The 115,343-nt window shown below is 36.8% G+C and carries 115 protein-coding genes, 1 pseudogene and 6 other annotated features (2 of these 122 only partly in view); of the genes and pseudogenes, 93 read left to right on the top strand and 23 right to left on the bottom strand.

Annotation, left to right across the window (positions count from 1 at the left end; translation table 11 throughout):
* Positions 1 to 38, top strand: a binding site (T-box leader) (it extends 195 nt beyond the left edge of the window).
* Positions 39 to 75: 37 nt separating this feature from the next.
* From NHG49_RS22615 to pheA, 24 genes are all read left to right on the top strand, one after another.
* Positions 76 to 2,721 (top strand): valine--tRNA ligase, encoded by a 2,646-nt coding sequence (locus tag NHG49_RS22615; RefSeq protein WP_064474686.1) that lies wholly within the window; start codon positions 76 to 78, stop codon positions 2,719 to 2,721.
* Positions 2,722 to 2,813: 92 nt separating this feature from the next.
* Positions 2,814 to 4,115 carry a bifunctional folylpolyglutamate synthase/dihydrofolate synthase gene (locus NHG49_RS22610; RefSeq protein WP_088048067.1) on the top strand — a complete coding sequence of 434 codons (1,302 nt, stop codon included), beginning with the start codon at positions 2,814 to 2,816 and terminating at the stop codon, positions 4,113 to 4,115.
* Positions 4,116 to 4,279: 164 nt separating this feature from the next.
* Positions 4,280 to 5,242 carry a stage II sporulation protein B gene (locus tag NHG49_RS22605; RefSeq protein ID WP_258126527.1) on the top strand — a complete coding sequence of 321 codons (963 nt, stop codon included), beginning with the start codon at positions 4,280 to 4,282 and terminating at the stop codon, positions 5,240 to 5,242.
* A 220-nt stretch (positions 5,243 to 5,462) separates the two neighbouring features.
* A complete protein-coding gene (locus NHG49_RS22600) occupies positions 5,463 to 6,038 on the top strand; it encodes a Maf family protein (protein ID WP_064474689.1) in 576 nt (191 codons plus the stop codon).
* A 46-nt stretch (positions 6,039 to 6,084) separates the two neighbouring features.
* Positions 6,085 to 6,762 (top strand): DNA repair protein RadC, encoded by a 678-nt coding sequence (radC, locus tag NHG49_RS22595; RefSeq protein ID WP_001013378.1) that lies wholly within the window; start codon positions 6,085 to 6,087, stop codon positions 6,760 to 6,762.
* A gap of 157 nt (positions 6,763 to 6,919) precedes the next feature.
* Complete coding sequence (gene mreB / locus NHG49_RS22590) at positions 6,920 to 7,939, top strand: cell shape-determining protein MreB (protein WP_000466737.1); 1,020 nt, start codon at positions 6,920 to 6,922, stop codon at positions 7,937 to 7,939.
* Positions 7,940 to 7,980: 41 nt separating this feature from the next.
* Positions 7,981 to 8,832, top strand: a complete 852-nt coding sequence (gene mreC / locus NHG49_RS22585) for a rod shape-determining protein MreC (protein ID WP_064474691.1) — start codon at positions 7,981 to 7,983, stop codon at positions 8,830 to 8,832.
* A 14-nt stretch (positions 8,833 to 8,846) separates the two neighbouring features.
* Complete coding sequence (gene mreD, locus NHG49_RS22580) at positions 8,847 to 9,392, top strand: rod shape-determining protein MreD (protein WP_000975757.1); 546 nt, start codon at positions 8,847 to 8,849, stop codon at positions 9,390 to 9,392.
* Positions 9,393 to 9,427: 35 nt separating this feature from the next.
* The gene (minC, locus tag NHG49_RS22575) at positions 9,428 to 10,114 is read left to right on the top strand and encodes a septum site-determining protein MinC (protein ID WP_064474692.1); all 687 of its coding nucleotides are present in this window, start codon (positions 9,428 to 9,430) and stop codon (positions 10,112 to 10,114) included.
* 2 nt (positions 10,115 to 10,116) lie between these two features.
* Positions 10,117 to 10,914 (top strand): septum site-determining protein MinD, encoded by a 798-nt coding sequence (gene minD / locus NHG49_RS22570; protein ID WP_064474693.1) that lies wholly within the window; start codon positions 10,117 to 10,119, stop codon positions 10,912 to 10,914.
* Positions 10,915 to 11,047: 133 nt separating this feature from the next.
* Positions 11,048 to 11,794, top strand: coding sequence for a stage IV sporulation protein SpoIVFA (spoIVFA, locus tag NHG49_RS22565; protein ID WP_064474694.1), 747 nt, complete (start codon positions 11,048 to 11,050; stop codon positions 11,792 to 11,794).
* Entirely contained in the window at positions 11,787 to 12,647 is an 861-nt protein-coding gene (gene spoIVFB, locus NHG49_RS22560) for a stage IV sporulation intramembrane metalloprotease SpoIVFB (protein WP_064474695.1), read from the top strand. Before spoIVFA ends, spoIVFB begins: the two co-directional genes overlap by 8 nt.
* 67 nt (positions 12,648 to 12,714) lie before the next feature.
* On the top strand, positions 12,715 to 14,103 hold the full coding sequence (locus tag NHG49_RS22555) for an Rne/Rng family ribonuclease (protein ID WP_064474696.1): 1,389 nt from the start codon (positions 12,715 to 12,717) through the stop codon (positions 14,101 to 14,103).
* Positions 14,104 to 14,180: 77 nt separating this feature from the next.
* Positions 14,181 to 14,258 (top strand) — a sequence feature (ribosomal protein L21 leader region).
* Between the two features lie 14 nt (positions 14,259 to 14,272).
* Positions 14,273 to 14,581 (top strand): 50S ribosomal protein L21, encoded by a 309-nt coding sequence (gene rplU, locus NHG49_RS22550; RefSeq protein ID WP_000270907.1) that lies wholly within the window; start codon positions 14,273 to 14,275, stop codon positions 14,579 to 14,581.
* An 11-nt stretch (positions 14,582 to 14,592) separates the two neighbouring features.
* Positions 14,593 to 14,937 carry a ribosomal-processing cysteine protease Prp gene (locus tag NHG49_RS22545; RefSeq protein ID WP_240368376.1) on the top strand — a complete coding sequence of 115 codons (345 nt, stop codon included), beginning with the start codon at positions 14,593 to 14,595 and terminating at the stop codon, positions 14,935 to 14,937.
* Positions 14,938 to 14,940: 3 nt separating this feature from the next.
* The gene (gene rpmA / locus NHG49_RS22540) at positions 14,941 to 15,231 is read left to right on the top strand and encodes a 50S ribosomal protein L27 (protein WP_000944957.1); all 291 of its coding nucleotides are present in this window, start codon (positions 14,941 to 14,943) and stop codon (positions 15,229 to 15,231) included.
* Positions 15,232 to 15,294: 63 nt separating this feature from the next.
* Positions 15,295 to 15,843 carry a sporulation initiation phosphotransferase B gene (locus tag NHG49_RS22535; protein WP_064474697.1) on the top strand — a complete coding sequence of 183 codons (549 nt, stop codon included), beginning with the start codon at positions 15,295 to 15,297 and terminating at the stop codon, positions 15,841 to 15,843.
* Complete coding sequence (obgE, locus tag NHG49_RS22530; protein ID WP_000497117.1) at positions 15,843 to 17,126, top strand: GTPase ObgE; 1,284 nt, start codon at positions 15,843 to 15,845, stop codon at positions 17,124 to 17,126. Before NHG49_RS22535 ends, obgE begins: the two co-directional genes overlap by 1 nt.
* A 137-nt stretch (positions 17,127 to 17,263) precedes the next feature.
* Positions 17,264 to 17,971, top strand: coding sequence for a response regulator transcription factor (locus NHG49_RS22525; protein ID WP_063261314.1), 708 nt, complete (start codon positions 17,264 to 17,266; stop codon positions 17,969 to 17,971).
* A complete protein-coding gene (locus NHG49_RS22520) occupies positions 17,961 to 19,043 on the top strand; it encodes a HAMP domain-containing histidine kinase (protein ID WP_240368377.1) in 1,083 nt (360 codons plus the stop codon). The genes NHG49_RS22525 and NHG49_RS22520 overlap by 11 nt, the downstream gene beginning before the upstream one ends.
* 93 nt (positions 19,044 to 19,136) lie before the next feature.
* On the top strand, positions 19,137 to 19,913 hold the full coding sequence (locus NHG49_RS22515) for an ABC transporter ATP-binding protein (protein WP_258126524.1): 777 nt from the start codon (positions 19,137 to 19,139) through the stop codon (positions 19,911 to 19,913).
* On the top strand, positions 19,888 to 21,810 hold the full coding sequence (locus NHG49_RS22510) for an ABC transporter permease (RefSeq protein WP_098111525.1): 1,923 nt from the start codon (positions 19,888 to 19,890) through the stop codon (positions 21,808 to 21,810). The genes NHG49_RS22515 and NHG49_RS22510 overlap by 26 nt, the downstream gene beginning before the upstream one ends.
* 49 nt (positions 21,811 to 21,859) lie before the next feature.
* Complete coding sequence (locus NHG49_RS22505; protein ID WP_064474701.1) at positions 21,860 to 23,770, top strand: ABC transporter permease; 1,911 nt, start codon at positions 21,860 to 21,862, stop codon at positions 23,768 to 23,770.
* Positions 23,771 to 23,866: 96 nt separating this feature from the next.
* A complete protein-coding gene (gene pheA / locus NHG49_RS22500; protein ID WP_064474702.1) occupies positions 23,867 to 24,718 on the top strand; it encodes a prephenate dehydratase in 852 nt (283 codons plus the stop codon).
* A 112-nt stretch (positions 24,719 to 24,830) separates the two neighbouring features.
* Here the strand turns inward: pheA and NHG49_RS22495 are convergent, their stop codons facing one another.
* From NHG49_RS22495 to NHG49_RS22485, 3 genes are all read right to left on the bottom strand, one after another.
* Positions 24,831 to 25,478: an MOSC domain-containing protein gene (locus NHG49_RS22495; protein ID WP_064474703.1), complete on the bottom strand. Its 648-nt coding sequence runs from the start codon at positions 25,476 to 25,478 to the stop codon at positions 24,831 to 24,833.
* 85 nt (positions 25,479 to 25,563) lie between these two features.
* Entirely contained in the window at positions 25,564 to 26,106 is a 543-nt protein-coding gene (locus NHG49_RS22490) for a transcription repressor NadR (RefSeq protein WP_000812240.1), read from the bottom strand.
* Complete coding sequence (locus NHG49_RS22485; RefSeq protein ID WP_258126523.1) at positions 26,106 to 27,248, bottom strand: IscS subfamily cysteine desulfurase; 1,143 nt, start codon at positions 27,246 to 27,248, stop codon at positions 26,106 to 26,108. The genes NHG49_RS22490 and NHG49_RS22485 overlap by 1 nt, the downstream gene beginning before the upstream one ends.
* A 151-nt stretch (positions 27,249 to 27,399) precedes the next feature.
* Here NHG49_RS22485 and nadB point away from each other — a divergent pair, with 151 nt between their 5' ends.
* The 5 genes and pseudogenes from nadB (at position 27,400) to NHG49_RS22460 (ending at position 33,825) form a co-directional block, all read left to right on the top strand.
* Entirely contained in the window at positions 27,400 to 28,929 is a 1,530-nt protein-coding gene (gene nadB, locus NHG49_RS22480) for an L-aspartate oxidase (protein ID WP_088048073.1), read from the top strand.
* Between the two features lie 19 nt (positions 28,930 to 28,948).
* Positions 28,949 to 29,782, top strand: coding sequence for a carboxylating nicotinate-nucleotide diphosphorylase (gene nadC, locus NHG49_RS22475; protein ID WP_154131245.1), 834 nt, complete (start codon positions 28,949 to 28,951; stop codon positions 29,780 to 29,782).
* Between the two features lie 30 nt (positions 29,783 to 29,812).
* Positions 29,813 to 30,919 (top strand): quinolinate synthase NadA, encoded by a 1,107-nt coding sequence (gene nadA, locus NHG49_RS22470; protein ID WP_064474707.1) that lies wholly within the window; start codon positions 29,813 to 29,815, stop codon positions 30,917 to 30,919.
* A gap of 226 nt (positions 30,920 to 31,145) precedes the next feature.
* Positions 31,146 to 31,302: pseudogene (gene safA, locus NHG49_RS31735) on the top strand (SafA/ExsA family spore coat assembly protein); the annotation flags it as partial.
* A 1,875-nt stretch (positions 31,303 to 33,177) separates the two neighbouring features.
* Positions 33,178 to 33,825 (top strand): YhcN/YlaJ family sporulation lipoprotein, encoded by a 648-nt coding sequence (locus NHG49_RS22460; protein WP_048562224.1) that lies wholly within the window; start codon positions 33,178 to 33,180, stop codon positions 33,823 to 33,825.
* Positions 33,826 to 33,858: 33 nt separating this feature from the next.
* Here NHG49_RS22460 and NHG49_RS22455 read toward each other — a convergent pair whose 3' ends face one another.
* Positions 33,859 to 34,302 (bottom strand): branched-chain amino acid ABC transporter substrate-binding protein, encoded by a 444-nt coding sequence (locus tag NHG49_RS22455; protein ID WP_081257175.1) that lies wholly within the window; start codon positions 34,300 to 34,302, stop codon positions 33,859 to 33,861.
* A 432-nt stretch (positions 34,303 to 34,734) separates the two neighbouring features.
* Here NHG49_RS22455 and NHG49_RS22450 point away from each other — a divergent pair, with 432 nt between their 5' ends.
* Positions 34,735 to 35,265 carry a BofC C-terminal domain-containing protein gene (locus NHG49_RS22450; protein ID WP_000871201.1) on the top strand — a complete coding sequence of 177 codons (531 nt, stop codon included), beginning with the start codon at positions 34,735 to 34,737 and terminating at the stop codon, positions 35,263 to 35,265.
* Positions 35,266 to 35,276: 11 nt separating this feature from the next.
* Here the strand turns inward: NHG49_RS22450 and NHG49_RS22445 are convergent, their stop codons facing one another.
* Positions 35,277 to 36,221 carry an iron-hydroxamate ABC transporter substrate-binding protein gene (locus tag NHG49_RS22445; protein WP_154131311.1) on the bottom strand — a complete coding sequence of 315 codons (945 nt, stop codon included), beginning with the start codon at positions 36,219 to 36,221 and terminating at the stop codon, positions 35,277 to 35,279.
* Between the two features lie 188 nt (positions 36,222 to 36,409).
* Here NHG49_RS22445 and ruvA point away from each other — a divergent pair, with 188 nt between their 5' ends.
* Genes ruvA through yajC form a run of 6 tightly spaced genes read left to right on the top strand, consistent with a single transcriptional unit; the run spans position 36,410 to position 40,743 of the window.
* Complete coding sequence (ruvA, locus tag NHG49_RS22440; protein ID WP_000464511.1) at positions 36,410 to 37,027, top strand: Holliday junction DNA helicase RuvA; 618 nt, start codon at positions 36,410 to 36,412, stop codon at positions 37,025 to 37,027.
* A 5-nt stretch (positions 37,028 to 37,032) separates the two neighbouring features.
* Positions 37,033 to 38,034 (top strand): Holliday junction branch migration DNA helicase RuvB, encoded by a 1,002-nt coding sequence (gene ruvB / locus NHG49_RS22435; RefSeq protein ID WP_000344467.1) that lies wholly within the window; start codon positions 37,033 to 37,035, stop codon positions 38,032 to 38,034.
* Positions 38,031 to 38,231, top strand: coding sequence for a DUF2905 domain-containing protein (locus NHG49_RS22430; protein WP_000138162.1), 201 nt, complete (start codon positions 38,031 to 38,033; stop codon positions 38,229 to 38,231). Before ruvB ends, NHG49_RS22430 begins: the two co-directional genes overlap by 4 nt.
* Before the next feature lie 19 nt (positions 38,232 to 38,250).
* Positions 38,251 to 39,303, top strand: coding sequence for a tRNA preQ1(34) S-adenosylmethionine ribosyltransferase-isomerase QueA (queA, locus tag NHG49_RS22425; protein ID WP_064474710.1), 1,053 nt, complete (start codon positions 38,251 to 38,253; stop codon positions 39,301 to 39,303).
* Positions 39,304 to 39,315: 12 nt separating this feature from the next.
* Positions 39,316 to 40,455, top strand: coding sequence for a tRNA guanosine(34) transglycosylase Tgt (gene tgt / locus NHG49_RS22420; protein WP_000125362.1), 1,140 nt, complete (start codon positions 39,316 to 39,318; stop codon positions 40,453 to 40,455).
* Positions 40,456 to 40,482: 27 nt separating this feature from the next.
* On the top strand, positions 40,483 to 40,743 hold the full coding sequence (gene yajC, locus NHG49_RS22415; RefSeq protein ID WP_154131312.1) for a preprotein translocase subunit YajC: 261 nt from the start codon (positions 40,483 to 40,485) through the stop codon (positions 40,741 to 40,743).
* 36 nt (positions 40,744 to 40,779) lie between these two features.
* Here the strand turns inward: yajC and NHG49_RS22410 are convergent, their stop codons facing one another.
* Positions 40,780 to 41,163 carry a TIGR04086 family membrane protein gene (locus NHG49_RS22410; RefSeq protein ID WP_048562228.1) on the bottom strand — a complete coding sequence of 128 codons (384 nt, stop codon included), beginning with the start codon at positions 41,161 to 41,163 and terminating at the stop codon, positions 40,780 to 40,782.
* Positions 41,164 to 41,266: 103 nt separating this feature from the next.
* Here NHG49_RS22410 and NHG49_RS22405 point away from each other — a divergent pair, with 103 nt between their 5' ends.
* The gene (locus NHG49_RS22405; RefSeq protein WP_064474711.1) at positions 41,267 to 41,914 is read left to right on the top strand and encodes a DUF421 domain-containing protein; all 648 of its coding nucleotides are present in this window, start codon (positions 41,267 to 41,269) and stop codon (positions 41,912 to 41,914) included.
* 29 nt (positions 41,915 to 41,943) lie between these two features.
* Here the strand turns inward: NHG49_RS22405 and spoVB are convergent, their stop codons facing one another.
* The gene (spoVB, locus tag NHG49_RS22400; protein WP_064474712.1) at positions 41,944 to 43,503 is read right to left on the bottom strand and encodes a stage V sporulation protein B; all 1,560 of its coding nucleotides are present in this window, start codon (positions 43,501 to 43,503) and stop codon (positions 41,944 to 41,946) included.
* 186 nt (positions 43,504 to 43,689) lie between these two features.
* Here spoVB and NHG49_RS22395 point away from each other — a divergent pair, with 186 nt between their 5' ends.
* The 11 genes from NHG49_RS22395 (at position 43,690) to NHG49_RS22345 (ending at position 58,249) form a co-directional block, all read left to right on the top strand.
* Positions 43,690 to 43,974, top strand: coding sequence for a post-transcriptional regulator (locus tag NHG49_RS22395; protein WP_000890214.1), 285 nt, complete (start codon positions 43,690 to 43,692; stop codon positions 43,972 to 43,974).
* A gap of 270 nt (positions 43,975 to 44,244) precedes the next feature.
* Positions 44,245 to 46,509 (top strand): protein translocase subunit SecDF, encoded by a 2,265-nt coding sequence (gene secDF / locus NHG49_RS22390; protein ID WP_064474713.1) that lies wholly within the window; start codon positions 44,245 to 44,247, stop codon positions 46,507 to 46,509.
* A gap of 156 nt (positions 46,510 to 46,665) precedes the next feature.
* On the top strand, positions 46,666 to 47,559 hold the full coding sequence (locus NHG49_RS22385; protein WP_000409734.1) for a cation diffusion facilitator family transporter: 894 nt from the start codon (positions 46,666 to 46,668) through the stop codon (positions 47,557 to 47,559).
* Between the two features lie 101 nt (positions 47,560 to 47,660).
* Positions 47,661 to 50,000, top strand: a complete 2,340-nt coding sequence (gene recJ / locus NHG49_RS22380; protein ID WP_098102379.1) for a single-stranded-DNA-specific exonuclease RecJ — start codon at positions 47,661 to 47,663, stop codon at positions 49,998 to 50,000.
* A gap of 47 nt (positions 50,001 to 50,047) precedes the next feature.
* Positions 50,048 to 50,560, top strand: coding sequence for an adenine phosphoribosyltransferase (locus NHG49_RS22375; protein WP_000346221.1), 513 nt, complete (start codon positions 50,048 to 50,050; stop codon positions 50,558 to 50,560).
* A gap of 210 nt (positions 50,561 to 50,770) precedes the next feature.
* Positions 50,771 to 52,954: a GTP diphosphokinase gene (gene relA, locus NHG49_RS22370; RefSeq protein WP_064474715.1), complete on the top strand. Its 2,184-nt coding sequence runs from the start codon at positions 50,771 to 50,773 to the stop codon at positions 52,952 to 52,954.
* A gap of 17 nt (positions 52,955 to 52,971) precedes the next feature.
* On the top strand, positions 52,972 to 53,412 hold the full coding sequence (locus tag NHG49_RS22365; RefSeq protein WP_001266955.1) for a D-tyrosyl-tRNA(Tyr) deacylase: 441 nt from the start codon (positions 52,972 to 52,974) through the stop codon (positions 53,410 to 53,412).
* Between the two features lie 268 nt (positions 53,413 to 53,680).
* Positions 53,681 to 53,857, top strand: a complete 177-nt coding sequence (locus NHG49_RS22360; protein ID WP_001242605.1) for a hypothetical protein — start codon at positions 53,681 to 53,683, stop codon at positions 53,855 to 53,857.
* A 54-nt stretch (positions 53,858 to 53,911) separates the two neighbouring features.
* Positions 53,912 to 54,142 (top strand) — a binding site (T-box leader).
* Between the two features lie 69 nt (positions 54,143 to 54,211).
* Entirely contained in the window at positions 54,212 to 55,483 is a 1,272-nt protein-coding gene (hisS, locus tag NHG49_RS22355) for a histidine--tRNA ligase (protein ID WP_088048145.1), read from the top strand.
* Between the two features lie 12 nt (positions 55,484 to 55,495).
* A complete protein-coding gene (gene aspS / locus NHG49_RS22350) occupies positions 55,496 to 57,271 on the top strand; it encodes an aspartate--tRNA ligase (protein ID WP_098102380.1) in 1,776 nt (591 codons plus the stop codon).
* A gap of 210 nt (positions 57,272 to 57,481) precedes the next feature.
* Positions 57,482 to 58,249 (top strand): tRNA threonylcarbamoyladenosine dehydratase, encoded by a 768-nt coding sequence (locus NHG49_RS22345; RefSeq protein WP_000903181.1) that lies wholly within the window; start codon positions 57,482 to 57,484, stop codon positions 58,247 to 58,249.
* A 426-nt stretch (positions 58,250 to 58,675) separates the two neighbouring features.
* Here NHG49_RS22345 and NHG49_RS22340 read toward each other — a convergent pair whose 3' ends face one another.
* Positions 58,676 to 59,317 carry an RsfA family transcriptional regulator gene (locus tag NHG49_RS22340; protein WP_064474717.1) on the bottom strand — a complete coding sequence of 214 codons (642 nt, stop codon included), beginning with the start codon at positions 59,315 to 59,317 and terminating at the stop codon, positions 58,676 to 58,678.
* Positions 59,318 to 59,354: 37 nt separating this feature from the next.
* Positions 59,355 to 60,641, bottom strand: a complete 1,287-nt coding sequence (locus tag NHG49_RS22335; RefSeq protein WP_064474718.1) for a replication-associated recombination protein A — start codon at positions 60,639 to 60,641, stop codon at positions 59,355 to 59,357.
* Positions 60,642 to 60,933: 292 nt separating this feature from the next.
* Here NHG49_RS22335 and cymR point away from each other — a divergent pair, with 292 nt between their 5' ends.
* The 7 genes from cymR to NHG49_RS22300 all read left to right on the top strand — a co-directional run bounded on the left by cymR (position 60,934) and on the right by NHG49_RS22300 (position 67,329).
* Positions 60,934 to 61,350 (top strand): cysteine metabolism transcriptional regulator CymR, encoded by a 417-nt coding sequence (gene cymR, locus NHG49_RS22330; RefSeq protein ID WP_000704116.1) that lies wholly within the window; start codon positions 60,934 to 60,936, stop codon positions 61,348 to 61,350.
* 35 nt (positions 61,351 to 61,385) lie between these two features.
* Complete coding sequence (locus tag NHG49_RS22325) at positions 61,386 to 62,531, top strand: cysteine desulfurase family protein (protein WP_064474719.1); 1,146 nt, start codon at positions 61,386 to 61,388, stop codon at positions 62,529 to 62,531.
* A 16-nt stretch (positions 62,532 to 62,547) separates the two neighbouring features.
* Positions 62,548 to 63,663 (top strand): tRNA 2-thiouridine(34) synthase MnmA, encoded by a 1,116-nt coding sequence (mnmA, locus tag NHG49_RS22320; protein WP_064474720.1) that lies wholly within the window; start codon positions 62,548 to 62,550, stop codon positions 63,661 to 63,663.
* A gap of 110 nt (positions 63,664 to 63,773) precedes the next feature.
* Positions 63,774 to 64,433, top strand: a complete 660-nt coding sequence (locus NHG49_RS22315; RefSeq protein WP_064474721.1) for a tetratricopeptide repeat protein — start codon at positions 63,774 to 63,776, stop codon at positions 64,431 to 64,433.
* Positions 64,434 to 64,529: 96 nt separating this feature from the next.
* Entirely contained in the window at positions 64,530 to 66,866 is a 2,337-nt protein-coding gene (gene recD2, locus NHG49_RS22310) for an SF1B family DNA helicase RecD2 (protein WP_154131316.1), read from the top strand.
* A gap of 127 nt (positions 66,867 to 66,993) precedes the next feature.
* A complete protein-coding gene (locus tag NHG49_RS22305; RefSeq protein ID WP_000469281.1) occupies positions 66,994 to 67,182 on the top strand; it encodes a hypothetical protein in 189 nt (62 codons plus the stop codon).
* 18 nt (positions 67,183 to 67,200) lie between these two features.
* Complete coding sequence (locus NHG49_RS22300; protein WP_001053553.1) at positions 67,201 to 67,329, top strand: YrzQ family protein; 129 nt, start codon at positions 67,201 to 67,203, stop codon at positions 67,327 to 67,329.
* 35 nt (positions 67,330 to 67,364) lie between these two features.
* Here the strand turns inward: NHG49_RS22300 and NHG49_RS22295 are convergent, their stop codons facing one another.
* A complete protein-coding gene (locus tag NHG49_RS22295) occupies positions 67,365 to 67,577 on the bottom strand; it encodes a hypothetical protein (protein ID WP_000242555.1) in 213 nt (70 codons plus the stop codon).
* Positions 67,578 to 67,753: 176 nt separating this feature from the next.
* On the opposite strand from NHG49_RS22295, the gene NHG49_RS22290 reads away from it, so the two are divergent.
* Complete coding sequence (locus NHG49_RS22290; RefSeq protein ID WP_064474723.1) at positions 67,754 to 68,821, top strand: AI-2E family transporter; 1,068 nt, start codon at positions 67,754 to 67,756, stop codon at positions 68,819 to 68,821.
* Positions 68,822 to 68,859: 38 nt separating this feature from the next.
* Here the strand turns inward: NHG49_RS22290 and NHG49_RS22285 are convergent, their stop codons facing one another.
* The gene (locus NHG49_RS22285; protein WP_064474724.1) at positions 68,860 to 69,204 is read right to left on the bottom strand and encodes a PH domain-containing protein; all 345 of its coding nucleotides are present in this window, start codon (positions 69,202 to 69,204) and stop codon (positions 68,860 to 68,862) included.
* Positions 69,205 to 69,415: 211 nt separating this feature from the next.
* Positions 69,416 to 69,635 (top strand) — a binding site (T-box leader).
* Positions 69,636 to 69,675: 40 nt separating this feature from the next.
* Here NHG49_RS22285 and alaS point away from each other — a divergent pair.
* The 12 genes from alaS to NHG49_RS22225 all read left to right on the top strand — a co-directional run bounded on the left by alaS (position 69,676) and on the right by NHG49_RS22225 (position 81,765).
* Complete coding sequence (gene alaS / locus NHG49_RS22280) at positions 69,676 to 72,318, top strand: alanine--tRNA ligase (RefSeq protein ID WP_098102382.1); 2,643 nt, start codon at positions 69,676 to 69,678, stop codon at positions 72,316 to 72,318.
* A gap of 76 nt (positions 72,319 to 72,394) precedes the next feature.
* Positions 72,395 to 72,661, top strand: coding sequence for an IreB family regulatory phosphoprotein (locus tag NHG49_RS22275; RefSeq protein WP_000348590.1), 267 nt, complete (start codon positions 72,395 to 72,397; stop codon positions 72,659 to 72,661).
* A 3-nt stretch (positions 72,662 to 72,664) separates the two neighbouring features.
* The gene (gene ruvX / locus NHG49_RS22270) at positions 72,665 to 73,078 is read left to right on the top strand and encodes a Holliday junction resolvase RuvX (RefSeq protein ID WP_001221204.1); all 414 of its coding nucleotides are present in this window, start codon (positions 72,665 to 72,667) and stop codon (positions 73,076 to 73,078) included.
* Between the two features lie 12 nt (positions 73,079 to 73,090).
* Positions 73,091 to 73,369, top strand: a complete 279-nt coding sequence (locus NHG49_RS22265) for a DUF1292 domain-containing protein (protein ID WP_000392245.1) — start codon at positions 73,091 to 73,093, stop codon at positions 73,367 to 73,369.
* A gap of 219 nt (positions 73,370 to 73,588) precedes the next feature.
* On the top strand, positions 73,589 to 74,659 hold the full coding sequence (gene mltG, locus NHG49_RS22260; RefSeq protein ID WP_064474726.1) for an endolytic transglycosylase MltG: 1,071 nt from the start codon (positions 73,589 to 73,591) through the stop codon (positions 74,657 to 74,659).
* Positions 74,660 to 74,861: 202 nt separating this feature from the next.
* Complete coding sequence (locus NHG49_RS22255; protein ID WP_154131317.1) at positions 74,862 to 75,503, top strand: O-methyltransferase; 642 nt, start codon at positions 74,862 to 74,864, stop codon at positions 75,501 to 75,503.
* Positions 75,504 to 75,510: 7 nt separating this feature from the next.
* On the top strand, positions 75,511 to 76,440 hold the full coding sequence (locus NHG49_RS22250; protein ID WP_064474727.1) for a peptidase U32 family protein: 930 nt from the start codon (positions 75,511 to 75,513) through the stop codon (positions 76,438 to 76,440).
* Positions 76,441 to 76,458: 18 nt separating this feature from the next.
* Positions 76,459 to 77,739 carry a peptidase U32 family protein gene (locus NHG49_RS22245; RefSeq protein ID WP_000217969.1) on the top strand — a complete coding sequence of 427 codons (1,281 nt, stop codon included), beginning with the start codon at positions 76,459 to 76,461 and terminating at the stop codon, positions 77,737 to 77,739.
* A gap of 17 nt (positions 77,740 to 77,756) precedes the next feature.
* Complete coding sequence (udk, locus tag NHG49_RS22240; RefSeq protein WP_000537083.1) at positions 77,757 to 78,395, top strand: uridine kinase; 639 nt, start codon at positions 77,757 to 77,759, stop codon at positions 78,393 to 78,395.
* Between the two features lie 279 nt (positions 78,396 to 78,674).
* Positions 78,675 to 79,151 carry a transcription elongation factor GreA gene (greA, locus tag NHG49_RS22235; RefSeq protein WP_000179964.1) on the top strand — a complete coding sequence of 159 codons (477 nt, stop codon included), beginning with the start codon at positions 78,675 to 78,677 and terminating at the stop codon, positions 79,149 to 79,151.
* Between the two features lie 92 nt (positions 79,152 to 79,243).
* On the top strand, positions 79,244 to 80,998 hold the full coding sequence (locus NHG49_RS22230) for a peptidoglycan D,D-transpeptidase FtsI family protein (RefSeq protein WP_098102384.1): 1,755 nt from the start codon (positions 79,244 to 79,246) through the stop codon (positions 80,996 to 80,998).
* A 116-nt stretch (positions 80,999 to 81,114) separates the two neighbouring features.
* On the top strand, positions 81,115 to 81,765 hold the full coding sequence (locus NHG49_RS22225) for a YrrS family protein (protein ID WP_098102385.1): 651 nt from the start codon (positions 81,115 to 81,117) through the stop codon (positions 81,763 to 81,765).
* A gap of 35 nt (positions 81,766 to 81,800) precedes the next feature.
* Here NHG49_RS22225 and NHG49_RS22220 read toward each other — a convergent pair whose 3' ends face one another.
* Positions 81,801 to 82,016: a YrzA family protein gene (locus NHG49_RS22220; RefSeq protein WP_000010984.1), complete on the bottom strand. Its 216-nt coding sequence runs from the start codon at positions 82,014 to 82,016 to the stop codon at positions 81,801 to 81,803.
* 136 nt (positions 82,017 to 82,152) lie between these two features.
* On the opposite strand from NHG49_RS22220, the gene NHG49_RS22215 reads away from it, so the two are divergent.
* From NHG49_RS22215 to NHG49_RS22155, 13 genes are all read left to right on the top strand, one after another.
* Positions 82,153 to 82,791, top strand: coding sequence for a class I SAM-dependent DNA methyltransferase (locus NHG49_RS22215; protein WP_088048081.1), 639 nt, complete (start codon positions 82,153 to 82,155; stop codon positions 82,789 to 82,791).
* 14 nt (positions 82,792 to 82,805) lie between these two features.
* The gene (gene mtnN / locus NHG49_RS22210) at positions 82,806 to 83,501 is read left to right on the top strand and encodes a 5'-methylthioadenosine/S-adenosylhomocysteine nucleosidase (RefSeq protein WP_001217038.1); all 696 of its coding nucleotides are present in this window, start codon (positions 82,806 to 82,808) and stop codon (positions 83,499 to 83,501) included.
* Between the two features lie 82 nt (positions 83,502 to 83,583).
* Complete coding sequence (locus NHG49_RS22205; protein WP_001103870.1) at positions 83,584 to 84,507, top strand: O-acetylserine dependent cystathionine beta-synthase; 924 nt, start codon at positions 83,584 to 83,586, stop codon at positions 84,505 to 84,507.
* 3 nt (positions 84,508 to 84,510) lie between these two features.
* Complete coding sequence (locus NHG49_RS22200; protein ID WP_001201925.1) at positions 84,511 to 85,644, top strand: bifunctional cystathionine gamma-lyase/homocysteine desulfhydrase; 1,134 nt, start codon at positions 84,511 to 84,513, stop codon at positions 85,642 to 85,644.
* Between the two features lie 259 nt (positions 85,645 to 85,903).
* Positions 85,904 to 88,507 (top strand): bifunctional acetaldehyde-CoA/alcohol dehydrogenase, encoded by a 2,604-nt coding sequence (adhE, locus tag NHG49_RS22195; protein WP_098102387.1) that lies wholly within the window; start codon positions 85,904 to 85,906, stop codon positions 88,505 to 88,507.
* 126 nt (positions 88,508 to 88,633) lie between these two features.
* Positions 88,634 to 88,861, top strand: a complete 228-nt coding sequence (locus tag NHG49_RS22190; protein WP_000661459.1) for a YrhC family protein — start codon at positions 88,634 to 88,636, stop codon at positions 88,859 to 88,861.
* A gap of 155 nt (positions 88,862 to 89,016) precedes the next feature.
* Positions 89,017 to 89,964, top strand: a complete 948-nt coding sequence (locus NHG49_RS22185) for an ABC transporter substrate-binding protein (RefSeq protein ID WP_000748444.1) — start codon at positions 89,017 to 89,019, stop codon at positions 89,962 to 89,964.
* A gap of 5 nt (positions 89,965 to 89,969) precedes the next feature.
* Positions 89,970 to 90,998 carry a FecCD family ABC transporter permease gene (locus tag NHG49_RS22180; protein WP_064474734.1) on the top strand — a complete coding sequence of 343 codons (1,029 nt, stop codon included), beginning with the start codon at positions 89,970 to 89,972 and terminating at the stop codon, positions 90,996 to 90,998.
* The gene (locus tag NHG49_RS22175) at positions 90,985 to 91,803 is read left to right on the top strand and encodes an ABC transporter ATP-binding protein (protein WP_064474735.1); all 819 of its coding nucleotides are present in this window, start codon (positions 90,985 to 90,987) and stop codon (positions 91,801 to 91,803) included. Before NHG49_RS22180 ends, NHG49_RS22175 begins: the two co-directional genes overlap by 14 nt.
* Positions 91,770 to 92,165: an ankyrin repeat domain-containing protein gene (locus NHG49_RS22170; RefSeq protein WP_064474736.1), complete on the top strand. Its 396-nt coding sequence runs from the start codon at positions 91,770 to 91,772 to the stop codon at positions 92,163 to 92,165. Before NHG49_RS22175 ends, NHG49_RS22170 begins: the two co-directional genes overlap by 34 nt.
* Before the next feature lie 390 nt (positions 92,166 to 92,555).
* On the top strand, positions 92,556 to 93,134 hold the full coding sequence (locus NHG49_RS22165; RefSeq protein WP_258126884.1) for a GNAT family N-acetyltransferase: 579 nt from the start codon (positions 92,556 to 92,558) through the stop codon (positions 93,132 to 93,134).
* A 56-nt stretch (positions 93,135 to 93,190) separates the two neighbouring features.
* Complete coding sequence (locus NHG49_RS22160) at positions 93,191 to 93,649, top strand: GNAT family N-acetyltransferase (RefSeq protein ID WP_000276112.1); 459 nt, start codon at positions 93,191 to 93,193, stop codon at positions 93,647 to 93,649.
* Positions 93,650 to 93,757: 108 nt separating this feature from the next.
* Positions 93,758 to 94,135: a hotdog family protein gene (locus NHG49_RS22155; RefSeq protein WP_001101452.1), complete on the top strand. Its 378-nt coding sequence runs from the start codon at positions 93,758 to 93,760 to the stop codon at positions 94,133 to 94,135.
* 33 nt (positions 94,136 to 94,168) lie between these two features.
* Here the strand turns inward: NHG49_RS22155 and NHG49_RS22150 are convergent, their stop codons facing one another.
* A complete protein-coding gene (locus NHG49_RS22150; protein ID WP_064474738.1) occupies positions 94,169 to 94,714 on the bottom strand; it encodes a helix-turn-helix domain-containing protein in 546 nt (181 codons plus the stop codon).
* 156 nt (positions 94,715 to 94,870) lie between these two features.
* On the opposite strand from NHG49_RS22150, the gene NHG49_RS22145 reads away from it, so the two are divergent.
* Positions 94,871 to 95,275 (top strand): DoxX family protein, encoded by a 405-nt coding sequence (locus tag NHG49_RS22145; RefSeq protein ID WP_001071551.1) that lies wholly within the window; start codon positions 94,871 to 94,873, stop codon positions 95,273 to 95,275.
* A 21-nt stretch (positions 95,276 to 95,296) separates the two neighbouring features.
* On the top strand, positions 95,297 to 96,154 hold the full coding sequence (locus tag NHG49_RS22140) for a VOC family protein (protein WP_000009828.1): 858 nt from the start codon (positions 95,297 to 95,299) through the stop codon (positions 96,152 to 96,154).
* Positions 96,155 to 96,171: 17 nt separating this feature from the next.
* On the opposite strand, the gene NHG49_RS22135 is transcribed toward NHG49_RS22140, so the two are convergent.
* The 3 genes from NHG49_RS22135 to NHG49_RS22125 all read right to left on the bottom strand — a co-directional run bounded on the left by NHG49_RS22135 (position 96,172) and on the right by NHG49_RS22125 (position 101,828).
* The gene (locus NHG49_RS22135; protein ID WP_258126513.1) at positions 96,172 to 96,486 is read right to left on the bottom strand and encodes a 4a-hydroxytetrahydrobiopterin dehydratase; all 315 of its coding nucleotides are present in this window, start codon (positions 96,484 to 96,486) and stop codon (positions 96,172 to 96,174) included.
* Positions 96,467 to 98,221 carry an aromatic amino acid hydroxylase gene (locus NHG49_RS22130; RefSeq protein ID WP_064474740.1) on the bottom strand — a complete coding sequence of 585 codons (1,755 nt, stop codon included), beginning with the start codon at positions 98,219 to 98,221 and terminating at the stop codon, positions 96,467 to 96,469. Before NHG49_RS22130 ends, NHG49_RS22135 begins: the two co-directional genes overlap by 20 nt.
* A gap of 162 nt (positions 98,222 to 98,383) precedes the next feature.
* Positions 98,384 to 98,611: a binding site (T-box leader), on the bottom strand.
* A 51-nt stretch (positions 98,612 to 98,662) separates the two neighbouring features.
* Positions 98,663 to 98,892 (bottom strand) — a binding site (T-box leader).
* Between the two features lie 188 nt (positions 98,893 to 99,080).
* Positions 99,081 to 101,828 carry a S8 family serine peptidase gene (locus NHG49_RS22125; RefSeq protein WP_098111423.1) on the bottom strand — a complete coding sequence of 916 codons (2,748 nt, stop codon included), beginning with the start codon at positions 101,826 to 101,828 and terminating at the stop codon, positions 99,081 to 99,083.
* Between the two features lie 307 nt (positions 101,829 to 102,135).
* Here NHG49_RS22125 and NHG49_RS22120 point away from each other — a divergent pair, with 307 nt between their 5' ends.
* Positions 102,136 to 103,374: an eIF2A-related protein gene (locus NHG49_RS22120; RefSeq protein ID WP_064474742.1), complete on the top strand. Its 1,239-nt coding sequence runs from the start codon at positions 102,136 to 102,138 to the stop codon at positions 103,372 to 103,374.
* 42 nt (positions 103,375 to 103,416) lie between these two features.
* Here the strand turns inward: NHG49_RS22120 and NHG49_RS22115 are convergent, their stop codons facing one another.
* Together NHG49_RS22115 and NHG49_RS22110 are read right to left on the bottom strand one after the other, a co-directional pair.
* Positions 103,417 to 103,539, bottom strand: coding sequence for a DUF4023 domain-containing protein (locus tag NHG49_RS22115; protein WP_064474743.1), 123 nt, complete (start codon positions 103,537 to 103,539; stop codon positions 103,417 to 103,419).
* A 69-nt stretch (positions 103,540 to 103,608) separates the two neighbouring features.
* Positions 103,609 to 103,947 (bottom strand): hypothetical protein, encoded by a 339-nt coding sequence (locus tag NHG49_RS22110; protein WP_064474744.1) that lies wholly within the window; start codon positions 103,945 to 103,947, stop codon positions 103,609 to 103,611.
* A gap of 170 nt (positions 103,948 to 104,117) precedes the next feature.
* Between NHG49_RS22110 and NHG49_RS22105 the strand changes: the two genes are divergently transcribed.
* From NHG49_RS22105 to NHG49_RS22095, 3 genes are all read left to right on the top strand, one after another.
* Positions 104,118 to 104,720 carry a histidine phosphatase family protein gene (locus NHG49_RS22105; RefSeq protein WP_064474745.1) on the top strand — a complete coding sequence of 201 codons (603 nt, stop codon included), beginning with the start codon at positions 104,118 to 104,120 and terminating at the stop codon, positions 104,718 to 104,720.
* An 18-nt stretch (positions 104,721 to 104,738) separates the two neighbouring features.
* The gene (locus NHG49_RS22100; RefSeq protein ID WP_064474746.1) at positions 104,739 to 105,275 is read left to right on the top strand and encodes a hypothetical protein; all 537 of its coding nucleotides are present in this window, start codon (positions 104,739 to 104,741) and stop codon (positions 105,273 to 105,275) included.
* 264 nt (positions 105,276 to 105,539) lie between these two features.
* Positions 105,540 to 106,040, top strand: a complete 501-nt coding sequence (locus NHG49_RS22095) for a DoxX family protein (RefSeq protein ID WP_088048088.1) — start codon at positions 105,540 to 105,542, stop codon at positions 106,038 to 106,040.
* Between the two features lie 41 nt (positions 106,041 to 106,081).
* On the opposite strand, the gene NHG49_RS22090 is transcribed toward NHG49_RS22095, so the two are convergent.
* Positions 106,082 to 106,960 (bottom strand): alpha/beta fold hydrolase, encoded by an 879-nt coding sequence (locus tag NHG49_RS22090; RefSeq protein WP_064474748.1) that lies wholly within the window; start codon positions 106,958 to 106,960, stop codon positions 106,082 to 106,084.
* A 15-nt stretch (positions 106,961 to 106,975) separates the two neighbouring features.
* Positions 106,976 to 107,809: a GNAT family N-acetyltransferase gene (locus NHG49_RS22085; protein ID WP_064474749.1), complete on the bottom strand. Its 834-nt coding sequence runs from the start codon at positions 107,807 to 107,809 to the stop codon at positions 106,976 to 106,978.
* A 261-nt stretch (positions 107,810 to 108,070) separates the two neighbouring features.
* Between NHG49_RS22085 and NHG49_RS22080 the strand changes: the two genes are divergently transcribed.
* Complete coding sequence (locus NHG49_RS22080) at positions 108,071 to 109,456, top strand: alkaline phosphatase (RefSeq protein WP_064474750.1); 1,386 nt, start codon at positions 108,071 to 108,073, stop codon at positions 109,454 to 109,456.
* Between the two features lie 54 nt (positions 109,457 to 109,510).
* The gene (locus NHG49_RS22075; RefSeq protein ID WP_088048089.1) at positions 109,511 to 109,978 is read left to right on the top strand and encodes a hypothetical protein; all 468 of its coding nucleotides are present in this window, start codon (positions 109,511 to 109,513) and stop codon (positions 109,976 to 109,978) included.
* A gap of 70 nt (positions 109,979 to 110,048) precedes the next feature.
* Here the strand turns inward: NHG49_RS22075 and NHG49_RS22070 are convergent, their stop codons facing one another.
* Positions 110,049 to 110,699: a GTP pyrophosphokinase gene (locus tag NHG49_RS22070; RefSeq protein ID WP_258126511.1), complete on the bottom strand. Its 651-nt coding sequence runs from the start codon at positions 110,697 to 110,699 to the stop codon at positions 110,049 to 110,051.
* Positions 110,700 to 111,033: 334 nt separating this feature from the next.
* On the opposite strand from NHG49_RS22070, the gene rpmG reads away from it, so the two are divergent.
* Together rpmG and NHG49_RS22060 are read left to right on the top strand one after the other, a co-directional pair.
* Positions 111,034 to 111,183, top strand: a complete 150-nt coding sequence (rpmG, locus tag NHG49_RS22065; RefSeq protein WP_001265617.1) for a 50S ribosomal protein L33 — start codon at positions 111,034 to 111,036, stop codon at positions 111,181 to 111,183.
* Between the two features lie 87 nt (positions 111,184 to 111,270).
* The gene (locus NHG49_RS22060; RefSeq protein WP_258126510.1) at positions 111,271 to 112,767 is read left to right on the top strand and encodes a DUF4901 domain-containing protein; all 1,497 of its coding nucleotides are present in this window, start codon (positions 111,271 to 111,273) and stop codon (positions 112,765 to 112,767) included.
* Positions 112,768 to 112,821: 54 nt separating this feature from the next.
* On the opposite strand, the gene NHG49_RS22055 is transcribed toward NHG49_RS22060, so the two are convergent.
* Positions 112,822 to 113,052 carry a hypothetical protein gene (locus NHG49_RS22055; protein WP_064474753.1) on the bottom strand — a complete coding sequence of 77 codons (231 nt, stop codon included), beginning with the start codon at positions 113,050 to 113,052 and terminating at the stop codon, positions 112,822 to 112,824.
* Between the two features lie 258 nt (positions 113,053 to 113,310).
* Between NHG49_RS22055 and sigK the strand changes: the two genes are divergently transcribed.
* Together sigK and NHG49_RS22045 are read left to right on the top strand one after the other, a co-directional pair.
* Positions 113,311 to 114,024 (top strand): RNA polymerase sporulation sigma factor SigK, encoded by a 714-nt coding sequence (gene sigK / locus NHG49_RS22050; protein ID WP_000051382.1) that lies wholly within the window; start codon positions 113,311 to 113,313, stop codon positions 114,022 to 114,024.
* Positions 114,025 to 114,314: 290 nt separating this feature from the next.
* The gene (locus NHG49_RS22045) at positions 114,315 to 115,103 is read left to right on the top strand and encodes a phosphatidylserine decarboxylase (RefSeq protein WP_064474754.1); all 789 of its coding nucleotides are present in this window, start codon (positions 114,315 to 114,317) and stop codon (positions 115,101 to 115,103) included.
* Between the two features lie 148 nt (positions 115,104 to 115,251).
* On the opposite strand, the gene sda is transcribed toward NHG49_RS22045, so the two are convergent.
* On the bottom strand, positions 115,252 to 115,343 hold the 3' portion of the coding sequence (gene sda, locus NHG49_RS22040) for a sporulation histidine kinase inhibitor Sda (RefSeq protein WP_000853283.1). 64 nt of this gene lie beyond the right edge of the window; only the last 92 of its 156 coding nucleotides appear in the window; the start codon falls outside the window, past its right edge; its stop codon occupies positions 115,252 to 115,254.

Here is a 115,343-nt window from a genome sequence, read left to right as displayed (position 1 = left end):
TAAATAAAGGTGGTACCGCGATGTCCCTCGTCCTTTTTGGATGAGGGGCATTTTTTATTTTAAGGAGGGAAAAAAATGTCAAACACGGAAAAGAATTTACCAACTAAATATGATCATATGTCCGTTGAAGAAGGCCTTTATCAATGGTGGCTTGAAGGCAAATATTTCGAAGCAACAGGAGATGAGAAGAAACAACCATATACAATTGTAATTCCACCTCCGAACGTAACTGGTAAGTTACACTTAGGTCATGCTTGGGATACAACTCTTCAAGATATTTTAACTCGTACGAAGCGTATGCAAGGTTACGATGTATTATGGCTTCCAGGAATGGACCATGCGGGTATCGCAACACAAGCGAAAGTAGAAGGGAAACTTCGTGAAGAAGGTATTTCACGTTACGATCTTGGCCGTGAGAAATTCCTTGAAAAAGCTTGGGAATGGAAAGAGGAATACGCGTCTCACATTCGTCAACAATGGGGGAAAGTTGGTTTAGGACTAGACTATTCTCGTGAACGTTTCACATTAGACGAAGGTTTATCTGATGCGGTTAATAAAGTATTCGTTCAATTATACGAAAAAGGCTTAATTTACCGCGGTGAATATATTATTAACTGGGACCCAGCAACACGCACAGCTCTTTCTGATATTGAAGTAATTCATAAAGAAGTTCAAGGTGCGTTCTACCATATGAACTATCCATTAACAGATGGCTCTGGTCATATTCGTCTTGCGACTACTCGTCCAGAAACGATGCTTGGTGATACAGCAGTAGCAGTTCATCCAGAAGACGATCGTTACAAACATTTAATCGGAAAAACAGTTACACTTCCAATCGTAGGCCGTGAGATTCCGATTATTGCTGATGAGTACGTAGAAAAAGATTTCGGAACAGGCGTTGTAAAAATTACACCAGCTCATGACCCGAATGACTTTGAAGTAGGTAACCGCCATGACTTACCACGTATCTTAGTAATGAACGAAGATGGATCAATGAACGAAAAAGCTGGTAAGTATAACGGTATGGATCGTTTCGAATGCCGTAAAGCGTTAGTGAAGGACTTACAAGAAGCGGGCGTATTAGTAGAAATCGAGCCTCATATGCATTCAGTAGGTCATAGTGAGCGTAGTGGTGCAGTTGTTGAGCCTTACTTATCAACACAATGGTTCGTAAAAATGGCTCCACTTGCTGAGAAGGCAGTAGAGCTTCAACAAAAAGAAGAAGAGAAAGTAACGTTCGTACCAGAGCGTTTCGAAAACACATATTTACGCTGGATGGAAAACATTCACGACTGGTGTATTTCTCGTCAATTATGGTGGGGACACCGTATTCCAGCTTGGTATCATAAAGAAACTGGTGAAGTATACGTAGGTACAGAAGAGCCAGCAGATATTGAAAATTGGAATCAAGATAACGACGTACTTGATACATGGTTCAGTTCAGCGTTATGGCCATTCTCAACACTTGGTTGGCCTGATGAAGATGCAGCAGACTTCAAACGTTACTATTCAACAGATGCATTAGTAACGGGTTATGACATCATCTTCTTCTGGGTATCTCGTATGATTTTCCAAGGTTTAGAGTTTACAGGCGAGCGTCCATTTAAAGATGTATTAATTCACGGTTTAGTTCGTGATGAGCAAGGACGTAAAATGAGTAAATCTCTTGGTAACGGTATTGATCCAATGGATGTTATCGAGAAGTACGGTGCAGATGCAATGCGCTATTTCTTATCAACAGGAAGCGCACCAGGTCAAGATCTACGTTTCAGTATGGAAAAAGTAGAGTCTACTTGGAACTTCATTAATAAAATTTGGAACGCATCACGTTTCGTATTAATGAACATGGATGATATGAAGTATGAAGAAATCGATTTAACTGGTGAAAAATCAGTTGCGGATAAGTGGATTTTAACTCGCTTAAACGAAACAATCGAAAGCGTAACGCGTAACATGGATAAATATGAGTTCGGTGAAGCTGGTCGTTCATTATACAACTTCATTTGGGACGATTTCTGTGACTGGTACATTGAAATGGCGAAACTTCCACTATACGGTGAAGATGAAGCAGCTAAGAAAACAACTCGTTCTATTTTAGCTTACGTATTAGACCAAACAATGCGTCTATTACACCCATTCATGCCATTCGTAACAGAGAAGATTTGGCAACATTTACCGCATGAAGGCGAATCTATTACAGTAGCAGCATGGCCAACAGTTCGCGAAGATTTACAAGATACAGAAGCTGCGGCAGAAATGCACCTTCTAGTTGATATCATTCGCTCTGTTCGTAACATCCGTGCAGAAGTTAATACGCCAATGAGCAAAAAAGTTCAAATGCAAATTAAAGCAAAAGATGAGGCTGTACTTGCTCAACTTACAAAAAACAGCTCTTACATTGAGCGTTTCTGTAACCCAAGCGAATTAATAATTCAAACGGATTTACAAGCACCAGAAAAAGCGATGACTGCAATCGTATCAGGTGCAGAGTTATTCTTACCGTTAGCTGATCTTATCAATCTTGATGAAGAGAGAGCACGTCTTGAGAAAGAATTTGAGAAGTTCGACAAAGAAGTAGAACGTGTACAGAAGAAACTTTCAAACCAAGGTTTCGTAGCGAAAGCTCCTGCGGCAGTTATTGACGGAGAGCGTGCGAAAGAGCAAGATTACCTAGAAAAACGTGAAGCAGTTCGCCAACGTCTAGCAGATCTTGAAAAGTAAAATATTTTTTAGAGGCTCACTATATTGGTGAGTCTCTTTTCTTTGCGTATAATAGGAGTATGAAGGTTGTCTTTTGAAAGGGGAAAGCATACGTGATACATACATACGAAGAAGCGATAGGGTGGATTCATAGCCGATTGAAGTTTGGTATTAAACCAGGATTAGAAAGAATGAGATGGATGCTAGAAGAGCTTGGAAATCCAGAGCGTCACATAAAATGTGTTCATCTTGCTGGCACAAATGGAAAAGGTTCAACGTTAACATATATGCGCTACATGTTAGAAGATGCAAAGTATAAGGTAGGAACATTTACCTCTCCATATATTGAAACATTTAACGAACGTATTAGTGTGAACGGGACACCAATTGCAGATGAAGAGATTACTGAACTTGTAAAGATGGTAAAGCCAGTCGTTGAAAAACTAGATGAGACGGATTTAGGGGAAGCGACTGAGTTTGAAATTATTACTGTTATGGCAATTTGTTATTTCGGTAAAGTTAATTTCTGTGATGTTGTTTTATTTGAAACAGGGCTTGGAGGGCGCTTTGATTCTACGAATGTTATTCATCCTGTTCTTACGATTATTACAAATATCGGCCACGATCATATGCATATTTTAGGGAACACACTAGGAGAAATTGCATATGAAAAGGCGGGGATTATTAAATCTGGTGTTCCAGTTATTACTGGTGTACGAGATGAGGAAGCATTGCAAGTCATTCAAAAAGTTGCAAAGGAAAATCATGCAAACTTATACGAGATGGGCAAGCATTTTACAGCGTTACATAAACAGTCTAGTGAAGATGGAGAACAGTTCGATTTCACTTGTCCCTTTGCCAGCTTTGAAGATGTGCGAATCTCAATGAAAGGTATTCACCAAGTAGGAAACGCAGCACTTGCACTTATGGCAGTCATGTATGTCAAAACATACTTATCATTTTTAATTGAGGAAGAAGAAATAAGAACTGGATTACAGGAAGCGTATTGGATTGGGCGATTTGAAAAACTGCAAAGCAATCCAGATATTATTATAGACGGTGCCCATAACCCAGAAGGTATCGAAAGTCTTGTGAAAACAGTAGAATCACATTACAAAGATAAAAATGTAATAGTTTTATTTACTGCCCTAGGTGATAAACAATTGCATAATATGGTAGATCAATTAGAAACCATTGCCGATGAAATTATTTTTACAACATTCGCCTTTGATCGTGCTATTTCTGCTGACAAGCTTGCATCGTATTCAAAGAAAAAGTCAAAATTAGTTTTTGAAAATTGGAAAGAGGCAATTGATACGAAGGTTGAAATGATTGGAGAAAATGATGTTTTTATCATAACAGGTTCTCTTTATTTCATTTCGGAAGTTCGAAAATATATTCGCGAGAAAAACTAGATAGTCTTTGCTATCTAGTTTTTTGTTCTACAAATGAAGTCAAATGCATACATATAAGATAAATATATAGGGTTATTTGGCGAATTCCTCTGACAAATATCTCGTTTTTTTGTGAAATGAATATGATATGATGCGGACAACGATAAGAGGTGAGGTGTGAGTGTATGGACAAGCAATCACGAACGATCTCAGTGAAAGTGAATGGAGCAGAAGCTAAGTATGAGGAGAAGAAGAAAGATGAATTTGAATGGATGGTAGTAGAAAGTGAAAGGCCGAAAAACGTTGTTCCGTTTCAAAAAGCGAAATTGGTGTTTAAGGAAAAAAAACGAAAGAAGTGGAGCAATACGTTAATTGCAATCGTTGCAACTGCAATTGTTATTGGTACGGCGTTTGGGATGGGAATGCTACAGTTACTGAAAGGACAAGGTGCGACAGGGGGAAGCGAAGTAACAGCTTCGAAGCAGATGCGAAATGAAGAATCAAAGGTGGGCGGAACGGCAGAACAAACACCGGCACCAAAAGAAGAAAAACAAAAAGCACAGACAGGAACGTCATTAGATCCAATGAAATTATTTTTTGTGCAAGGAGGAATTTATTCTTTCGAAGAAAAGGGACAGGCCGCTCTTGAAGAGTGGAAAGGTAATGGAGGCGTTGCAGTTTTAAAACCGAGCGGTGATAAGTATGCATTAGTTGTTGGTGTTGCTAGCGATGAACAAGGCATAAATCAATTAATGACGCAGTATAAAAATGATAATGTCTCCGTATTGAAAAAGAACTGGGATATAACAGATAAAGCGTTACTTAAAGATGATAAAGAAGTTGGGGCGTTTTTAACAAAAGTACAGCCATTATATACTCATTTAGCAAAATATGCTTCCAGCGTACAAGTTAGTGGAAAAAGTAATGCAAAAGATATAGGTGCGATTGAAAAAGAGTGGAAAGCAATTGAAAAAGAAGGAAAAAGTATGAAGCAGGAAGAAGCAAAGAAATTGTATATGTATACGTCAGTAGCTGTGCAAACAGTGAAGGATGGAAAAGGTGATAAGGAATCTTTGGCGAAATTAAATCAAGTTATTATTGATGGTATACTTTCATATGAAAAAATTGTTTCCCAAAAGGTGAAATAATAGGATAATGAAATGACGAAGGAAGAAGTATAGGTACTTCTTTCTTTTCTTTTGAATTTAGAGCAAAATGCTTTCTCTATGGCAGGAATATAATCGTATTTTAGTAAAAAGTATTATTTTATTTAGAGAAAATAATATTTCTTTCATTTGTGGACAAACTATTCCTTTGATACGATTGATGTAAATGATTCTGCTTCATGTGAGAAAGGAAGGAGAAAATATGAGAAAAATTATTTTAGCATCAGGGTCACCTCGCAGGAAGGAACTGCTTGAGTTAGCGGATGTACCATTTGAAATCATTGTAAGTGAAGTAGAAGAGACGATTGGTGCGTACTCATCACCTTCTGATATTGTTATGTCGCTTGCCCTGCAAAAAGCATCTGCAGTAGCAGAAAATAACAGTGATCATATTGTGTTAGGTGCAGACACAATTGTTACATATGAATCGCGTATTCTTGGAAAGCCTTCTAATGAGGGTGAGGCGAAAGAAATGTTGCAATTATTATCAGGGAAAACACATGAAGTGTATACTGGTGTTGCAATTATAACAAAAGACAAAACAGTCACTTTTTACGAGCGTACAGAAGTTACGTTTTGGGAATTAACAGAAGAGGAAATTGACGTATACGTTGCATCGAAAGAGCCTCTTGATAAAGCAGGAAGTTATGGAATTCAAGGTAAAGGATCTATTTTTGTTCAACATATTCAAGGGGATTACTATAGTGTAGTCGGTTTACCAATTTCACGTCTTGTTCGGGAATTAAAACAATTTAATATTGATATAACCCATGCGTAAAATTGCATGGGATTTTCTTTGAAAGAACAAATAAAGGGGTGGAGAAATGAACGGTATTCGTGATGTTGTCAAAGAAGAACAGCCACGGGAGCGTTTATTGTTAGAAGGAGCTGGAAGTCTATCAAATCGGGAGCTTCTTGCAGTTTTACTCAGAACAGGTTCTAAAGAAGAAACAGTTTTAAAGTTATCAGATAAAATTTTACATCACTTTGATGGTTTACGCATGTTGAAAGATGCAACGTTAGAAGAGCTTGTCAGTATACATGGTGTTGGGATTGCAAAGGCAGCCCAGCTTATAGCTGCTTTTGAACTCGGTAGAAGAATGGTACGTTTAGAATATCAAAATAGATACAGCATTCGAAGCCCAGAAGATTGTGCGAGATATATGATGGAAGAAATGCGCTTCCTGCAGCAGGAGCATTTTGTATGTTTATATTTGAACACAAAAAATCAAGTTATACATAGGCAAACGATTTTCATTGGCAGTTTAAACACATCAATTGTACATCCAAGGGAAGTTTTTAAAGAAGCGTTCCGTCGTGCAGCAGCCTCCATCATATGTCTTCATAACCATCCTTCAGGAGACCCCACGCCGAGCCGAGAAGATATTGAAGTAACAAAACGGTTAGTAGAATGCGGCCAGATTATCGGAATTGAAGTGCTTGACCATATTATAATAGGCGACCATAAATTCGTGAGTTTAAAGGAAAAAGGTCATATTTAAGACTATGCTTTTTACTTATTTTGTTTTATAATGTGATTTATGAGTTTTTTGTAGAAATTTATCTACAAAAAGGATAAAGATATAAAAAACGTACTGTTTTTATAATATAAAGTAAGAAAAAATGAGTCCGTGAAAACAAGAAAGGAAGATAAATAATATGTTTGGATTTGGTGGCTTTACTCGCGATCTTGGAATAGATTTAGGAACTGCGAACACGCTTGTATATGTAAAAGGAAAAGGTGTAGTTTTACGTGAACCTTCAGTAGTAGCGTTACAAACTGATACGAAACAAATCGTTGCTGTAGGTAGCGATGCAAAACAAATGATTGGTCGTACACCAGGAAACGTTGTGGCACTTCGCCCGATGAAAGACGGTGTAATTGCTGATTACGAAACGACAGCAACAATGATGAAATACTACATTCAACAAGCTCAAAAATCAAATGGATTCTTCTCACGTAAGCCTTACGTAATGGTATGTGTACCGTCTGGTATTACAGCTGTAGAAAGACGTGCAGTAATCGATGCGACTCGTCAAGCGGGCGCTCGTGACGCTTATCCAATTGAAGAACCATTTGCAGCAGCAATTGGTGCGAACTTACCTGTTTGGGAACCAACTGGTAGCATGGTTGTTGATATCGGTGGCGGTACAACAGAAGTTGCAATCATTTCTTTAGGTGGTATTGTAACAAGTCAATCAGTTCGTGTTGCTGGTGATGATATGGACGATTCAATCATTCAGTACATTAAGAAAAGCTACAACTTAATGATTGGTGAAAGAACAGCTGAAGCATTAAAATTAGAAATCGGTTCTGCAGGCGAGCCAGAAGGTATCGAGCCTATGGAAATTCGCGGTCGTGATTTAGTAAGTGGTTTACCAAAAACAGTACTAATTCAGCCAGAAGAAATTGCAGATGCATTAAAAGATACAGTAGATGCAATTGTAGAATCTGTTAAAAATACGTTAGAGAAAACTCCACCTGAATTAGCGGCAGACATTATGGACCGTGGTATCGTATTAACAGGCGGCGGAGCATTACTACGTAACTTAGATAAAGTGATTAGTGAAGAAACAAATATGCCAGTTCTTGTTGCGGAAGATCCATTAGATTGCGTAGCAATTGGAACGGGTAAAGCATTAGACAATATCGATCTTTTCAAAACTGCTGCTCGATAATATTGCAAAATAAAAATCAATGAAATTAAGAGGGTGTGAACGTGCCACAGTTTTTCTTAAACAAAAGATTAATTGTTTTGTTAGTTAGTATTATTCTTCTCGTGGCATTGATTGGAATCTCATTGAAAGAACGGAACAGTTTAACATGGCCAGAGCAGTTTGTTAAAGACACTGTCGGTGTTGTAGAACGTGTATTCCAAAAGCCAGCGAAATACGTAGCTGGATTCTTCGAAAATGTAGAGGATGTAAAGCGCACGTATGAAGAGAATAAAGAATTAAAAGCAAAATTAGATAATTATGCAGGTCTATCAGGGAAAGTAAAACAATTAGAAGATGATAACAAGAAGTTACAAGAGTTAACGGGTAAAAAAGAGTTGAATAGCCAATATACTGAAATTCCATCTACTGTTGTTTCTCGTAATCCAGATAAATGGTACGATTTAGTTGGAATTGATAAAGGGGCACAGCAAGGAATTAAAAAAGATATGGCTGTAGTGACTTCACAAGGTCTAGTTGGACGAGTGAAAAGTGTATCCCAGTTTACATCATCAGTAGAATTGCTAAGCTCTATGAGTCGAACAAATCGTGTTTCTGCTATCGTACAAGGTGATGAGAAGATCTTTGGATTGATTGAAGGTTACGACAAAGAAAAGCACTTACTTCTTTTCACAAAGATTGGCTCTGATGCAGACGTGAAAAAAGATCAACTAGTTGTAACATCTGGACTTGGTGATATTTTCCCGAAAGGTCTTGTAATTGGAACAATCGTTGATGTTCAGCCAGATCCATACGGCTTAACAAAAACAGCTTATGTAAAACCGGCCGCTGACTTGAATGACGTAGAGCATATTATGGTTGCTAAACGTGCAACGCCTTCAGCGCCATTAGAATAGGAGGGGGAGAAGAGATGATGAAGATTCTAAAAAGAGCAGCTCTTCCTCTTTTGCTCCTTTTTGTTTTTCTATTTGAAAATATGTTTGCTACTATTGTTCCAACAGAGGTTTTTTGGAAAGACAGTATAGCAGCACCTCATTTCTTTATAATTGTGTTATGTTTTATTACTGTGTACTATAGTCCGGTCCAAGGGATTTATTACGGACTCTTATTTGGTTTCTTATTTGATACCGTATACACAGAACTTGTCGGCATATATATATTTGCGTATCCGATTTTAGCTTATTTAGTTTATAGTGTGATGAAGATACTACAATTGAATTTATTTATTGTTGCTTCTATTGTACTAGCTAGCATTGTAGCACTAGAGTATTATGTGTATGGATTTTTAACTTTGTTAGGACGTACTCATATGTCAGCGTATGTCTTTTTCACAGATCGTCTCCTGTCTACTTTATTGCTAAATGCAATTTTCTTATTGATAGTTTGTTTCCCACTGAGACGATATTTAGTGCGTCTTTCAAAAGCGATGGAAGAAAAAGAAAAAAGGATTTTCTAATTTTATGTCGAATTGAATCGGTGGGGTGAACTTTAGTGGAAGAAAAAAAGCAACAAAATGTAACAATAAAAGGGACAAAAGACGGAATAACGCTTCATTTAGATGATTGTTGTTCATTCTCTGAATTACTGGAGGAATTGGATGAAAAGCTTTCTACACATTACTATGATGGTGATGGGCGCTCTTTAATTGAAGTGCATGTGAAAGTGGGAAATCGTTATTTAACAGAAGTCCAACAAGAAGAGATTCGTACGTTAATTCGTAATAAAAAGAATCTTGTTGTGGATTCAATTGAAAGTGATGTTATCACGAAAGCAGAAGCAATAGCTTGGAAAGAAGAAACAGAAATTGTCCCTATTTCCAAAATTGTTCGCTCTGGACAAGTTTTACATGTAAAAGGAAATTTATTGTTAATTGGAGATGTTAATCCAGGCGGAACGGTTATCGCTGGAGGGAATATTTTTGTCGTAGGATCATTAAGAGGAATTGCGCATGCTGGGTATTATGGGGATTCGGAGGCTGTAATCGCTGCATCTGATATGAACCCGATGCAACTTCGAATTAGTGATGTGGCAATGCGGGCTCCGGAAGAGAAAGAAGACGGAGCGGAGGCGGCAGAATGTGCGTATATTAATGAGAACAATCACATTGTTGTCGATCGACTGCAACTTCTCACTCATCTTAGACCTAATTTAACAAAGTTAGAAAGGGGAATTGTATAGCTGTGGGAGAGGCAATAGTAATTACATCTGGAAAAGGCGGAGTAGGTAAAACTACAACGTCTGCGAACATTGGTACAGCCCTGGCGTTATCTGGAAAGAAAGTGTGCTTAATTGACACAGATATCGGCCTTCGAAACTTAGACGTAGTAATGGGGCTGGAAAATCGTATTGTATTTGATCTTGTTGATGTCGTTGAAGGGCGTTGCCGTTTACCTCAGGCGCTTATTAAAGATAAGCGTTTTGATGATCTTTATTTATTACCTGCAGCACAAACGAGTGATAAATCAGCGGTAACACCTGAACAAATGGATGAATTAATACAAGTATTACGTCAAGACTATGATTACATATTAATTGATTGTCCTGCGGGGATTGAGCAGGGATTTAAAAATGCGGTAGCTGGTGCGGATAAAGCAATCGTTGTTACGACGCCAGAAGTATCCTCGATGCGCGATGCGGATCGTATTATCGGGCTTTTAGAAAAAGAGGATATTGAACCACCAAAACTTGTTATTAATCGTGTGCGTAGTCATATGCTTCATGAGCAGGATATGTTAGATGTTGATGAAATCGTACGTACATTGTCAATCGAGCTTCTTGGTGTTGTCGAGGATGATGATGAAGTTATTCGTGCTACAAATACAGGTGAACCTGTAGCGTTGCAACCGAGCGGAAAAGCAGCGTTAGCTTATCGTAATATTGCAAGACGCTTGTTGGGTGAGAATGTACCATTGCAAGCATTTGGACAAGAAAAGGTATCGGTATTTACAAAGGTGAAAAACTTCTTTGGAATCCGTTAAAAGCACTTCGCGCATATGCGAAGTGCTTTCTTTTTTCTTCACACGAATATCTTCCTTTCTTAGCTCATACATATGTACAAACTGTATACAACTGTTTCTATTTAAATTAGCTTAACGAAAGAAAGGAGACAGTATGAAGAATAGACGTGTAGAAGAAATTAAAAAACGGATTGCGAAAAGAAAAGCAGAGCAAGAAAGGATGGAGGAAGAACAGTATTTTGCTGGAGGGAATTTTGATAGTGAAACAGTATTTATTGAAGAAGGAGAAAAGGAAATTCATCCTTTATTTCAAAAAGAAGTATTTTTCTTCAAAGTTTTGTTATCAGCAATATTAGTTCTTTCTGTCGCTATTTTATATAAGAATGCACCCTCTTCTTTCGACGGTGCTAAAGCTGTTACAGAAAAAGTGATGAAAGAAGAATTTCAGTTTGCTACTGTAGCGAAATGGTACGAAAAGCAGTTTGGAAAACCGCTCGTATTTTATTCACCTACTGAGAAAAAAGAAGGAACTATTCAGCAAAAAGATTATGCCATCCCTGCTTCTGGAAAGGTGATGCAAGGGTTTCAAAAAAATGGCCAAGGTGTATTTGTTCAAACAGCTACAAATGCAACTGTTGAGTCAGTGAATGAAGGGCTAGTTGTTTTTGCAGGTAAGAAAGAGGAACTTGGTAATACGGTTCAAATTCAGCATGCAGATGGAACAGAATCGTGGTATGCGAATTTAAATGACATGACAGTGAAATTATATGATTACGTTTCAAAGAAACAAAAAATTGGAACGGTGAATAATGATGCAAATAATAAAAATGGTAAGTTTTATTTCGCGATAAAAAAGAATGAAAAATTTATTGACCCGATTCAGGTGATTTCATTTGATTAAATATAGAGAAGTTTTAACGAAGATTTCAGTGCATCCGTTGTTTTGGGTTATTATTGTCATTGGTATTTTTACGGCACGTTTTAAAGAGTTACTACTGTTATTTTGTATCGTTCTTATCCATGAACTTGGGCATGCTTTTGCGGCGGCACACTACAATTGGCGTATTAAAAAGATTCAACTTTTACCCTTTGGTGGTGTGGCTGAGCTTGAGGAACATGGGAATAAGTCATTGAAAGAGGAACTTGTTGTTGTAATTGCAGGGCCTATACAACATATTTGGATGATGCTGGTAGGTTATATAGTGTTTGAAGCTGGTTGGCTGGGTGCGGATTTATATTATTTCTTTATATGGAATAATATAATTATTTTAGCATTTAATTTACTACCTATTTGGCCGCTTGATGGTGGAAAAGTATTGTTTAACGTATTATCATATCGTTTTCCTTATTTACAAGCACATGAAAAGATGATGAAATTATCATGTGTTTTTTTTGGTGTAATACTAGTGTGGCAGTTACTTTGGAATAGTAACAATATTATGATGTGGGTACTACTCATATTTTTAGCGGTGTCGTTATATCAAGAGTGGAAACAAAGACAGTATGCCTTTATGCGTTTTTTATTAGAACGTTATTATGGGAACAAAAGAGGAATTGAAAAGATTGCACCTATTGAAGTGCAATCAGAAGATCATTTATATAAGATATTCACAAAATTTCGTAGAGGGTATAAGCACTCTATTATCGTCCATGGAAAATATAAAGAACATTACACATTGGATGAAAATGAATTACTCTATGCGTATTTTACTGAAAAACGAACAACTTCATCTGTTGAAGAATTAATCGGTTAGTGTTGACGATAGCACTAACCTTTTATTATTGTAAAAGCAAAGAAGATTATAAAGTGAGGAAAGAATTTTGAAAACGTTATATATGAACTATGCAGGATCGGAAAAACGCGTTGCAATTGAAGAGAAGAAAAAAATTGTTGAGTTTTTATGGAAACGAAATGAAGAACAAGAGATTGTTGGACATATTTATGTTGGACGTATAGTAAGAACGATTGCTGGAATGAACGCAGCTTTTGTAAACATCGGTTTAGAAAAACATGCGTACCTTTCATACGATGATGTACCATCTTCTTATCGTATACATGAAGGGCAAGCAGTACTCGTGCAAGTTGTGAAAGAGGCAATTGATACGAAAGGGCCGAAATTGACGGCGAACGTAGAATTTACCGGGAAATATGTCGTTTATATGCCATATGATGAAATGCGTGCGGTTTCTAGAAAAATAAAAAATAATAAAAGAAGGCAACAGCTACTCCAAATTGAGGTAGAAGGGACAGGAGGTTATATTTTCCGCTCTGCTTCTGAAAAAGGAGAAATTGAAGAAATACAAGCTGAAATGCAAAGGTTACAGCAGTTATATGAAGAGCTAAAAAGAAAAGAGGGCCAAGGAAAGGCACCGTTACTACTTCATCGACCAGCGACCTTTTTAGATCGTGTATTCCAAGAGAATCCGATTGAAACGATTGAAAAAGTAGTTGTAGATACAAGAAGTATAGTAAAAGAATTAGAAGAAAAGATCGGAAAAGAAAAAGTATCTTTTTATAATGAAAAATCTTCAATGTTTAACCATTTTGGAATAGAGCGTGAAATCGAGAAAGCACTTCAAAAAATTGTGTGGCTCCCGAATGGTGCTTATTTAATTGTGGAACAAATGGAGACGATGACTGTAATTGATGTGAATACGGGCAAGTTTACTGGAAAACAGAATTTACAAGATACAGTCCTTCGTACAAATGAAGTGGCAGCTGAAGAGATTGCACGTCAATTAAGACTGCGTGATATCGGTGGTATGATATTAATTGATTTTATTAATATGAAAAGAAGAGAAGATAAAGAAAAGGTAAGAGAAAGTCTCATGGCTGCTATGCAAAATGATCGCACATATACAAGAGTGCTCGGTTTTACAGAGTTAGGGATTTTGGAGATGACACGTAAACGTAAGAAACATTCTTTACGCGACGTATTACTAGAAGAATGTGTACCTTGCAAAGCGACGGGGTATGTGATGTCATATGAAACAATTGCGTATGAGTTAGAGAGAGAGCTAATCACATATGGCAATATAGAGGATGAGGCAGTATTAATCGCTGCACCTAAAAATCTGCAAAAACAATTTTTGCAAAAAGAATTACAAAAAAATATTCCATTTGAAATTTATTTCAAAGATGATATGATCGAAAAGTATGCAATTGTCCGTTTTGGAAGTAAAACAGAAATTGTAGAACGGAAAAAATAGTTAGTAGAACATTTATTGACAACCGTCTATGATTCATGATAACATCTTTATGTTATAGTTTATAGCACCTAAACGGCTATATGCTACAACCGCACAAGACAGGTTCCCTAAAGGCATTTATGTCTACCTCGTTTTTGGCGAGTCTTAGTAATTAAGAGGAGGTGCAAGTATGTACGCAATTATCGAAACAGGTGGAAAACAAATTAAAGTTGAAGCTGGTCAAGCAATCTACATTGAAAAATTAGATGTTGAAGCTGGTGAAACTGTTACTTTTGACAAAGTTCTTTTCGTTGGTGGCGAAAACGTTAAAGTTGGTAGCCCAGTTGTAGAAGGTGCAACAGTTACTGCGAAAGTTGAAAAACAAGGTCGCGCTAAGAAAATCATCGTTTTCAAATACAAAGCGAAAAAGAACAATCGTAAGAAACAAGGTCATCGTCAACCTTACACTAAGCTAGTTGTTGAAGCTATCAACGCTTAATTCAGGTTAACATGATTAAAATTACGATAAGTCGCACGAAATTAGGAAGTATCCAATCATTTAAAATGACTGGACATGCCAATTATGCGCCACATGGACAAGATCTTGTCTGTGCTGGAACTACAGCGGTTGTGTTTGGTTCTATAAATGCAGTGGAAGAACTTTGTAATGTGCAGGCAACTATTGAACTCGGAAGTGATGGCGGATTCTTAACGTATGAATTGCCTAATGATTTAGACGTTCATATAGCAGAAAAAGCACAGATACTTTTAGAAGGATTGGTTGTTTCGCTTAAGACGATCGAACTTGATTACGGAAAGTATATCCGTTTAATAGAAAAAGTGCAGGAGGTGTAACGTATGTTAAGATTAGATCTTCAGTTTTTCGCATCTAAGAAAGGTGTAGGTAGTACAAAGAACGGTCGTGACTCTCAGTCAAAACGTCTTGGTGCTAAACGCGCAGATGGTCAAACGGTTTCAGGTGGTTCAATTCTTTACCGTCAACGCGGTACAAAAATTTATCCAGGTGTTAACGTTGGTCGTGGTGGCGATGACACTTTATACGCGAAAGTTGACGGCGTAGTACGCTTTGAGCGTCTTGGCCGTGACCGCAAACAAGTGAGCGTATATCCTGTTGCTCAAGAAGCATAAGAACTCACGGAAAACTCTAACCTGAGTGCAGGTTAGAGTTTTTCTATATTAAGGGGTATCTAAATGAATGAAAAATGGACAATTATAGATGCATTGCGTCATTCAAGACATGATTGGCTCAATCGTATGCAGATGGTGAAAGGAAACCTTTCCCTTGGAAAAGTGGAAGAGATTCATAGTCTCATCGATCGTTTTGTCCAAGAAGCGAGACAAGAATCCAATCTGATAGGGCTATCAATGCCTTTATTTTCAGAGTGGATTTTAACATATAATTGGAAACAGCAGCCGTGCTTATTGGAGTACGAAGTATTAGGGGAATTACATAACTTATCTCACTTAGATGAGATTGTATGTACATGGACGAATCAATTTTTCTCAATGCTTCAGCATAGTTTAGACGTATATGTTGAAAATTATGTTTGTATCACAATTGAATGTGACGCGGAGAATGCTCGTTTCTTTTTTGATTTTCGTGGTAAGCTAACGAGTGTAGAAGAACTACAGAATTGGCTTGCGAACCAAAACAATAAATGGTATTCCATTTCTTATACAGTACGAGACGAAGAAGTCTCAGTTATATTACAACCAATCGAAAAAAGTGTGGTGAAATAATGTTTGTAGATCAGGTCAAGATATATGTAAAAGGCGGCGACGGTGGTAACGGAATGGTTGCGTATCGTCGTGAGAAGTATGTACCTAAGGGTGGCCCAGCAGGTGGCGACGGTGGTAAAGGTGCAGATGTTGTTTTTGTTGTTGAGGAAGGCTTACGTACATTAATGGACTTCCGCTACCAACGTCATTTCAAAGCTGATCGTGGTCAGCACGGAATGAGTAAAGGTCAGCACGGTCGTAAATCTGAAGATTTAATCGTAAAGGTTCCACCAGGAACAATAGTAAAAGATGAAAAAACAGGTGAAATTCTTGCCGATTTAGTAACGCATGAACAAACAGCTGTAATCGCAAAGGGTGGCCGCGGTGGCCGTGGTAACTCACGTTTCGCAACACCGACGAACCCAGCGCCAGAAATCGCTGAGAACGGGGAACCAGGTCAAGAACGTGATGTCACGCTAGAACTTAAAGTGCTAGCAGATGTTGGACTTGTTGGATTCCCAAGTGTAGGTAAATCTACATTATTATCTGTTGTATCATCAGCGCGTCCGAAAATTGCAGAGTATCACTTTACAACAATCGTTCCAAATCTTGGTGTTGTTGAAACTGGTGATAACCGCAGCTTCGTTATGGCTGACCTTCCTGGACTAATTGAAGGCGCACATGCCGGCGTCGGACTTGGACACCAATTCTTACGTCATATTGAGCGTACACGTGTAATCGTGCACGTTATCGATATGTCTGGTTTAGAAGGCCGTGAGCCATATGAAGATTATGTAACAATCAATAGTGAACTAAAAGAATACAATATGCGTTTAACTGAGCGTCCACAAGTTGTTGTTGCAAACAAAATGGATATGCCAGGCGCAGAAGAAAACTTACAAGCATTTAAAGAGAAATTGGGAGACGAAGTGAAAATTTTCCCAATCTCAGCTGTAACGAAACAAGGTGTTCGTGACTTACTATTTGAAGTAGCGAACTTATTAGAAACAACACCAGAATTCCCAATGTACGATGATGTAGAAGAATCTGAAGCAAGTGTAATGTACAAATTTGAATCTGAATCTAATTTTGAAATTACACGCGAAAGTGATGGTACATTTGTTATTTCTGGTTATGATATTGAGAAAACATTCAAAATGACAGACTTCTCACGTGATGAATCTGTACGCCGATTTGCTCGTCAAATGCGTGGAATGGGTATTGATGAAGCCCTTCGTGCACGTGGTGCAGTAGACGGAGATATTGTAAAAATTCTTGAATATCAATTTGAATTTATCGATTAAGACTGCCGAAATATGGCAGTCTTTTTTTATTGTAAAAGTCTGATTCGTACAGGAAAAATTCCCCACTAATTAAATTTTCAATTTATAATAGAACAAGGAGTGGTTTTGGAAGAATTTTTTATGGGGAGAAAACGAACATGTATAAAATATTAATTGTAGAAGACGATGAAAAAATAGCGGGAATATTAGAGGAGCATTTAGAAAGGTATGGCTATCAATCATTTAGAGCAAGTGATTTACGTCATATAAAAGATGAGTTCGTGAAAATAAATCCTCATCTCGTATTACTGGATATTAATTTACCATATTTTGATGGTTTTTATTGGTGTCGTCAAATTCGTACTGTATCGAATGCGCCGATTATTTTTGTTTCTGCAAGAACAGGGGAAATGGATCAAGTAATGGCAATCGAGAATGGCGGAGATGATTACATTACAAAACCATTCCATTTAGATATCGTAATGGCGAAAGTGAAAAGTGCACTTCGCCGTGGATATGGTGAGTACGCCTCTGTTGCTGAGAGTGATTGTTTAGGTGTAAATGGACTGTTGTTATTTCCGTCCCAGCACATTGTTGAGTGGCAGGGGCAACAAACGGAGCTGACAAAAAATGAATTTTACTTATTAGAATGTTTAATGAAACAAGCAAATCAGTATGTAACGCGTGAAGAACTGTTAGAAGCCCTGTGGGATGAGGTAGCTTTTGTTGATGATAATACATTAACCGTAAATGTAAAACGCGTAAGGAAGAAACTAGAGGAGCTAGGCATTAAAAATGCCATTGTAACGAAACGTGGATATGGTTATGCGCTTCTTACAGAGTGGGGCGAAGGGCATGAAGGTTAAAAATTACCTCTTGGACCGCTTTTCTCTACTTCTTTCTTATATTGTTAGCCTTTGTTTATTTGGGCTCGTTTTGCAGTTGCAAAGTCTTTTAGAAAAAAAATCCATTGATTGGAGTACGTGGTTATATGGGCTTTTATTAGGGACGGTTGTAGTTACTGTATACCTCATTTACGATTATCGAAAACGAAGTATATTTTTAAAAAGAATTGAAAAATATGTTGCCAGCGGAAATACATTACACGATTCTTTACTTATTGATACTTCTTATACGTCAGAGCAAGAGATGGTTGTTGAATCGTTTACGCTATTAAGACAGCAATATATGAATGAAATTCATAAACAACATGCGAAAGAACAACAACAAATGATATTTATGAACCAGTGGATTCATCAAATGAAAACACCAGTATCGGTTATAGAATTGCTTTTACAAAAGTTTGGTAAAGAGCATCGTGAAGCAAGAGCAACAGTTGAAAGTATTCGTGAAGAAAATAACCGCATACTAAATGGTTTAGATTTAGCGTTACATATGGCAAGGTTAGAGCAATTTGCGAAAGATTATAAAGTAGAAGTAGTAAATGTGATAGATATCATCAGGGGTATTATTAATGAAAATCGAAAATCTTTCATTCAATCGTCGGTATTTCCGAAAGTAATGTTTGATGAAGATACTTGTATGGTTGCATCTGATAGAAAATGGCTCAGTATTGCTATAGGGCAAATTGTTGTAAATGCAATTAAGTATACGAAAATTTCAGAAGCAGAGAAAAAGGAAATTCAATTTCAAATTGAAGAGAAAGATCAAAAGGTGTTACTACATATTAAGGACAATGGAATTGGTATTCCAAAGCAAGATGTAAAGCGTATATTTGATCCATTCTTTACGGGAATAAATGGCCGTAAAACGAGAGAAGCGACTGGAATGGGTTTATATATTACGAAGGAAATTTGTGATAATTTACATCACGGTATTTATGTGCAATCGGCTGAAGGGGAAGGGACAACATTCACGTTCCAATTTGCAAAAGATGAAGAATATCATACATTAATGAGAAAAATGACAAAACTGTAAGATAACAAAACGTTTTGTAAGGGAAATCACTCGTTTCTTTTTCTTATTTTTCTTATAGTAAATGTAAGAAGAAAACACATAGGGGGATTAGAAATGAGTGTTCTTGAAGTAAAAGGATTAACGAAGGTGTACCAATCAAAAGGTTCAGTAGCGACGACTGCTTTAAATGATATAAATTTTAAAATAGAAGAAGGCGAATTTGTAGGGATTATGGGTCCTTCAGGAAGCGGGAAAACAACGCTTTTAAATTTATTAGCAACAATTGATAAGCAAACTTCAGGTCATGTGCTTGTAAATGGCGAAGAAATTAATCAAATGCGTGCTGCAAAATTAGCGGAGTTTCGCCGTACACATTTAGGATTCATCTTCCAGGATTTTAACTTACTTGATACGTTATCGATTAAAGAAAATATCATTTTACCACTTGTAATGGCGAAGAAATCTGTAAATGAAATCGATGCAAAAGTGCTTGAGATTGCAAAGTTCTTAAATATCGATGAAATATTAAATAAAAAAGTATATGAAGTATCAGGCGGACAGCAACAACGTGCAGCAGCTGCGAGAGCGATCATTCATGAACCGACGTTAATTTTAGCGGATGAGCCAACTGGAAACTTAGATTCAAAGTCAGCAAAATCATTAATGAGTGCGTTGCAAGACTTACATGAACAAAAGAAAGTAACAATTGCAATGGTAACGCATGATCCAGTAGCGGCGAGTTATTGCGAACGTATTCTTTTCATTCGCGACGGAGAAATTTTTTCAGAAATACATAAAGGAAGAACGAAACAAGCCTTTTTCCAAGAAATTCTGGACGTACTTGCGATGCTAGGAGGAGAATATCATGAACTTTCGCCAGCTCGCGCTTAATAACGTAAAAGGAAATTGGCGTAATTATAAAGCTTTCCTTATTAGTAGCTGCTTATCGATTGTCGTATTTTTCATGTATGCTTCCTTTATTTATCATCCAGATGTCGTAAGTGGTAATATTAGTATGAGAGGGATGATCTCAAAAGGGCTAGAATCGATGAATTATATTGTAGTCATCTTCTCAGCACTCTTTATTTTATATGCAAATTCAACATTTTTACGAGCCAGAAAAAAAGAGTTTGGTCTATTAACATTAATAGGCGGAACGAAATCTCAACTTGGCCGAATGATTATATTAGAACAGCTTATGTTAGGTAGCATTGCAATTGTAGTAGGTATTGGGCTTGGCATGCTTTGTTCAAAATTATTTTTCCAAGCATTAAGCGTTATATTGAAAATAGATAAAACACTTCCACTCATATGGAATAGTAAAGCAGTTTTGATTACAGCGGGTGTATACTTTATTCTATTTTTAATCCTATCATTGTTTAGCGTTTGGACAGTAGGACGCTTGCAAATTATTGATTTATTAAGAGAAGCAAGAAAACAAAAAGTAGAACCTTTTGCATTTACATCGTTATGTGTAGTTGGTATAGGATGTATTATTGTTGCATATGTACTGAGCTTCCAAGTGACATTTATGAATTTTGTCATTCTGTTTTTACCGATTGTAGGGCTGACGATAGGCGGAACTTATTTACTGTTTACACAAGGTAGTACAGTCGTATTAAAAGCATTGCAAAAAAGAAAAAGATCTTTTTATACATATCCAAATATGTTCGTACTTAGCAATCTTATTTATAAAATGAAAGATAATGCTCGTTTTCTATTTGTAATTTCTATCATTACGGCCGTTGTATCTTCAGCAGTTGGTACACTGTACGTATTTTTTGAGGATATGAGTTATAAGGCAGTAACTAGTACCCCGCATGCTATTTCGTATGAGGAAAAGGGAATAAATACGCATAATGTCATCAAAGAAGGAAAGGCAAAAGAATTAATAAAAAAACACGGATTTGAAGAAGCGCGAGAAGTAATGTACGTAAAACTTCCTGGAACTCAAAAAATCACGATGTTTAACAGTGAACATGAAGTACCGATGGCGATTGTTTCAGAAAAAGAATATAATGCTGAAGTACGTAAACAAAAGAGAGAGCAAGTTAGAGAAGTTCATAATGCACCAGGTAGTGCAACGATGGTCGTAATGGATATGGCGAACGATATGATGAAGATAGATCGTACGAAACCGTATGAAATTAAAATTAACGGACAAACGCAGTCTGTTCAATTAAATGATCCAACTTCATTTTCTGTTTTTAATGATAGTGAATATCTCATTGTGAATGATCAAGATTTTGAGAAATACGCAAAGCTCGTACCAGATGAAGAAAAGACGAAATATTATGGTTATTATATAGAAGACTGGAAAAGTACGGAAGACCTTGTGTTAGATTTGAAAAAGGAAATTGCACCAGATAAGCAAGGGGAATTAAATAACTCGGTGTTTGCTTATAAAAATATAAGGGAATCAGGAGCAATTACGATGTTTATCGGTTTCTTCGTAGCTGTACTGTTCTTCTTTTTCGCTTGTAGTATGACATACTTTAAATGGTTTAACGATAAAGAACAAGATCGTATTCAATTTAAATCGTTAAAGAGAATCGGTATGACAGATAAAGAAATTCGTAAAATTGCGATTCGACAAATGGGCGTTATCTTCTTTATCCCAATTTTGATCGGTGCAATTCATAGTGGATTTGCTCTTCATACGTTAGGGAAAATGCTTTATATTGATTTATGGAAATCAGGTGCGATTGTAATTGGAGCATACATTGTAGCTTCTGCGATTTACTTTATGATCGCGCAAAGGGGATATTTGAAACACGTGCAAAGCTAGAGAAACCTCTAGCTTTTTGCCTATGTAGTAAGTTATAGGGGGACGATAGATGAACATTCGGCAACTAGCGCTGCAAAATATAAAAGGAAATTGGCGTAATTATAAAGTGTTTTTCTTAAGTAGTTGTTTTGCGATATTTGCGTCTTTTGCATACATGTCTGTCATTGTACATCCGTATATGCAAGAGACGATGTGGTATCAAAACGTACGCTGGGGACTTATCATATGTAATGTTATAATTATTTCTTTTTTCGTCATATTTATTTTGTACGCTACTTCTATTTTCATAGAGGCACGTAAGAAAGAATTAGGATTATATATGTTAATGGGAGCAACGAAATCTAACGTAATAGGAGTGATTATGACCGAGCAAATATTGATCGGGGTATTTGCTAATATTTTCGGTATTGGGCTTGGTATAATCTTTTTAAAGCTCTTTTTCATGGTGTTTAGTATGTTACTGGGGCTTCCGAAAGAACTCCCTGTCATATTTGATGTGAGAGCAATTGGGGGAACGTTTATTACGTATATGTTCGTATTTGTTGTTTTATCTTTTATAAGTGCTTTACGAATATGGAATATAAAAATCATTCGGTTATTGAAAGAATTTCGAGCAGATAAAAAAGAGAAGAAAACATCAATGTGGCTTTGTATATTCGGCTTTATTTGTTTAGGGATAGGATATGCGTTAGCGTTACAAGCGACGGTGATAACGATAGCATTCTATTTTTTCCCTGTGTCTATACTTGTCTTTTTCGGAACGTATTTTTCTTTTACACATGGCACTGCTCAAATATTAGAAATGATAAAACGAAATAAAAAGATTATGTATACATACCCGTATTTATTTATAGTGAATCAATTGTCACATCGAATGAAGGAAAATGGTCGTTTTTTCTTTCTAATGTCAATGGCAACGACGTTTGTAGTTACGGCAACAGGTACGGTATTTTTATATTTTTCTGGTATGCAAGATATGTGGCGGGGCGGGGGAGTACACTCATTTTCTTACATAGAAAAAGGTACTTCTTCTCATGAAGTCTTTGCGGAAGGTGCGGTTGAACAATTATTGCATCAATATGGGTATAATGATTTTCAAACTATGAGTTTTGTTGGAGTGTATGCATCTTTTCAGTCCAATAAGGGAGAAACAGAAGTAGCGCCGCTCATTAAAGAAAGTGAATACAATCAAGAGGCAAGAAAACAAAAACAGAAAACGTATCATCCTAAAAAAGGAACAGTTACACTCGTTTATTATAGTAAATACAATCATCCGTATATGTATGATCAAAAAGAGATTCAATTGCAAGTAATGAATCAACCATATCAATTCGTATTTAACGGTCAGAAAGAAGGGGTTCAATTTAACCATCATCCTTCGTACATTAATGGTCTGTTCTTCGTTATGAATGATGAAGATTTTGACAGTATAGCAAATCAGGTTCCTGATTCTGAAAAAATGATATATAGAGGCTACACATTACCAAATATCGAAAAGACGAAGAAATTAAATGAAGATTTACGGAAACATATGAAACAAGATAATAATGCATTTCGAAGCAATATGGAGTTATATGTAAATATGAAAGAAGGCGGCGATATTACTCTATTTTTAGGCTCATTTATTAGTATATTATTCTTTCTTACTTCATGTAGCATCGTATATTTTAAATGGTTTCATAACATTTCATCGGATCGTAAAGGGTACGGGGCGCTCTCTAAGCTTGGAATGACGAAAGAAGAAGTGTGGAAAATTTCCCGTTGGCAATTGTGTATGCTATTTTTTGCGCCAATTATAGTAGGAAGTATGCATAGTGCAGTTGCGCTATATACGTTTCATAATACGATCTTTATGGATGGTTCATTAAGAAAAGTAGGCTTGTTTATTCTGTTTTATATCGCTGCATGCATCGTTTATTTCTTTTTCGCTCAAAGAGAATATAGGAAACATTTAGACTAGCGAATGCTAGTCTTTTTTTAATATTCGAAATTTACATAGAAGAATATAAAAAAGTATGGTATAACAGTAAGAAAACGAAAAAGAGGGGAAAAGACGATGATTCGAGTAGGATATTTAGGACCAGAAGCAACATTTACAAATATGGCGGTGAGTCGTTTTTTTCCGGAAGCAGAGCATGTACCGTATCGCACGATTCCAGATTGTATTGATGCAGCTGCAAATGGAAATGTAGACTTCGCAGTTGTACCGTTAGAAAATGCCATAGAAGGTTCAGTGAATATAACGGTTGATTATCTTGTACATGAGCAGCCGCTCTCCATTGTAGGAGAAATTACAGTACCAATTCAGCAGCATTTACTTGTACATCCGCAGTATGCAGAAGTGTGGGATGAAGTATATGCGGTGCATTCTCATCCGCATGCCATTGCACAGTGCCACAAGTTTTTAAATGAAGAATTAAAAGGAGTAACTGTTCGAGATATGACATCAACAAGTGCTGCTGCGCAATATGTGAAAGAACATCCTGAAGAAAAAATCGCTGCTATTGCAAATGAAGCAGCCGCAGAAAAATATGGATTAACGATCGTAAGACGTAGCATTCATACACATAAAAATAATCATACACGCTTTCTCGTGCTCCATAAGAAAAAGAAAGCAATACTCCCAAATAACGGAGAAAACCGCGGAGAGAAAACGACACTTATGATAACGTTACCTGCTGATTATGCAGGGGCACTGTATCAAGTGTTATCAGCTTTCGCATGGAGAAAATTAAATCTATCAAAAATCGAGTCTCGCCCGATGAAAACAGGTCTTGGAAATTACTTTTTCTTAATCGATGTCGATAAAGCATACGATGATGTATTATTGCCAGGCGTAACGATGGAACTTGAAGCACTCGGCTTTTCTGTTACTGTGCTGGGGAGTTATTCTTCTTATTGGTTGTAAGAGAAGTGGATGAACTGTCGACATTTCCCTTCTAATCGCTGATATAATTTCATCGGATAATACATTTTGTGATAGAAAAATAGAATCCCACCTATAAATGGTGGGATTCTATTTATTTTAACTTCGCAAGACGATCTTCTAACTGACCACGCCAAATATCGGCTAGTTCTGGAACAGCAAGAATCTTTTCGATGCCATCTTTATCTTTTCTATTATGAAAATAAATTTCGTTAGAGAACAAAATAGAAACATTGCTCGGTTGACGTTCTAGTAATGTAATTTTAGAATCTTTACGTACAGTACCTTCTTGAAGAACGCGGCATAGGTAACCAGTAAATCCAGTTGCTACAATGCGAGGCAGTATGCCAGGAATACCGAGACGTTTTGAAATCGTGCTACAAGGTACTCTTGCTTGTGTAACCTGAATGATTGCTTCACCTAGTTGATATGTATCTCCAATGCAAACATCACGCTCTAACATATTTGTTACGGTAATGTTTTCGCCAAATGTGGAAGCTGGAAGCGTAGTTTGAAATTCTTCTTCCCATAGTGCGTAATGCTCATGTGGGTACACACAAACTGCGCGATCAGGTCCCCCGTGGTGTTTTAAATCTGCTACGTCATCACCGAGGAATCCGTCTTTTGAGAGGAAAGCTTCTTCTGTAAGTTCTTTACATATACCAGTAATCATTTCTTTATCTTCGCTATATTTCATTTGTTTCGGTTTGCCAATGCTAAAGTGAACGAGTTCGATTCCCATGTTTGATCCCCTTTACAATTGATTACAATATTATAGCATTAAAAAAGCACAGAGAATGATAAAAAAACTCTGTGCTTTACATGAATTAATAAACGAGAAATCCTGCTTTATCTAGTGCCTCGCAAGCAGCGTCTAATTTCTCTTTTGAGTCTGCCTCAATTGTATGTAAATGAATACCATCTGTTAGTTGCGAAAGATAGGAAGCATTCGTGTTTTCGATTTTTTGTAAATATTGCTCTACATCAAAGCGATTACTTACCATGATGGATGCTGTTAAGTCACCGTATACAGGATGCTCAACTTTTACATCTTTAATCGTAACGCCGTGGTCAACAAGCATTGTAAGTTCTTGACGTACTTCTGCTGGTTTATGTTGGCATACAATTACGCGTTCGAAAGCTTGTTGTTTCTCTTGTGGTTTTAAATATAAATATCCTTGAGCAGTTGCAATAATTGGTTCGTTTCGTGCTTTAAGCAAGGAAATATCTTGCACGATAACTTGTCGACTTACATTTGTTTTTTTCGATAGTTCATTCCCAGATAACGGTTCATTTGCAGCGAGAAGCCATTGAAGGATGAGCTGTCGTCTTTCTTCACCTAAAATCTTTTTTTGGTCATTTTGTTTCATTATGATTTAACACCTCTATAAAATTGATTTCCAATTGTGTGTAGTGCATGAATAGTAGTATCAATTTGATCTTTCGTTGTTTGTTGTCCGAAAGAGAAGCGAACATATTGTTTTGCCTCTTCATACGTTTTTCCAATTGCAAGCATTGTTTTCGAAGGTTCTTGTTTACCGACTTGGCAAGCACTTCCGGTGGAAATGGCAATACCATGGCGATTACATTCTAGCATTGTATATTGACCTTCTATTCCTTTTATTGTAACCCCAACAATATGTGGTAAACAAGAAGTAGAATGACCTTCTACTTGAATTTCTAGAGGGAGCGCTTGTAAATGTCTTAAAAAGTAGGATCGTAACTCTGTAAAACGTAAGTTTTCTTCCTGCTGATTTTTTAATATATTCTCAGCAGCTGTTAAAAAAGATGCGATGCCAGGAACGTTTACTGTACCTGGACGAAACCCTTTTTCGTGAGAAGTTCCCGGAAATATTTGTGCCCAGCGAACTTGGGGATTTATATAGCAAGCGCCAACACCCTTTGGTCCGTATATTTTATGTGCTGAAACAGAAAGACTATCAATCTCCATCTCAAAAACATTGATAGGAAGTTTACCAAATGTTTGTACACAATCTGAATGAAATAAAACGTTATATTTTTTTAAAAGTGCTCCGATCTCTGCGATGTTTTGAACGGTTCCAATTTCAGAGTTTCCGTGCTGTATACTTGCTAGAACAGTATTTTCTGTAATAGCTGATTCTAAATCATCTAAATGGATTACCCCGCTTTTATCAACAGGAATTTCAGTAATTGTATACCCTTCTGATTGTAAGGATTGAAAATAACTTCGAATGGATGCGTGTTCCATAGGTGTCGTAATAATGTGCTTCTTATTTCGAGCATTGAGAAGGGATTGAATCGCAAGGTAGTTGGATTCCGAGCCGCCGCTTGTGAAGAATACCCCTTGTTCCTTTCCGCCAACCATTTCAGCAAATGTTTTTCGGCAAACTTGTAATAAAGAAGAGGCTGTTCCTCCAATATCATGTAAACTTTGTTCATTTCCGAAGTATTGCGATGCTGCTTTCATATATGTGTGTAATGCTTCTTCACTCATAGGTGTAGTAGCTGCATAGTCAAGATATATCATCATGTAAGTTCCTCTCCCTAGTAAGAGTTACATTTCTTATATTTTTTTAATGGTAGTGAAAATAAGAATTATAAAAAACTCTTGTCATTATTTTAAAACTATGTAAATATAGGTGTCAAGACAGTTGAAAAGTGTAAAGTAGGAGGCAACAATTATGCCAAGTGCAGATGTCTTAATTATTGGAAGTGGCGTTGCGGCACTTCGTGTTGCGAAAGAGATTTGTCACGAAAAGAATGTGATTATTATCACAAAGGAAACAAATCGTAATAATAATACATATTTAGCGCAAGGTGGAATTGCCGCAGCGGTTGCTACATATGACAATCCAAATGATCATTTTGAAGATACGTTAGTAGCAGGATGTCATTATAACAATGAAGATGTGGTCCGTTATTTAGTCGAGGAAGGACCGAAAGAAATGAATAATCTCATTGAAAATGGAATGAAATTTGATGGAGATGAAACGGGTCCTCATCTTGGAAAAGAAGGCGCACATCGAAAGCGTCGTATTTTACATGCAGGTGGCGATGCAACAGGAAAGAATTTATTAGAGCATTTCATTCAAGAAGTAGCTCCGCACGTTACGGTAGTGGAACAGGAAATGGTGCTTGATTTTATTATAGAAAATGATAAATGTGTTGGAGTTTTAACAAGAACTAGTGAAGGAAAGTTGAAGCGTTACGTTGCAGAGTATACGGTGTTAGCAACAGGCGGGATTGGCGGTTTATACGCCTTTACTTCTAATGATAAGACAATTACGGGTGATGGACTTGCGATGGTGTACCGCGCAGGCGGGGAGCTCGTAGATTTAGAGTTTGTACAATTTCATCCAACAATGTTATACGCAAGCGGGCGATGCTGCGGCCTCGTCTCTGAAGCTGTCCGTGGCGAAGGAGCTGTCCTTATGAATGGAAAAGGGCAGCGTTTTATGATGAATATACACCCTGATCACGATCTCGCACCACGTGATGTAGTAGCAAGAGCGATTCATGAGCAGCTTTTGGCGGGTGAACAAGTGTATGTAAATATCGAGTCTATCCAAAATTTCGAAGAACGTTTTCCGACTGTATCATCATTGTGTAAAAAAAATGGTGTCGATATAAATGAAAAACGCATTCCAGTCGTACCCGGTGCTCATTTTCATATGGGCGGCGTGAAAACGAACTGTGATGGGGAGACGTCCATTCCAAATTTATATGCGGTCGGTGAAGTAGCTTGTAATGGTGTTCATGGAGCAAATAGATTAGCAAGTAATTCATTATTAGAAGGTCTTGTGTTTGGAAAAAGAATAGGACAACATATTTTAACCAAAGCGACAAAAGAAAGCTGGAACAACGTGGCTGAGAAGGAAAAAAAGTTTATTGTTCTGAATCATTTGCCGGCGAAAGAAGAAATACAAGAATGCATGATGAAATATGTTGGGATTGTGCGAACAGAGAAAAGTTTATCTTATGCAAAGAGATGGCTTAGTAAGTACGGTGTTCGAAATATGATATTACAACATGATGCTCTTACAAATGAAGAGATAACGCTTATTAATATGTTAACAGCCTGTGAGCTTATAGTCGTATCAGCTTTGCAAAGAGAAGAAAGTATTGGTGGCCATTATCGAAGTGATTATCCAGATAGAAATAGCGTAAAAAAAGAGATCGTTCGAGTGAAAAGAAAACTACAACTTGTGTGATGAAGGGAAGAGGGGCTCTATGAACACGATAAAAGTGAAAGAAGCATTAAATCGATTTTTTCTAGAAGATATAGGAGAAAGAGATGTCACATCTCAGCTTATTTTTCCAGACAATTTACTTTCAAAAGGAACGTTTCTTGCGAAGGATACAGGTGTCTTTGCGGGGCGTTTAGTAATTGAAGAAGGATTTAAATTAATTGATGAAAGAATTGAAGTGGAGCTTCATAAAAAAGATGGAGATCTTGTAGAAAAGGGCGAAATAGTAGCAACTGCGCAAGGGCCAATTGCTTCGTTATTAACGGCAGAGCGCGTTATATTAAACGTTATTCAGCGTATGAGCGGGATAGCTACGATGACACATAAAGCTGTCCTTGCTTTAGATAGTGGTCATACACGTATTTGTGATACGCGAAAAACGATGCCAGGGCTACGTATGTTTGATAAGTATGCAGTCGTGTGCGGAGGTGGATTTAATCACCGTTTCGGTTTATATGATGGTGTCATGATTAAAGACAATCATATTGCTTTTGCTGGTTCTATTACGAAAGCTGTTACATCGGTGAAAGAAAAATTAGGACATATGGTGAAAGTGGAAGTGGAAACAGAAACGGAGGAGCAAGTGAGAGAGGCTGTAGCTGCTGGTGCGGATATTATTATGTTTGATAACCGTACGCCAGATGAGATTCGGGAGTTTTCAAAGATTGTACCAAGTGCTATCGTTACGGAAGCATCAGGAGGCATTACAATTGAAGGTTTATCGAAATATGGAAAAACAGGGGTCGATTATATTTCACTTGGAGCGTTAACACATTCAGTGAAAGCACTTGATATTAGTTTCAATATTGAGGCGTAAGGAAAGTGGCTTAGAGGGGGAGAAAGGGATATGAGTATTTTAGAAAAAGTACAACCGATTGAAACGATGTTACCAGAGCGTTATTACACGATGTCAACAGAAGATATGGAAAAGCGTGTTCGTGAAATTAAAGAAAAAATGGGGAAAACACTATTTATTCCAGGGCATCATTACCAAAAAGATGAAGTGGTACAATTTTCTGATGCAGCAGGAGATTCGCTTCAGCTTGCGCAAGTTGCAGCGAGCAATAAAGAAGCAAAATATATTGTATTTTGTGGCGTACACTTTATGGCAGAAACAGCAGATATGTTAACGACAGATGATCAAATCGTTATTTTGCCAGATATGCGTGCAGGTTGTTCGATGGCAGATATGGCAGATATTGAACAAACAGAAAGAGCATGGAAAGAGCTCGCAAAATTATTTGGAGATACGATGATTCCGTTAACATATGTTAACTCTACAGCTGCAATTAAAGCGTTTTGTGGTCGTAATGGCGGAGCAACAGTAACTTCTTCTAATGCAAAACAAATGGTGTCTTGGGCGTTTACACAAAAAGAGCGTCTTGTCTTTTTACCGGATCAACATTTAGGAAGAAATACAGCATACGATTTAGGTATCCCGTTAGATAAAATGGCAGTATGGGACCCGCATACAGATTCATTAGAATACGATGGAGATATAGAAGGAATTCAAGTGATTTTATGGAAAGGGCATTGTTCGGTTCATCAAAACTTTACAGTGAAAAACATTGAGAATGTACGAAAAAATCATCCGGATATGAATATTATTGTACATCCGGAATGTTGTTATGAGGTCGTTGATGCTTCGGATTACGCAGGGTCAACGAAATATATTATTGATATGATTGAAGCAGCGCCACCTGGAAGTAAATGGGCAATTGGTACAGAGATGAATTTAGTGAACCGAATTATTCAGCAACATACAGATAAAGAGATTGTTTCACTTAATCCATTTATGTGTCCGTGTTTAACGATGAACCGAATTGATCTGCCGCACTTATTATGGGTGCTTGAAACGGTAGAAAGAGGAGAAGAAATTAACGTTATTAGCGTAGATAAACAAGTGACTGAAGAAGCGGTTCTCGCATTAAATCGTATGTTAGAGCGTGTGTAAAGCAACGGTATTTCTGTTGCTTTTTTTCATGCATATAATCATAACGAGAACGAAATGGGCATACATTGTTTTGAAGAAATCATTGCGATTTTTTTATGCTTATTCCACTTCTAATGATATTAAAAATCGAAGAAGTGATACAAGTGAACAGAAGTTAGCGTTATTTAGAAAGGGTTACTTCATGAGATTTGTTACTTATAGATAAGTTATACAGGAGGGGGAAAATTTGAAAATTCATATCGTGCAAAAAGGGGATACCCTTTGGAAAATTGCGAAAAAGTACGGAGTGGATTTTGATACGTTGAAAAACACAAATACACAACTTAGTAATCCAGATTTAATCATGCCAGGTATGAAAATTAAAGTACCATCAAACAGCGTTCACGTAAAACAACAGGCTGGGGCAGGTTCAGCACCTCCAAAACAATATGTAAAAGAAGTACAGCAAAAAGAATTTGCAGCAACACCAACGCCACTTGGAATAGAAGATGAGGAAGAAGTTACGTATCAATCAGCACCAATTACACAGCAACCTGCTATGCAACAAACACAAAAAGAAGTGCAAGTAAAACCACAAAAAGAAGTACAGGTAAAACCACAGAAGGAAATGCAAGTGAAACCGCAAAAAGAAGTACAGGTAAAGCCACAAAAAGAGGTGCAAAAAGAAAAGCCAATTCAAATAGAAAAACCAGTTGAAAAACCGTCTGTTATTCAAAAACCACCTGTTATAGAAAAACAAAAACCAGCAGAAAAAGAAAACACGAAGTTTTCGGTAAATGTATTACCACAGCCGCCGCAACCACCAATAAAAGCAAAAAAAGAATATAAAATTTCAGATGTAATTAAAAAAGGAAGCGAGTTAATTGCTCCTCAAATTACTAAAATGAAACCTAATAACATCATTTCTCCGCAAACGAAAAAAGATAATATCGTGTCACCGCAAGTAAAGAAAGAAAATGTAGGGAATATCGTGTCACCTCAAATAAAGAAAGAAAATGTAGGAAATATCGTGTCACCGCAAGTAAAGAAAGAAAATGTAGGGAATATCGTGTCACCGCAAGTAAAGAAAGAAAATGTAGGGAATATCATGTCACCGCAAGTGAAGAAAGAAAATGTAGGAAACATCGTGTCACCAAATGTATCGAAAGAAAATGTAGTTATTCCACAAGTAATACCGCCAAATATTCAAATACCAAACATCATGCCGATAATGGATAACAATCAACCGCCAAACATCATGCCAATCATGGATAACAATCAACCACCAAACATCATGCCGATAATGGATAACAATCAACCACCAAACATCATGCCGATAATGGATAACAACCAAATGCCAAATATGATGCCGATAATGGATAACAATCAACCACCAAACATCATGCCGATAATGGATAACAATCAACCACCAAACATCATGCCGATAATGGATAATAACCCAATACCAAATATGATGCCGATAATAGATAACAACCAAATGCCAAATATGATGCCGATAATGGATAACAACCAAATGCCAAATATGATGCCGATAATGGATAATAATCAAATGCCAAACATGATGCCGATAATGGATAATAATCAAATGCCAAATATGATGCCAATAATGGATAACAATCAAATGCCGAATATGATGCCAATAATGGATAACAATCAAATGCCGAATATGATGCCGATAATGGATAATAATCAACCACCGAATATGATGCCATATCAAATACCATACCAACAGCCTATGATGCCGCCAAATCCGTATTATCAACAACAAAATCCATATCAAATGCCATATCAGCAAGGAGCACCGTTTGGACCGCAATATACGTCTATGCCAAATCCAAATATGATGCCAATGGATAATAATATGCCGCCACTCGTACAAGGTGAAGAAGATTGTGGATGCGGAGGAGAGAGTAGGTTATATAGTCCTCAACCTGGAGGACCACAATATGCGAATCCTTTATATTATCAACCAACTCAATCGGCATATGCGCCACAGCCAGGAACGATGTATTATCAACCGGATCCACCAAATGTATTTGGAGATCCAGTTTCAGAAGAAGAGGACGAAGAGGAAGTTTAAAAAAGGTGGGATTATTCCCGCCTTTTTTTATGTAGAGTCGTTCTGAAAATGGAAGATTTACATCAAATGTTAGAAAATCCCCAGTGAAATATTAACAGTGTAAAAACCTTCTCTGTTACTCATCATAAGAGGGAGCTTTTCAGAAAAGAAGCTCATTCTAACAGAGGGGGTTTTTGTATTGAATACGAAAGTAAAAGTGATCGCTGCTTCTTTGTTAGTTACCAGTGCATTAGCTGCATGTGGTACACCAAAAGATAATAATGCAATGGATGGACGTAACTACAATTACGAGCGTACATCTTATAATGATACACATCAGTATCGTGATAATGTAACGCGTAATGATCGTTATACAGATTATGTAACATATAGAAATGGTCGTAATGATACAGGATATAACAATTATTACCGCGATGTAAATTACAACGGTCAAATTGCTAACCCGCATCCAACACGTAATATTACAATGAACAATTCATACATTAACAATGATGGTAAAACAGCAGAAAAAATAACAAATCGTGTAAAGCGTATGAATAACGTAGACCGCGTGTCTACAGTTGTATATGGAAACGATGTGGCGATTGCGGTAAAACCGCGTAATCCAGTATCGAATGAAACGGCACTTGCAAACGAAGTTCGTCAAGCCGTTGTAAATGAAGTTGGAAACAGAAATGTATATGTTTCTGTAAGAAATGACATGTTTACTCGTGTCGATGCAATGAGTACACGCCTACGTAACGGTACAGTTACAAACGATTTTAATCGTGATATAGGGAATATGTTCCGAGACATTCGTTACGGTTTAACTGGTACTATGCGATAGCAAAACAAAAGAGGAAGGGGTAGCCCTTCCTCTTTATTCATCGTTGTCTTGTAAACGACGTTTTTTAATGAAATAACTAATGGAATAAGAAATTAAAAAACATATAAAGAAAATACTACCTGTTAGAATAGCCTCAAAGAGAGGTCTTTCTGGACTGAAAATAATATAAATAATGGCTATAATAGTTCCTACAATAAGAGAGCGTAAAATAATTTTGTAATAAGGAGTTAACTTTATATCCTTTTCGCCTTCTTCTACATCGATAGAAACGCTTAACTGTAAATAACTAAGTACAATACTTGTAAGGATAAATAATAACCATAATGGAGATTTCGTAATTTGATCCATTCCTTCAGTGAATCCGATATATCCTAAAATGCCAATTATACCAAGCGATTGAAAAAGAAAGGCAATACGTATGTTTTTTAATGTTTTCAGAATGAGACGTTCATCCTTTATTTTTTTCACAATATCCATCTCCTGTTTATTATGATTTCGCTGTTATATTAATTGTAACATATATATTGCATTTATCAATTTATAATTTACATAAAGTTCGTTTGGGTGAAAGAGGAAATAAAATATTTTTATAAACATGTTGCACTTATAATTTATTAATGTTATATTAGCAAAGCGATGAGCTAATTTACGTAAGACGAGAGATATGCTTAAGTGCTAAACACGCGAATGTGGTCGCCTGGTCTCTCGCCGTAAACGCATCAAGACGCCTGCTTTGCAGGCGTCTTTCATTTTATATAAAAACAAATGCTAATGCAGATAAAGATAAAACTTTATCTGCATTTTTTATTTTCGAGAGAAATGTAATACGGTCATTTATATGGATAAAACCCCCATTTCCGGAAAAACTACTAATGAAAGTTTGATCTTGCCTAAAAGAGGTGAACGGAAATGAAATGGATACTGATTGCAGTACAAGCTTTCGTTATGATGTTTTGTTTCGTTTATGAAACGAATGTGAAGGCGGAAGGGCCAGTACCAGAAGTAACAGAAAAAGAGCCGGAAGTTACAATTTTATTAGAGCGAATGTATGTTGATGGAGAAGTAAGCGAGGAAATATTTACAGAAAAAGTAGCGGACTTAGAAAAGTTTCTACAGCAATATAAAGAATGGCAGCTCGTTGATCGTGATGATGTACAAATCGTATTACAAAAGAAAGTTGATGATATTTCTCCATTATTGAAAACGAGCGGATATTTTGGTGTGTCAGAGGAAGGGATATTACAAATTTTTAAAGGTGTACCGAAAAGTGATAATGCGATTCATTCCTTCTTTCAAATTGATATGAAAAAGCTGGAGAGTTATGAGCGTGCAAAATTGAAGCGTGGTATTCGCATTAAATCAAAAGAAGGTTTTGTGAAGACGATTGAAAAAATGAAGCAATACGCAGTGCAAAATAAGAAAAAAAGCAGCTCATGGTGAGCTGCTTTTTTTTACTTGTTTTTATCTAAAATTTGTTTTGCGATTTCATCAATTAGCATATCTTTTCCGATTGGATTGAAAGCTTTCGTATTGAAGATTTCATTTGATACTTCATATACGTGATTGTTTTTAACTGCTTTATTGTCTTTCCAAACGGCACTGTTTTTGTAGTCTTCGTAAACTTTATCAGCTTCGCCGCCAAAGTTTACAATAAACATTTGATCAGGTTGGAATGCAACAAGACCTTCTAGCGATACTTGTGCCATCGTTTGTTTTAAATCTGTACCTTTTGTTACTGGAAGTTTTAAGTCATTAAAGATGATGTCACCGTATCCGAAGCTACCGTATACACGGAAGTTTTGTGGTGTAACTGCGACGAACATAAAGTTCTCATCTTTTGTTTTTTCTTTAATTTTTTTAGATAAAGAGTCTGCTTTTTTATCGTAGTTTGCAATCCATTTGTCTGCTTTCTTTTCTTCGTCAAATAGTTTACCTACTTCTTTAAACTTACCGCGCCAGTCTTCTAAGTTTGTTTCTAAAACAACTGTTGGTGCAACCTTTTCTAATTGATCATAGATCTTCAACTGACGATTATTTAAAATAATTAAGTCTGGTTTTAATGCAGTAACAGCTTCTAAATCAACTTTAGGTGCCCAGTACCAACCTACTGCCTTTACGCCGTCTAATTTTTCTGTTAAATGATTTTGGATTTTATCTTTATATGTGTTTGCTGTACCAACAGGTTTGTGTCCAAGAAGTAATAATTCTTCTGTTGATCCAGATAGGTCAACAATTCTCTTTGGATTTACTGGAATTGTAGCTTCCCCTTTAGCGTGTTTTACAACTTTTGTTTTCGGTTGTTCTTTCGCTTTCGATTCTTCTTTTTGAGAAGAACAGCCAACGATAGAAAGAACAACTAGCATAATAGTAAATAAAATAAATAGCTTCTGTTTCATCCTGATGTAACCCCTTTAATTAGTATTGATAATCATTATCGACTTCTGTATATTAAGGTGCTTCATACTTTCTGTCAATGGAAAATAACAGAAGTTTTAAATAGAGAACATTTGTTGGGGTAGTCTCGCTTTTCTATCATTAAATATGTTAAAATGGAATACATGATTTAAGAGGGAGAGATCGTATTTTGTTTGAATATGTTACAGGTTACGTGGAATATGTAGGACCGGAATATGTCGTAATTGACCATAATGGAATTGGTTATCAAATTTTCACACCAAATCCGTATGTATTTCAAAGAAGTAAGCAAGAAATCCGTGTCTATACATATCATTATGTGAGAGAAGATATTATGGCACTTTACGGGTTTAAAACACGTGAAGAGCGTTTATTATTTACAAAGTTGTTAGGTGTGTCTGGTATTGGACCAAAAGGTGCTCTTGCAATTTTAGCATCTGGTCAAACAGGACAGGTCGTTCAAGCGATTGAACACGAAGACGAGAAGTTTTTAGTGAAGTTCCCGGGCGTCGGAAAGAAAACAGCACGCCAAATGATTTTAGATTTAAAAGGAAAACTAGCTGATGTCGTGCCAGATGCGTTTGTTGATTTATTCTCAGACACAGAACGTTTTGATGAGAAGAAAGGTTCATCAGCTGAGCTTGATGAGGCGCTGGAAGCTCTGCGCGCACTTGGATACGCAGAACGAGAAGTTTCTCGCGTTGTACCAGAGTTATTAAAAGAATCATTAACGACGGATCAGTATATTAAAAAGGCACTTAGTCTTTTACTAAATGGTAAGAGGTGAGTATAATGGACGAACGTCTCCTTTCAGGGGAATCTGCATATGAAGATTCGGATTTAGAATATTCATTACGGCCACAGACGCTCCGTCAGTATATTGGCCAAGATAAAGCGAAACATAATTTAGAGGTGTTTATTGAAGCAGCGAAAATGCGTGAAGAAACGTTAGATCATGTGCTTCTATATGGACCACCAGGACTTGGTAAAACGACGCTTGCCAATATTATTGCCAATGAAATGGGCGTAAATGTTAGAACAACTTCAGGCCCAGCAATTGAAAGGCCGGGAGATTTAGCAGCTGTATTAACAGCACTTCAGCCGGGTGATGTATTATTTATTGATGAAATTCATCGTTTGCATAGATCAATTGAAGAAGTGTTATATCCTGCGATGGAGGATTTTTGCCTTGATATCGTAATTGGAAAAGGGCCGTCAGCACGGTCTGTACGTTTAGATTTGCCTCCGTTTACACTAGTTGGAGCAACGACGCGTGCGGGGGCATTATCAGCGCCGCTTCGTGACCGTTTCGGTGTACTTTCAAGATTAGAATATTACACAGTAGATCAGCTTTCTGAGATTGTTGAACGTACAGCAGAAGTATTTGAAGTTGAAATTGATTCGTTAGCCGCACTAGAAATTGCAAGACGTGCTCGTGGTACACCTCGTATTGCGAATCGTTTATTACGACGTGTACGAGATTTCGCACAAGTTCGTGGTAACGGAACGGTTACAATGGAAATTACACAAATGGCGTTAGAACTACTGCAAGTAGATAAATTAGGTCTAGATCATATCGATCATAAATTATTACTTGGTATTATTGAGAAATTCCGTGGTGGCCCAGTCGGGTTAGAAACGGTTTCGGCAACGATTGGAGAAGAATCTCATACGATTGAAGATGTATATGAGCCATATTTATTACAAATTGGCTTTTTACAACGAACGCCAAGGGGCCGAATCGTAACGCCGCTTGCATATGAGCATTTCGGAATGGAGATGCCAAAAGTATGACGGAGATGCCAAAATTGCTTATTACAGCAGGTATCTTACTCATCGTTGTTGGATTAGCTTGGAAGTTCATTGGAAGGCTTCCAGGCGATATTTTTGTGAAAAAAGGAAACGTTACCTTTTATTTTCCTATCATTACATGTATTGTGTTAAGTATTGTATTATCTTTTATTATGTATATAATAAATCGATTTAAATAAGAAATAGGTGGATATAGTTATGGATATTAATCTGTTTGATTTTCATTTACCAGAAGAACTTATTGCACAAATCCCATTAGAAGATCGTGAAACATCAAGATTAATGGTGTTAGATCGTGAAACAGGCGATATTGAGCATAAACATTTTACAGACATTCTTTCTTACTTACATGAGGGGGATTGCTTAGTTTTAAATGAAACGAAAGTTATGCCTGCTCGTTTGCATGGTGTGAAAGAAGATACAGGCGCGCACATTGAAGTACTTCTTTTAAAACAAGAAGAAGGCGATAAGTGGGAAACGCTTGTTAAGCCAGCGAAACGTGTAAAAGAAGGAACTGTTATCTCTTTTGGCGAAGGGAAATTAAAAGCAACTTGTATAGGAACTGCAGATCAAGGTGGACGTCAGCTTGAATTTTCATATGACGGCATCTTCTATGAAATTTTAGATGAACTTGGGGAAATGCCACTTCCTCCATATATTAAAGAGACGCTAGAAGATCGCGATCGCTATCAAACAGTATATGCGAAAGAAATCGGTTCAGCAGCAGCGCCGACTGCGGGACTTCACTTTACAGAAGAGCTACTGGAGAAGTTAAAACAAAAAGGCGTTGGGTTAGCTTTCATTACACTTCACGTAGGACTTGGAACATTTAGGCCAGTTTCTGCAGATACGATTGAAGAACACCATATGCACGCAGAATATTACCATATGTCTGAAGAGACAGCGGCATTATTAAATCGTGTGAAAGAGAGTGGTGGACGTATTATTACGGTAGGTACGACTTCAACTCGTACGTTAGAAACAATTGCGACAGATCATGACGGCAAGCTTTGTGCTGCTTCGGGCTGGACAGACATTTTTATGTACCCAGGTTATGAATTTAAAGCAATTGATGGTTTAATTACAAACTTCCATTTACCGAAATCAACATTAATTATGCTTGTAAGTGCATTTGCAAATAGAGATAATGTACTTCATGCTTATAATGAAGCAGTAAAAGAAAAATATCGTTTCTTTAGCTTCGGTGATGCAATGTTCGTTGCATCTCACGCTAAAATGGGAAACAAATAAAAGGAGTAAATTATGACAGCAATTCGTTATGAATTTATTAAAACTTGTAAACAAACGGGTGCGCGTTTAGGACGTGTACATACGCCGCACGGTTCATTTGATACACCAACATTTATGCCAGTTGGTACACTTGCAACAGTTAAGACAATGTCACCAGAAGAATTAAAAGCAATGGATTCTGGCATTATTTTAAGTAATACGTATCATTTATGGCTACGCCCAGGTCACGAAATTATTCGTGAAGCAGGCGGTTTGCATAAATTTATGAACTGGGATCGTGCAATCTTAACGGATTCTGGTGGTTTCCAAGTATTCAGTTTAAGTGACTTCCGTCGTATTGAAGAGGAAGGCGTTCACTTCCGTAACCACTTAAATGGAGATAAATTATTCTTATCGCCAGAAAAAGCGATGGAAATTCAAAATGCATTAGGTTCAGATATTATGATGGCATTTGATGAGTGTCCACCATTCCCAGCTACTTTTGAATATATGAAGAAGTCTGTAGAACGTACAAGCCGTTGGGCAGAACGTTGTTTAAAAGCGCATGAACGTCCACAAGATCAAGGTTTATTCGGTATTGTACAAGGTGGAGAGTTCGAAGAGCTTCGTCGTCAAAGTGCAAAAGACCTTGTTTCAATGGACTTCCCTGGTTACGCTGTAGGTGGTTTATCTGTAGGTGAGCCGAAAGATATTATGAACCGTGTACTTGAGTTTACAACACCACTTCTTCCAGATAATAAGCCACGTTACTTAATGGGAGTAGGTTCTCCTGACTCATTAATCGATGGTGCAATTCGTGGTATTGATATGTTTGACTGCGTACTTCCAACTCGTATCGCTCGAAATGGTACATGTATGACAAGTGAAGGCCGTCTAGTTGTAAAAAATGCGAAATTTGCAAGAGATTTCGGTCCGCTTGATCCAAATTGTGATTGCTATACATGTAAAAATTACTCTCGTGCGTACATTCGTCACTTAATGAAATGTGATGAAACGTTCGGAATTCGTTTAACGTCTTATCACAACCTTCATTTTCTGTTAAACTTAATGGAGCAGGTGAGACAAGCTATTCGTGAAGACCGTCTTGGCGATTTCCGCGAAGAATTCTTTGAACAGTATGGCTTTAATAAACCGAATGCTAAAAACTTCTAATACATAATTTAAAAGGAGGAACAAAAGATGAATCCAGGTATGATGAATATCGTTATGATCGTTGCGATGTTTGCGATTTTCTATTTCTTATTAATTCGCCCGCAACAAAAGCGTCAAAAAGCAGTTGCTCAAATGCAAAATGAGTTAACAAAAGGTGATGCTATCGTAACAATCGGTGGTTTACACGGTACAATCGAATCAGTAGATGAGACGAAAATCGTTATTAAATCTGGTGGTTCACACTTAACTTTCGATCGTAATGCGATTCGTGAAGTTGTGAAAAACTAATGAGGAAGGCCCTGCATGAAATGTGCAGGGCCTTTTTTAGTTATTTTGTTTTGACATATTTACCCCGAAAATACCACCGAGTGTACTCGCGCCCATTAATGCTAATTGATAAAGTAACTGGGAGTTCGATAAAGTTTGAGAGAAGCCTAAATAGTTAACTAGAAAAACAAGTATAGCGAATGTAAGACCTGTTGTGAAACCTACTAGCCAACCTTTCCCTTGTGCTTTTTTGCCGGCAGTAAATCCGGATATAAGCATAGATAAAAGAGCTAGTATAAAAATAGTAACGGCTAATGTCCCTTCAGTCATATCTGTAAACTTTAATAAAAGAGCTATAACCATGCTAATAATTGATGCGAGAATTAATAAGGTAATGATACCAAAGCCGATTGCGGTTGATAATTTTTTCGTTCCATCCATTTATACATTCCCCCTTTTTAATACAAGCATATTTTCTTTTTGCCCAAGTTAGACTAGTTTATTTTTTATAGGGGAGTCTATACGTAAAAAAGGAGATGTAGAAATGGAATGGGTATCAATCATTGGCCGGACGATGCTTTTGTATTTCATCATATTAATTATTTTTCGTCTTATGGGTAAACGTGAAATTGGAGAGTTAAGTGTATTAGATTTAGTCGTATTCATTATGCTTGGCGAAATGGCTGTAGTCGCAATTGAAAATACCGATAAATCACTTTGGCACCAATTAGTTCCCATGACTTTTCTTATGTGTATACAGATTATTTTGTCAGTCATTTCATTAAAGTTTCAACGATTTCGGCATTTAATAGAAGGTGAGCCGGCTATTCTTGTAAATGCGGGGAAAATTGATGAAAAGAAGATGAGAAAGCAGCGTTATAATATAGATGATTTATTGATGCAATTAAGGGAGCAAGGAGTTGGAGATATCCGAGATGTAGAATACGCTATTTTAGAACCATCTGGGAAGTTATCTGTCTTTCAAAAACAAAAAGGTAAACAGGATACATTGCAGTTTACTCTTCCTCTTATTATTGATGGAGAAATTCAATTGAATCATTTACAAATGATTGAACATACAGACGAATGGCTTATTGGCAAATTAAAAAACTTAGGTTATAACGATATCAAACAAATTTTATACTGCAGCTTTCAAAATGGACAATTTTTTGTTGATTTGAAAGAAAACTAGAGGCTTACTATATGAAATAGTAAGCCCGTTTACTTCAAAAATGAAAGTTTTCGAATGATTGGGAGTCGGCTTAACTCTTCTTTTCGAATGAGTTTGAAAGTGAAGAGGAGGATAATATAAACGATTGTTGTTAAAGTGATTTCCCATAATGTTTGTACGCCGAGTGAATGAGAGAAAATCATATATTTATGAAGATAAAAACCGAAAGCGCCTGCAATACCGATAGCAAGTCCACCGAAAATGTAGTCTTTTGCGTAAATGGTAAATGTAATTTTCTTTAAAACAGTAGCGTAATGAAGGAATGTTACCGTTACTATATTTGCTGCAATTGCAAGGGCAACCCCCATCATTTGAAAATCTGGCCTTGAAGCTAGTACAAAAATAAGGATTAATTTCACGATGGCGCCAATAAATGTATTCATCATTGCAGCTCTTGCTAAGTTTAAAGCTTGTAAAACAGAGGTAAGTGGACTTTGAAAGTAATGAAATAAAAAGCAAGGTGCAAGAAGCTGGATAAATGCTGTTGCACTATCCGATCCATACATAAGAGTTAAAATAGGAGAAGCGAATACGTATAATATAACGACTGACCACCCACCAGTAATTAATGAGATCCGAAGTGCTTGTTGTAGTCGGTGTTCCACTAATTTATGCTGTCTTTTAGCCATCGCTTCACTAATAGATGGAACGAGCGCTGTAGAAAGAGCGTATGTAATAAAGGCTGGCAGTGATAGAAGTGGGAATGCATAACCGTTTAATATACCGTATTGCTGGGTTGCGACAGAGGCAGCAACTCCGGCAATCGCTAAGCTTTGCATAACGACGATAGGCTCAAAGAAATATGAAACGGAACCGATTAAACGACTTCCTGTAGTCGGAAGAGCGATATCCATCAGAGAATAAAATGTACCTTTGCTCTCCTTTACAGTAGTGAAAAATCCAGAGCGTATAGATAAATGTTTTTCGCGCTGGAATAAAGTGAGTAAAAATAATAACGATGCAACTTCACCGAGAACGGCTGATAACATAGCGCCAGCTGCAGCATATTCTACGCCGTAAGGTAAAAATAACTGAATGCATATAGCGATAATTGTAATGCGGACAACTTGTTCTATAACTTGAGCATAAGCGCTAGGTTTCATATTTTGTTTCCCTTGGAAATAACCGCGTAAAACAGAAGAAACAGCAATAACAGGAACGACAGGTAAAATGGCCATTAATGGATAGTACGTTCGTTCATCAGTTAATAATGTTTTTGCTAAAATAGGTGTGAGGAGCATAATTCCGATTGTTAAAATGATACTAATAACGGATGTAACAGCTAATGATACTGTTAATATTTTTTTAACCCTTTGTCTATCGTTCACAGCTTCCGCTTCTGCTACAAATTTTGCGATTGCGACAGGAAGGCCGATTTGTGTTAATGTAATTGCTAGAATGAATGTAGGAACGGCCATCATATAAAGGCCAACACCTTCTTCCCCTAAAATACGTGCCATTACAATCCGGTTAATAAATCCAAGGATTTTGGTAATAAAGCCGGCTATCATTAAAATAAATGCGCCTTTTAAAAAGCTTTGTCTCGTCATGGTCTTCTCCTACCTTCTCAAAATCAGTGGAATGATTTACAATAATTTATATGCACGTATGAGACAAGAATGACAAGCATTTAAGAGAGTGAAGTATGAGAGTGCTCTTGAAAGTAGTTATTGCTGTCCATTAGAGCGGGATTAAAAGCGACTTTTCGTGCTGAAATAAGAAGGAGATGTTTATGTATGTTAGAAAAAGAGGCTTTGGTAGAATCGTACCGCGGACAGTTACAAGTCGTTTTAGAAAGCAAAGTAGAAGAGTTTCACATGTTCGGTTATGACCGAGTAACAGATGATGATATTTGGAAGTTTCTTAAAGTGAAGAAGTGGAAAAAAATAAACGGTGATGTTAGATTATATGAATTAGTAAATGATGTATTAAGAGTAAGTACTAATGAATATATGAATTATTTAACTGTTGAAGCATATCAAGCGCCACTTTGGTCATTTGATGAATATGAAAATAAATAACCGACTGCAATTGGTTTGTTCTTCCTTTTGCAGTATAATGATAGGTATTGATAATGAGGAAATAATTATGTCTAAGATTATATATAAAGGGGGTAGTGAAGAGAAAAAATAAATAATGAAAGTGTAGGTATTGTGAAAAACGTACCGACACAGCTAGTGATGAACTAGCAAAATTATAGAAAGGAAGTCTACTAACTAGGCGTATGCATACGTGTAAAAGTGAATCGTAAGAGATTTATTTAAAGTGTTAGTAGCAGAAAGAGGGTACATATGGCAAAGCGTGGTACGAGAATTGCCGCCTTTTTCCTCATCGTTTTATTAATCGGTGGAGTAATTGGTGCGGCAGGAAAAGACATAGCAAAAGGAATTAGTCTAGGACTAGACCTTCGCGGTGGTTTTGAAATTCTTTATGAAGTAAAACCAGCCAAAAAAGGTGATAAAATCGACCGAGAGGCACTTGTAAGTACAGTAGGTGCTCTTGAAAATCGTGTCAATGTTCTCGGTGTAAGTGAGCCGAACATTCAAATTGAAGGACAAGATCGAATTCGCGTACAGCTTGCTGGTGTACAAGATCAGCAAAAAGCACGTGAAATGTTATCAACACAAGCGAAATTAACATTCCGTGATGTAGATGATAACCTTCTTATGGACGGAACGGATTTAAAAGGCGGCGGAGCGAAACAAACATTTGATGAGCAAGGCCGTGCGAGCGTAGGTCTTACACTAAAAAGCGCTGATAGATTCCGTGAAGTAACTGAAAAAATTTCAAAAATGCCACCACCAACGAATTTAATGGTAATTTGGCTTGACTTTGAAGAAGGAAAAGATTCGTATAAAGCAGAGTCTGCAAAACCGAATCCGAAGTTCTTATCAGCAGCAACAGTAAGCCAAGTGTTTAATCAAGCTGAAGTATCTATCGTAGGTGGAAACTTCACAGTTGAAAGTGCGAAACAACTGTCATCTTTATTAAATGCAGGTGCACTTCCTGTTGATTTAAAAGAAATGTATTCAACATCAGTTGGAGCGAAATTTGGTCAACAAGCGTTAGAGCAAACGATTTTCGCTAGTGCGATTGGTATCGCTCTTATTTTCTTATTTATGCTTGTATACTACCGTTTACCAGGAATTGTAGCGGTTATTATGTTAGGTCTATACATTTTTGTTACGCTACTCGTATTTAACTGGATGCATGCGGTTCTGACATTACCAGGTATTGCGGCATTAGTGCTCGGGGTAGGTATCGCAGTTGATGCGAATATTATTACGTACGAGAGACTGAAAGAAGAGTTGAAAATTGGTAAGTCAATGATGTCAGCATTCCGTGCTGGTAATCATCGTTCATTAGCAACAATTTTAGATGCAAACGTTACGACTCTTGCAGCGGCTGGTGTATTATTCGTTTATGGTAATAGCTCTGTAAAAGGATTCGCAACAAGTTTAATCGTAAGTATTTTAGTTGGTTTCGTTACGAACGTATTCGGTACTCGTTTCTTACTAGGTTTACTTGTAAAGAGCCGTTACTTCGATAAAAAGCCAGGATACTTTGGTGTGAAACAAAAGGATATTATTCCATTAACAAAAGGTGTAGTACATCCACCGACAAGATTTGATCGTATTAACTTCGTAAATATCGGTCATAAATTCCTTGTTTTCTCGATTGTAGTTGTAATTGCAGGTGCAATTATACTACCAATTTTCAAATTGAATCTTGGTATTGATTTTGCGAGTGGTACACGTATCGACTTGCAATCAAAACAAACACTTACTGTGTCTGATGTTCATAAAGATTTTAAAGAATTGAAAATTGACGTGAAGGAAGAAAATATTGTACCGACTGGGGATGACAATAAAGGATTCGCAGTTCGTACATTAGGTGTTCTATCAAAAGATGAAATTGCGAAAACAAAAACATTCTTCCATGATAAATATGGTACTGATCCAAACGTAAGTACAGTTTCACCAACAATTGGTAAAGAAATTGCACGAAATGCATTTATCGCAGTATTAATCGCTTCTGCAGTTATCATTTTATACGTAAGTATTCGATTCAGATTTACGTACGCATTATCTGCAGTACTTGCATTATTACATGATGCATTCGTTATGGTTGTTATATTTAGTATTTTCCAATTAGAGGTAGACTTAACGTTTATCGCTGCAGTGTTAACAATCATCGGTTATTCTATTAATGACTCAATTGTTACATTTGATAGAAACCGTGAATTATACAAACAGAAAAAACGAGTTCGTGATATAAAAGACTTAGAAGAAATCGTAAATGCAAGTATTCGCCAAACGCTTGGTCGTTCAATTAACACCGTATTAACAGTGTTATTCCCGGTAATTACATTACTTATCTTCGGTAGTGAGTCATTACGTAACTTCTCGTTTGCGTTACTTGTTGGATTAGTTGTAGGTACGTACTCTTCTGTTTTCGTTGCTTCTCAAATTTGGTTAATGCTTGAAAACCGTCGTTTGAAAAAGGGCAAAAACAAGAAAAAGGTTGAGAAAGTAGAATCTGAACCACAAGTATAAAAAAGATGATGTCTCTTTATGAGGCATCTCTTTTTTCGTTTGTGGATACAATAAGATAGCAACTTTTTAACAGAAGGAAGATGGAAGAAAGTGGTGGTGTTATCGCTGTTTTTGCTACAATAAAAAGATAGGTTAAGAAAAGAAGGGATTTTAATTATGGAAAAAGATGAACGTTTTAAACAGGCCGAGTTTGGTGCTATTGTCGGAATCGTTGGTAATATTATATTAGCGATTGTAAAGGCGGTAATTGGTTATATTGGGAACAGTAAAGCACTATTAGCGGATGCCGTGCATTCTGCATCAGATGTAATTGGTTCGCTCGCTGTACTTTTTGGATTGCGAGCAGCAAAGCAACCGCCTGATGAAGATCATCCGTATGGTCATGGTAAAGCGGAATCGATTTCAGCAATTATTGTTGCAGTATTATTATTTATTGTGGGAATCGAGATAGCGATTTCGTCTATAAAAGCTTTTTCGCAGGAACTAGAACCACCGAAAGGAATTACGATTTTTGCTGTTGTTCTTTCAATTATAGTGAAAGAAGGAATGTTTCAATATAAATTCCGATTAGGGAAGAGGGTAAATAGTGATGCAATTATTGCAAATGCATACGAGCACCGTTCGGATGTATTTTCTTCAATTGCAGCTTTAATCGGTATTTGTGCAGCGATTATGGGTGGTAAGTTCGGGTTAGATTGGCTTGTATATGCCGATCCGATTGCAGGATTATTTGTTTCACTTCTTGTTGCAAAAATGGCGTGGAGTATTGGGGCCGAAGCAATTCATGCAACGTTGGATCATGTTCTTCATGAGGAAGATGTTGTGCCGCTTAGAGAGGCTGTGCTTCAAATAGACGGTGTAAAAAAAATCGGCTCTTTATATGCAAGGGAGCATGGTCATTACGTTATTGTTGATATTAAAGTTTCTGTAGATCCATACATTACTGTAGAAGAAGGGCACCGCATTGGAAAGCATGTGAAAGAAACGCTTATGGAACAAGATAACGTACAAAATGTGTTTGTACATATAAATCCGTATTCTCCAAATTAAATATCATCAACATTTTAGTATATAGATATTGCATCGTAGTTTGCATTATATTGTCACCCCTTAATCTGTCTTGTATAATGAACAGGTTAAGGGGTGATTTCGTGTTACAACCGAAGACGCGTTGGAAAGAAAAAGAATATAATAATGAGCGAGTGAGTGAATTAGCAAGTAAATTACAATTATCACCACTTGTCGTTTCGTTATTCCTCGGTAGAGGACTAGATACAGAAGATAAGATTTTAGATTTTTTAAATACAGAAAATCAAGAATTTCATGATCCATTTTTATTAGAAGGAATGGATAGAACGGTAGAACGTGTAAATAAGGCGATTCAAAATGGAGAGCAAATATTAATATTTGGTGACTACGATGCGGACGGAGTAAGTAGTACGACTGTGTTATATCTTGCTTTGCAAGAATTAGGTGCAGACGTAGAATTTTATATTCCAAACCGTTTTACAGAAGGATATGGACCAAACGAAGAAGCATTTCGTTGGGCACATAGCGCAGGATTCTCCCTAATTATTACTGTCGATACTGGTATCGCAGCAGTGCATGAAGCGAAGGTAGCGAAGGAGCTTGGAATAGATCTTATTATTACAGATCATCATGAGCCGCCACCAGAATTGCCAGAAGCACTTGCGATTATTCATCCGAAATTAGATGGCGGTGTATATCCGTTTCACTATTTAGCTGGTGTAGGTGTTGCGTTTAAAGTTGCACATGCACTACTAGGCCGTGTACCAGAACATTTATTAGAAATTGCAGTAATTGGTACAGTAGCCGATTTAGTGTCACTTCATGGTGAAAATAGATTGCTAGTGAAGCGCGGTTTAAAGCATATGCGCATGACGAAAAATATCGGACTAAAGGCGCTATTTAAAGTTGCTAACGTTTCGCAAAGTGAAATTACAGAAGAGAGCATTGGATTCTCACTCGCACCACGTATTAATGCAGTTGGCCGTTTAGAAGATGCTACGCCGGCTGTACATCTTTTATTATCAGATGATCCAGAAGAAGCAAAAGAGCTGGCTGAAGAAATTGATGAGCTGAACAAACTGCGAAAAGATATTGTAAAGCAAATTACAGAAGAAGCTATCGCTGAAGTGGAAAATAATTTCCCGCCAGAAGACAATAAAGTACTAGTACTGGCAAAAGAAGGCTGGAATCCAGGTGTAATTGGAATTGTCGCATCTAAATTAGTTGAACGTTTTTATCGTCCAACGATTGTATTATGCATTGATCCTGTAAAAGAAACAGCAAAAGGTTCAGCACGTAGTATTGCAGGATTTGATTTGTTTGCAAACTTGTCAGATTGTAGAGAGTTATTGCCACATTTCGGAGGACATCCGATGGCAGCGGGAATGACGCTACATATGAATGATGTAGATGAATTACGCCGCCGCTTAAATGAACAAGCAGAGGTAATTTTAACAGAAGAAGATTTTATTCCAATTACAGCTGTTGATGTCTTTTGTAAAGTGGAGGATGTAACACTGGCAGCAATTGAAGATATGCAAAAGTTAGCGCCATTTGGTGTTGGAAATCCAAAACCACGTATTGCAGTGAAGGATGCAGAGCTAGAAAGTATTCGTGCAATCGGATCAGACGGTTCACATTTGAAAATGGCTCTTCGCGATGGACAAGCGACACTAGATACAATCGGATTTGGATTTGGTACGTATGCGAAAGAAATTTCTCCAGTTGCAAAGGTATCTGTAATAGGGGAAGCATCTATCAATGAATGGAATAATTTTAAGAAGCCGCAATTAATGGTGCAAGATATTGCTGTAGAGGCGTGGCAATTATTTGATTGGCGTAGTATGCGTAACGTAGAAGCGAATGTAGCAGAACTTCCGAAAGAAAAAATAACGATGGTGTATTTTTCTGAAGAGGTATTGAATAAATTTTCTTTAGAAGACTATAAAGAGCATATGATGCATGCATCAGAAGTAACTCATTTAGACGATCAATACATCGTGTTACTTGATTTGCCAAAAGGAACAGATGAATTACGAGATTTATTTAAAGTGGGGTTCCCGTCGCGAATTTATACGCTATTTTATCAAGAGAATAATCATTTATTTAGTACTGTTCCAACGAGGGAACATTTTAAATGGTACTATTCGTTCTTGAGCCAAAAAGCACCATTTTCTTTAAGACAATATGGAGAACAACTATGTCGACATAAAGGTTGGTCAAAAGATACAGTAAATTTCATGACACAGGTGTTTTTTGAGTTAGAATTTGTTACAATAAAAGATGGCGTCATTTTTATGGCAGACAAAAAACAAAAGCGTGATTTAATTGAATCGAACACATATCGTGAGAAAATGAACCACTTACAATTAGAAAAAGAATTGGTTTATAGCACATATCAGCAACTATATACATGGTTTGAAACGATTCGTAATCATAAAGAAGTAGAACAGTTAGGGTAAAGGATTTGTATTTACAAACCTTTTAGATCTGAGGAGGATTCAGAAATATGGATTTCAAGCAACATATCGCAATTGTACCGGATTATCCAAAAGAAGGTATTGTATTTAAAGACATTACACCGTTAATGAACGACGGTAAAGCATACAAAGCAGCAACAGATGCAATCGTTGAGTATGCAAAGAAAAGAGACATTGACGTTGTAGTAGGGCCAGAAGCACGTGGCTTTATTATCGGTTGCCCAGTTTCTTATGCGTTAGAAGTAGGTTTTGCACCAGTTCGTAAATTAGGAAAATTACCACGTGAAGTAATTACAGTTGACTACGGTAAAGAATATGGTAAAGATGTTTTAACAATTCATAAAGATGCAATTAAGCCAGGTCAACGCGTATTGATTACAGATGATCTATTAGCTACAGGTGGAACAATTGAAGCGACAATTAAGCTAGTTGAAGAACTTGGCGGAGTTGTAGCAGGAATTGCATTCTTAGTAGAGCTTACTTACTTAGATGGTCGTAAAATGTTAGATGGTTACGATGTATTAGTATTAGAAAAATACTAATCACTATATAGGTAAAACTACGGTGATAAAAAGTACCCGTGAATCTCTTGGAGAGGAGCGGGTACTTTTGTATAATTGCACAAAAAAATAAGGTGAAATGTCAGTAAAATCTTTTCCTTTTCACAATTCACAATCATTAGGTTATAATGATAGAATATAATTTATTCTACTTAATTAAGATAAAGTCAATTTTCAATAAAAGGTGATTCGATGGCAAATGAGCAGGTACTAACAGCTGAACAGGTACTCGAGAAAGCAAGTCAATATTTAGCAAATGAAGATATTGAGCTAGTGGCACGTGCCTATGGATATGCACGTGATGCGCATAGCGAACAATACAGAAAATCGGGTGAACCGTACATTATTCATCCAATTCAAGTTGCAGGTATTTTAGTTGATTTACACATGGATCCAGCTACGGTATCAGCAGGCTTCTTACATGATGTAGTGGAAGATACAGAAATTACATTAGAAGATATTGAACGGGAATTTAATAAAGAAATTGCTATGCTTGTCGATGGTGTAACAAAGCTCGGAAAGATTAAATATAAATCTCATGAGCAACAACAAGCAGAAAACCATCGCAAAATGTTTATTGCAATGGCTCAAGATATTCGAGTTATTTTAATTAAACTAGCTGATCGTCTTCATAACATGCGTACATTGAAACATTTGCCTCAAGAGAAGCAGCGTCGCATTGCAAATGAAACGTTAGAAATCTTTGCACCTTTAGCACATAGACTCGGAATTAGTACTATTAAATGGGAGCTAGAGGATACGTCACTTCGCTATTTAAATCCACAGCAATACTATCGTATTGTAAATTTAATGAAGCGTAAACGTGCAGAGCGTGAAGAATATTTAGATGAAGTAATGACTGGTATTCGTGAGAAATTAAAAGAAGTTGCAATTCAACCTGAGATTTCTGGAAGACCAAAGCATATTTACAGTATTTATCGTAAAATGGCACTGCAAAATAAACAGTTCAATGAAATTTACGATTTATTAGCTGTACGTGTCGTTGTAAATAGTATTAAAGATTGTTATGCAGTACTTGGAATTATTCATACGTGCTGGAAGCCGATGCCAGGTCGTTTTAAAGATTATATTGCGATGCCGAAAGCGAATCTATATCAATCTCTTCATACGACTGTAATTGGCCCGAAAGGTGATCCGCTTGAAGTGCAAATTCGTACGAAAGAAATGCATGAGATTGCAGAATTCGGGATCGCGGCGCACTGGGCGTATAAAGAAGGAAAAACAGCAGAAACAACAGGTACATTAGAGAAGAAACTTACATGGTTCCGTCAAATATTAGAATGGCAAAATGAAGCTTCTAATGCAGAAGAGTTTATGGAGTCATTAAAAATTGATTTATTCTCTGACATGGTATTCGTCTTTACACCGAAAGGCGACGTAATGGAATTGCCACTTGGATCTGTTCCGATTGACTTTTCGTATCGCGTGCATTCGGAGATTGGAAATAAAACAATTGGTGCAAAAGTAAACGGGAAAATGGTGACGCTTGATTATAAATTAAAAACAGGTGACATCATTGAAATTTTAACATCGAAACATTCGTATGGGCCAAGTCAAGACTGGGTGAAACTTGCTCAAACATCTCATGCAAAAAACAAAATACGTCAATTCTTTAAGAAGCAACGTAGAGATGAAAATATTGAAAAAGGCCGTGAACTTGTTGAGAAAGAAGTGCGTAGCCTAGAGTATGAGATGAAAGAAGTGTTAGCTCCTGACAATTTAAAACGTGTTGCTGAAAAATTCAACTTTGCAAATGAAGAAGATATGTTTGCAGCAGTTGGATATAATGGCATCACTGCATCACAAATTGTTACGCGACTAACGGACAAGTTCCGTAAGCAACGTGAAGAAGAAGAGATTGTTGAAGTTAAAGAAGTTCGTAAACCGATGAAAATTCGAAAATGGGATTCTGGCGTTAAAGTAAGTGGTGCGGATAATTTATTAATTCGCTTATCAAAATGCTGTAACCCAGTACCGGGTGATGATATCGTTGGATATATTACGAAAGGCCGAGGCGTATCGATTCACCGCCGTGATTGTGTAAATGTTCATACAGAAGAAGCTGTAGAACGTTTATTAGAAGTAGAGTGGGAAGGTAGCCCTGAAAAAGAAATTGAGTATAACGTTGATATTGAAATTTCAGGTTATGATCGCCGTGGTTTATTAAATGAAGTATTGCAAGCTGTTACAGAGACGAAAACGTACATTTCGGCAGTTTCTGGTAGAAGTGACCGTAATAAGATGGCGACAATTAATATGTCAATCTCTATTCGTAACTTACAGCATTTGAAAAAAGTAGTAGAACGCATTAAACGTGTTCCAGAAATTTATGCAGTACGACGCATGATGCATTAATAGGGAGTGTAGAAAAGATGAGAGTTGTTTTACAACGATCAAAAGAAGCGTCTGTCACAGTAGACGGTGAGATCGTAGGACAAATTCCGTTCGGTTTAACATTACTAGTTGGCATTACGCATGAAGATACAGAAAAAGATGCAACTTACATTGCAGAAAAAATTGCGAACTTACGTATTTTTGAAGATGAGAGTGGAAAGATGAACCATTCTGTACTTGATGTAGAAGGACAAGTTCTATCAATTTCGCAATTCACATTATACGGAGATTGCCGCAAGGGAAGACGTCCAAACTTTATGGATGCTGCCAAACCTGACTATGCAGAGCGTTTATATGATTTCTTTAATGAGGAAGTTCGTAAGCAAGGATTGCATGTAGAAACAGGGAAGTTTGGAGCAATGATGGATGTTTCTTTAATCAATGATGGTCCGGTGACCTTAATTGTGGATAGTAAATAGTGTTGCTTAAAAAGAGAGGATTATATAATCCTCTCTTTTTTATACTTTATTGTATATTTTGTTCATTTATCTCGCTATTTGTGGGAGATCAACTGCCTATAAAAGCCTGATTAGTGAGGGTTAATAATGAATCATAATGGACAAAACCCCTATTCATTAAAGTTTCACTTTATTTGGAATCAATAGCTGTTTCAGTTATGTATAACTCTTTCATCAATATGGAACAATAAAAAGTAAAACATCTATATTGAATGTGAGGGATATACGTATGCGTATGAATGAAAAAGGGCATTCTGTTACAAATGGTGCAAATCAACTGTTTAACGTAAATTTTCATGATTTTATTTCAAAAGAGCAAAACAATACTTCAATGGAGCTTGCTTCTGAGTTTGGGATTTCTCTTCAAGATGTAAAGCGTCTAAAGAAGCAGATTGAACGCTCTTAGAGTACTTGACAATCCTACTCAACAAACGTATAGTAATTTTATATTTACATATGAATATAACCGTTGATAGAGAAGAGTAAATGAGACACACATGGAAAGAGAAGAAATGTCTTAGGCTGAAAACATTTCTGCATGATGACTGATTGAATGACACTCTAGAGGTTTCAACTTGAACGGCATATATGCTTAGTAGGGATGAACGCACATTTAAGCGTTATTAAAAAAGTGGAAGCATACGTGCTTCAATTAGGGTGGCACCACGGGTATAATACTCTCGTCCCTACTGTTCAAACAGTAGAGGCGGGAGTTTTTTTATTTTTATTAAGATTAAAACAATTTGAGGAGGAACTGAATATGTCTATTCAAATCCCACGCGGAACGCAAGATATTCTTCCAGGTAGCGTTGAGTTATGGCAGTATATCGAAGGGCAAGCACGCGAAATTTGCCGTCGTTACAACTATAAAGAAATTCGTACACCAATTTTTGAACACACGGAGCTATTTTTACGTGGTGTTGGTGATACGACAGATATCGTACAAAAAGAAATGTACTCATTCCAAGATCGTGGAGAGCGCAGTTTAACATTACGTCCAGAAGGTACTGCACCTGTTGTACGTTCTTACGTTGAAAACAAAATGTTCGGTGATGCAACACAACCAACGAAATTATACTATATCGGTCAAATGTTCCGTTACGAAAGACCACAAGCAGGTCGCTATCGTCAATTCGTACAATTTGGTATTGAAGCAATCGGTAGTAACGATCCTGCAATTGATGCAGAAGTAATTGCACTTGCTGTAGAGTTTTACCGCGGCATGGGCTTAAAAAATATTAAAGTTGTATTAAACAGTTTAGGTGATGCAGCGAGCCGTCAAGCGCACCGTGATGCGTTAATCGCACACTTTGAGCCACGTATCGGCGAGTTCTGTTCTGACTGTCAATCTCGTTTAGAAAAGAACCCTCTTCGTATTTTAGATTGTAAGAAGGACCGTAACCATGAATTAATGGGAACAGCACCATCTATTACAGAATACTTAAACGAAGATTCGGCAGTATACTACGACAAAGTTCAAGAATTATTAACGATGATGGATGTTCCGTTTGAAAAAGATCCGAACTTAGTACGTGGTTTAGACTACTATCAACACACTGTTTTTGAAATCATGAGTGAGGCAGAAGGTTTCGGTGCTATCACTACATTAAGCGGCGGCGGCCGTTATAACGGGCTTGTACAAGAAATCGGTGGACCAGAAATGCCAGGTATTGGTTTTGCGATGAGTATCGAACGTTTAATTATGGCGCTAAAAGCTGAAAACATCGAATTACCAATTGAACATAGTATTGATTGCTATGTTGTAGCGCTTGGTGAAAAAGCGAAAGACCATGCTGCAAAAGTTGCGTTTGATCTTCGTAAAGCTGGATTATCAGTTGAAAAAGATTATTTAGACCGCAAAATGAAAGCACAATTTAAATCAGCAGATCGTCTAAAGGCGAAATTTGTAGCTGTATTAGGGGAAGATGAGCTAGATAAAGGTATCATTAACTTGAAAAATATGGCAACAGGCGAACAAGAAGAAGTAGCATTAGATGTATTTGCTTCATACGTAGCAGAGAAATTAATATAGGGGGAACTTACAGTGGCTGAAAGAACACATGCATGTGGAAAAGTAACAGTAGAAGCAGTTGGACAAACAGTTCAATTAAAAGGTTGGGTACAAAAACGCCGTGATTTAGGTGGATTAATCTTTATAGACTTACGCGACCGTACAGGTATCGTGCAAGTTGTATTTAACCCAGAAACATCAAAAGAAGCGTTAGAAATAGCAGAAACTATTCGTAGTGAATACGTATTGCACGTAGAAGGTACAGTTGTTGAGCGTGGTGAAGGCGCAATTAATGACAATATGGCAACTGGTCGTATTGAAGTACAAGCAACGAAAGTAAACGTATTAAATGCAGCAAAAACAACGCCAATCATTATTGCTGATGATACAGATGCATCAGAAGATGTGCGTTTAAAATATCGTTATTTAGACTTACGTCGTCCTGCAATGTTTAACACATTCAAAATGCGTCACGACGTAACGAAAACAATTCGTAACTTCTTAGACACAGAAGAGTTCTTAGAGGTGGAAACACCAATTTTAACGAAGAGTACACCAGAAGGAGCTCGTGACTATTTAGTACCAAGTCGTGTACATGATGGTGAATTCTATGCGTTACCACAGTCTCCACAATTATTTAAACAGCTTCTTATGGTCGGCGGATTTGAGCGTTACTATCAAGTAGCACGTTGTTTCCGTGATGAAGATTTACGTGCAGACCGTCAACCAGAATTCACGCAAATTGATATCGAGGCTTCATTCTTAACACAAGATGAAATTTTAGATATGATGGAGCGCATGATGACGAAAGTTATGAAGGATGCAAAAGGTGTAGAAGTGAGTGCACCATTCCCTCGTATGAAATATGCTGATGCAATGGCTCGTTACGGTTCGGATAAGCCAGATACACGCTTTGAAATGGAACTAACAGACCTATCTGAATTTGCTGCAGGTTGTGGCTTTAAAGTATTTACAAGTGCTGTAGAAAGCGGCGGACAAGTAAAAGCAATTAATGCAAAAGGTGCTGCGAGCAAATATTCTCGTAAAGATATCGATGCATTAACTGAATTCGTGAAAGTATACGGTGCAAAAGGTCTAGCTTGGCTTAAAGTGGAAGAGGACGGCTTAAAAGGACCGATTGCAAAATTCTTCGGTGAAGAAGATGCAAACGTGTTAATGACTACGTTAGAAGCTACCGCTGGTGACTTATTACTATTCGTAGCAGATAAGAAAAGCGTTGTTGCAGATAGCTTAGGTGCACTTCGTTTACGTCTAGGTAAAGAGCTTGAGTTAATTGACGAAAGTAAATTTAACTTCCTATGGGTAACGGATTGGCCACTTCTTGAGTACGATGAAGATGCAGATCGTTACTTCGCGGCTCACCACCCATTCACAATGCCATTCCGTGAAGATGTTGAGTTATTAGAAACGGCACCAGAAAAAGCACGTGCACAAGCATATGACCTTGTATTAAACGGTTATGAGCTTGGTGGTGGATCACTTCGTATTTACGAGCGTGACGTACAAGAAAAAATGTTCAAAGCACTTGGATTCTCACAAGAAGAAGCACAAGAGCAATTCGGATTCTTATTAGAAGCATTCGAATATGGTACTCCACCACACGGCGGTATCGCATTAGGTTTAGACCGTCTTGTTATGTTACTTGCAGGCCGTACGAACCTTCGCGACACAATTGCATTCCCGAAAACAGCAAGCGCAAGCTGCTTATTAACAGAAGCTCCAAGCCCAGTTGCAGAAGCTCAGCTTGAAGAGCTAAGCTTAAAATTGAGCGTGAAAGAACAGAAGTAAGAGAAGTAAAAATAAGGTCTAGATGGTTATACTAATACCATCTAGACTTTTTTAATGGATAATTGAGAGAAGAGGTAAAGCGCGGTTTACACTATGCTTTCCTTCTCGAAATATGTATTTTTAGGAATTCTATAACTTTTTCTATACAAATAGTCGGAAAAACGCTAGAATACATGATAGACCATTTTTGTAATAGGAGTGTAGAGCTGAATGTTACATCAATTTTCACGTAATGAATTAGCCTTCGGTAAAGAAGGACTTGAAATATTAAAAAATAGTACAGTCGGTATTTTAGGAATTGGCGGCGTAGGGTCATTTTCGGCAGAGGCGTTAGCACGTTCTGGCGTAGGACGTCTCGTATTAGTTGATAAAGATGTTGTAGATATTACAAACGTAAACCGTCAAATTCACGCGTTAGTATCTACTGTAGGACGTTCAAAAGTAGAATTAATGAAAGAGCGTATCGCAGACATTAATCCAGAGTGTGAAGTAATTGGACTAGAAATGTTTTATACTGATGAAACATATGAAGAGTTCTTCAAACATGGATTGGATTTCGTAGTAGATGCATCTGATACGATTACGTTCAAAATTCATTTAATTAAACAGTGCTTACGTCGAAAAATTAAAATTATCTCATGCATGGGTGCAGCAAATAAAATGGACCCAACTCGTTTCCGTATTGCGGACATCTCTAAAACACATACAGATCCAATTGCGAAAGTAATTCGTACGAAGCTTCGTAAAGATGGTATTAAAAAAGGTGTAAAAGTTGTCTTCTCTGACGAAAACCCAATCGTAATTCGTGAAGAAGTACGTAAAGAAATCGTACCAGACGAAAATGCAAAAATTCGTAAAGCGAAATTACCACCTTCATCAAATGCATTCGTACCATCTGTGGCAGGCCTAATTATGGCAAGTCACGTTGTACGTGAACGTATTAAAAACGTTGAAGTGAAGCGTGTAGGACAAGAATAAAGTAAAAGCATGTATCCATTTCGGATATATGCTTTTTTATATGTATTAAAGAAATATGGATATTTGCAATACTAATAATTCGAATGTAAGTAATCCTAATAAAGAATAATCGTATTTATCCGACTTATAGGCGGAAGTCTTTTTTAAACTCTGAATGGTAAAAAGTCCTAATGTTAGAACGAGAATACCGAGTGTTATTTTGAAGACTATTAATGAAATAGCGACCATCTCCTTTCAAACATATATCTTTATAGCAACATTCAAGTGAGGAATATCCAATTATCACCTGACGTTTCTTTGTGTGAATTTGAGGTTTATTGTTGTCAATTTTTGCTGATAAATCTATGTAACTTTATTTAACAATATATTTTTACCGAAGAAAAAAGATGCCACACAGTCAGAAACCCCGACTAGGTGACATCCTTTTTAATTTTCTGCAGAATATATAATATCTAAATTTCCATTTTGATCTGTCTTGAAAATTGGAGCGATCTGTTCTTCTTGTTCTTCAACTGAAACGAGTTTTCGAGCACGGTCCATAATTCTAACAAGCATTGCGTAATCTTCTTCGATTGCTTGTTGTTTTTTTGAGAGTACCGCTAATTTTGCTTCAAGTTCATGATTTGTTTTTTGCAGGGAAGTGAGCTGAGCTTGTAATACATCATTTTCAGTTTGTAACTTTGCGAGTGAAGGATTATTGTGCTCCAAGTTTTGCAAAAATGAAATGACACTTTGCATGGTAAGATCCTGTTTACTTAGCGTAATATCTTCAGAAAACTCGGCATCGATTACGAGTTGTTTCGTTTTCGTGAAATGCTCTTTTTCTATTTTAGCTTCAGAGCGTTTTAATTCTTTCCGTTGTTTTTTTGCAAGTTGCACCGCATCTTCGTAATTCGGTCGTACTTCAGCATTCCATCTAAAGCCGCAAGCTGCGGAAGTACGGTTCAATGTATCGCCGACTTCATCGAATGCTTTTATTTGTGTGCTACCGCTGCGAATATGTCGTAAAACAGTTTCTGCTAAAAGGAGATCGTCTTCTTTTGTCCATGCATCTTGACGTGTTTTCATAAGCGAAGCCTCCATAATGGTGACGTTTTCGCTTATGTTACCCTTTATTTTTCGTTTTATTCGAACTTTGTAATCTTTCATATACAGTAGAAAGTACTTGCTCAAATTTCCCTGTCGTTTTCGGTTTATAATATTGTTTGTTTTTTATTTTATCAGGTAAGTATTGTTGTTGTACCCAGCCATTTGGATGGTCGTGTGGGTATAAGTATCCAATGCCTCTTCCAAGTGATTCTGCGCCTTTGTAATGACTATCTTTTAAATGACTTGGAATGTCGCCTGTTTGACCGTTGCGTAAATCGTGTAAGGCAGCATCAAGTGCTTTATAAGCTGAGTTTGACTTTGGTGATAAGCAAAGCTCGATAACAGCATTTGCAAGTGGTATGCGTGCCTCCGGGAATCCAACTCGTTCCGCTGATTCTATAGCTGCTAGTGTACGCGGTCCGGCTTGTGGGCTAGCAAGTCCGATATCTTCATATGCCATAATAAGAAGACGTCTACCAATGCTTTGTAAATCACCAGCTTCAATAAGACGTGCTAAATAATGAAGTGCTGCATTTACATCACTTCCGCGCACCGATTTTTGAAATGCCGATAATACGTCATAATGAGCATCACCGCCTTTGTCGTGAACGAAGCTCTTTTTTTGCAAGCATTCTTCTGCAATTTCTAGCGTAATTACCGCAGCTTTTTCGTCCGTTGTAAAGCTAGATAAAACAGCTAGTTCAAGTGCATTATAAGCAGAACGCATGTCTCCACCAGATGCATTTGCAAAGTGATGTAATGCTTCAGGCGTAACCGTTACATCATATTCACCGAGACCTTTTTCTTTATCTTCAAGTGCTCGTTTTAAGCCAATTAAAAGATCCTCTTCTGTTAATGCGTGTAATTCGAAGATTTGACAACGACTTCGAATAGCAGAATTAATAGCATGGAACGGATTACTCGTTGTTGCACCGATTAAGGTAAGGAGTCCGCTTTCTAAATGAGGTAATAGAAAATCCTGTTTTGCTTTATCTAGACGGTGTACTTCATCTAAAATTAAAACGAGGTGTCGATGCATCTTTGCTTCTTGTACGACAACTTCCATATCTTTTTTATTATGAGTAACAGCGTTTAATAGGCGAAAAGGGGTTCCAGTACTTCCTGCAATTGCGCTCGCAATGGATGTTTTTCCTGTGCCTGGAGGGCCGTATAAAATCATAGATTGAAAATGATTTGCTTGGACCATTCGCCATAAAATTTTTCCTTCACCAACTAAATGTTGTTGTCCGATAATTTCTTGAATATTTGTAGGGCGCATTCGATGTGCGAGTGGCTGTTTCATTTTTACCGTCTCCCTTAATGTATAATCTCTTTCTATCGTATCATTTTTTTTAGTGGAATTTGAAATAGGATGCTGTTTTGTGGGAAAAATGAATATAAATATTTTCATTTTTCTTTCAATTGTAATAATTTCCGAGTTTTTCAATGTGATTTTATGTTATCATTTTGATACACAAGTTGAAATTTCTTATAATACTATATTATGCTATAATTTCATAGGATTTTAAATTGTGTTCTTTTATAAATAAGATATAACCAATAGAAGTGAAAATTTGAAAAGAGGTGCAAAATAGATGAAGATTTCAACGAAAGGCCGCTACGGCTTAACAATTATGATCGATCTTGCAAAAAAGTTTGGTGAAGGTCCAATTTCCTTAAAATCAATTGCGCAGGCACATGATTTATCGGAACATTACTTAGAGCAATTAATTTCACCACTTCGTAACGCTCGTCTAGTAAAGAGTACGCGTGGGGCATATGGCGGATATGTATTGTCTGATCAGCCAGCTAACATTACAGCTGGGGATGTAATCCGTGTATTAGAGGGTCCGATTAGTGTTGTAGAAATGATAGAAGAAGAGGAACCGGCACAACGCCAATTATGGATGCGTGTTCGTGATGCGGTGCAAGAAGTATTAGATAGTACAACGTTAGAAGATTTAGTACGTTATGAGGAAGAAAATCACGGGGGCTATATGTTTTACATTTAATTCCTTGTGAAACGATTTGGAAAGAAGGAGATTTAATGGAACGCATTTACTTAGATCATGCTGCGACATCTCCGACTCACCCAGAAGTGGTCGAAAAGATGATTCCATATATGACAGAAACATTCGGGAACCCGTCTAGTATTCACTTTTATGGACGGCAAACGCGCCATGCAGTAGATGAGGCGAGACGCGCGGGTGCACGTAGCATTCATGCGAATCCGAATGAAATTATATTTACGAGCGGTGGTACAGAAGCTGATAATTTAGCACTTATAGGTGTAGCACGTGCGAACCGTCATAAAGGTAACCATATTATAACGACGCGAATTGAACATCATGCAATTTTGCATACGTGTGAATTGTTAGAGCGCGAAGGGTTTGAAGTGACATATTTACCTGTCGATGAAACAGGACGCGTTCAAGTTTCTGACATACAAAATGCATTAACAAAAGAGACGATTCTCGTATCCGTTATGTTTGGGAATAATGAAGTCGGGACGATGCAACCAATCGCGGAAATAGGGAAGTTGCTAAAAGAGCATCAAGCTTATTTTCATACAGATGCGGTACAAGCTTACGGATTAGTAGAAATAGATGTGAAAGAGTTCGGCATTGATTTATTATCGATTTCAGCTCATAAAATTAATGGACCAAAAGGTGTAGGGTTCCTATACGCTGGTGCAAATGTGAAATTTGAACCGTTATTAATAGGCGGGGAGCAAGAAAGAAAACGCCGTGCTGGTACTGAAAATGTACCGAGTATCGTTGGTTTGCAACATGCAATTTTGCTAGCTGAAAAAACTCGTGAGCAAAAAAATGCCCAATATGAAGAGTTTAAAGATATAATGGTATCTGTCTTCAAAAATGAAGACATTACTTTCGAGGTAAACGGAAACTTAGAATATCGCTTACCACATGTGCTTAATATCAGTTTTACAGGAATGAACATTGAACCGTTCCTTGTGAACTTAGACTTAGCTGGCATTGCAGTGTCAAGTGGTTCGGCGTGTACAGCTGGTTCGATTGATCCATCACATGTATTAGTAGCGATGTTCGGAAAAGACTCCGATCAAATACGTTCATCCGTACGCTTTAGTTTCGGACTTGGAAATACGAAAGAGCAAATTGAGAAAGCGGCGTACGAAACAGTGAAAATCGTGAAGCGATTAACACAAAATTAGCATGGGAGGTGACATGATGAACAAACTACCTCAAGAAACACGCGTTGTCATCGGGATGTCCGGTGGCGTCGATTCATCTGTAGCAGCTCTTTTATTAAAAGAGCAAGGTTATGATGTAATCGGAATTTTTATGAAAAACTGGGATGATACAGATGAGAATGGTGTCTGCACAGCAACAGAAGATTACAATGATGTAATTGAAGTGTGTAACCAAATTGGCATTCCATATTATGCAGTAAACTTTGAAAAACAATACTGGGATAAAGTATTTACGTACTTCCTAGATGAGTACCGAGCTGGTCGTACACCGAACCCAGATGTAATGTGTAATAAAGAAATTAAATTTAAAGCATTTTTAGAGCATGCGATTGCGCTTGGTGCTGATTATGTAGCGACAGGTCATTATGCACGCGTTGCTTATATGGACGGCGAATATAAAATGCTTCGCGGCGTTGATGATAATAAAGACCAAACGTATTTCTTGAATCAATTAAGCCAAGAGCAATTATCAAAAACATTGTTCCCGTTAGGTGAATTAAAGAAACCGCAAATTCGTGAAATGGCGACAGAAGCTGGTTTAGCGACAGCGGCGAAGAAAGATAGTACTGGTATTTGCTTTATCGGTGAGCGTAACTTTAAAGATTTCTTAAGCAACTATTTACCAGCGCAACCAGGTGTGATGCAAACATTATCTGGTGAAGTGAAAGGGAAGCATGACGGTTTAATGTACTATACAATTGGACAACGTCATGGCCTTGGTATTGGTGGTAACGGTGATCCGTGGTTTGCTGTTGGGAAAAATTTGAAAGAAAACATTTTATATGTTGATCAAGGATTCCATAACGAACTTCTATATGGTGATGAAGTTATTGCTACGAATATCGGCTGGGTAAGTAATGAAGCGAAAGAAAAAGAATTTAAGTGCACAGCGAAATTCCGTTATCGTCAAGAAGACAATAAAGTAACGGTTCAAATCGTTGATGAAAATACAGTTCGTATTCTTTGTGACGAGCCAATTCGTGCAATTACACCAGGACAAGCAGTTGTTTTCTATGATGGAGATGAGTGCTTAGGCGGTGCTACAATTGATGAAGTATATCGTAGTGGTAAGAAATTGGATTATTTAGGATAAAATGAGAAGCCTCTGCCGATTAGCGGTTAGAGGTTTCTTTTACATAAAGCGAATTTTCGTTCGCTTGGAAAATACATTCTTTGTTATAATTTGTTGTAGAGGTGAAGGACATGTCAAACAAACTTGAAACAGGTATTCAATATATGCAAGAAGGAAACTGGGAAGAAGCTGCTAAAAATTTCACAGAAGCAATCGAAGAAAATCCGAAAGATGCGCTTGGGTACATTAATTTTGCGAACTTATTAGATGCACTAGGTGATAGTGAAAGAGCAATTTTATTTTATAAACGGGCATTAGAATTAGATGATAAATCTGCGGCTGCTTATTATGGATTAGGAAATGTGTATTACGGTCAAGAGCAATTTACAGAGGCAAAGGCTGTATTTGAACAAGCGATGCAAGCGGGATTACAATCAGCTGATGTAACATTTATGTTAGGTATTACACATGTGCAACTTGGAAATGATCGTCTTGCACTGCCGTTTTTACAAAGAGCAACAGAATTAGATGAAAACGATGTAGAAGCTGTGTTCCAGTGCGGACTTTGCTTTGCACGTTTAGAACATATTCAAGAGGCGAAACCTTATTTTGAAAAGGTATTAGAAATGGATGAAGAGCATGCAGATGCGTATTATAATTTAGGTGTTGCGTATGTATTTGAAGAAAATAACGAGAAGGCTCTTACTTTATTTAAGAAAGCAACTGAAATTCAGCCAGATCACTTTTTAGCTGGTAATGGTGTTCGTTTATTGGAGCAAGAAGCTGAATAAGATGAAAATATAGTTTAATGGGTAGTTATCCCTCATCTAAATAGGTGGGGGATGTACTGCTCATTAAAGTGAAACGAACCGGAAAGGAGAGGAAAGATGGGAAATCAACATGCAATGGATTTGTTTGAGGAAGAGAAAAAGTTTATAAAAGCGCAAGTTCTTCATACCATTTTCCACAACGAAGAAAACCTCTATTCCGTTGTCAGTATGAAAGTCATTGAGACGAATGAAACGTACGATGAAAAAAAAGTGATGATAAACGGTCATTTTCCCCGCATGCATGAAGATGAAGTGTTTACATTGACAGGGCATTTTAAAGACCATCCGAAGTATGGGAAACAATATTTAGTTGAAACGTTTAAGAAAGAATTGCCACAAACAAAAGCTGGTATGGTGCAATATTTAGCGAGTGATTTATTTAAAGGGATAGGAAAGCGTACAGCTGAAAAAATTGTGGATCATCTTGGGGAACATGCCATTTCTAAAATTATGGATGATCCGGATGCGTTAAATGGTGTTGTCAATAAGCAAAAAGCGCAAGAAATATATGAGACAATTGTTGAACATCAAGGATTAGAGAAAGTAATGAGTTTTTTAAATGGTTACGGTTTTGGAACGAAGCTTTCTATTAAGATTTACCAGCAATATAAAGAGATGACATTAGAAGTGATTCGTAATAATCCATATCAGCTTATTGAAGAAGTGGACGGGATTGGTTTTGGACGAGCGGATGATATAGGACGTGCGTTAGGGATGTCAGGTAATCATGATGACCGTGTACGTGCGGGATGTTTTTATACGTTAGAGAATGTTTCACTGCAGCTCGGCCATGTTTATATGGGGAAAGATCAACTTGTAAGAGAAACGATGTCACTTTTAAATAATCAAGAAGATAGAGTGACTGAGGAAGATATTATAGGTTGTGTTGAAATGATGCAAAGTGAAGGGAAAGTCATCATTGAAGAAGGACGAGTGTATTTAGCGTCGTTATTTTACTCTGAAAAAGGTGTTGTAAAGTCTATTCGCAGGCTTATGAATCAAGAGGAAACCCCTTCATTTCCTGAAGCAGAAGTGTTAAAGACGTTAGGTGAAATTGAAGAACAGCTGAAGGTGCAGTATGCACCGTTTCAGCAAGAAGCAATTCAAACGGCACTTCATAAGCCGATGATGTTATTGACAGGTGGACCAGGAACGGGGAAAACAACAGTTATTAAAGGAATTGTTGAAATGTACGCATCCTTGCATGGTGTATCATTAAATCCGAATGAATACAGTGATGATAATCCATTTCCGATATTATTAACGGCTCCAACAGGAAGAGCAGCGAAGCGAATGAGTGAATCTACCGGGCTCCCTGCTTGTACAATTCATCGTCTGCTTGGTTGGACGCCAGAAGGGTCTTTCCAGCGTAATGAAACCGATCCAGTTCAAGGGAAGTTACTCATTATTGATGAGTTTTCGATGGTAGATATTTGGCTTGCAAATCAGCTGTTTAAATCATTGCCGACTAATATTCAAGTTATCGTTGTAGGTGATGAAGATCAATTACCATCTGTAGGACCTGGACAAGTGTTGAAAGATTTATTGAATGCAGGTGCAGTTCCAACAGTAAAGCTTACTGAAATTTATCGTCAAGCGGAAGGCTCATCTGTTATTCAACTCGCTCATGCGATAAAAAATGGAACGCTCCCGCCAGATTTAGCGCAAAATCAAAAAGATCGTTCATTTATCGGCTGTACAGGAGCTCAAATTGTTGAGGTTGTTAAGAAGGTTTGTGAAAATGCTAAGACAAAAGGGTTTAGCGCAAGAGATGTACAAGTACTGGCCCCGATGTACCGTGGACCTGCCGGCATTAATGTACTAAACGAAGCGTTGCAAGAAGTGTTTAATCCGAAAAGGGAAAAGAGTAAAGAAATTGCTTACGGTGATGTTGTATACCGAAGAGGCGATAAAGTACTGCAACTCGTTAATCAGCCGGAGAGCCAAGTGTTTAATGGTGATATCGGAGAAATTGTTTCGGTGTTTTATGCGAAAGAAAATGTTGAGCAACAGGACATGATTATCGTTTCATTTGATGGAATCGAAGTAACGTATACAAAGCCGGATTTAAATCAAATTACCCATGCATATTGCTGCTCGATTCATAAATCACAAGGTAGTGAATTTCCAATAGTTATTATGCCGATTGTAAAGAGCTACTACCGTATGTTACGTCGTAATTTAATTTACACGGGCATTACAAGGAGTAAGAAATTCCTTATTATTTGTGGGGAGGAAGCGGCTTTTCAATCCGGTGTAAATCGCCTTGATGATGCAATGCGTCAAACGACTTTAGCTGGTCGTTTGCAAGAATCACAAGGAGAAGTACAGATGGTAACAGTTAATGGCGAAGAAATGGACGTGGAAAACATTTCACCGTATGATTTCATGTAACAAGGTGAAATTATATAGTGAAACTTTCAAACGTATAACGTTGAAAGGCTCCAGCAATGTATAAATGAATGCGGTTTGGACATAATGGCGAATAGAATCTGGGAGACTGTAAGGAGATGAAAGCCATATGTTCATTTGTCCAAATTGCAAAGGGAAAGACATTGGGAAAATAGGTGTCAACCAATTTTATTGCTGGAATTGTTATATCGAATTATCGGTTTCAAAGGGGAAAATCCATACACATCAAGTAGAGGAAGATGGTTCATTAAGCTCTCTTGATGATTTATTTGATGAGAACGAAAGAACGATCGGATAACGAAAAGGGGGATTTACTTTGAATCTACGCAATTCATTAATCGCATTAGGTGTTGGAGCTGCAGCATATCAATATGCTCGCAAGCAAGATGTATTTTCAAAACGCAATATGAAAAAAGCACGTAAGATGATTAAATCTTATCTATAAGCGTAAAAAACTCCCTTCATCATAAGGGAGTTTTTTTATGCACTTGTATGCAAATATAAAAGTCCGATTTCAGAGAAGAGATAAGATAGGCCGTAACATCCAACGCCAAGCATTCCGTAATGAAATAATTGCTTCGCCCTTTCTTTTCGTGAGGAACGAATAAAGAAACCTTTCCAAATACCAAATCCGATACAAACCCATTCAAGAATCATAAAAAGTGCTGATAATACGAGCATAAATAAAACCATTATGAGCCCTCCTGATTATATTGTTTCATGCTGCGTTCTCAGGGGTGGTTGTCCTTATTATGTTATGTATATGTACGTCTTTACAAAACAGTATGGTCTGCACGAAAAGATTTTAAAACTTTTGCACATAACCTAACCTATTTATTTTCAAAATAAAGGTGGAGGAGGTTTTTCGTGTGAAGAATCTTAAAATCATTTGGATATATCGTTTAGGGTTATTGTTACTTGTATTTCTTTGTTTGCTTGTCTTTTTAAAAATTAAGCCGCTATGGGCACCGATTATCTTTGTATTTAAAGTGGCAATTACACCGTTTCTTATTGCGTGTTTTATTGCGTATTTATTGCATCCTTTAATTGAAAAAATTCATAAAGAAGGGATGCCGCGCACACTCGCTATTTTGCTTATTTACATCCTTTTCTTTGGTGGGATTGGTTATGGAATTTATAAAGGAACGCCAATTGTTATTAAGCAATTACAAGAGATTAATGAACAATTTCCGCAGTTTACAAAAATGTATGATTCTTGGATGGATGGCGTTACGGAACAAACAGCGAACTTCCCGTCCTTTATTCATGAAAAGGTGAAACAAATTTTTGGTGGAGTAGAAACGAAGATACAATCACTTTTAAATAAAGTGATGAGCACAGCCCGTGGCGTATTGGACTCGTTGCTTATTATTTTTTTAATACCGTTCATTGTATTTTACATATTAAAAGATTACGGTGAGTTTTATAATATTTTTTGGAAACTAGTCCCGAGTAAGTGGCGTAGTACAGGGCAAATGCTGGCGAAAGAAATTGATAAGTCACTCGGAAGTTATATTCGAGGACAGTTATTTGTTTGCTTAGTATTAGGGGGAGTATCTGTTCTTTCTTTTTGGTTTATCGGTATGAAATATCCATTATTACTCGGCATTATTATTGGGGTAACGGATATAATCCCGTACTTCGGTCCTATTTTAGGGGCGATTCCGACATTGATGATTGCGGCAACGGTATCAACGAGTTTACTCATTAAGGCGGGAATTACGATTGCTATTTTGCAATTTTTGGAAAGTAACATTTTATCACCTTACATCGTTGGTAAGTCACTTCGTATGCATCCTGTTATTATTATGCTTGCATTATTAGTTGGGGGAGAAGTGGCAGGAATTGTAGGGTTATTAATATCAGTTCCTGTTTTAGCGGTCATTCGTACGGTGATCGTTCATGTAAGGCCTCTTTGGAAAAAAGAAGATGTGTAATATGATAGCCCTCTGCTTATAAAAGTAGAGGGCTATCATTATTTAGAGAGTTGCTCGTGTATTTGTTGAACGAGAGAGCTTACATCATTTGTTTGAATATGTTTTATTTTTTTCCATTCATTATCGTACATAAATATAATTTGATTGCTGAAAAGACGCTTTTGCACTTTTAGATTAGAAATGTTTGCAAAAGAGTACTCTTCAAATATTGGGTTCTTACTTACATCTGGTCCATAAAAGAAGAGCCGTTTGTTTGTTAAAATTAACAGTCCTGGTCTTGCAACGGAACGATAAATAAATATATTTAATGAACATGCAGTGTAAAATAATATCGTTTCGTCAGTCGTTAATATGTTTTTAGCCTTGTTCAATAAAGTTGTCATTTTGCTCGCTTCTTTATTATTGATAATTTAATTATAACAAAAATATAATATTCCGAAAAAAATATAGAGGTAGTACAATTTATTAATAAATGCATAATATATGGAAAGGCTGTTAAGAATGAATAGTAGAATAACTATGGTTAATGCAATATAAATGATTATCTACATTGACAAACTTAAGAGAATTCTATTATATTTAGTCATATAATACATTAAATCAATGACGGAAAAAGTACGTTACAGTCCATTTATAGAGAGAAGCTTCCATATGGCTGAAAGAAGCTTTAAATGAAGGGTAACAGAAAGCTAATCCTGAGAGCAGCTAATCACTGCCGTCTTGCCACGTTACGGCACCATGAGGTGATGAATTGATTGTTATAATAATCAATTCATAATTAGGGTGGTATCGCGAGTTAACTCTCGTCCCTTTTATAGGGGCGGGAGTTTTTTATATTTAAGGAGGAAAATACAATGAAACAACTAACAGGCGCACAAATTCGTCAAATGTTTTTAGACTTTTTCCAAGAAAAAGGACATGCAGTAGAACCTAGTGCATCACTAGTTCCGCATGAAGATCCATCTCTGTTATGGATTAACAGTGGTGTAGCGACATTAAAAAAATATTTTGATGGACGTGTAATCCCGCAAAATCCACGTATTACAAATGCTCAAAAATCAATTCGTACAAACGATATTGAAAACGTAGGGAAAACAGCTCGTCACCATACATTCTTTGAAATGTTAGGAAACTTCTCAATCGGTGATTACTTTAAAGAAGAAGCAATTACTTGGGCTTGGGAATTCTTAACGAGCGACAAATGGATCGGATTCGATAAAGAATTACTATCAGTTACAATCCATCCAGAAGATGAAGAAGCATTCACAATTTGGAATGAAAAAATGGGTGTTCCAAAAGAGCGCATCATCCGTTTAGAAGAAAACTTCTGGGATATCGGTGAAGGACCAAGCGGACCGAATACAGAGATTTTCTATGACCGCGGAGAAGCTTATGGTAATGACTTTAGTGACCCAGAATTATATCCAGGCGGAGAAAACGAGCGTTACTTAGAAGTATGGAACCTTGTATTCTCTCAATTTAACCATAATCCAGACGGTTCATATACACCGCTTCCTAAGAAAAACATCGATACAGGGATGGGTCTAGAGCGTATGACATCTATCGTTCAAGATGTACCTACAAACTTTGACACAGACTTATTCATGCCGATGATTGGCGCAACAGAATCAATTTCTGGTGAGAAGTATCGTAATGGTGACTTAGAAAAAGATATGGCGTTTAAAGTAATTGCTGACCATATCCGTACAGTAACATTTGCTGTAGGTGACGGTGCTCTTCCATCTAACGAAGGCCGTGGTTATGTATTACGTCGTTTATTACGCCGCGCGGTTCGTTATTCGAAGAAATTAAACATCAACCGTCCATTCATGTTTGAATTAGTGCCGGTTGTTGGAGAAGTAATGAAAGACTTCTACCCAGAAGTACTTGAAAAGAAAGATTTCATCGCAAAAGTTGTGAAAAACGAAGAAGAGCGTTTCCATGAAACACTTCATGATGGGGAAGCAATTTTAGCTGAAGTTATCACAAAAGCAAAAGAAGAAAAAACAACTGTTATTTCTGGAGTAGATGCGTTCCGTCTATATGACACATACGGTTTCCCGATTGAATTAACTGAAGAATATGCAGAAGAAGCTGGTATGACAGTTGATCAGGAAGGCTTTGAAAGTGAAATGGAAAAACAACGTGAGCGCGCACGTGCAGCTCGTCAAGACGTTGATTCTATGCAAGTTCAAGGCGGTGTCCTTGGAGAAGTGAAAGTAGCGAGCGAGTTCGTTGGTTACGGTACAGTTGCAACAGAAAGTAACGTTGTTGCACTTGTGAAAAACGGCGAATACACAGATAGCTTACAAGCTGGTGAAGAAGGGCAATTAATGCTTGATGTAACACCATTCTATGCTGAGAGCGGTGGACAAATTGCAGACCGTGGTTATCTTCTTGCTGACGGCGTGAAAGTACTTGTAAAAGACGTACAAAAAGCACCAAATGGTCAAAACTTACACAAAGTTGTTGTTGAAGAAGGTACATTAACGAAAGATGCGGCTGTGAAAGCTATTATCGACACGAAAAACCGCAGTAGCGTTGTGAAAAACCATACAGCAACTCACTTACTACACCAAGCATTAAAAGACGTACTTGGAACGCATGTTAACCAAGCAGGTTCTCTTGTAACTTCTGAACGTTTACGCTTTGATTTCTCTCACTTCGGTCAAGTACAAGCTGACGAATTAGAAAAAATTGAGCGTATGGTAAACGAGAAAATTTGGGAAAGTATTGATGTTGAGATTTCTCAAAAAGCAATTGAAGAAGCGAAAGAAATGGGCGCAATGGCATTATTCGGTGAAAAATATGGTGATGTTGTACGCGTTGTACAAGTAGGCGATTACAGCTTAGAGCTTTGCGGTGGTTGTCACGTTGATAACACAGCTTCAATCGGTATTTTCAAAATCGTTGCTGAGTCTGGTATCGGTGCAGGAACGCGTCGTATTGAAGCAGTAACTGGTAAATCTGCATACGAATTAATGAACGATCAAGTAGGTTTATTAAAAGAAGCAGCAGGAAAAATGAAAACAAATCCGAAAGATATTTTAACAAGAGTGGATGGTTTATTTACTGAAGTAAAACAACTTCAAAAAGAAAACGAATCTCTTGCTGCAAAATTAAGCAATATTGAAGCTGGAAACTTAACTGATTCAGTAATGACAGTTGATGGAGTAAACGTATTAGCAGCGAAAGTAAACGTTGCAGATATGAACAACTTACGTACGATGATGGATGACCTGAAAAATAAATTAGAGTCTGCAGTTGTCGTATTAGCGTCTGTAAATGATGATAAAGTAAACATCTTAGCTGGCGTAACGAAAGATTTAATTAGCCAAGGTTACCATGCTGGTAAACTTGTGAAAGAAGTAGCTTCTCGTTGTGGCGGCGGCGGTGGTGGCCGTCCTGACATGGCTCAAGCAGGTGGTAAAAACCCAGCGCAAGTTGAGGAAGCTTTAGCATTTGTACAAGAGTACGTTAAATCTGTTTCAAAATAAAGAGATAGTAGTGTACAATGGTAGGGAGAGGAGAAGTTCTTCTCCCTATACTTACTATATAAGTGAGGTGCTTGAAATGGACGGTTTTGATAAAACAATGAAGTTTAGCATTCAAGATGAAAAACAGAGTGTCCATGTAAATGATGTACTTTTAACTGTGTATGATGCACTTCAAGAAAAAGGCTATAATCCGATTAACCAAATCGTCGGTTATTTATTAAGTGGAGACCCAGCATACATACCTCGCCATAAAGATGCACGAAGCATCATTCGCAAGCTTGAACGTGATGAGTTAATTGAAGAGCTTGTGAAGTCGTACTTGAAACATCATCGTGAGGAGTAGTTTATGCGGATATTAGGTTTAGATGTAGGTACAAAAACAGTCGGAGTTGCAATGAGCGACGAAATGGGCTGGACAGCGCAAGGGCTGGAAACAATCAGGATTAACGAAGAACGAGGCCACTTTGGTTTTGACCGTATTTCTGAGTTAGTAAAGCAGTACAATGTGGACAAAATAGTAGTAGGTTTACCTAAAAATATGAATGGTACAATTGGCCCACGTGGTGAAGCGTGCCAGCAATTTGCAGAAAACCTGCGAAATCTGTTACAATTAGAAGTTGTAATGTGGGACGAGCGTTTGTCAACGATGGCAGCGGAACGTCTGCTCATTTCAGCTGATGTGAGTCGTAAGAAGCGAAAACAGGTAATCGATAAGATGGCTGCAGTCGTAATCTTACAAGGGTTTTTAGATAGTAAATAAGAGGTGACCAAAATGGAAGAAAATCAAATTACAATTGTAGACGAAAAAGGTAACGAACATTTATGTGAAATTATTTTCACTTTTGATGCTGAAAAATTTGGCAAAAAATCATACGTAGTCTTCTCTCCAATCGGTGAAGTAGACGAAGATGGAGACCCAATTTATGATGCAATGGCTTATGAGCAAAATGAAGAAGAGGGCGGAAGTTTACTTCCAATCGAATCTGAAGAAGAGTGGGAAATGGTACAAGAAATGTTCAACACTCTAGCTGATGAGCAAGAAGCTGAATAATAAGTACTGAAAAGGTGGACGACATATAGTCCATCTTTTTTTATATGTAAAATGAAAGATTTTTTGTCGAAACTGTGTAATCCTTTGTAGTATAATGAGACGGATTGTAGAAAAATAAAGTGTCTATCTAAAAAAGATAAATAATTTTATTGTGTTTTTATATCGTGTTGTGTAGAAAGATATACATACGGTCTACAATTTAATTGAGGAGGAAGAGTGTTGATAGAGAATCAAGTGAAAAAAAAGCGTAGACGTCTTTTTTTATTTTCGATTATTGCACTGCTTTTAGTTTGTGGTTCAGTCTATGCGTATATTTCATCCGCATTAGGACCAGTTGATAGCGGGAATAAAAAAGAGGTTGAAGTAGAAATTCCAAAAGGATCATCTACTAGTAAAATTGGTGAGATTTTAGAAGAAAAAGGTGCTGTGAAAAACGGTACAGTTTTTAGTTTTTATACAAAGGCTAAATCGAAAAATTTACAAGCGGGTACATATTTATTAAATCCTTCAATGAGTGCCTCAGATGTTATTGAACAAATGTCATCTGGTAATGTACATCGTCCAGCTCTTTATAAAGTGACGATAAAAGAAGGTGCACAAGTAACTGAAATTGCAGAAACGGTTGCAAACGAATTAAAGTGGAATAAAGATGATGTCGTACGTCAATTAAACGATAAAGCATTTATTCAAAAAATGCAGCAAAAGTATCCGAAGTTGTTAACGGATAAAATCTTTGATAGCAATATTAAATACCCATTAGAAGGTTATTTATATCCTGCGACGTACTCTTTCTATAAAAAAGATACGACGTTAGAAGAAATTATAATTCCAATGCTTGAGAAAACGAATGCAATCATTGTTCAAAACGAGGCGAAAATGAAAGCGAAAAACTGGGATGTTCATCAGCTTTTAACATTGTCTGCACTTATTGAAGAAGAGGCAACAGGCTTTACAGATCGTCAAAAAATCTCTAGTGTCTTTTATAATCGTTTGGAAAAAGGTATGCCCCTGCAAACTGATCCAACGGTATTATATGCACTTGGAAAGCATAAACAACGTGTATTATACGAAGATTTAAAGATAAACTCACCGTACAATACGTATGTTGTGAAAGGATTGCCAGTTGGTCCGATTGCAAACTCTGGTAAACATTCAGTGGAGGCGGCGTTAGAACCTGCGCAAACAGATTATTATTATTTCTTAGCTGCACCAACTGGTGAAGTGTACTATGCGAAAACATTGGAAGAGCATAATGCATTAAAGCAAAAATATATTACGAAAAAACAGTGAAATGGGGAGGGATAGCGAAAAAGGTCGCACATCCCTCTTTTTTGTGGTAAAATATATCGGGTTAAAAACTGGCAGAAGAATCGTTTTTAATATCAAAACGGGACGTACAAGCTAAGGGTGAAACTGGCTTGTATTTTTATTGCATTCTATGTGTGAAAAGACGTCATAGAGGCACTTCTCCATGTAAATAAGGAGGACCATTATGGAGGATGCAGTTAACGAGTACCTATTATCATTTATTGATCCAAAAGATAAATTAATTCTTGAAATGGAAGATTATGCGAAAGAAAATCATGTGCCGATTATGGATCGACTTGGAATGGAATTTATGTTGCAATTTTTACGTTTAATTGGACCAAAAAGCATTTTAGAGCTTGGTACAGCAATTGGTTATTCTAGTATTCGTATGATGCAAGCTATTCCAAATTCTCACATTGTGACAGTTGAACGCAATCGCGAGCGATATGAAAAAGCACTTGAATATATAGAATGTTCACCAGTTAAAGAGCGTATTTCCGTTATTTACGGTGATGCGTTAGAAACAGGCGAGCAAGTAGAAAAACATGGAACGTTTGACGTTATTTTTATTGATGCAGCAAAAGGACAATATCGTCGCTTTTTTGACTTATATGAACCGTTATTAAATCCTGGTGGCGTAATTATTTCAGATAATGTTATGTACCATGGCCTTGTAACGACAAAAGAGAAAATTGAAAACAGACGTACACGTGGTTTAATTCGTCGTATTAAGACGTACAATGAATGGCTTATGAACCATGAAGGATATGATACAACGATTTTCCCAATTGGTGATGGAGTAGCTGTTAGTAAAAAGAAAGGGTGACCAAGGTATGAAGAAACCTGAATTGTTAGTAACGCCAAAAGCAGTAGTGGATATCGAACCTCTTGCGAAAGCAGGAGCAGATGCGGTAATGATCGGTGAGCAAAAGTTCGGTTTACGTTTAGCAGGGGAATTTTCACGTGAAGATGTGAAACAAGCTGTGAAGATTGCGCATGAAAATGGTATAAAAGTATACGTAGCAATGAACGCTATGTTCCACAATGATAAAGTAGAAGAATTAACAGAATATGTTGCATTTTTAAACGAAGTAAGTGTAGATGCAATTGTTTTCGGAGATCCAGCAGTATTAATGGCGGTCCGAGAAGTAGCGCCAAATATGCAATTGCACTGGAATACAGAAACAACAGCAACAAACTGGTTTACTTGTAACTACTGGGGACAAAGAGGAGCAAAACGAGCTGTATTAGCTCGTGAGCTTAGCTTAGATGAAATTGTTGAATTAAAAGAAAATGCTGAAGTGGAACTTGAAGTACAAATTCACGGTATGACTTGTATGTTCCAATCGAAGCGTTCCTTAGTAGGAAACTACTTTGAGTATCAAGGACGTAATCTTGACATTGAAAAGAAAAAATATGAAGAGAATATGTTCTTATATGACCCAGAGCGTAACAATAAATATCCAATTTATGAAGATGAAAATGGTACTCACATTATGAGTCCAAACGATATTTGTTTCATCGATGAGTTAGAAGAACTAATTGACGCTGAAGTCGCTAGCTTAAAAGTTGATGGTGTACTAAAAAGCTCTGCATACATTATTGAGGTAACGAAGAAATATCGTAAAGCAATTGATTTATGTGTAGAAGATCGTGATGCGTATTATGACGTGAAAGACGATTTATATAAAGAGATAGAAGAAATGCAACCAGTAAATCGTCCGTTAGATACAGGATTCTTCTTTAAAGAGACGGTTTACTAAACGAGGAGGGTGTAGGAAATGACTGTACAAGAAATTTCACGAGTAATCGATGGCAAACGCGTTATTGTGAAGAAACCTGAACTGTTAATCCCTGCGGGTAACTTAGAAAAATTAAAAGTAGCTATCCATTATGGGGCAGATGCTGTATATTTAGGTGGACAAGAATTTGGTCTTCGTTCGAATGCAGGTAACTTTACACTGGAAGAAATGGCAGAAGGTGTTGAATTTGCAAAGAAATATGGAGCAAAAATATATGTAACAACAAATATCTTTGCACATAATGAAAATATGGACGGGCTAGAGGAATATTTAAAAGGGATTGAAAAAGCTGGCGTAACGGGAATTATCGTTGCTGATCCGCTTATTATTGAGACTTGTAAACGTGTAGCGCCTTCTGTTGAAGTGCATTTAAGTACACAACAATCACTATCCAACTGGAAAGCAGCACAGTATTGGAAAGAAGAAGGTTTACATCGTCTTGTATTAGCCCGTGAAGCAAGCTATGAAGAAATGAAAGAAATTAAAGAAAAAGTGGATATTGAAATTGAAGCATTCGTCCATGGTGCAATGTGTATCGCATATTCAGGCAGATGTACGTTAAGTAACCATATGACAGCACGTGACTCTAACCGTGGTGGTTGTTGTCAATCTTGCCGTTGGGACTATGATTTAGTTCAAACAGTATCACAACATAAAGATGCAAAAGAGCTTCCTCTATTCCAAGAAGAAGATGCTCACTTTGCAATGAGTCCAAAAGACTTAAATTTAATTTTATCAATTCCGAAAATGATTGAAATTGGAATTGATAGCTTAAAAGTTGAAGGACGTATGAAATCAATTCATTACGTAGCGACTGTAGCAACGGTATACCGTAAAGTAATTGATGCGTATTGTGCGGATCCGGATAATTTTGAGTTTAAACAAGAATGGTTAGATGAGCTTGATAAATGTGCAAATCGTGATACAGCTCCCGCATTCTTTGAAGGGGTTCCAGGACATCAAGAGCAAATGTTTGGAAATCATAGTAAGAAAACAACGTATGATTTCGCTGGTTTAGTGTTAGATTATAATGAAGAAACGGGCATTGTAACGATTGAGCAACGTAATCATTTCAAACCAGGACATGAAGTCGAGTTCTTTGGACCAGAAATAGAAAACTTTACGCAGACGGTGGAGAAAATTTGGGATGAGGATGGAAACGAATTAGATGCAGCGAGACATCCGTTGCAAATCGTGAAATTCAAAGTGGATCAACCAGTGTATGTGAATAATATGATGCGCAAAAGCATACTTCAATAAGAAAGAGTGATAGTCGAATGGGGACGAATAAGCCTGTTGTAATTGGAATTGCTGGTGGTTCGGGATCAGGTAAAACGAGTGTAACGAAAGCGATTTTTGACCATTTTAAAGGTCATTCTATTTTAATCTTAGAGCAAGATTATTATTACAAAGATCAAAGCCATTTACCAATGGAAGAGCGTTTAAAAACAAATTATGATCATCCGCTTGCGTTTGATAATGATCTGTTAATTGAACATTTGCAGCAGTTGCTTGCATATGAGCAAATTGATAAGCCTGTATATGACTATACATTGCATACGCGTTCAGAAGAAGTTATTCCAGTTGAGCCGAAAGATGTAATCATTTTAGAAGGAATTCTTATTTTAGAAGACCCACGTCTTTGTGAGTTAATGGACATAAAGCTATTCGTTGATACAGATGCAGATCTTCGTATTTTACGCCGCATGCAGCGTGATATTAAAGAGCGCGGTCGTACGATGGATTCAGTAGTTGATCAATACGTAAGTGTTGTACGTCCAATGCACAATCAATTTATTGAGCCTTCTAAGAAATTTGCGGATATTATTATCCCTGAAGGTGGACAAAATCATGTTGCAATTGATATTATGGTGACAAAAATTGCAACAATTCTTGAACAAAAAGTAAATTTGTAATAGCATAGTAAAAGATATACGATAGGAAGGGATTTTTTCCCTTCCTATCGAATACAATGAAACATGCAACCTCATCTATATATAGGTGAGGGCATATTTATATCAACTTTCCATACATATCTTCTTTATATAAAGAAGAATTGGGAATACGGGGTTGTATGTGACAACTCCGCTAGTACAGGCGTGCTAGAAACCTCCGCTATACATATAAGTGGGGGAGTTTTCATATGGAACTCCTCTTTTTTTTCGGGGGATTGGTATATAAAAGGAGTGGAAAATATGGCAACAGAAAAAACATACCCTATGACGCAAGAGGGTAAGCAAAAGCTAGAGAACGAACTTGAAGATTTAAAAACGGTAAAACGTAAAGAGGTTGTAGAGCGCATTAAGATTGCACGTAGCTTCGGAGATCTTTCTGAGAACTCTGAGTACGATGCAGCGAAAGATGAGCAAGCGTTCGTAGAAGGACGTATTACACAATTAGAAAACATGATTCGTAACGCAGTTATCATCACAGATAACGGCGAAGAATCTACAGTTGTTACATTAGGTAAAACAGTAACATTTAAAGAGTTGCCAGGTGGAGATGAAGAATCTTACACAATCGTAGGTAGCGCAGAAGCAGATCCATTTGAAGGAAGAATTTCTAACGATTCTCCAATTGCAAAAAGCTTATTAGGTAAGCAAATTGGTGAGAAGGTAGCAATCCAAACTCCAGGTGGAGAAATGCAAGTAGAGATTATCTCTGTAAAATAATAAAAAATCACTCGTGTAAAAGCGAGTGATTTTTTTATTTGTATAAAAGATGAAACACTCCGTCCAAACTATAATAGACGAGGTGTTTTTTTATGAAAATAAAACGGAGAATTACAATTGTTTTAATTTGTTTTATGTGTATCATGTTTATTTTACTTTGTCGTTTAATTCAAATACAAATTATAGATACAGAATCATTTACAGATCGTAAGATAAATTTAATTGAAAAAAGTGTTACACAACGGACGCAGTCCATTACGGTAGATGATGGAAGAGGCCATTTTATAGATCGGAACGGTAAGGAAATAGGTGAGAAAAAGTATCCTGTTTTAATTGTTTTTCCATTTCTACAAATAAAAAATGACATGTTAGAGAAAATTGCGCATATCATTGGTGTGTCGAGACAAGAGATTGAAAGTCAAATGAAAGACAAGAAAAGTGCATTTATCATGCAAAGGGGAAATGGTCCATTTCGATTGGCACGAGAGCAGATGGAGAAGGTAAATCAATTAAATGTATTAGGTATTGTAGCAGCTGAAGTTCGTTTACGGCAAACTGGCGCGATGAATCATTTAATTGGCGATGTGGGGGAGAATGAACGAGAATTTCAAAAACGATACGGAGAAGTAAGAAAAATTTCAAGGCAAACGCCAATTGGCATTTCAGGATTGCAGCAATCATTTGATGAATTTCTTTTGACCGATGGAGAGGCAAAAGTATTGTATCAAGTGGACCGACAAGGAGAACCGATTTTTGGAAAACAAGCGAAATATACTGCGCCTGGAAATCCGTTTTATCCAGTGACGATTCAAACAACTTTACATAACAGGTTACAGCAAAAAGCAGAAGAAGTGGTTGAAGCAAGCGAAATAAAGAAGGGGGGATTAGTATTACTTGATGTAAAGAAAAATGAAATTTTAGCGATGGTCAGTAAACCATCTGTACAGGTGAAGGATGAGCGTTTATATACAACTACACTTGAAAATCAAATGTTAACACCACATTTTCCCGGTTCTGTTTTTAAAACAATAGTTGCATCGGCAGTGATTGATCAAAATGAAAATGTGTTTAATCGTACATTTAATTGTAATCAAGATTTATATGGTGAAGACCATCCACAAGTTATGATGGGTACACTTAGTTTTAAAGAGAGCTTTGCTAGAAGCTGTAATAGGACATTTTCAGAGTTAGGTAATGAGCTAATACAAAAGGATAAGATGGTGTTAGAAACTTACGTAGCAGCGTTAGGAGGCGCTGGTAAGGTTGGATGGAAAGGTTCTGTATTTCATACAACTCATTTTGAGCAAATGCCAGAGGAGAAGAGGGTTACGATTTGGGGGAGTGAAGGAAATAAGAATAGTCAAAAGGCGGTAGCGCAAACCGCGATTGGACAGAAAGATGTACGTATGTCACCTCTAGCGATTGCAAATATGATGGCGACGATTGCTAGGGATGGAGAAAAGATGGAAGTGAAAGCTGTGGAAAAAATAATGTATAAAAATGGAACGGACTTTTATACGTTTGAAGACCATACAATAGGCGGGAAACAGCTTTCGTATGAAGCGGTTAAAACATTACAAGAGTTATTAAGGAGCGTTGTAACAACGGAGAAAGGAACAGGAGCCGCATTCAGGTCGTTGCCACTAAGTGTTGCCGGAAAATCTGGGACAGCGCAAACAGGAAAAGGGACGAAAGTGAATCGCTGGTTTGCAGGGTATTTTCCATATGAAAATCCAAGATATGCTTTAGTTGTCGTGGATATAGAAACGAATAGTAATGTAAATGAAGTTACACCTATTTTCAAAGCTATCGTAGAATCAATCTATCGATTAGAGAATGAAAAGTAATCTTGCAATTCATATTGAAATGTTTTCATTTCGTGAAAATATTATTGTAAATGTTCAACCTTTCTAGATTTAATGTTACAATAGCAAGTATGAAAAACTGCATGGAGGTTTGAAGAATGGCAGGAGGATCTAGATTCCAACAGAAACAACAAAAACGTCGTCAAAACGGTGTTTTAAATATTGCAATTGCAATTGTATTAATATTAGTAGCTATTGTATCATATCAATTGTTTGTTCCTGAAAGAAAAGAGCAAGCGTCTTTTAGTGATAAAAAAGTAGCTCAGCAAACAACGAAAGAGAATAAAGCTGAGAAAGCTAAAGGCAAAGAAGAGCCGAAGAAGAACGAGCAAGATAAGACAGAGGCTAAGAAGCAGGAAGAAGAAGCGAAGCAAAAGGCTGAGGAAGAACAGAAAAAAGCTGAAGAAGAAGCGAAAGCTAACGAGAAAGCACCAGCTGAAAAAACACAGTCACAGGCAACAGATGCTTATACGAAATCTTCTTGGAAGCCAGTAGGTACAGAGCAAGGTGCAACACCTGCGATGACGTTTAAAAAAGGTACAGCAGATTGGAATGAGATGAATCAAGCGATTTCAGCTGCAATTGACGTTCCAGTAAATCAATTAGTTATCCATAGAATTGGAAATAACGGTAAGAATAAAGCTTACGGTAACGTACAAGATAAACAATCAGGTAAAAAATATTATGTGAATATTGATTGGGTAGAAAATGAGGGCTGGAAACCAGTACTTGTTCAAACTCTAAACTAAAAAAGAGAGGCTCCTTAGGAGCTTCTCTTTTTTAGTTAGCGTAATTTCTTTAATTTAAAATGAACAACCGCGCTATAATATGGTCTTTTGCTTTCGGGATCCATAACCATTTGATGCGAGATGTGATGAACTTCAAGCATAAGTGCTTTATTATTATCGATTTGTTCGCTAATTTTTCGTTCCAAAGAAGCTAAGTCTCCTGCTTCGAAAAACTCTACTTTATCTTCTAACATTTCAAAGGTAAATGACACGAAGACGACCCCTCTCCTATGTAATCAACTATAGTGTAACAAAGAAAAGAATGAAATACCATGTACATTTCAATTGACATTTTTAGCAAGAGGGCATATCATACTGATAAAACCGATAAGAAAAAGGGGAATTTTTATGGGGACAGAATTTAATGGTTTATTTGATGAGTGGGCTCATACGTACGACTCATTCGTACAAGGCGAAGATATACAATATAAAGAAGTTTTCGCCCATTATGAGGATATTCTAGAGGATGTAGTTAACAAGTCATTTGGTAATGTATTAGAATTTGGTGTTGGTACTGGAAATTTAACAAATAAATTATTACTTGCTGGCCACACAGTTTACGGTATAGAACCGTCACGTGAAATGCGCATGATTGCAAAAGAGAAATTGCCGCAAGAGTTTTCGATTACAGAAGGTGATTTTCTTTCGTTTGAAGTTCCAAATTCAATTGATACCATTGTAAGCACCTATGCATTTCATCATTTAACAGATGATGAAAAAAATGTAGCGATTGCGAACTATAGTCAATTGCTAAACAAAGGTGGTAAAATAGTGTTTGCTGATACGATATTTGCAGATCAAGATGCATATGATAAAACTGTTGAAACAGCAAAACAAAGAGGTTTCCATCAGTTAGCAAACGATTTGCAAACGGAATATTATACACGTATTCCAGTCATGCAGTCTATTTTTGAAAACAATGGCTTCCATGTAACGTTTACGAGATTAAATCATTTCGTTTGGGTAATGGAGGCAACTAAGCAATAGAAAGAGGGATTAGATTGAGAATTGCTGTAATTGGAGCAATGGAAGAAGAAGTACGTATTTTACGTGACAAATTAGAACAAGCAGAAACAGAAACGGTTGCGGGGTGTGAATTTACGAAAGGACAATTAGCAGGACATGAAGTAATCTTGTTAAAGTCTGGTATTGGTAAAGTAAATGCAGCGATGTCAACGACAATTTTATTAGAAAGATATAAGCCTGAAAAAGTAATTAATACTGGTTCAGCTGGTGGCTTCCATCATTCTCTAAACGTTGGAGATGTAGTTATTTCAACAGAAGTTCGTCATCATGACGTAGATGTAACAGCATTTAACTATGAGTATGGTCAAGTACCAGGAATGCCTCCTGGATTCAAGGCTGATGAAGCATTAGTTGCATTAGCTGAGAAATGTATGCAGGCAGAAGAAAATATTCAAGTTGTAAAAGGTATGATTGCAACAGGTGATTCATTTATGAGTGATCCGAACCGCGTTGCAGCAATTCGTGATAAATTTGAAGACCTTTATGCAGTAGAAATGGAAGCAGCAGCTGTTGCACAAGTATGCCACCAATATGAAGTTCCGTTTGTTATTATTCGTGCACTTTCTGATATTGCTGGTAAAGAATCAAATGTTTCATTTGATCAATTTTTAGATCAAGCAGCTCTTCATTCTACAAACTTTATCGTAAAAGTACTAGAAGAGTTAAAGTAATGTAACAAAAAGGCAACTGTCTCATATAAAGAAAATACATACAGTTGCCTTTTCTTTATTGGCAAATAAGGGGGAGAACACGATGAATGTATATCGTGGAGTTCATGAGTTGATTGGTCATACACCAATTGTAGAAATTACTCGTTTTTCACTTCCAGAAGGGGTCCGTTTATTTGCAAAGCTTGAATTTTATAACCCAGGTGGAAGCGTTAAGGACCGTTTAGGAAGAGAATTAATCGAAGATGCGCTAGAAAAAGGGCTTGTTACCCAGGGTGGAACAATTATTGAACCGACCGCTGGAAATACTGGTATTGGACTGGCACTTGCAGCGTTACAACATGATTTACGCGTTATTGTTTGTGTACCAGAGAAATTTAGTATTGAAAAACAAGAATTAATGAAAGCGCTAGGCGCAACGGTCGTGCATACACCAACTGAGCAAGGAATGACCGGTGCAATTGCAAAAGCAAAAGAATTAGTAAATGAAATACCGAATTCATACTCTCCAAGTCAGTTTGCGAATGAAGCAAACCCGCGTGCTTATTTCAAAACACTAGGTCCTGAACTTTGGGATGCACTGAACGGAGAGATTAACATATTTGTTGCAGGAGCAGGAACTGGTGGTACATTCATGGGGACTGCATCTTATTTGAAAGAAAAAAATGTAGATATAAAAACGGTTATTGTGGAACCAGAAGGATCCATTTTAAATGGTGGTAAAGCTGGTTCGCATGAAACAGAAGGGATCGGCCTTGAATTCATCCCGCCATTTTTGAAAACATCTTATTTTGATGAAATTCATACAATTTCTGATCGAAATGCATTTTTACGAGTAAAGGAATTAGCGCAAAAAGAAGGACTGCTTGTTGGGAGCTCTTCAGGAGCAGCATTTCATGCAAGTTTACTTGAAGCAGAGCAAGCGGCACCAGGTACAAATATTGTAACGATTTTTCCTGATAGTAGTGAGCGTTATTTAAGTAAAGACATATACAAAGGATGGGAATAAAAAATGAGAGCAAAGACAAAGTTAATTCATGGTATTCGCATAGGAGAACCTTCAACTGGATCTGTAAATGTACCGATTTATCAAACAAGTACGTACAAACAAGAAGCAGTTGGTAAGCATCAAGGATATGAATATTCACGTACAGGCAACCCAACACGTGCAGCTTTAGAAGAAATGATTGCAGTATTAGAAAACGGTCATGCTGGTTTTGCATTTGGTTCAGGAATGGCTGCTATTACAGCTACAATTATGTTGTTCTCAAAAGGTGACCACGTTATTTTAACAGATGATGTGTATGGTGGAACGTACCGCGTTATCACGAAAGTATTAAATCGCTTCGGTATTGAGCATACATTTGTAGATACAACCAACTTAGAGGAAGTTGTAGAAGCAATTCGTCCGAATACGAAAGCGATTTATGTGGAAACACCAACGAACCCATTACTGAAAATTACTGATATTAAGAAAATATCTACTCTTGCTAAAGAGAAAGATTTATTAACAATTATCGATAACACATTCATGACGCCATATTGGCAGTCGCCGATTACTTTAGGAGCAGACATTGTACTTCATAGTGCAACGAAATATTTAGGAGGTCATAGTGACGTAGTTGCAGGCCTAGTAGTTGTAAATAGCCCGCAATTAGCAGAAGACCTTCACTTTGTACAAAACTCAACAGGAGGCATTCTTGGCCCACAAGATAGCTTCTTACTACTTCGTGGCTTAAAAACATTAGGAATTCGAATGGAAGAGCATGAAACGAATTCACGCGCAATTGCCGAGTTTTTAAATAATCATCCAAAAGTAAATAAAGTATATTACCCAGGTCTTGAGTCACATCAAAACCATGAACTTGCAACAGAACAAGCAAATGGATTTGGTGCTATTATCTCATTTGATGTAGATAGCGAAGAAACATTAAATAAAGTACTTGAGAAATTACAATACTTTACACTTGCTGAAAGTTTAGGGGCAGTAGAAAGTTTAATTTCTATCCCATCTCAAATGACACATGCATCAATCCCAGCAGATCGCCGCAAAGAATTAGGAATTACAGATACATTAATTCGTATTTCTGTCGGTATTGAAGACGGTGAAGATTTAATTGAAGATCTAGCACAAGCGTTAGCATAATAAAAATGCACTGCTAATATAAGGCAGTGCATTTTTATCACATCATTTTGTGAAACATTTCACAAAATAGACATACACAAATGAAATTATTTCATGTATATTAAGTTCATGAAATGTTACTCACGAACAATCTTGTGAAATGTTTCACAAACAATGAGGTTCATGTAGGAAAGCAACTCTATTTTTTTACGCTAATCGGGACTTATTATGACCTATAGGGTCTCGTTTAGTCCATGATAGCAGAATAGGAGGAATTTACATGGTAGTCAAAGAGAAAGTTGTAAATGAAATGCAGGAAGTAAAAGAGATGATTGATACGTTAGTGAATAACGGTCGAAAGGCTTTACAAGCATTAGAAGGTTTTACACAAGAGCAAATTGACAACATTGTTCACGAAATGGCATTAGCAGGTGTGGATCAACATATGCCGCTTGCGAAGTTGGCTGTTGAAGAAACGGGTCGTGGTGTATATGAAGATAAATGTATTAAAAATATTTTTGCTACTGAATATATTTGGCATAGCATAAAAAAAGATAAAACAGTAGGGATTATTCACGAAGATCCTCATGAAGAAATAATAGAAATTGCAGAACCTGTCGGTGTAGTAGCTGGGGTAACGCCAGTAACGAATCCAACGTCGACAACAATGTTTAAAGCATTAATCGCGATAAAAACGAGAAATCCAATTATTTTCGCATTTCATCCTTCAGCACAAAACTGTTCCATTGCAGCGGCGAAAACAGTATATGATGCAGCGGTGAAGGCGGGGGCACCAAAACATTGTATTCAGTGGATTGAAAAACCTTCTGTCGAAGCAACAAAACAATTAATGAACCATGAAGGTGTTGCGCTTGTTTTGGCAACTGGAGGAGCAGGTATGGTGAAATCAGCTTATTCTACTGGAAAACCAGCGCTAGGTGTAGGTCCTGGTAATGTACCATGCTATATAGAGAAATCAGCGCATATAAAACGAGCTGTTAATGATTTAATTTTATCAAAAACATTTGATAACGGTATGATTTGTGCATCAGAACAAGCAATCATTATAGACAAGGAAATTTATGATGATGTGAAAACAGAAATGATTGCAAACAATTGTTACTTTGTAGCAGAAGAAGAGAGAAGAAAATTAGAAAAGCTAGTTATTAATGAAAATACATGTGCAGTAAATAGTGATATTGTAGGGAAATCAGCGCAGTACATTGCCGCATTAGTTGGAATTACTGTGCCTGAAAATACAAAAATGCTTGTAGCTGAAATACAAGGTATCGGAGCAGCATATCCACTATCTCGTGAGAAACTGAGTCCAGTATTAGCGTGTGTAAAAGCAAATTCATTAGAAGAAGGATTTACATATTGCGAAGAAATGTTAAACCTTGGTGGTTTAGGACATTCAGCAGTCATTCATTCTACAAATAAAGAAGTACAAAAACAATTTGGATTACGTATGAAAGCTTGCCGTCTTATTGTAAACGCCCCTTCATCACAAGGTGGAATCGGTGACATATATAATGGATTTATTCCATCACTTACGCTTGGTTGCGGCTCGTATGGGAAAAACTCAGTTTCTCAAAACGTAACAGCGACGCATTTATTAAATATAAAAAGGTTGGCAAATAGAAAAAAGAATATGCAGTGGTTCAAATTACCACCAAAAATTTATTTTGAAAAACATGCGACAGCATATTTAGCAAATATGCCTAACATTTCACGTGCATTTATTGTAACGGATCCAGGAATGGTTGAGCACGGATATGTAGATACGGTTACGCATTATTTACGTAAACATGCAAATGATGTAAAAGTCGAAGTTTTCTTTGAGGTCGAGCCAGATCCATCAGATGAAACTGTGTTTAAAGGTGCGGAAATGATGAGAAGTTTTAAGCCAGATGTAATTATCGCACTTGGTGGTGGTTCAGCTATGGATGCAGCGAAAGGGATGTGGCTTTTCTATGAGCACCCAGAAACAACATTCTATGGAATTAAACAGAAGTTTTTAGATATAAGAAAACGTACATGTAAATATCCGGAATTAGGAAGTAAGGCGCAGTTTGTTGCCATTCCAACAACATCAGGAACAGGATCAGAAGTGACACCATTTGCGGTTATTACAGATAAGAAAAATAATATAAAGTATCCGCTCGCGGATTATGAATTAACACCAGATGTAGCAATTGTTGATCCACAGTTTGTAATGACAGTACCACCACATGTAACAGCAGACACTGGTATGGACGTATTAACGCATGCAATCGAGGCGTATGTGTCTGTTCTAGCAAATGACTATACAGATGGATTAGCATTAAAGGCCATTGATCTCGTATTTAAATATTTACCAAGAGCATTTAAAGATGGAAATGACGAAGAAGCGCGAGAAAAAATGCATAATGCTTCTGCAATCGCTGGGATGGCATTTGCAAATGCTTTCTTAGGTATTAATCACAGCTTAGCACATAAAATTGGACCGGAATTTCATATTCCGCATGGGCGTGCCAATGCAATTCTTATGCCGCACGTAGTTCGCTATAATGCTATTAAGCCAAGAAAACACGCGTTGTTCCCAAAATATGAGCACTTTGTAGCTGATGAACGCTATGCACATATTGCGAGAATGCTCGGGCTTCCAGCAGGCTCGACAGCAGAAGGTGTGGAATCAATCGTCCAAGCAATTATTGAGCTTGGAAAAAGCTTAAATATAAATATGAGTATTGCAGGACAAGGAGTTGCTAAAGACCAATTTGAAGAGGTTGTTGGATTATTAGCAGAAAGAGCTTTTGAAGATCAATGTACAACAGCTAATCCAAAATTACCTCTCATTTCAGAGTTGAAAGAAATTTATATGGAAGCATATAAAGGGGAGTAATGGTTATGAAAGAGTCGCAATAAAGCGGCTCTTTTTCATTTGGAAAACATCTCCCAGAATGGCTGTATTTACTGGTCTTTAAGTTTAATAGAATATGATACAGTGAAATAGGGGAGTGAGAATATAATGAAAGAATTACAAGGAAAAATAGAAGATTATACTCGGTTCGGGCAAATCCTTCTCGCTGTAAGTACATTGTTAATGGTTGGCTTATTGATTCCGAATGGAGCAAAAGAAACAATACAATCTTTTGTTATGATGGGGAGCACCATTATATTTTTAAGTTTATCATTCTTTTTCTTTCAGCGTGTGAAAGTGATGCGAGATCAGTTAGAGGGAAATGAATGTGAGTAATATTATGAAATAGGGCACTACGAAAAGAACGAATCTTTTTGTAGTGCTTTTTGTTTTTGAAAAAAATGTATGCGGTTTATATTGACAATGATAATCCTTATCAATTAAAGTAGAATAGTAGTTAATGATTATCATTATCAGTTAGAGGTGAAAGAATGAAAAAATCTATTACGCTATTCACAGCGATTTTATCTATTTTTTTCTTGTTAATAGGTTGCAATGCAAAGGGAGACGAAAAAGCATCTGCAACAAAAACAGAAAAAGGAAAAGAGAAAATCGAAGTTACCGACCTGTCAGGAAGAAAGGTAACATTCGATAAAGTGCCAGAGAGTTTTGCAACATTAAGTATGGGAGACATGAATATTATTCATGCTTTAGGCGGAAAAATAGTAGGTCGTCCGGATGCAAAAATAACTCTTCCGGAGGATTTAAAGAAAGTACAAGTAATCGGGAATGCACATCAACCGAATTTTGAGCAAATTGCTAGTTTAAAACCGGATGTACTTATTGCTAACAATGGGTTTCAAAAGAATGTTCCAACGGTTGAAGGACAAGGAACGAAAGTAATGATTTCTTCTGCGAATTCTGTACAAGATATTCAAAAGAATATTGAACTATATGGAACGATAATGAAGAAAGAAGATAAAGCAAAAGAACTTAATCAAAAAATTAATGATCAAATGAAGACATATGAGAAAAAGAGTGATGTGAAAGCACTGTTAGTATACGGAGCACCAGGTACTTATTTAGCAGCATTACCAACATCTTTATCAGGCGATATTTTAGAAAAAACAGGCGGGAAAAATATTGCAGCTGATTTTCCGGAAATGAAGGAATATCCGCAATATGCGCAGCTAAGTGTAGAACGTATTATTGAGGCAAATCCAGATGTGATTTATTTAATTACACATGGAGATCCAAATAGCGTTAAAAAAGCATTTGAAGGCGAAATGATGAAAAATGCAGCGTGGAAAAATTTAGATGCAGTAAAACAAAATCGTGTAGTTATTTTGCCACCAGACTTATTTGGATCAAATCCTGGAACAAAAGTTACAGAAGCAATGGACTTTATGTATAAAAGTATACAAGATGTAAGGAAATGATAAGTATGGAAAGTAGTGAAGTAGTAAGGGAAAAGGAACATCCTTTTGCGAAAAAAAGGTGGATAATAGCAGTTACTTTAGTTGTATTAGCGATTTTAGGTCTTTTTTACGGTCTTTTCGCAGGAAGCCTATCCTTTTCTTTACGAGATATTCTAACAGGGATACAAGATGAAGGTTCGACGGTTCATCGAATTGTATGGGACCTTCGTATACCGAGAGTGCTCGTTGGATTTATAGTAGGAACATGTTTAGCAGCATCTGGTGCACTGCTGCAAGGGGTTATGAGAAATCCTCTTGCAGACCCTGGTATTATCGGGGTTTCATCTGGAGCAGGCCTTGTAGCAATTGTAATTATGATTTTATTCCCTCAGCATATGGCATTTTTACCGCTCGGGGCATTTATAGGAGCTTTCATAACGGCGATGGTCATTTATGCTTTATCATGGCAAAAAGGGGCGCCGCCTTCAAGGATTGTCTTAGTAGGTGTATCAATCAATGCATTAATTGGTGCAGCGACGTCAGCGTTAATGTTATTACATAGTGACAAAGTACAATCGGTGTTACCGTGGTTAGCAGGTGGCATTGGTGGTGTAAGTTGGGCACATTTAAACATGATTATTTATTATGCAATATTCGCTATTATATTAGCCTTCTTTGGTATAAAGCATATTCGAGTATTAATGCTTGGAGATGAAATGGCGAAATTATTAGGTCATAACGTGGAGAGAAGCCGGTTTTATTTAATAGTAGTAAGTACACTATTAGCTGGAATTGCAGTTAGTGTTTCTGGTCTTATTGGATTTGTCGGTCTTGTTGTACCACATATGTTACGTTTATTAGTTGGAAATGACTATAAATATTTACTGCCATTATCATGCCTTGGCGGAGGGATATTACTTGTTTTCGCGGATGCGATAGCTCGAAGTTGGTTCGATCCAATTGAATTGCCTGTTGGTATTTTATTATCATTCTTAGGCGGTCCGTTCTTCTTATATTTAATTCATAGAGGAGGAAGACAACGTGATTTCCGTTAATAAAGTGTTTTACGCACATTCTGAAAGATTTCAAATGCAAAATATGAATGTACATATTAAAGCTGGAGAGGTCGTTAGTTTAATTGGACCGAATGGATCAGGGAAATCTACTTTGCTTCGTTTAATGGCAAGACTACTTAAACAAAGCGAAGGGGATATCATTTTAGATGGAAAAAGTATTCATATGATGAAAAGTGCCGATGTAGCGAAGCAATTAGCGATGTTACCACAAATGCATGATCATCAATTAGATTTAACAGTGAAAGAATTAATCGAATTTGGAAGAGGACCTCATAAATCATGGAAAGATCGCTTAAATAAAGACGATGAAGAAATTGTTGATTGGGCATTGTCTGTTACAAATCTTGAAGGGTATGAATATCGTCTTTTACAATCTTTATCAGGAGGGGAAAGACAACGTGCCTGGATTGCAATGACGCTAGCACAACGTACAAATGTCTTATTATTAGATGAGCCAACAACTTTTTTAGATATCGTTCATCAGTTGGAAGTAATGGAACTTGTGAAACGGTTAAACGAGGAGTTTGGCATGACAATTGTAATGGTTTTACATGATATTAACCAAGCGGCTCAATATAGTGATCGTTTACTCGTATTAAAGAGAGGGAAGCTTCAGTATGACGGTATACCAGAAGAAGTGTTATGTCATGAAATGTTTCAACGTGTGTTCGGCATAGAGGTAGATATTTTTCAAGGAAGCGACAAGCCATTTTTCACACCAAAACGAATTTCTAAAAAAGGAGGAGCAAGATGCGAACAGAAGAACGTATTACCACTGAGTTAGTAAGAGAATTTGTTATGGCAGCTCACGGAGATTTAGAAAAAGTACAAGAACTGTTGGCTGAATTGCCAAGCTTACTTCATGCCTCTTACAATTGGGGCGGATCAGATTGGGAAAGTGCGTTAGGAGCAGCAGCACATGTAGGTCGTAAAGATATTGCTCTCTATTTACTAGAAAAGGGTGCTCGAATGGACATTTTCGCGGCCGCGATGCTTGGAGAATTAGAAGTTGTACAAGCTATTTTAGTAGCACAACCAGAGGCATTGCGTGCATCGGGTCCACATGGTATTTCCCTTCTTCAACATGCACGAATGGGTGGAGAAAAAGCACAGCGTGTATTTGAGTACTTAACGGTGCTCTCTTAATGACCGCAAAGGTTCTTATGTGCGGTAAACTTTTCACTTTCATATAATTGAAAAGTTTACCGCCCGTTAGAACGGGATAAGTATCTAGTATATTTGAAAATCCTACACCCCCCTCAATTGTAGTTTTCTTTATGCTAGTTATGATATGGATGCAGTAGACAATATTTGTCTACTGTCTTTTTTTAATTCTTTAGAGATTGAATATTCTGTATTTAGTCATTAGTTCATTTATCCCACTATTTGTGGGCAGTAAGACTCCCACCTCAAAATTCAGCTAGAGAAAAAAGTTAGGCGGGAGGTCCACTGTCCGTAAATATCCGATTGGTGAAGGCTAATAATCAGTGAGGATGAACAAAAGCCCCCACTGATTAAAGTTTCACTTTATAATAGATAGTAACATTTAGTATACATACAAAACATGAGCGTGTAGTTAAGTACAAATTCGCGGAAAGGAGTGCAGAGATGTTTCATACAGATCGTTTACAAATTCGCAAATACACAATGGATGATTTGCAGTTCTATGCTTCGCTATGGGGAAATGAGAAGGTAATGCGCTATATTGGAAATGGGACGTTAAAAACATATATGCAATGTAAAAAAAGTTTGGAGGAGTGGGTAATTCCTAGCTATAAAAACGGTCTTGGTTTATTTGTATTGATTGAAAAGGAAACGGGAATACGAATTGGTCATGCAGGGTTAGTAAAGCAGCAGATAGATGGAAAAGAGGAAATTGAAATTGGTTATTGGTTATCACCTCAGTATTGGGGAAAAGGGTATGCGAAAGAAGCAGCGGCAGCATTTCGAGACTATGGTTTCCAAGCATTAAGAATGAATAAATTAATTTCTCTTATTAATCCGGATCACCCCGCCTCAATCTTTGTTGCTAGAAAAACAGGGCTTAGTTATGAGAAAACAACTTCATTTCATGGGATGGACGTTCTCGTTTATTCCATTAAACGCGTAGGATGAAAAAAGGTAAATTGCATCTTTTGAAGAATGGTATATAAAAATAAAGGGGGGATTACATGTATATTTATCATAATGGCCTTATTATTCGTGAGGGAACGAATGGTGTGCCAGCATATGCAATTAAAACTTTATTCGAAGATGCTGGTTGGAGTAATGATAATATCCCTTCTTGGCAAATTGAAAAATTCACGATAGCATTTGAAAATTCAACATGGGCATTCACAATTTGGGATGAAGAAGAGATGATTGCGATGGTTAGAGTCATTTCTGATGGAATCATGATCGCGAACATAGTAAATTTAGTTGTGAAATGTGAATATAGAGGGAAGGGATTAGGTAAGAAACTTGTCGCTCTTTGTTTGCAAAAGTTGCCACATGGAGACTGGTTTGCACATACATCTGCGAGTAATTTTGATTTTTATAGAAGTTGTGGTTTTGAGGTGAGAGAGTTATCGAGAAATGGAACATGTGCGTACTACGGGTATCAAGTAGCAAAAAAAGATGGGCACCGATAAAAATAAGATAGTGTAAAAAAGGATCGCTATTTTAATAATATAAACTGAACTGAGACTCATTTTATGATAAAATAAAAGAAAATTCTGTTTATTGAACGGGGGATAAAAATGAATGTAAAAGTTGGGGATGTATTTAAATACGAAAGAAGATTTACTGAGGAAGAGGTTTTTGAATTTGCAAATATTACAGGAGATAAAGGTAGGCATCATATGGAATATGATGAAAATGGACGTTTAATGGTTCATGGTTTATTAACTGCTAGTATTGGAACGAAAGTAGGAGAAGAATTACATTACATAGCAAGAGAATTAGTAAGTGAGTTTATTAGACCGGTTTTTACAGGAGATACGATCACTTGTGAATTAACTTTAACAAATATTGAACAGATGGAAGGATATAAAAAGGTTTCAATCGAGTCAGTTTATCGCAATCAACATGAAAAGACTGTACTAGTTGGGACAAGTTATGGAGTTATAAGGGGATAAAAAAGAAGCCTGATTTACAGGCTTCTTTTTTATTTAATAAACACGTTTTCGATTTTCTGCATGACTAGAGATGAGTAATAATGCAGTTTCTTCTCCTATATTACGAACAATATGAGGAACACATGCATTCCAAGAGAAAGAATCACCTTCTTCTACAATTGCAATATCTTCTCCATGTTGAACTTCTAGTTTTCCGCGTAATACAAGGTGACATTCTTCCCCTTCATGGGCATTTGGTATATTTTCTTTCGGAAACCCAGCAGGAATTTCCACGAGATTTAGGCGAAGGCCACCTTGCTCCGCAACATGTTCAATTCTTTGTTCATCTTTTCCGTATACACTGTATTTACGCTCTCCCTTTTTGACAACTTTCAACCGATCTTTTTGTTCTAATAATAAATAGGGAAGGGGAACGTTTAAAAAATTGGAGATTGTTTCTAAAGTTGAGATAGATGGTGATGTTTTATTATTTTCAACCTGACTCATAAATCCTTTAGAAAGACCTGTTCCCTCACAAATTTGTGCGATTGTTATGCCTCTACGTTGACGAATTTCACGTATTGCAGAACCAATATTCATAAAATCAAGCTCCTTTTTGTAAACAACTATTTGTATCATAGCAAAAAAAATATATTTTTTCCCAGTGAAAATGAATTGACGAATAAAAAAAATTAGTGTATGTTTTGTAATGTAAATAAAAGTTTTGTATAAGGAAACTATAAAGGAGAGAATGAAATGAATCAACATATCGGTAACTTAATTATTCGTATCGTGTTAGGGGTAACGTTCTTTATGCACGGTTTAACAAAATTCCAATCGGGGATTGACAATATTGCAGGGTGGTTTACAAGCATTGGTTTACCAGGAGGTCTTGCATACGGTGTAGCAACAGCGGAAGTAGTTGGTGGTATATTGTTAATTCTAGGTTTAGGTGTAAGATATATTGGATTATTATTTGCACTTGTAATGGTTGGAGCAATTGTAAAAGTAAAATGGTCAGCTGGTTTATTAGGAGATGGAAAAAATCCTGGCTTCGAATTAGAACTTGCATTGTTAGCAATGGGTGCGTACTTATTTGTTGCGAAAGCAGACGGTTTTGTAGATAATTTCTTAAAAGAGAGAATGTTAAAGAAGAACTAAATTAAATGGGGGGCTAACAAGATGAGTTTTCAACTTCATCCCGACACAACACTTGATGTTGTTCATTTATATGTATCAAATATAAAGAAATCACTAGAGTTTTATACAGAAGTACTAAGTATGAAAGTACTAAAAGAAGATGAAATGGTTGTTACATTTGGGAATGAAAATAACGAACCACTCCTTATTATTGAAGAAAAGAAAGAAGCTCTACCAAAGCAAAGAGGGAGAACGGGGTTATATCATTACGCAATCTTATTACCAAGCAGACAGGATTTAGCGAATATTCTTCGTCATCTTGTAGAAATGGTATATCCACTGCACGGCGGAGCCGACCATTACTTTAGTGAGGCCCTTTATTTAGCTGATCCAGATGGAAACGGGATTGAAATTTATCATGATCGCCAAAAAGAAGTTTGGCGTGATGAGAATGGAGAACTACCATTTGTTAGTAACCCGTTAGCTGGTGAAGAACTATTACAGCAAGGAAGTACATGGAATGGATTTCCGGCGGGTACTGTGATGGGACATATTCATCTCCATGTAGCTGATTTGGAAGAAGCGAAACGTTTCTATGTGGATGGTCTTGGTTTTGAAGTAACAATCCCAGCTCGTAATGGAGCGTTGTTCGTATCGGCAGGTGGCTATCATCACCATATCGGTTTAAATACGTGGCAAGGTGAAGAAATACCGCCGCAAATGCCAAATTCCGTCGGCTTGAAATATTTCACAATTGTACTAGCGGATGAAAAACAAAAAGAGCAAGTATGTGAAAGCTTAAAAAATATTGGCAAAGTCGCTACGTACAAAGATGGAATATTACAAGTTGAGGACCCATTTGGACATTGTATTCATTTCAAAATAAAAGGAGAAGCCTAAAAAAGGCTTCTCTTTTTTTACTTTCTTATAATTGCTTTTTCGTTTTGTAAAAATAGTTCATCAAACTGCTTTGCAAGCTCAAAATCTAGTTTCGTTAAACCTTTTGCATTCCAAGATGACAAAGTAATAATGACTGCTTTATACTGGATAAGGATAAATGGATGGTGATTACGTTCTTCTGATAGTTTGGCGGCTTCAGAGACAAATTCGACTCCTTTTAAGTAGTCGGAAAACATATATTTTCGTTCAATCCATTTTTCATCTTTTACTATCCATTTATCCACCTTGAATAATTCCACTTGAACTTCTTCTTCAGTTAATCGCAGCATCATTTTTCACATCCTTTACATGCAGTAGTGCAAGACCATTGTTAATAAGGCGTGTTACAGCTTCGTCAGTTGTGAAAGTAGAAAGTTTTTGTAATAATGCTGCTGATGTTTCGTGCCCTTTGTTATGCTCTAAAAGTAATTCTAATATTTCAAGGCGAAGCAGCCATTCTTTCGGATAAAATTTATTTAATACCTCTTGAATTGCTACTAATTGATCGACATGTGCGTCGTGTAAAATACCTCCACCTCGAATATCACGAACTGTTTGATACATACGATCCAGCTCAGTTAATGCAAGAGGTGCTGGAGTTTCCTCTATTTCCTCATCAATTGGGAAAAATGATGCTGCATCTGCTGCTCCTGGGAATACTGAAATGATTTGTGAGCCAACAGCCATATCAAATGCGCCCCATGAAGCATCAAATAATACGCGGGCGTTATAAGTAACAGTGCAATCGATAAAGGAAATAAGAGCAATTTTCTTATCATTTTTTATAATATCTGTTACTTTTCCTTTTACATGAATACCACTTGCAAAAGTAAATTCAGCAATGTTTCCAATTGTAATTCCTAATGATTGTAGTTGTTCATCTGTACAATTTTCTAATGCAATATTTTCAGTGAGTAATCCAATTGGTGTTCCAAAGCCGTCACTGTGTACAGATGTAGAATGATTCGCTAGTTGTTTATTATGAATTGCTAATGCAGTTGGCGAATTTGTTCGCATGTAAATCACTTTACCTGCATCGTTTTCAATTGTCTCGCTGAATGTACCTGTAATCTGTAATCCACTAGTTAGTTCAGCGGTTGCATAGTTTTCAGAGCGAATCGCTTTTTCTAAACCTTCCTTTCCACCTGTTTTAAAGGCCATCGTTTCAGCAAATGTCTCAAGTGCTTCAGTCAGCTCTTCAAATGATTCACAAACAAATAGTTGTGGTTGCATTTTTGTTACGTCATAAGTTGTACCTGTACATGCCTCGATAGAGAATGGAACCTTTTCTACAGCGTCTGTTAAGCAATGTTTGCTTTCGCCAACAGAAGAAAGGAGACCAGCACCATATATTTTTGGAGCATCTATATTTCCGATTAATCCATATTCTACTGTCCACCAGAAAAGACGTGAAATTTGTTCAGCTTCTGATAAACCAGAAACTAACTTTTGTTTTTCAATTACAGTATTTTCAGCAGCGGCAACTTCGTCAGGAGTAGAAGTAGGGCTTTCTTTTACGATTGTTAATGTACGAACAGCTTCAAAAGCATCATGTTCTTCTTTTGTAGAGAAAGCTTTCGCACCAATTTGTCCAAAGCGTTTCACATATTTCGCATATGTAGGATCCAGTAAAATAGGTGCGTGTCCTGCTGCTTCGTGTACGATATCTGGAGCTGGTGTGTACTCGATATTTTCTACTTTGCGAATATCTGTTGCGATTGGTAGTAAGCCGTGTCCTTGGAAATCAAAGAATGCTACGCCGGGAATAAGTCCATCAATTGTTACAGCTCCCCATCCGCTTGGTGCTAAACAGTCATTCATTTCTTCTACCTTTGGAATTGCATCTATATTTATACCAGATGATTGTAGTCCGTTCACATAGGCTGGATGAGCAACGTCTTTTAAGAAACTATGATTTTGTCTCATAATGTAACGCCAAACAGCGTGATTCACCGGTGTATATTGATCATAATGCTGCGTGGATACGAATGGTTTTAAATGCGATGGAATTTCTGTTTTCTTTGTCATTTAGACATCCTCCTTGTTTTTTATAAAATTGAATATTGGTTGGGTATAGCTGGAACCACCACCTTTCAAAATTGTAAGCGCTTATAAAATTTTATCATAAGATTCGGAATTATTTAACATTTGTTTCTGTGAGAAATAGAAAAAGCCCCTATCGGAAAATCCGATAGGGGCGAAAGAATCGCGGTACCACCCTATTTGTAAGTGAAAACATACTTACATCTCAATTAATGATAACGGAAAAACTCCGTCTTTTCCTTCATGCGTACAAGCACTACGAAAAAGAAGCTCCAGAATTGTAATTCATACTTATATATGTGCTAATTTCCACCGACCATTAGCTCTCTGTAACAGGGATATAAGATATTACTGCGATTCTTTCAACGCGTATATATGAAATTGTGCAAAAGGGAAGGACGCAAAAAAGCCCCTATCGGAAAATCCGATAGGGACGATAAAAATCGCGGTACCACCCTAATTGTAAACAGAAAAATTGTTTACCACTCACTTTAAGATAACGGAAAGATCCGTCTTTCTCTTCATGCATTATGTGCACTACGGGAAAGAAGCTCCAGAATTGTAATTCACGCTTGTATATGTACTGATTCGCACCAATCATCAGTTCTCTGAGACAGGGATATAAGTCGCTACTAGTATTCCTTCAAAGCCGATATATAATTCGTTCAACTAAACTATGTTTCGTATTATAAAACTATTTTTAAAAGATTGTCAACAATAATTTTATCCCGCTATTTGTGGGCAGTAAAATTCCTACCTCAAAATTTGGCCGGAGCAAAGAAGTTAGATGGAAGCCTTACTGCCCGTAAACGTCCGATTGGTGAGTGCTGATTAAAGTTTCACTTTATTTCACTTCTAAATCAACATTTAAATTAGTCGTATTTCCAGCTGCATCGGTTGCAACGATATGAATGGTATTCTTTCCTTCTTGTAATTGATTACGATCGAAATAAATTTCGTAGTTTTTCTCCCAAGTGTTTAGGAATGCACTCTCCCATACACCATTTCCGTTAATTTCATATTGCATTCTTACTGGAATACCAGGTGCAATCCAACCAGATTCTGTCATCCAATCTAGTAGAATATCATCAACTTTCCCTCTAATTATGAGATTTTCTTGATCAATTTCGTGTGTTAACTTAGGTGCTGTTCGATCGATAAATACAGCTCCTGTTTGTTTTGTTTCTCCACCAGAGTTAGAAGCAACAGCTTCGATTTGATATAAGCCATCAGGCAATGGAGATCCGTCCTTTCTTGTACCATTCCATTTGAAAGATTTATAACCAGGTGTTTCGTTTTTGCCTTGGTATACCATGCCTTGATATGTCACACGGTCTTTCGTAATTAAATTAGCATGAAACGCTATATCCTCAACAGGTGTAACTAAATAGTAATTGATTAGGTTGTCATCTAGTATGTTGTCATTATTTGGACTGAAAGTAGAATTAACGATTTCAACGCCATCGATACGCTTGTATTCTTTCGGATCAATACTAAATGTAAATGGGATACGCATTTCTTCAGTTTTACCTTGTTCTTTTACATACAGATTTCCTGTATATACACCTTGTGGTAAGGAGCTATCCACAGTAATAGTAAAAGGCTTTTCGATGTTACTATTTGGTTTTAAACTAATTGAAGAAGGGAAAGAAGTCTGGATTTTTGTTTTTGTATCTAGTAATTCAATACGAGTTGAAAAGTTTTTCTTTTTGTTAGAAAGATTTTGTAACGTAATATTTTGTGTTAGTTTCACTTTGCCGCTATTTGGCTTAATAAGACCGAAACTTACATTGTTCGGTTTCACTAATGCATCTGTTTGGGCTGCTTTTGGAATGTTAATTAAACCTGATCCTTGTGCCATGATAGGATATGTATTTTCATTGACATCCTTTAATGTTTTTGCAGTGTTGGCAAGAGCAGATTTCAATTGTTCTGTCGTCCAATCAGGATGCATTTGACGCAGTAAGGCAACGGCTCCCGCTACTTGCGGAGCAGCCATACTTGTTCCGTTGTGAGATTCATAGCCACCTCGTGGTACTGTGCTTGTAATCTTTACTCCAGGTGCAATAACATCAGGTTTTATAAGCCAACTTCCTTGTGATGGTCCTCTTGAGCTGAAGTTACCAATCAGTTCGGTTTTGTTTGGTTGTCCAATCTTTATATTTTTCTTTCGTTTTGTAATTAAAGTTTTCAACTCTTCGCCATTTGTATTTGATAGCTGCATAACCGGAAGAGCTACATCTTCACGTCCAAAATATTCGGGCATAATATTAATTTCTTTTTCATTAGAAATTAGTAGTACCCCGATAGCGCCAGCTTGTTTCGCGTGTTCTGCTTTTACTAATGTGCTTGAAGTTCCTTGTAAGACAAGGGCGAACTTACCCTTCACATCTTGTTTAGCATAATCGCTCGAATTACCGTAGCCAACATAGACAAGTTGAGCATCGTTTCCAACTTGGAAATCTGCGTTTGATAACGGTAATCCTTGGTAAGATTTATTAGAACCAGCTACTTGGAATGTCGGGAATGGAATAGAAACAGTAGATGCACCAACAGAGATGACACTACTAGCATTACCAGGAGCATCAACAGACCAAGGCTTTGGTCCATCGTTTCCATTTGAAACGACTGCAGTAACACCAAGTTTTGCTGCGCGTTCTAACGTCATTGTTACAGGTTGATCAGGGACATTCAAATCTTGACCGAGAGATAGATTTAAAACATCTGCACCATCTTGAATAGCGCGCTCAATACCTTGAATAATATCATCGGTCGTGCCAGTACCACCATCATTCATGACACGGTAAGCGAGTATAGAAGCGTTCGGAGCAATCCCCTTTATTTTTCCGTTACCAGCAATAATTCCAGCTACATGAGTGCCGTGGACATTTCCATCCATCGGATCGTTATCCTCATCGACTGTATCATATCCACCGATATAATTTGCTTGTAAGTCAGGGTGTGTATAGTCTACACCTGAATCAATAATAGCGACTTTCATTCCTTTTCCATCAAGCGGTTTGCCAGTTGGATCTTTTAGTTTCCAAGCTTCAGGTGCACCGATTGTCGGTCCGCCAATATTTGGCGCTTCTTCTTTAGTAGCGCTTTTTGCTGTTTCATGCAATTTATATGTTAAGTTCGGATAAACAGCTTTTACTTCGGGTAAAGAAGCTAAAGCAGCAACTTGATCTCCTGGGATAGAAATAGAAAATCCAGAAAATAGTGTACTATACGTTTCTTTTATCTTTGCTTTTGGTGCTTTTTCTTTAATTTTCTTTGTTGTATCCTCTTGTGCCTTTTTTAGTTGTGCATGGTATGATTGCACATTGCCGTTTTTTAAATCCGGAGCATGCTGAATGTTACTTTGTGAAGCGAGCGGAGCATGTTGCAATTCTACAATGACTGAAATTTCTTTTGATGTTTTTGTTTCAACATTTTGCGCGATTTTGTTTTCTCCCCATTGTTCAATATTCACTTTTAATTGTGGACTAAATTGCTTCTCCTTTTGCAGCGATTCAGCATGTGCGCTTAAAGCTCCAAAACTAGAAAAGACGAGCGCCATACTTAATAGTGTAGACGTAGTTTTTTTCATTGAAACTCCCCTTAATAAAAAGTGCTAATATTACGAAAATTTATCTTGCATTTTTGTTCTGAAATATAAAACCGAATGTTGGCTAAACTATACTTTCGACATAATTCATACCAATCCTCTTTGAATTAAAAATTTCTTGGGAAATGTTTTGGGATTATGTCGAATGGCTAATATTCAGCGAGGAAAGCCCATCATCCACTGAGCATGAATCCACAAAAATTGTGCAGTAACTGTCAATTAATGCAGGGTGAAGTTCGCATATAGTAAGCGGAATATGAGGAATGCTATAAGAAAAATGGAGGGACGTATGAAAAAAATTATCGTGAGTAGTAGCGTGGTTTTGTTTGTTTTTTTATCTTCAATTTTTAGTACTAGTGCGGAACATAATGGGGTGAAAGTTGCTTTTATTCGTCATCATGATCTTTGGATTAAAATTGATGGAAAAGAAAAACAAATAACAAAAGGCGAGTACATAACAGGGCCGAAATGGTCTCATGATGGAGAATGGATTTCTTATGCTAAAGGAAACAAGAAAAACACCTTGGAATTGTACCGATTGGAAGATGGAAAGAAAGTTAGGCCATTGCAATCTGAAGTATCGAATTATCAATGGTCACCGAAAGAGAATATAATTGCATTTGTATTTATGAATACACTAAATACGTTTGATGTCAAAAAAAAGAATACAGATTTTGAAAATGTATCGGCTGGTGTAGGTGATTATGCATGGTACCCTGATGGAAAGAAGTTTCTTGTATCCTCTGAAGCACACTTAATTCCAACAGGTTGGACAGGAGCTCAGCTATATGAAGTGCAAAAAGATGCACATATGAATCCTCACAAAATGAAGCATTTGTATGCATTACCAAATGAACATGATGATTTTCTAGCGCTAGTTGCAAGTGGGTTTGAGTGGTCACCAGATCAAAGGTGGATTTCATTTTTAGCGGTACCGACAGCTTCATGGTCAGCTGATAGTAATACGCTTTGCTTAGTTCGAGCAGATGGCAGTCGATTTGAAAAGGTAGATCAAATGCTATTAAACACCCAATGGGTCAAATGGGCGCCATCCAACAATATATTAGCCTATATTGAAGGAAGCGGGAGAGTTGCGTTAGAGAATAAGCATTTAAAAGTAAAAGAACTGCCTGCACTTCAGCAGAACACATTTACGCCGAAAGGATATGTCGATTGGGATTTTGCATGGAAGAACGATAAAGTAATAATCGTTTCACGAGCAAAAGAGGCAGGGATAGAAACGCCACCAGAAAAAAGGCCACTACCATCTTTATATGAGATCGATAGTACAAGCGACGAACAATATCAAATCACAAAGCCAGCTCATAAGCAAGGTGATTATCATCCGATCTTCATGAGGAAGAGCAATCAATTAATATGGATACGTTCAGACCGTAAGAAAGCCAATGTATGGATTGCCAATAGTGATGGAAAACAGGAAAAGAAGTGGATTGAAAATATAGATGTACCAGAATGGTATTATGAGAAATGGAACTGGGAAAATGTTATCTCGGTGAAAGAAGAATAAAAAACGTGCCTAAAAAATAATTTTAGGCACGTTTTTTTATTGTTATTTATGAGTTTTATTCGGCTTTTTCTTCGCTGGGTTTCCGTTCCCCTGACGCTTTCTGTTTTGTTCATCTTTTGCTTGTTTTTCCTGTAGTGTATCTAAAAAGTCATTCGAGTTACCCATTTTTATATCGCTCCTTTCATTTCGTCCTAATTACTATAACCATTTCGGAGGATAATCATGAAATAAAAGTTAAGCACTTAGTTTTCTTCGAAAATATACGTAAAATATGCCATACGTAATAAATAGCATAAATAAAATTTGTAACTCTACATTTTCTTTTAAAATAGTTGCGACAGAAGATGGTAAGTAAGGTGATGTATTGCTTGTTCCTACACCTAACCATTTGTTTAAGAGGTTAATGGTACAAAACATAAAAACACCAGACCAGCTTGCTGTAATTGCTTTCTGTTTAATTTTTGTTTCACGTTCATCATCTGTAATCCAAGGATTAGCAGTTTTATCACTATTAAAAAATCCATTTATGTATCCCCATATGATCATTCCGATAAAGGCGATAATCCATTTCATATTTGTGATTCCCCTCTCTCTTGTAAAAAGTATTCGACACAATTAATTGTAATGTTTTCCAATTAATTATGTCGAATGTTTTTTACATACCAGTTTTTCATATAGCAGGAATAAAGAATGAGATAGGGAAGAAATGTGTAAGAGGATTTCATAGTGAGAGGAGGCTGGATATGAAACTCGTCTTTGTTCGGCACGGTGAAGGAGAACATACAAAAGATTTGCCGTCAAGTTTACAAGTGTTGCATCCACCATTAACGGATGAGGGAAAGAATCAGGCTAAATGCATTCAATTCGATGTACCATTACAGGAAACGGATATATTAATTGCCAGCCCTACACTTAGAACTTTACAAACGGCGGCAATATGGAGTGCGAAAGTATCTTGTCAAACAATTGTCCATCCATATGTATCCCCACGTATTTTTCCTTATCGAGATGGAGCGAAAACATTGCCATGTGATTACATAGTAGATCAGGGAATGATAGCAGATTTATTTCCACATTTTTCGATAGAGAAAAGTACAAATAAGCAGTTATGGACGGAAGGTATAAATACTATTTCAGAGAATCGTTTTCAGCAAATAGCAGATGAATTTCTTCTTTGGTGCTATGAGCTAGGCGCTGAAAGAATTTGCATTGTATCTCACGACGGGATAATTACAGCGTATAGGCAATATGTACAGAAAGTCGTTTTAACTAGATCTGATTTTTTGCAAGAAACGGGTATATATGAAATGGATCTATCCCTTAAAAGTTTGATGGATGAGATCTAATGATAGGATGGAGGGTGTATGTTGAATGTTGCATTAGTAGTTGGTTTTAATTCGGATTTAGAGGCGCAATCAATCCGAGCATCGCTTGAATATTTTGGGGCAAAAGTTGTAACATACTGGATTGGTAGACCGAGAGAGTTCATTAATATTCTTTCTGGAAAGGGTTTATATAACGATATCGATTATGTTATTTTTTGCTTTCATGGTGAGGAAGGAAAGTTTGTCATGGAAGAGTTAGGTGAAGATATATATGAACAAGATGAACCGAGGGGATACTTTGGTGCAGCAGAAATTTATAAATATGCAAAATTGCATAATACACATATTGTAAATAGTGGGTGTACGTTAGGGGAGAGAAAACTAGCAGAATCTTTCTTACGTAGTGGGGCGAAATCGTATATTGGATCGATAGATTATGTAGATGGGAATGCAGCACTTATGCTTACAATACGCTTATTTTATGGGCTTATTAACCATGAAAAAACGTTAGAAGATGCTTTTCAAGAGGCGAAATTAATCGATGAGGAGACACATACATTTCAATTATATAAATAGTAAAAAACGCCTTTATTCTATATTCGAATATAGGCGTTTCACATTTAACTCACATTTTTTTTACATTTTCTTCAATGAAAATGATTATCACCTATGGTATGATATGTTCAAGTTTTTACAGGTAAAAAAAGTTACTATATAAACGTTAGTTTTTAATGTTTCATACACATGTCACAAATTATTCGTAATTAACATTTGAAAAATAAGTAACTAATGTTATTATATTATCTGTAACTAACTTAATTACAACTTTAGGAGGAAGATATGGTTATTCAATTTTTAAGAGAAAACAAAGCAGTTTCTTTTGTGTTGGCAATAATTCGAGTGTATCTTGGTTACACATGGTTAATGGCTGGAATCGGTAAACTACAAGGAAAAGGATTCGATGCAACTGGTTATTTACAAGGTGCAATTGAAAAATCTAAAGGAGCACAACCGGCTGTTCAATCTTGGTGGGCATCATTTTTACAAGATTTCGCAATTCCAAACGTTGATCTATTTAATACACTTGTAACGTGGGGAGAAATTTTAGTTGGAATTGGTTTAATTGTAGGCTGTTTAACAAAAACAGCGGTCTTTTTCGGTCTTGTAATGAACTTTTCCTATATGTTTAGTGGGTCAATTGGTGTAAACCCTGAAATGGTTATCCTATCAATGTTTGTTCTAGTCTCTGGTATGAACGCTGGTAAATTTGGAATAGATGGTTTCATTATTCCGAAAGTATTAGGATCAAAAACTCAAAAACGCCAAAAGCAAGCTGCTTAATATATGAAAGCGGGTATCTCAAAATGAGATACCCGCTTATTTTATTTTTCAACTTTATTGTTCTTAAAGAAGTCTTTTACATACCCTACAAATTCTTGTGGCTCTTGACGAAATGGTGCATGATAACCTTTTTCGATAATATGGAAAGTACTATTTTTTAAGAATTGATGATACGTTTCTCCTTCTTTCCAAGAAACGCTACTATCATTTCTTCCCCATATAATTAAGGTTGGTTGTGTAATTTCATTTGCATTGATTTGAAGACGTCTAGGCCATAATTTCATTTTATTGTAATGCTCTTCATCATTACGCTTGGATTTTACTTTGCCCTCATCATAATCTGCAATAGTAGAAACGGTATTTAAATCAGTCGATAACTGTGGTTTTGGTGAGCCTTGTTTATTAACGAATGTATGAGGACCGCCTGTAGCATCAGTTAAAATAAGGTGGGTAACGGCTTCAGGATATAAATACGTTAAATTAAGAGAAATTTCTCCGCCCATTGAGTGTCCCAGTATTGCAAACGAATCATAACCTAGTTTTTTCATTAGTTTATAATACAAATTTGCATGGGTTGGGAAAGAATAGTAAAAATCCATTGGCTTAGATGAGCGCCCGAATCCTAAAGCATCTACAGAAATAATTGTATGATCTTTTGCTAAGTCTGAGTAAATCTTTTGAAAACCATCTGATGATCCACCAAATCCATGGATCATAAGTAAAGGTGGTTTTTCATTACCAATCTTTTTAAAGTAAATGGTTTGACCATCTATTTCTACCATTTTTTCCTCGGTAGCTAGTTTCGCTGTAAGTGTATTTTTAACTTGTTTTACTTGTTCTACTGGCTTTTTTGCTGCACTACATCCTACTAAAAGTGTAAGAGTAAGACAACCTACCATAAAATAGCTAAATCGCTTCAATGAGGTGTCCCCTTTCTAACATAACGCTGTGTCTATCATAGCAAATAGCATATTACGATTTCCAGGAAGTTGGCTACCATTTTTCATCATAAGAGGTGAAAGAAGCGTTTCTTGGAAATTTTCTGTTTGAAGAAATTTACGAAATGAAAATTGTGAATGTGGGACATCGATCCTTACTGTGCCATTCCAACACTCGCAGATCTTCTTGAATAATTGAATAGCATCCTTCTCTTGTTTTGCGATAAGTGGAGTGACGCATAATATATTACCTTTTTGTATACATAAGGAAAAAGCTTCTATACAGTTATTTCTCTCAATTTTAAAAGAGTGTATGGCTCTTGGTAATAGTAACGAGTAAAGTAGAGAGCGATTAACACCAGTTACGATTTGATCGAGAGAAGTGAGAGACAAAAGGTCTTTTTCTTTTACTTGTTGTGTATGAGCAATATGTGTCTTAGTAGTTTGTTTTTCAAAACGATGAATCGTTGTTACTGTGTGAAATTCGCATGATGTATAAAGAGGCTCGCCAGCTTTTGTTGCAATAAGTGCAATTGGTTGTTTTGGGAGAGTGTGTTCTAAGCAACGATTTAGCAAAATACGCCCGATGCCTCGGCCTTGAAAATTAGGATGAACGATTAACATGCCAATAGTAGAAAAACTATCTTTAAAAGGAAATACTCCTCCAGCTGCAATCAGTTTATTTTCATGCATATAACCGATAAGTGTGCCGAGAGAAAGATACATTTCAAATTGTTTTTTCATAAATGCTTTATCTTGTAACCATCCAATAGTTTTGCAAAGGTCGAGTAAATCAAAAATAAAAGTTTCATCTAGCTTTATTGTTTTCATAAATGTTCACCACTTTTCTATTAATTTTCATAAAAGTAGATTGAAAATGTTAAATAAGAGATTTACTTTAAATGAAATCCAACTTATTTATATTTTGATTGTAAAGGGGAAGGAGGTTGCTATGAAAGGACAAAGTTATACAAATTATAACTGATATTTACATAAGTTAACAAAAAATTTACATATAACTAATTTTCTCTTAATAGTCTTCTATTAAATTTGATAGTGGGAAATGAATAACCTAATTAGGGGGACAAGACAGTGAAAAAGTTTGTGAAAAAAGCATGGCCATTTGCAGTTGTGGCGTCGTTAGCAGTTACTTCGGTAGCAACATGGAATTTTACTCGTTCTAGTGAGGTTAATGCAGATGAGAACGGAAGCAATGCAAAGATTAAAAATGTCATCGTATTAATTGGGGATGGTATGGGACCTTCATATATGACGGCTCACCGTTATATGAAAGATAATCCAAAAACTTTTGAGATGGAATCTACAGAATTTGATAAGCATCTTGTAGGAACGCAAAAGACATATCCGGAAGATGAACATGAAAATATTACAGACTCTGCATCTGCAGCAACAGCTATGTCAGCAGGAATTAAAACATATAATGCAGCAATTGCAGTTGATAATGATAAAGCAGAAGTGAAAACTGTACTTGAACAAGCGAAAGAAAAAGGGAAATCAACGGGACTTGTTGCTACTTCTGAAATTACACATGCAACACCAGCTGCTTTCGGTGCGCATGACATTAGTCGTAAAAATATGGATGCAATTGCAAATGATTATTTTGATGAGAAAATTAAAGGGAAGCATAAAGTAGATGTTATGCTTGGCGGCGGCGTAAAAAACTTTGTTAGAAAAGATCGTAATCTTACAGAAGAGTTTAAGAAATCTGGTTATAGCTACGTAACAGATCGAGATCAATTGTTAAATGATAAAAATGATCAAATCCTTGGTTTATTTGCACCAGGTGGATTAGATAAAATGATTGATCGTAATGAGAAGACGCCTTCATTAGAAGAAATGACAAATGCAGCAATTGAGCGTTTGAACAAAAATAAAAATGGTTTCTTCTTAATGGTTGAAGGAAGCCAAATTGATTGGGCTGGACACGATAATGATATCGTTGGTGCAATGAGTGAAATGGAAGACTTTGAAAAAGCATTTAAAGCAGCGATTGAGTTTGCGAAAAAAGATAAAAATACGTTAGTCGTTGCAACGGCAGATCACGCTACTGGCGGATTATCTTTAGGTGCGAATGGTGAGTATAACTTTAAAGTAGATCCAATTAAAGCTGCAAAACGCACACCAGACTTCATGGCAAATGAGATTGCAAAAGGTGCAAATGTAGAAGAGACATTGAAAAAATATATTGATTTACAATTAACACCAGAAGAAATTAAAGCGGTAAATGATATTGCTCCTTCAAAAGATGTAACAAAGATTGATAATGCGATTGAGGATATTTTCAATAAGCGTTCGGTTACAGGATGGACGACAGGTGGACATACAGGGGAAGATGTAAACGTATATGCATTTGGCCCAGGTAAATATTTGTTCTCTGGCGTTCAAGAGAATACAAATATCGCTAAACGTGTCTTTGATATTGTTGGCGGTGGCGATCCGAATAAAGGAAGACGCTAATTATAAATGAAAGTGAGGCGAAATGCCTCACTTTTCTTTTTAGGAGATGGAAAGATGAGATCTTTTTTCATGGGAATCGGACCTTTGCTAGTAGGTATAGTATTGCTCGCTGGATGTCAATCTCAAGAGAATCATATAGAACAAAAATCTACTACTAAAAAAATTGAGGAAAAGGTACAAATAACGAAAGAAGAAGAGAAATCGATTCAAGATGTTATGGAGAAATTTGTACGGACGACAAATGAAAAAAATCTGGATGAACATATGGAATTATTTTCAAAGAAGATGCCTAGTGCTGAAGACTTAAAAACACAAAAAGAAGCAGCTTTTCAAAAGGGAAATAAGAAAATTGAATTGGAACATATAGACATGAAAGCTAGTAAAGCAGGATATGTCTTAGTTGAAACAAAGGAAAAGGAAATAGATGGGGAGGTCACTCTTCAGAAAAATGTACAGTATGCGCTTGGAAAAGAAGAAGATGGATGGAAAATTGAAGAAGTTCGCACGATAGGAAAAAAATAACGTGAAACTTGGGAGCTTACTGCCCGTAAATAGCGAAATAAAAAAGGTTCTCATTGGCGAGAACCTTTTTTTATAGTGGTAACATAATTTGATTTGAGCATGCTTCGATCTCATCAATATCTTGGCGAATTGTTGCCATTTTATTATCAAGATCTTCAGCTTTCATTGCTGCATCATGTAGTTCATCTTTTAAATACTCAGGTATTTTCCCTTCATATTTATAGTAAAGTTTATGTTCTAAACTTGCCCAAAAGTCCATTGCTAGCGTACGTAACTGGATTTCTGCAAATACATCTTTTGTACCAGAATTCAGTGATAAAGGATATTTAATAATCATGTGTAAACTTTTATACCCGTTTCCCTTTGGATTAGCGATATAATCTTTTACTTCTATGATTTCCATATCTTCACGCTTTTGAATGACTTCTTTTAAATGATAAATATCTTCTACGAAGCAACATGTAATACGAATGCCGATGATATCTTGTAAATGAGTTTGGGCATTTTCAACTGTCGGTAATAAATTTTTACGCTCAAGCTTTTTAATAATACTTTCAGGTTGTTTTAATCTTGTTTTTATATGTTCAAACGGGTTGTAATCCTCTAAAAATTGGGCTTCCCGGTTCATAATTTCAAATTTAGTTTTTAACTCTTCTAAAGCAAATGTATATGGTAGTACAAAAGTTTTCCAATAGTTAACTGTTGATTGATTATATTCCATTTATATACACACCTTTTCCAATTTACAAGCGAGGTTATTATACTAAATACCAAAGCATATAAGCGCAAGCAGCAAATGATGAGATCATAAAACGATATTTAGTTTTCATAATTTCAACTCCTTTCGAGTAAGATTCTATATGAATAAACGTGATTGTTAATAAGTTCACTATGTACAATTCCTATAGTAATAGATTCGTGTGAATTTCGTATGAACTAATTGTTTCAGATTTTTGTCTTTTTTTACAATTGACAAATAGAATGAAGTTATATAACATATAAATCGTAATCATTACGTTTTAGTTTGCGATCTTTGAAGGAAAGGAGAATTACATATGCGTGTAAATATTACATTAGCTTGTACAGAGTGCGGTGATCGTAATTATATTTCTAAAAAAAATAAACGAAACAATCCAGAGCGCATCGAACTAAAAAAATATTGTCCACGATTAAAGCGAGTAACGCTACATCGTGAGACGAAGTAGAAGACTAGAGATATCTCTAGTCTTTTTTGTTTATAGTTATTTGGTTTTATTTGTTATAATTACCTTAAATTGCAATGAGGGAGAGGTATGATGAATCAAAAAGATAAAGAAAGAAAAGAGCAAGTGGCTCATATGATTGATATTCCAGATGATTTTAGGCTTGTCGTAGATGATCAAGAAGGTGTGGATGACCCATATCATCTATTATGGTGGGAACATAAAGAGGATGAGGAGAGAACGATACAAATTACGCTGAATAGACATACTGGTAATTTAATCGAATTTAGTATAGATGATAAAAAATATTTTTCGAGTGGTAAGGAAGCGCTAGAGGAGAATAAAGCAAGAGAGATTGCAAATGCATTCTTAAAAAAATATACAAAAGAAGGATATGAATTTTATACATATGTAACGGTTAAGGACGACAGGCGCGGTCGGAAAGAATTAAATTATATGCAAGAAGTAAATGGCTATCCATTGCCGAATACAGGGTGTGTTGTGCGAGTTCATCCTTCAGGTAATGTTATGTATTTTCGTTATAATGGACAAAAAGCTATCGAGAAAAAACCTTTATGGCCAAGTGGAATTGTTGAGGAGAACGTCGTTTTAGAAAATTTGAAAGCTAGACAAGATATGAGACTTGTATTTGTAGATTTAACACACTCTTCATGTGAGTATGAAAATGGAGAAGAAGTAAAAGGGTACCATCTTGTATATGAATCAGAACCTAGTCATGCATCTATTAATGCAAGTACGGGAGAAGATTTATTTGGACCAGAACATTATAAATTACCGCCGACAGTAGCTGTTGAAAAAACAAAAAAAGATAGCCGGCAAGGTGACATATTCGAATTAATTGGCTGGGATAAAGAAAGTTTTACAAAAGTAGATGAGACAGAAAATGATGATGAAATAAGGACGAAATTTGTTCCGAAAGAGGAATTACAAAAACAGAAAGAAGAAAAGAACTCATATTTAATGAATGAATTCTTTAAAAAGCATTTACCAATGTTAAAATATAATAATTTAATTGGAATTACGGTTGATAAATATACCAATGAATTAATTGGCTTTATAAAACTGACAGACGATAAAGAAGTAAAGAAAATACTGTCTAGAGAGGAATGTTTACAAAAAGCACTTCAATTTTTGGAACAAGTTATTCCAGATGTCACACAATATCTACGTCTTTGGGAAGAACGTGAAGAAGCAGAAGATGGGATTGAAAGATTTACCTTTTCTGTATATGTGAATGGCATTCCGGCAGAGTATAAGCAATTTATGGTTAATATCAATGCGGAAAATGGGGCTGTGGTGCATTATTCCGGAGAGTCTAGCAACCTTATAAAAGAACTGCTTACATACGAAACAATACCGAAAGTAACAAAAGAAAAAGCGTTACAAATATACAAAGAGGCCATCCTAGTGAAATTAGAATGGCATATAGATGTTGATGTAGAGGAAATGAAATACGAACTGTTGTATAAACAAACGACAGATGAAAATCATAAAGAATCCTTTGGCTGTAGTCGAGAAATTCGTTATATTGATGCTCACACTGGGGAAAAAATTTGGAGTAAATAAGTCTTTAAATAGGGAAAAAGGTCTTCGAGGGAAGACCTTTGTTAGAAAGAACGATTATTTTTCGTATGTATCAATTTTGTATAACCACTTCTGTACACTAGCGGGTGGTCCTTCTGTTCGCCACTTTGTTGTACACATTCCGCAAGAACAGTGGACTTTTCCTTTCGCAAAAATACCGGAAATTTCAGGGATATATCCCCAGGCATGTTTTACGATATTCATCTTTCGGCGCATTGTGCGTTGACGTTGATGTCTTGTATAAGCACGTGTTCTTTCAAATTTCATATTTGTAATCCCTCCTTGTAGTACAAGCAGCTTGCAAGAGCGTACAAGGAGTTCATCTCTTACAAGCTACTTAGGTACAAGAAGGCAATAAAATGTTGCATATTTTACCCTCCTATCTGTTGTTTAAGTATACGTAGCAAATCTTTGTGAGACAAGAATTATGCTTAAAAAGATGTTGGAATGATATCGTACAGACACAAACAACCTCACGCCCACATACACATAGTAAAGACCACTATTTTGGCGGAGGTGAAAGGTTTGAGTCTATTCGCCGCAATTGGATATATGGTTCGAGAAGTGTTTGTCTTTGTTTCTTATGTGAAGAATAATGCGTTTCCGCAGCCGTTATCATCAGACGATGAGAGAAAGTACTTAGAGTTAATGGAGCAAGGTGATGCTCAAGCGAGAAATCTGTTAATTGAACATAATTTACGGCTTGTAGCTCATATCGTTAAAAAATTTGAAAACACAGGAGAAGATGCAGAAGATTTAATTTCAATTGGTACAATTGGGCTCATTAAAGCGATCGAGAGCTATTCGGCAGGAAAAGGCACAAAACTTGCGACGTATGCAGCACGCTGTATTGAAAATGAAATTTTGATGCATTTACGTGTACTGAAAAAAACGAAAAAAGACGTTTCACTTCATGATCCGATCGGGCAAGATAAAGAGGGGAATGAAATATCGCTTATCGATATATTAAAATCAGAGTCTGAAGATGTAATTGATATGATTCAGCTTAGTATGGAGTTAGAAAAGATTAAAGAGTATATCGATATTTTAGACGAACGAGAGAAAGAAGTAATCGTGAAGCGTTTTGGACTGGGGCTTGATAAGGAGAAAACGCAACGAGAGATTGCGAAGGCACTTGGTATTTCCAGAAGCTACGTATCAAGAATTGAAAAGCGCGCTTTAATGAAAATGTTCCATGAATTTGTAAGAGCTGAAAAAGAGAAAAAAGCGAAAGAATAATGTACATTGCAAGCAGCCATATTTTAAAATGGGCTGCTTTTCTTTTTGTAAATAAGGAAAGAAAAAGAGTTGTGTTCAGAAGAAATCTATGTTCACTGTTGAAAATGACGGATTCTATCTGTAATATTAGAGGGTGCTAAACAATTTAAGAATAATACCATACTTAGTTTTCCGCATGTATAATGAAACAGTTCTATATGATATGTGGGAATAAGAACCAATTTTACATATGATATAGAAGGAAAAGAAGGGGAAGCTAAAGTTATAGACTGATTAGGAGGTTTCGCAATTTGCGACGTACATTATATCGACTTATGATCGAACTTACAAATGGTCGTTTTACTTCTTATATATTGCGTAAATTTGCACAATCTCGTTTGAGCTCTATCATTATTCCATCGTATGCGAAAGTTTTTCAAATTAACCAAGATGAGATGGAAAAGGGTTTGAAGGAATATAGAACATTGCATGAATTATTTACGCGTAAGCTAAAAGAAGGAAAACGTAGTGTTGATACAGATGCATCGAGTATCGTTAGTCCTGTTGATGGTGTTTTTGCTGATTACGGTCCTATTGAGGACACAAAAACATTTGATATTAAAGGTAAGCGTTATTCAATCGTGGATATGCTAGGTAATGAAGAACGTGCAAAGCGATATGCAGGTGGTACATACATGGTTATTTATTTAAGCCCAAGTCATTATCATCGTATTCATAGTCCGCTTTCTGGTTCTGTGACTGAAAGGTTTGTACTTGGTAGAAAGTCATATCCGGTAAATGCAGCTGGTATGGAATACGGGAAAGAGCCATTGTCAAAAAATTATCGCTCTGTTACAGAAGTAAATAGTGACGGTGAACATATGGCACTTGTAAAAGTAGGAGCTATGTTTGTTAATAGTATTGAGCTGTTGCATGAAAGAGACACTGTTCAAAAAGGTGAAGAAATGGCATACTTTACATTTGGTTCAACAGTTGTGTTATTGTTTGAAAAAGATATGATAAAAGTAGTGCAGGAATTGAAGAGTGGACAAGAGATTCGTCTTGGTGAAAAAATTGCTACTCGTTCGGCTCATAAGTAAAGAAAACATTTTATAACTGTAAGCAAGAGTTATGGACAAAGATGCTTAATGATGAAATTCCCTAGATGGGAGTACTTGTTTATTCGAGAGCCATCGCAGGATGGCTCTTTTTACAAGTTAGCTCATTAAAATTTCACTTTATATGTAATCAAGACGATTTGACAAGCTTGTCCTCTAATGAGCGTCTAATCATTTCTTGTTTTATAAGTAAAATGAAGTCGGGATTTAATTTTAGTTCTT

The sequence above is a fragment of the Bacillus sp. IBL03825 genome (assembly GCF_024712505.1).
In the GTDB taxonomy this organism is placed as follows: Bacteria; Bacillota; Bacilli; order Bacillales; family Bacillaceae_G; genus Bacillus_A; species Bacillus_A wiedmannii.
This window is presented reverse-complemented; position numbering and strand designations above follow the sequence as displayed.

Bases quoted from the DNA above. Each gene is read 5' to 3' on its own strand.
- NHG49_RS22615 (WP_064474686.1), top strand. From the start codon at position 76: ATGTCAAACACGGAAAAGAATTTACCAACTAAATATGATCATATGTCC.
- NHG49_RS22605 (WP_258126527.1), top strand. From the start codon at position 4,280: ATGGACAAGCAATCACGAACGATCTCAGTGAAAGTGAATGGAGCAGAA.
- NHG49_RS22600 (WP_064474689.1), top strand. From the start codon at position 5,463: ATGAGAAAAATTATTTTAGCATCAGGGTCACCTCGCAGGAAGGAACTG.
- radC (WP_001013378.1), top strand. From the start codon at position 6,085: ATGAACGGTATTCGTGATGTTGTCAAAGAAGAACAGCCACGGGAGCGT.
- mreB (WP_000466737.1), top strand. From the start codon at position 6,920: ATGTTTGGATTTGGTGGCTTTACTCGCGATCTTGGAATAGATTTAGGA.
- mreD (WP_000975757.1), top strand. From the start codon at position 8,847: ATGATGAAGATTCTAAAAAGAGCAGCTCTTCCTCTTTTGCTCCTTTTT.
- spoIVFA (WP_064474694.1), top strand. From the start codon at position 11,048: ATGAAGAATAGACGTGTAGAAGAAATTAAAAAACGGATTGCGAAAAGA.
- rplU (WP_000270907.1), top strand. From the start codon at position 14,273: ATGTACGCAATTATCGAAACAGGTGGAAAACAAATTAAAGTTGAAGCT.
- NHG49_RS22545 (WP_240368376.1), top strand. From the start codon at position 14,593: ATGATTAAAATTACGATAAGTCGCACGAAATTAGGAAGTATCCAATCA.
- rpmA (WP_000944957.1), top strand. From the start codon at position 14,941: ATGTTAAGATTAGATCTTCAGTTTTTCGCATCTAAGAAAGGTGTAGGT.
- NHG49_RS22535 (WP_064474697.1), top strand. From the start codon at position 15,295: ATGAATGAAAAATGGACAATTATAGATGCATTGCGTCATTCAAGACAT.
- obgE (WP_000497117.1), top strand. From the start codon at position 15,843: ATGTTTGTAGATCAGGTCAAGATATATGTAAAAGGCGGCGACGGTGGT.
- NHG49_RS22525 (WP_063261314.1), top strand. From the start codon at position 17,264: ATGTATAAAATATTAATTGTAGAAGACGATGAAAAAATAGCGGGAATA.
- NHG49_RS22520 (WP_240368377.1), top strand. From the start codon at position 17,961: ATGAAGGTTAAAAATTACCTCTTGGACCGCTTTTCTCTACTTCTTTCT.
- NHG49_RS22515 (WP_258126524.1), top strand. From the start codon at position 19,137: ATGAGTGTTCTTGAAGTAAAAGGATTAACGAAGGTGTACCAATCAAAA.
- NHG49_RS22510 (WP_098111525.1), top strand. From the start codon at position 19,888: ATGAACTTTCGCCAGCTCGCGCTTAATAACGTAAAAGGAAATTGGCGT.
- NHG49_RS22505 (WP_064474701.1), top strand. From the start codon at position 21,860: ATGAACATTCGGCAACTAGCGCTGCAAAATATAAAAGGAAATTGGCGT.
- pheA (WP_064474702.1), top strand. From the start codon at position 23,867: ATGATTCGAGTAGGATATTTAGGACCAGAAGCAACATTTACAAATATG.
- NHG49_RS22495 (WP_064474703.1), bottom strand. From the start codon at position 25,478: ATGGGAATCGAACTCGTTCACTTTAGCATTGGCAAACCGAAACAAATG.
- NHG49_RS22490 (WP_000812240.1), bottom strand. From the start codon at position 26,106: ATGAAACAAAATGACCAAAAAAAGATTTTAGGTGAAGAAAGACGACAG.
- NHG49_RS22485 (WP_258126523.1), bottom strand. From the start codon at position 27,248: ATGATGATATATCTTGACTATGCAGCTACTACACCTATGAGTGAAGAA.
- nadB (WP_088048073.1), top strand. From the start codon at position 27,400: ATGCCAAGTGCAGATGTCTTAATTATTGGAAGTGGCGTTGCGGCACTT.
- nadC (WP_154131245.1), top strand. From the start codon at position 28,949: ATGAACACGATAAAAGTGAAAGAAGCATTAAATCGATTTTTTCTAGAA.
- nadA (WP_064474707.1), top strand. From the start codon at position 29,813: ATGAGTATTTTAGAAAAAGTACAACCGATTGAAACGATGTTACCAGAG.
- NHG49_RS22455 (WP_081257175.1), bottom strand. From the start codon at position 34,302: ATGGATATTGTGAAAAAAATAAAGGATGAACGTCTCATTCTGAAAACA.
- NHG49_RS22450 (WP_000871201.1), top strand. From the start codon at position 34,735: ATGAAATGGATACTGATTGCAGTACAAGCTTTCGTTATGATGTTTTGT.
- NHG49_RS22445 (WP_154131311.1), bottom strand. From the start codon at position 36,221: ATGAAACAGAAGCTATTTATTTTATTTACTATTATGCTAGTTGTTCTT.
- ruvB (WP_000344467.1), top strand. From the start codon at position 37,033: ATGGACGAACGTCTCCTTTCAGGGGAATCTGCATATGAAGATTCGGAT.
- NHG49_RS22430 (WP_000138162.1), top strand. From the start codon at position 38,031: ATGACGGAGATGCCAAAATTGCTTATTACAGCAGGTATCTTACTCATC.
- queA (WP_064474710.1), top strand. From the start codon at position 38,251: ATGGATATTAATCTGTTTGATTTTCATTTACCAGAAGAACTTATTGCA.
- tgt (WP_000125362.1), top strand. From the start codon at position 39,316: ATGACAGCAATTCGTTATGAATTTATTAAAACTTGTAAACAAACGGGT.
- yajC (WP_154131312.1), top strand. From the start codon at position 40,483: ATGAATCCAGGTATGATGAATATCGTTATGATCGTTGCGATGTTTGCG.
- NHG49_RS22410 (WP_048562228.1), bottom strand. From the start codon at position 41,163: ATGGATGGAACGAAAAAATTATCAACCGCAATCGGCTTTGGTATCATT.
- NHG49_RS22405 (WP_064474711.1), top strand. From the start codon at position 41,267: ATGGAATGGGTATCAATCATTGGCCGGACGATGCTTTTGTATTTCATC.
- spoVB (WP_064474712.1), bottom strand. From the start codon at position 43,503: ATGACGAGACAAAGCTTTTTAAAAGGCGCATTTATTTTAATGATAGCC.
- NHG49_RS22395 (WP_000890214.1), top strand. From the start codon at position 43,690: ATGTTAGAAAAAGAGGCTTTGGTAGAATCGTACCGCGGACAGTTACAA.
- secDF (WP_064474713.1), top strand. From the start codon at position 44,245: ATGGCAAAGCGTGGTACGAGAATTGCCGCCTTTTTCCTCATCGTTTTA.
- NHG49_RS22385 (WP_000409734.1), top strand. From the start codon at position 46,666: ATGGAAAAAGATGAACGTTTTAAACAGGCCGAGTTTGGTGCTATTGTC.
- NHG49_RS22375 (WP_000346221.1), top strand. From the start codon at position 50,048: ATGGATTTCAAGCAACATATCGCAATTGTACCGGATTATCCAAAAGAA.
- relA (WP_064474715.1), top strand. From the start codon at position 50,771: ATGGCAAATGAGCAGGTACTAACAGCTGAACAGGTACTCGAGAAAGCA.
- NHG49_RS22365 (WP_001266955.1), top strand. From the start codon at position 52,972: ATGAGAGTTGTTTTACAACGATCAAAAGAAGCGTCTGTCACAGTAGAC.
- NHG49_RS22360 (WP_001242605.1), top strand. From the start codon at position 53,681: ATGCGTATGAATGAAAAAGGGCATTCTGTTACAAATGGTGCAAATCAA.
- hisS (WP_088048145.1), top strand. From the start codon at position 54,212: ATGTCTATTCAAATCCCACGCGGAACGCAAGATATTCTTCCAGGTAGC.
- NHG49_RS22345 (WP_000903181.1), top strand. From the start codon at position 57,482: ATGTTACATCAATTTTCACGTAATGAATTAGCCTTCGGTAAAGAAGGA.
- NHG49_RS22340 (WP_064474717.1), bottom strand. From the start codon at position 59,317: ATGAAAACACGTCAAGATGCATGGACAAAAGAAGACGATCTCCTTTTA.
- NHG49_RS22335 (WP_064474718.1), bottom strand. From the start codon at position 60,641: ATGAAACAGCCACTCGCACATCGAATGCGCCCTACAAATATTCAAGAA.
- cymR (WP_000704116.1), top strand. From the start codon at position 60,934: ATGAAGATTTCAACGAAAGGCCGCTACGGCTTAACAATTATGATCGAT.
- NHG49_RS22325 (WP_064474719.1), top strand. From the start codon at position 61,386: ATGGAACGCATTTACTTAGATCATGCTGCGACATCTCCGACTCACCCA.
- mnmA (WP_064474720.1), top strand. From the start codon at position 62,548: ATGAACAAACTACCTCAAGAAACACGCGTTGTCATCGGGATGTCCGGT.
- NHG49_RS22315 (WP_064474721.1), top strand. From the start codon at position 63,774: ATGTCAAACAAACTTGAAACAGGTATTCAATATATGCAAGAAGGAAAC.
- recD2 (WP_154131316.1), top strand. From the start codon at position 64,530: ATGGGAAATCAACATGCAATGGATTTGTTTGAGGAAGAGAAAAAGTTT.
- NHG49_RS22305 (WP_000469281.1), top strand. From the start codon at position 66,994: ATGTTCATTTGTCCAAATTGCAAAGGGAAAGACATTGGGAAAATAGGT.
- NHG49_RS22295 (WP_000242555.1), bottom strand. From the start codon at position 67,577: ATGGTTTTATTTATGCTCGTATTATCAGCACTTTTTATGATTCTTGAA.
- NHG49_RS22285 (WP_064474724.1), bottom strand. From the start codon at position 69,204: ATGACAACTTTATTGAACAAGGCTAAAAACATATTAACGACTGACGAA.
- alaS (WP_098102382.1), top strand. From the start codon at position 69,676: ATGAAACAACTAACAGGCGCACAAATTCGTCAAATGTTTTTAGACTTT.
- NHG49_RS22275 (WP_000348590.1), top strand. From the start codon at position 72,395: ATGGACGGTTTTGATAAAACAATGAAGTTTAGCATTCAAGATGAAAAA.
- ruvX (WP_001221204.1), top strand. From the start codon at position 72,665: ATGCGGATATTAGGTTTAGATGTAGGTACAAAAACAGTCGGAGTTGCA.
- NHG49_RS22265 (WP_000392245.1), top strand. From the start codon at position 73,091: ATGGAAGAAAATCAAATTACAATTGTAGACGAAAAAGGTAACGAACAT.
- NHG49_RS22255 (WP_154131317.1), top strand. From the start codon at position 74,862: ATGGAGGATGCAGTTAACGAGTACCTATTATCATTTATTGATCCAAAA.
- NHG49_RS22250 (WP_064474727.1), top strand. From the start codon at position 75,511: ATGAAGAAACCTGAATTGTTAGTAACGCCAAAAGCAGTAGTGGATATC.
- NHG49_RS22245 (WP_000217969.1), top strand. From the start codon at position 76,459: ATGACTGTACAAGAAATTTCACGAGTAATCGATGGCAAACGCGTTATT.
- udk (WP_000537083.1), top strand. From the start codon at position 77,757: ATGGGGACGAATAAGCCTGTTGTAATTGGAATTGCTGGTGGTTCGGGA.
- greA (WP_000179964.1), top strand. From the start codon at position 78,675: ATGGCAACAGAAAAAACATACCCTATGACGCAAGAGGGTAAGCAAAAG.
- NHG49_RS22230 (WP_098102384.1), top strand. From the start codon at position 79,244: ATGAAAATAAAACGGAGAATTACAATTGTTTTAATTTGTTTTATGTGT.
- NHG49_RS22225 (WP_098102385.1), top strand. From the start codon at position 81,115: ATGGCAGGAGGATCTAGATTCCAACAGAAACAACAAAAACGTCGTCAA.
- NHG49_RS22215 (WP_088048081.1), top strand. From the start codon at position 82,153: ATGGGGACAGAATTTAATGGTTTATTTGATGAGTGGGCTCATACGTAC.
- NHG49_RS22205 (WP_001103870.1), top strand. From the start codon at position 83,584: ATGAATGTATATCGTGGAGTTCATGAGTTGATTGGTCATACACCAATT.
- NHG49_RS22200 (WP_001201925.1), top strand. From the start codon at position 84,511: ATGAGAGCAAAGACAAAGTTAATTCATGGTATTCGCATAGGAGAACCT.
- adhE (WP_098102387.1), top strand. From the start codon at position 85,904: ATGGTAGTCAAAGAGAAAGTTGTAAATGAAATGCAGGAAGTAAAAGAG.
- NHG49_RS22190 (WP_000661459.1), top strand. From the start codon at position 88,634: ATGAAAGAATTACAAGGAAAAATAGAAGATTATACTCGGTTCGGGCAA.
- NHG49_RS22185 (WP_000748444.1), top strand. From the start codon at position 89,017: ATGAAAAAATCTATTACGCTATTCACAGCGATTTTATCTATTTTTTTC.
- NHG49_RS22180 (WP_064474734.1), top strand. From the start codon at position 89,970: ATGGAAAGTAGTGAAGTAGTAAGGGAAAAGGAACATCCTTTTGCGAAA.
- NHG49_RS22170 (WP_064474736.1), top strand. From the start codon at position 91,770: ATGCGAACAGAAGAACGTATTACCACTGAGTTAGTAAGAGAATTTGTT.
- NHG49_RS22160 (WP_000276112.1), top strand. From the start codon at position 93,191: ATGTATATTTATCATAATGGCCTTATTATTCGTGAGGGAACGAATGGT.
- NHG49_RS22155 (WP_001101452.1), top strand. From the start codon at position 93,758: ATGAATGTAAAAGTTGGGGATGTATTTAAATACGAAAGAAGATTTACT.
- NHG49_RS22150 (WP_064474738.1), bottom strand. From the start codon at position 94,714: ATGAATATTGGTTCTGCAATACGTGAAATTCGTCAACGTAGAGGCATA.
- NHG49_RS22145 (WP_001071551.1), top strand. From the start codon at position 94,871: ATGAATCAACATATCGGTAACTTAATTATTCGTATCGTGTTAGGGGTA.
- NHG49_RS22140 (WP_000009828.1), top strand. From the start codon at position 95,297: ATGAGTTTTCAACTTCATCCCGACACAACACTTGATGTTGTTCATTTA.
- NHG49_RS22135 (WP_258126513.1), bottom strand. From the start codon at position 96,486: ATGATGCTGCGATTAACTGAAGAAGAAGTTCAAGTGGAATTATTCAAG.
- NHG49_RS22130 (WP_064474740.1), bottom strand. From the start codon at position 98,221: ATGACAAAGAAAACAGAAATTCCATCGCATTTAAAACCATTCGTATCC.
- NHG49_RS22125 (WP_098111423.1), bottom strand. From the start codon at position 101,828: ATGAAAAAAACTACGTCTACACTATTAAGTATGGCGCTCGTCTTTTCT.
- NHG49_RS22120 (WP_064474742.1), top strand. From the start codon at position 102,136: ATGAAAAAAATTATCGTGAGTAGTAGCGTGGTTTTGTTTGTTTTTTTA.
- NHG49_RS22115 (WP_064474743.1), bottom strand. From the start codon at position 103,539: ATGGGTAACTCGAATGACTTTTTAGATACACTACAGGAAAAACAAGCA.
- NHG49_RS22110 (WP_064474744.1), bottom strand. From the start codon at position 103,947: ATGAAATGGATTATCGCCTTTATCGGAATGATCATATGGGGATACATA.
- NHG49_RS22105 (WP_064474745.1), top strand. From the start codon at position 104,118: ATGAAACTCGTCTTTGTTCGGCACGGTGAAGGAGAACATACAAAAGAT.
- NHG49_RS22100 (WP_064474746.1), top strand. From the start codon at position 104,739: ATGTTGAATGTTGCATTAGTAGTTGGTTTTAATTCGGATTTAGAGGCG.
- NHG49_RS22095 (WP_088048088.1), top strand. From the start codon at position 105,540: ATGGTTATTCAATTTTTAAGAGAAAACAAAGCAGTTTCTTTTGTGTTG.
- NHG49_RS22085 (WP_064474749.1), bottom strand. From the start codon at position 107,809: ATGAAAACAATAAAGCTAGATGAAACTTTTATTTTTGATTTACTCGAC.
- NHG49_RS22075 (WP_088048089.1), top strand. From the start codon at position 109,511: ATGAGATCTTTTTTCATGGGAATCGGACCTTTGCTAGTAGGTATAGTA.
- NHG49_RS22070 (WP_258126511.1), bottom strand. From the start codon at position 110,699: ATGGAATATAATCAATCAACAGTTAACTATTGGAAAACTTTTGTACTA.
- rpmG (WP_001265617.1), top strand. From the start codon at position 111,034: ATGCGTGTAAATATTACATTAGCTTGTACAGAGTGCGGTGATCGTAAT.
- NHG49_RS22060 (WP_258126510.1), top strand. From the start codon at position 111,271: ATGATGAATCAAAAAGATAAAGAAAGAAAAGAGCAAGTGGCTCATATG.
- NHG49_RS22055 (WP_064474753.1), bottom strand. From the start codon at position 113,052: ATGAAATTTGAAAGAACACGTGCTTATACAAGACATCAACGTCAACGC.